99 protein-coding genes and 2 pseudogenes (1 of these 101 cut by a window edge) are annotated in these 114,306 nt (G+C 69.4%); 52 read left to right on the top strand and 49 right to left on the bottom strand.

Translation table 11 applies throughout. From position 1 onward, the window contains the following. The 5 genes from BpN12_RS05385 to BpN12_RS05365 form a co-directional block, all read left to right on the top strand. Positions 1-1,783, top strand: partial view of an FdhF/YdeP family oxidoreductase gene (locus BpN12_RS05385; RefSeq protein ID WP_246794258.1) — the 3' portion only. It extends 548 nt beyond the left edge of the window; only the last 1,783 of its 2,331 coding nucleotides appear in the window; its start codon lies off the left edge, out of view; the stop codon is at positions 1,781-1,783. A gap of 228 nt (positions 1,784-2,011) precedes the next feature. After that, positions 2,012-2,920 (top strand): bestrophin family protein, encoded by a 909-nt coding sequence (locus tag BpN12_RS05380; protein ID WP_246794257.1) that lies wholly within the window; start codon positions 2,012-2,014, stop codon positions 2,918-2,920. A gap of 236 nt (positions 2,921-3,156) precedes the next feature. Then, the gene (locus BpN12_RS05375; RefSeq protein WP_246794256.1) at positions 3,157-3,516 is read left to right on the top strand and encodes a hypothetical protein; all 360 of its coding nucleotides are present in this window, start codon (positions 3,157-3,159) and stop codon (positions 3,514-3,516) included. Positions 3,517-3,756: 240 nt separating this feature from the next. Continuing rightward, on the top strand, positions 3,757-4,443 hold the full coding sequence (locus tag BpN12_RS05370; protein ID WP_246794255.1) for a hypothetical protein: 687 nt from the start codon (positions 3,757-3,759) through the stop codon (positions 4,441-4,443). Between the two features lie 112 nt (positions 4,444-4,555). Continuing rightward, the gene (locus tag BpN12_RS05365; protein WP_246794254.1) at positions 4,556-6,145 is read left to right on the top strand and encodes an ABC transporter substrate-binding protein; all 1,590 of its coding nucleotides are present in this window, start codon (positions 4,556-4,558) and stop codon (positions 6,143-6,145) included. 81 nt (positions 6,146-6,226) lie between these two features. Here the strand turns inward: BpN12_RS05365 and BpN12_RS05360 are convergent, their stop codons facing one another. Beyond that, the gene (locus tag BpN12_RS05360) at positions 6,227-6,766 is read right to left on the bottom strand and encodes a hypothetical protein (RefSeq protein WP_246794253.1); all 540 of its coding nucleotides are present in this window, start codon (positions 6,764-6,766) and stop codon (positions 6,227-6,229) included. A 238-nt stretch (positions 6,767-7,004) separates the two neighbouring features. On the opposite strand from BpN12_RS05360, the gene BpN12_RS05355 reads away from it, so the two are divergent. The 7 genes from BpN12_RS05355 (at position 7,005) to BpN12_RS05325 (ending at position 14,381) form a co-directional block, all read left to right on the top strand. Then, positions 7,005-8,615, top strand: a complete 1,611-nt coding sequence (locus BpN12_RS05355; protein ID WP_246794252.1) for an ABC transporter substrate-binding protein — start codon at positions 7,005-7,007, stop codon at positions 8,613-8,615. Positions 8,616-8,696: 81 nt separating this feature from the next. Continuing rightward, positions 8,697-9,821, top strand: coding sequence for an ABC transporter permease (locus tag BpN12_RS05350; RefSeq protein WP_246794251.1), 1,125 nt, complete (start codon positions 8,697-8,699; stop codon positions 9,819-9,821). Positions 9,822-9,885: 64 nt separating this feature from the next. Beyond that, positions 9,886-10,815, top strand: coding sequence for an ABC transporter permease (locus BpN12_RS05345; protein ID WP_246794250.1), 930 nt, complete (start codon positions 9,886-9,888; stop codon positions 10,813-10,815). Then, a complete protein-coding gene (locus tag BpN12_RS05340) occupies positions 10,805-11,707 on the top strand; it encodes an ABC transporter ATP-binding protein (RefSeq protein ID WP_246794249.1) in 903 nt (300 codons plus the stop codon). The genes BpN12_RS05345 and BpN12_RS05340 overlap by 11 nt, the downstream gene beginning before the upstream one ends. A gap of 65 nt (positions 11,708-11,772) precedes the next feature. After that, complete coding sequence (locus BpN12_RS05335; RefSeq protein ID WP_246794631.1) at positions 11,773-12,582, top strand: ABC transporter ATP-binding protein; 810 nt, start codon at positions 11,773-11,775, stop codon at positions 12,580-12,582. Between the two features lie 124 nt (positions 12,583-12,706). After that, positions 12,707-12,961, top strand: coding sequence for a GlsB/YeaQ/YmgE family stress response membrane protein (locus BpN12_RS05330; RefSeq protein WP_246794248.1), 255 nt, complete (start codon positions 12,707-12,709; stop codon positions 12,959-12,961). An 82-nt stretch (positions 12,962-13,043) separates the two neighbouring features. After that, entirely contained in the window at positions 13,044-14,381 is a 1,338-nt protein-coding gene (locus tag BpN12_RS05325; RefSeq protein ID WP_246794247.1) for a hypothetical protein, read from the top strand. Between the two features lie 134 nt (positions 14,382-14,515). Here the strand turns inward: BpN12_RS05325 and BpN12_RS05320 are convergent, their stop codons facing one another. The 3 genes from BpN12_RS05320 to BpN12_RS05310 all read right to left on the bottom strand — a co-directional run bounded on the left by BpN12_RS05320 (position 14,516) and on the right by BpN12_RS05310 (position 17,432). Beyond that, positions 14,516-15,388 (bottom strand): LysR substrate-binding domain-containing protein, encoded by an 873-nt coding sequence (locus tag BpN12_RS05320; protein WP_042627666.1) that lies wholly within the window; start codon positions 15,386-15,388, stop codon positions 14,516-14,518. Positions 15,389-15,621: 233 nt separating this feature from the next. Further along, entirely contained in the window at positions 15,622-16,512 is an 891-nt protein-coding gene (gene bla, locus BpN12_RS05315; protein ID WP_246794246.1) for a class A beta-lactamase, read from the bottom strand. Positions 16,513-16,814: 302 nt separating this feature from the next. After that, the gene (locus tag BpN12_RS05310) at positions 16,815-17,432 is read right to left on the bottom strand and encodes a murein hydrolase activator EnvC family protein (protein ID WP_425306289.1); all 618 of its coding nucleotides are present in this window, start codon (positions 17,430-17,432) and stop codon (positions 16,815-16,817) included. A 189-nt stretch (positions 17,433-17,621) separates the two neighbouring features. On the opposite strand from BpN12_RS05310, the gene BpN12_RS05305 reads away from it, so the two are divergent. From BpN12_RS05305 to BpN12_RS05285, 5 genes are all read left to right on the top strand, one after another. Next, positions 17,622-17,885, top strand: coding sequence for a cupin domain-containing protein (locus BpN12_RS05305; RefSeq protein ID WP_246794245.1), 264 nt, complete (start codon positions 17,622-17,624; stop codon positions 17,883-17,885). 391 nt (positions 17,886-18,276) lie between these two features. Beyond that, entirely contained in the window at positions 18,277-19,176 is a 900-nt protein-coding gene (locus tag BpN12_RS05300; RefSeq protein WP_246794244.1) for a LysR family transcriptional regulator, read from the top strand. Between the two features lie 101 nt (positions 19,177-19,277). Then, positions 19,278-20,339 carry a carbon-nitrogen hydrolase family protein gene (locus BpN12_RS05295; RefSeq protein ID WP_246794243.1) on the top strand — a complete coding sequence of 354 codons (1,062 nt, stop codon included), beginning with the start codon at positions 19,278-19,280 and terminating at the stop codon, positions 20,337-20,339. 31 nt (positions 20,340-20,370) lie between these two features. Further along, positions 20,371-21,408: a threonine aldolase family protein gene (locus BpN12_RS05290; RefSeq protein ID WP_246794242.1), complete on the top strand. Its 1,038-nt coding sequence runs from the start codon at positions 20,371-20,373 to the stop codon at positions 21,406-21,408. Next, a complete protein-coding gene (locus tag BpN12_RS05285; protein ID WP_246794241.1) occupies positions 21,405-22,286 on the top strand; it encodes a PhzF family phenazine biosynthesis protein in 882 nt (293 codons plus the stop codon). The genes BpN12_RS05290 and BpN12_RS05285 overlap by 4 nt, the downstream gene beginning before the upstream one ends. A 66-nt stretch (positions 22,287-22,352) precedes the next feature. Here the strand turns inward: BpN12_RS05285 and BpN12_RS05280 are convergent, their stop codons facing one another. The 9 genes from BpN12_RS05280 to BpN12_RS05240 all read right to left on the bottom strand — a co-directional run bounded on the left by BpN12_RS05280 (position 22,353) and on the right by BpN12_RS05240 (position 34,707). Then, complete coding sequence (locus tag BpN12_RS05280) at positions 22,353-23,054, bottom strand: hypothetical protein (protein ID WP_246794630.1); 702 nt, start codon at positions 23,052-23,054, stop codon at positions 22,353-22,355. A gap of 98 nt (positions 23,055-23,152) precedes the next feature. Continuing rightward, positions 23,153-23,698, bottom strand: coding sequence for a hypothetical protein (locus BpN12_RS05275; RefSeq protein ID WP_246794240.1), 546 nt, complete (start codon positions 23,696-23,698; stop codon positions 23,153-23,155). A gap of 55 nt (positions 23,699-23,753) precedes the next feature. Further along, positions 23,754-24,248, bottom strand: a complete 495-nt coding sequence (locus BpN12_RS05270; protein ID WP_246794239.1) for a hypothetical protein — start codon at positions 24,246-24,248, stop codon at positions 23,754-23,756. Beyond that, positions 24,239-24,919, bottom strand: a complete 681-nt coding sequence (locus tag BpN12_RS05265; RefSeq protein ID WP_246794238.1) for a pilus assembly protein — start codon at positions 24,917-24,919, stop codon at positions 24,239-24,241. The genes BpN12_RS05270 and BpN12_RS05265 overlap by 10 nt, the downstream gene beginning before the upstream one ends. Then, complete coding sequence (locus BpN12_RS05260) at positions 24,920-29,410, bottom strand: TcfC E-set like domain-containing protein (RefSeq protein WP_246794237.1); 4,491 nt, start codon at positions 29,408-29,410, stop codon at positions 24,920-24,922. 113 nt (positions 29,411-29,523) lie between these two features. Continuing rightward, the gene (locus BpN12_RS05255) at positions 29,524-30,057 is read right to left on the bottom strand and encodes a CS1 type fimbrial major subunit (RefSeq protein WP_246794236.1); all 534 of its coding nucleotides are present in this window, start codon (positions 30,055-30,057) and stop codon (positions 29,524-29,526) included. An 802-nt stretch (positions 30,058-30,859) separates the two neighbouring features. Continuing rightward, positions 30,860-32,290: an aminotransferase-like domain-containing protein gene (locus tag BpN12_RS05250; protein WP_246794235.1), complete on the bottom strand. Its 1,431-nt coding sequence runs from the start codon at positions 32,288-32,290 to the stop codon at positions 30,860-30,862. A gap of 205 nt (positions 32,291-32,495) precedes the next feature. Beyond that, a complete protein-coding gene (locus tag BpN12_RS05245; RefSeq protein WP_246794234.1) occupies positions 32,496-33,245 on the bottom strand; it encodes a sulfite exporter TauE/SafE family protein in 750 nt (249 codons plus the stop codon). A 307-nt stretch (positions 33,246-33,552) separates the two neighbouring features. Next, positions 33,553-34,707, bottom strand: coding sequence for a porin (locus BpN12_RS05240; RefSeq protein WP_246794233.1), 1,155 nt, complete (start codon positions 34,705-34,707; stop codon positions 33,553-33,555). Between the two features lie 481 nt (positions 34,708-35,188). On the opposite strand from BpN12_RS05240, the gene BpN12_RS05235 reads away from it, so the two are divergent. The 4 genes from BpN12_RS05235 to BpN12_RS05220 all read left to right on the top strand — a co-directional run bounded on the left by BpN12_RS05235 (position 35,189) and on the right by BpN12_RS05220 (position 41,131). Continuing rightward, positions 35,189-36,295, top strand: a complete 1,107-nt coding sequence (locus tag BpN12_RS05235; RefSeq protein WP_246794232.1) for an OpgC domain-containing protein — start codon at positions 35,189-35,191, stop codon at positions 36,293-36,295. A gap of 351 nt (positions 36,296-36,646) precedes the next feature. After that, positions 36,647-37,447, top strand: coding sequence for an alpha/beta hydrolase (locus BpN12_RS05230; protein ID WP_246794629.1), 801 nt, complete (start codon positions 36,647-36,649; stop codon positions 37,445-37,447). A gap of 327 nt (positions 37,448-37,774) precedes the next feature. Further along, on the top strand, positions 37,775-39,040 hold the full coding sequence (locus BpN12_RS05225) for a mechanosensitive ion channel family protein (RefSeq protein WP_246794231.1): 1,266 nt from the start codon (positions 37,775-37,777) through the stop codon (positions 39,038-39,040). Between the two features lie 192 nt (positions 39,041-39,232). After that, complete coding sequence (locus BpN12_RS05220; RefSeq protein WP_246794230.1) at positions 39,233-41,131, top strand: S9 family peptidase; 1,899 nt, start codon at positions 39,233-39,235, stop codon at positions 41,129-41,131. 18 nt (positions 41,132-41,149) lie between these two features. Here BpN12_RS05220 and BpN12_RS05215 read toward each other — a convergent pair whose 3' ends face one another. The 10 genes from BpN12_RS05215 to BpN12_RS05170 form a co-directional block, all read right to left on the bottom strand. Then, on the bottom strand, positions 41,150-42,604 hold the full coding sequence (locus tag BpN12_RS05215) for a TolC family protein (RefSeq protein ID WP_280529128.1): 1,455 nt from the start codon (positions 42,602-42,604) through the stop codon (positions 41,150-41,152). Then, entirely contained in the window at positions 42,601-44,835 is a 2,235-nt protein-coding gene (locus tag BpN12_RS05210) for a peptidase domain-containing ABC transporter (protein ID WP_246794229.1), read from the bottom strand. The genes BpN12_RS05215 and BpN12_RS05210 overlap by 4 nt, the downstream gene beginning before the upstream one ends. 15 nt (positions 44,836-44,850) lie before the next feature. Next, on the bottom strand, positions 44,851-46,116 hold the full coding sequence (locus BpN12_RS05205; protein WP_246794228.1) for an HlyD family secretion protein: 1,266 nt from the start codon (positions 46,114-46,116) through the stop codon (positions 44,851-44,853). 44 nt (positions 46,117-46,160) lie between these two features. Then, the gene (locus tag BpN12_RS05200) at positions 46,161-46,667 is read right to left on the bottom strand and encodes a toxin-activating lysine-acyltransferase (protein WP_246794227.1); all 507 of its coding nucleotides are present in this window, start codon (positions 46,665-46,667) and stop codon (positions 46,161-46,163) included. 2 nt (positions 46,668-46,669) lie between these two features. Then, the gene (locus BpN12_RS05195) at positions 46,670-48,406 is read right to left on the bottom strand and encodes a hypothetical protein (RefSeq protein ID WP_246794226.1); all 1,737 of its coding nucleotides are present in this window, start codon (positions 48,404-48,406) and stop codon (positions 46,670-46,672) included. A 94-nt stretch (positions 48,407-48,500) separates the two neighbouring features. Then, a complete protein-coding gene (locus tag BpN12_RS05190) occupies positions 48,501-49,571 on the bottom strand; it encodes a methyltransferase (protein ID WP_246794225.1) in 1,071 nt (356 codons plus the stop codon). A gap of 14 nt (positions 49,572-49,585) precedes the next feature. After that, positions 49,586-50,605 carry a radical SAM protein gene (locus BpN12_RS05185; protein ID WP_246794224.1) on the bottom strand — a complete coding sequence of 340 codons (1,020 nt, stop codon included), beginning with the start codon at positions 50,603-50,605 and terminating at the stop codon, positions 49,586-49,588. A gap of 267 nt (positions 50,606-50,872) precedes the next feature. Further along, positions 50,873-51,598, bottom strand: coding sequence for a hypothetical protein (locus BpN12_RS05180; RefSeq protein WP_246794223.1), 726 nt, complete (start codon positions 51,596-51,598; stop codon positions 50,873-50,875). 9 nt (positions 51,599-51,607) lie between these two features. Next, positions 51,608-51,940, bottom strand: a complete 333-nt coding sequence (locus BpN12_RS05175) for an SdpI family protein (protein ID WP_246794222.1) — start codon at positions 51,938-51,940, stop codon at positions 51,608-51,610. Positions 51,941-52,688: 748 nt separating this feature from the next. After that, positions 52,689-53,450 (bottom strand): metallophosphoesterase family protein, encoded by a 762-nt coding sequence (locus tag BpN12_RS05170; RefSeq protein ID WP_246794627.1) that lies wholly within the window; start codon positions 53,448-53,450, stop codon positions 52,689-52,691. Positions 53,451-53,851: 401 nt separating this feature from the next. Between BpN12_RS05170 and panE the strand changes: the two genes are divergently transcribed. The 3 genes from panE to BpN12_RS05155 all read left to right on the top strand — a co-directional run bounded on the left by panE (position 53,852) and on the right by BpN12_RS05155 (position 57,144). Beyond that, positions 53,852-54,787, top strand: a complete 936-nt coding sequence (gene panE, locus BpN12_RS05165) for a 2-dehydropantoate 2-reductase (protein WP_246794221.1) — start codon at positions 53,852-53,854, stop codon at positions 54,785-54,787. Positions 54,788-55,205: 418 nt separating this feature from the next. Continuing rightward, positions 55,206-56,555 carry an Nramp family divalent metal transporter gene (locus tag BpN12_RS05160; protein ID WP_246794220.1) on the top strand — a complete coding sequence of 450 codons (1,350 nt, stop codon included), beginning with the start codon at positions 55,206-55,208 and terminating at the stop codon, positions 56,553-56,555. Positions 56,556-56,694: 139 nt separating this feature from the next. Then, entirely contained in the window at positions 56,695-57,144 is a 450-nt protein-coding gene (locus tag BpN12_RS05155) for a DUF2000 domain-containing protein (RefSeq protein WP_246794219.1), read from the top strand. Positions 57,145-57,172: 28 nt separating this feature from the next. Here the strand turns inward: BpN12_RS05155 and BpN12_RS05150 are convergent, their stop codons facing one another. Beyond that, the gene (locus tag BpN12_RS05150; protein WP_246794218.1) at positions 57,173-58,048 is read right to left on the bottom strand and encodes a helix-turn-helix transcriptional regulator; all 876 of its coding nucleotides are present in this window, start codon (positions 58,046-58,048) and stop codon (positions 57,173-57,175) included. Between the two features lie 269 nt (positions 58,049-58,317). Between BpN12_RS05150 and BpN12_RS05145 the strand changes: the two genes are divergently transcribed. Further along, positions 58,318-58,875, top strand: coding sequence for a flavin reductase family protein (locus BpN12_RS05145; RefSeq protein WP_246794217.1), 558 nt, complete (start codon positions 58,318-58,320; stop codon positions 58,873-58,875). A gap of 139 nt (positions 58,876-59,014) precedes the next feature. Continuing rightward, positions 59,015-60,007 carry an aliphatic sulfonate ABC transporter substrate-binding protein gene (locus BpN12_RS05140; protein WP_246794216.1) on the top strand — a complete coding sequence of 331 codons (993 nt, stop codon included), beginning with the start codon at positions 59,015-59,017 and terminating at the stop codon, positions 60,005-60,007. Positions 60,008-60,298: 291 nt separating this feature from the next. Here BpN12_RS05140 and BpN12_RS05135 read toward each other — a convergent pair whose 3' ends face one another. From BpN12_RS05135 to BpN12_RS05115, 5 genes are all read right to left on the bottom strand, one after another. After that, the gene (locus BpN12_RS05135) at positions 60,299-61,324 is read right to left on the bottom strand and encodes a sulfonate ABC transporter substrate-binding protein (RefSeq protein ID WP_425306301.1); all 1,026 of its coding nucleotides are present in this window, start codon (positions 61,322-61,324) and stop codon (positions 60,299-60,301) included. 420 nt (positions 61,325-61,744) lie between these two features. After that, positions 61,745-62,506 (bottom strand): 2-keto-4-pentenoate hydratase, encoded by a 762-nt coding sequence (locus BpN12_RS05130; RefSeq protein WP_246794214.1) that lies wholly within the window; start codon positions 62,504-62,506, stop codon positions 61,745-61,747. A gap of 165 nt (positions 62,507-62,671) precedes the next feature. Then, positions 62,672-63,478: a MipA/OmpV family protein gene (locus BpN12_RS05125; protein ID WP_246794213.1), complete on the bottom strand. Its 807-nt coding sequence runs from the start codon at positions 63,476-63,478 to the stop codon at positions 62,672-62,674. Next, positions 63,479-64,417, bottom strand: coding sequence for an alpha/beta hydrolase (locus BpN12_RS05120; RefSeq protein WP_246794212.1), 939 nt, complete (start codon positions 64,415-64,417; stop codon positions 63,479-63,481). 1 nt (position 64,418) lies between these two features. Further along, positions 64,419-65,210 (bottom strand): DUF4118 domain-containing protein, encoded by a 792-nt coding sequence (locus tag BpN12_RS05115; RefSeq protein WP_246794211.1) that lies wholly within the window; start codon positions 65,208-65,210, stop codon positions 64,419-64,421. Between BpN12_RS05115 and BpN12_RS05110 the strand changes: the two genes are divergently transcribed. Together BpN12_RS05110 and BpN12_RS05105 are read left to right on the top strand one after the other, a co-directional pair. After that, on the top strand, positions 65,156-66,649 hold the full coding sequence (locus BpN12_RS05110) for a hypothetical protein (protein ID WP_246794749.1): 1,494 nt from the start codon (positions 65,156-65,158) through the stop codon (positions 66,647-66,649). The genes BpN12_RS05115 and BpN12_RS05110 overlap by 55 nt on opposite strands. 246 nt (positions 66,650-66,895) lie before the next feature. Further along, positions 66,896-68,017 carry a hypothetical protein gene (locus tag BpN12_RS05105; protein ID WP_246794210.1) on the top strand — a complete coding sequence of 374 codons (1,122 nt, stop codon included), beginning with the start codon at positions 66,896-66,898 and terminating at the stop codon, positions 68,015-68,017. Between the two features lie 13 nt (positions 68,018-68,030). On the opposite strand, the gene BpN12_RS05100 is transcribed toward BpN12_RS05105, so the two are convergent. Together BpN12_RS05100 and BpN12_RS05095 are read right to left on the bottom strand one after the other, a co-directional pair. After that, positions 68,031-68,738 (bottom strand): hypothetical protein, encoded by a 708-nt coding sequence (locus BpN12_RS05100; protein WP_246794209.1) that lies wholly within the window; start codon positions 68,736-68,738, stop codon positions 68,031-68,033. Between the two features lie 409 nt (positions 68,739-69,147). Continuing rightward, a complete protein-coding gene (locus BpN12_RS05095) occupies positions 69,148-70,476 on the bottom strand; it encodes an NAD(P)/FAD-dependent oxidoreductase (RefSeq protein WP_246794208.1) in 1,329 nt (442 codons plus the stop codon). A gap of 557 nt (positions 70,477-71,033) precedes the next feature. Here BpN12_RS05095 and BpN12_RS05090 point away from each other — a divergent pair. Together BpN12_RS05090 and BpN12_RS05085 are read left to right on the top strand one after the other, a co-directional pair. Then, positions 71,034-71,888, top strand: a complete 855-nt coding sequence (locus BpN12_RS05090) for a helix-turn-helix domain-containing protein (RefSeq protein ID WP_246794207.1) — start codon at positions 71,034-71,036, stop codon at positions 71,886-71,888. Positions 71,889-72,103: 215 nt separating this feature from the next. Then, positions 72,104-73,762 carry an ATP-binding domain-containing protein gene (locus BpN12_RS05085; protein ID WP_246794206.1) on the top strand — a complete coding sequence of 553 codons (1,659 nt, stop codon included), beginning with the start codon at positions 72,104-72,106 and terminating at the stop codon, positions 73,760-73,762. Between the two features lie 107 nt (positions 73,763-73,869). Here BpN12_RS05085 and BpN12_RS05080 read toward each other — a convergent pair whose 3' ends face one another. Then, positions 73,870-75,423: a methyl-accepting chemotaxis protein gene (locus BpN12_RS05080; RefSeq protein ID WP_246794205.1), complete on the bottom strand. Its 1,554-nt coding sequence runs from the start codon at positions 75,421-75,423 to the stop codon at positions 73,870-73,872. Positions 75,424-75,758: 335 nt separating this feature from the next. Here BpN12_RS05080 and BpN12_RS05075 point away from each other — a divergent pair, with 335 nt between their 5' ends. Both BpN12_RS05075 and BpN12_RS05070 read left to right on the top strand, forming a co-directional pair. Further along, positions 75,759-76,652 (top strand): MerR family transcriptional regulator, encoded by an 894-nt coding sequence (locus BpN12_RS05075; protein ID WP_246794204.1) that lies wholly within the window; start codon positions 75,759-75,761, stop codon positions 76,650-76,652. A gap of 159 nt (positions 76,653-76,811) precedes the next feature. After that, on the top strand, positions 76,812-77,867 hold the full coding sequence (locus BpN12_RS05070) for a sulfonate ABC transporter substrate-binding protein (RefSeq protein WP_246794203.1): 1,056 nt from the start codon (positions 76,812-76,814) through the stop codon (positions 77,865-77,867). A gap of 237 nt (positions 77,868-78,104) precedes the next feature. Here BpN12_RS05070 and BpN12_RS05065 read toward each other — a convergent pair whose 3' ends face one another. Together BpN12_RS05065 and BpN12_RS05060 are read right to left on the bottom strand one after the other, a co-directional pair. Beyond that, positions 78,105-79,589: a SulP family inorganic anion transporter gene (locus BpN12_RS05065; protein ID WP_246794202.1), complete on the bottom strand. Its 1,485-nt coding sequence runs from the start codon at positions 79,587-79,589 to the stop codon at positions 78,105-78,107. A gap of 521 nt (positions 79,590-80,110) precedes the next feature. Then, complete coding sequence (locus BpN12_RS05060; protein WP_246794201.1) at positions 80,111-80,674, bottom strand: hypothetical protein; 564 nt, start codon at positions 80,672-80,674, stop codon at positions 80,111-80,113. Between the two features lie 678 nt (positions 80,675-81,352). Between BpN12_RS05060 and BpN12_RS05055 the strand changes: the two genes are divergently transcribed. Beyond that, a complete protein-coding gene (locus BpN12_RS05055) occupies positions 81,353-82,519 on the top strand; it encodes a porin (RefSeq protein WP_246794200.1) in 1,167 nt (388 codons plus the stop codon). A 48-nt stretch (positions 82,520-82,567) separates the two neighbouring features. On the opposite strand, the gene BpN12_RS05050 is transcribed toward BpN12_RS05055, so the two are convergent. From BpN12_RS05050 to BpN12_RS05040, 3 genes are all read right to left on the bottom strand, one after another. Further along, positions 82,568-82,969 carry a VOC family protein gene (locus tag BpN12_RS05050; RefSeq protein ID WP_246794199.1) on the bottom strand — a complete coding sequence of 134 codons (402 nt, stop codon included), beginning with the start codon at positions 82,967-82,969 and terminating at the stop codon, positions 82,568-82,570. 96 nt (positions 82,970-83,065) lie between these two features. Beyond that, positions 83,066-83,629 (bottom strand): GNAT family N-acetyltransferase, encoded by a 564-nt coding sequence (locus tag BpN12_RS05045; RefSeq protein WP_246794198.1) that lies wholly within the window; start codon positions 83,627-83,629, stop codon positions 83,066-83,068. Between the two features lie 305 nt (positions 83,630-83,934). Beyond that, the gene (locus tag BpN12_RS05040; RefSeq protein ID WP_246794197.1) at positions 83,935-85,047 is read right to left on the bottom strand and encodes a lactonase family protein; all 1,113 of its coding nucleotides are present in this window, start codon (positions 85,045-85,047) and stop codon (positions 83,935-83,937) included. A gap of 589 nt (positions 85,048-85,636) precedes the next feature. Between BpN12_RS05040 and BpN12_RS05035 the strand changes: the two genes are divergently transcribed. Beyond that, positions 85,637-86,344, top strand: a complete 708-nt coding sequence (locus BpN12_RS05035) for a hypothetical protein (RefSeq protein ID WP_246794196.1) — start codon at positions 85,637-85,639, stop codon at positions 86,342-86,344. Between the two features lie 63 nt (positions 86,345-86,407). Here the strand turns inward: BpN12_RS05035 and BpN12_RS05030 are convergent, their stop codons facing one another. Beyond that, positions 86,408-87,370, bottom strand: coding sequence for a LysR family transcriptional regulator (locus BpN12_RS05030; RefSeq protein WP_246794195.1), 963 nt, complete (start codon positions 87,368-87,370; stop codon positions 86,408-86,410). A 140-nt stretch (positions 87,371-87,510) separates the two neighbouring features. Between BpN12_RS05030 and BpN12_RS05025 the strand changes: the two genes are divergently transcribed. Together BpN12_RS05025 and BpN12_RS05020 are read left to right on the top strand one after the other, a co-directional pair. Further along, a complete protein-coding gene (locus tag BpN12_RS05025; RefSeq protein WP_246794194.1) occupies positions 87,511-89,082 on the top strand; it encodes a UxaA family hydrolase in 1,572 nt (523 codons plus the stop codon). 152 nt (positions 89,083-89,234) lie between these two features. After that, positions 89,235-90,299, top strand: a complete 1,065-nt coding sequence (locus BpN12_RS05020; RefSeq protein WP_246794193.1) for an Ldh family oxidoreductase — start codon at positions 89,235-89,237, stop codon at positions 90,297-90,299. A 72-nt stretch (positions 90,300-90,371) separates the two neighbouring features. Here the strand turns inward: BpN12_RS05020 and BpN12_RS05015 are convergent, their stop codons facing one another. Beyond that, the gene (locus tag BpN12_RS05015) at positions 90,372-91,646 is read right to left on the bottom strand and encodes a LysR family transcriptional regulator (RefSeq protein ID WP_246794192.1); all 1,275 of its coding nucleotides are present in this window, start codon (positions 91,644-91,646) and stop codon (positions 90,372-90,374) included. 141 nt (positions 91,647-91,787) lie between these two features. Here BpN12_RS05015 and BpN12_RS05010 point away from each other — a divergent pair, with 141 nt between their 5' ends. From BpN12_RS05010 to BpN12_RS04995, 4 genes are all read left to right on the top strand, one after another. Then, positions 91,788-92,639, top strand: a complete 852-nt coding sequence (locus tag BpN12_RS05010; protein ID WP_246794191.1) for an amidohydrolase family protein — start codon at positions 91,788-91,790, stop codon at positions 92,637-92,639. A 43-nt stretch (positions 92,640-92,682) separates the two neighbouring features. Then, complete coding sequence (locus tag BpN12_RS05005; protein ID WP_246794190.1) at positions 92,683-93,594, top strand: substrate-binding domain-containing protein; 912 nt, start codon at positions 92,683-92,685, stop codon at positions 93,592-93,594. 75 nt (positions 93,595-93,669) lie between these two features. Further along, entirely contained in the window at positions 93,670-95,028 is a 1,359-nt protein-coding gene (gene dctA, locus BpN12_RS05000) for a C4-dicarboxylate transporter DctA (protein ID WP_246794189.1), read from the top strand. A 243-nt stretch (positions 95,029-95,271) separates the two neighbouring features. Further along, positions 95,272-96,312, top strand: a complete 1,041-nt coding sequence (locus BpN12_RS04995; RefSeq protein ID WP_246794188.1) for a porin — start codon at positions 95,272-95,274, stop codon at positions 96,310-96,312. 88 nt (positions 96,313-96,400) lie between these two features. Here BpN12_RS04995 and BpN12_RS04990 read toward each other — a convergent pair whose 3' ends face one another. Further along, on the bottom strand, positions 96,401-97,738 hold the full coding sequence (locus tag BpN12_RS04990; RefSeq protein WP_246794187.1) for an MFS transporter: 1,338 nt from the start codon (positions 97,736-97,738) through the stop codon (positions 96,401-96,403). A gap of 519 nt (positions 97,739-98,257) precedes the next feature. Here BpN12_RS04990 and BpN12_RS04985 point away from each other — a divergent pair. Further along, positions 98,258-98,725, top strand: a complete 468-nt coding sequence (locus BpN12_RS04985; protein ID WP_246794186.1) for a nuclear transport factor 2 family protein — start codon at positions 98,258-98,260, stop codon at positions 98,723-98,725. Between the two features lie 162 nt (positions 98,726-98,887). Here BpN12_RS04985 and BpN12_RS04980 read toward each other — a convergent pair whose 3' ends face one another. Continuing rightward, on the bottom strand, positions 98,888-99,082 hold the full coding sequence (locus BpN12_RS04980) for a YqaE/Pmp3 family membrane protein (protein ID WP_246794185.1): 195 nt from the start codon (positions 99,080-99,082) through the stop codon (positions 98,888-98,890). Positions 99,083-99,249: 167 nt separating this feature from the next. Beyond that, positions 99,250-100,224, bottom strand: a complete 975-nt coding sequence (locus tag BpN12_RS04975) for a LysR family transcriptional regulator (RefSeq protein ID WP_246794184.1) — start codon at positions 100,222-100,224, stop codon at positions 99,250-99,252. Positions 100,225-100,635: 411 nt separating this feature from the next. On the opposite strand from BpN12_RS04975, the gene BpN12_RS04970 reads away from it, so the two are divergent. From BpN12_RS04970 to BpN12_RS04935, 8 genes are all read left to right on the top strand, one after another. Next, on the top strand, positions 100,636-102,240 hold the full coding sequence (locus tag BpN12_RS04970) for a flavin-containing monooxygenase (protein WP_246794183.1): 1,605 nt from the start codon (positions 100,636-100,638) through the stop codon (positions 102,238-102,240). A gap of 17 nt (positions 102,241-102,257) precedes the next feature. After that, positions 102,258-103,184, top strand: coding sequence for an SDR family NAD(P)-dependent oxidoreductase (locus BpN12_RS04965; protein WP_246794182.1), 927 nt, complete (start codon positions 102,258-102,260; stop codon positions 103,182-103,184). After that, positions 103,181-104,077, top strand: a complete 897-nt coding sequence (locus BpN12_RS04960; protein WP_246794181.1) for a metal-dependent hydrolase — start codon at positions 103,181-103,183, stop codon at positions 104,075-104,077. Before BpN12_RS04965 ends, BpN12_RS04960 begins: the two co-directional genes overlap by 4 nt. Next, positions 104,077-105,012: an alpha/beta fold hydrolase gene (locus tag BpN12_RS04955; protein WP_246794180.1), complete on the top strand. Its 936-nt coding sequence runs from the start codon at positions 104,077-104,079 to the stop codon at positions 105,010-105,012. Before BpN12_RS04960 ends, BpN12_RS04955 begins: the two co-directional genes overlap by 1 nt. Before the next feature lie 320 nt (positions 105,013-105,332). Continuing rightward, a complete protein-coding gene (locus BpN12_RS04950) occupies positions 105,333-106,130 on the top strand; it encodes a hypothetical protein (protein ID WP_246794179.1) in 798 nt (265 codons plus the stop codon). Between the two features lie 353 nt (positions 106,131-106,483). Beyond that, positions 106,484-107,599 (top strand): urea transporter, encoded by a 1,116-nt coding sequence (locus tag BpN12_RS04945; RefSeq protein ID WP_246794178.1) that lies wholly within the window; start codon positions 106,484-106,486, stop codon positions 107,597-107,599. Beyond that, positions 107,577-108,362 carry a class II aldolase/adducin family protein gene (locus BpN12_RS04940; RefSeq protein ID WP_246794177.1) on the top strand — a complete coding sequence of 262 codons (786 nt, stop codon included), beginning with the start codon at positions 107,577-107,579 and terminating at the stop codon, positions 108,360-108,362. Before BpN12_RS04945 ends, BpN12_RS04940 begins: the two co-directional genes overlap by 23 nt. A 100-nt stretch (positions 108,363-108,462) precedes the next feature. After that, positions 108,463-108,657 (top strand): 4-oxalocrotonate tautomerase, encoded by a 195-nt coding sequence (locus BpN12_RS04935; protein ID WP_246794176.1) that lies wholly within the window; start codon positions 108,463-108,465, stop codon positions 108,655-108,657. A 112-nt stretch (positions 108,658-108,769) separates the two neighbouring features. On the opposite strand, the gene BpN12_RS04930 is transcribed toward BpN12_RS04935, so the two are convergent. Further along, positions 108,770-109,456 (bottom strand): LysE family translocator, encoded by a 687-nt coding sequence (locus tag BpN12_RS04930; protein WP_246794175.1) that lies wholly within the window; start codon positions 109,454-109,456, stop codon positions 108,770-108,772. A 137-nt stretch (positions 109,457-109,593) separates the two neighbouring features. On the opposite strand from BpN12_RS04930, the gene BpN12_RS04925 reads away from it, so the two are divergent. Together BpN12_RS04925 and BpN12_RS04920 are read left to right on the top strand one after the other, a co-directional pair. Continuing rightward, entirely contained in the window at positions 109,594-109,731 is a 138-nt protein-coding gene (locus BpN12_RS04925) for a hypothetical protein (protein ID WP_246794174.1), read from the top strand. Positions 109,732-109,748: 17 nt separating this feature from the next. Continuing rightward, positions 109,749-110,231: an Lrp/AsnC family transcriptional regulator gene (locus BpN12_RS04920; RefSeq protein ID WP_246794173.1), complete on the top strand. Its 483-nt coding sequence runs from the start codon at positions 109,749-109,751 to the stop codon at positions 110,229-110,231. Positions 110,232-110,267: 36 nt separating this feature from the next. Here the strand turns inward: BpN12_RS04920 and BpN12_RS04915 are convergent, their stop codons facing one another. From BpN12_RS04915 to BpN12_RS04905, 3 genes and pseudogenes are all read right to left on the bottom strand, one after another. Then, a complete protein-coding gene (locus BpN12_RS04915) occupies positions 110,268-110,435 on the bottom strand; it encodes a hypothetical protein (RefSeq protein ID WP_246794748.1) in 168 nt (55 codons plus the stop codon). Further along, a complete protein-coding gene (locus BpN12_RS04910) occupies positions 110,429-111,109 on the bottom strand; it encodes a cupin domain-containing protein (RefSeq protein WP_246794172.1) in 681 nt (226 codons plus the stop codon). The genes BpN12_RS04915 and BpN12_RS04910 overlap by 7 nt, the downstream gene beginning before the upstream one ends. A gap of 93 nt (positions 111,110-111,202) precedes the next feature. After that, positions 111,203-111,322, bottom strand: a pseudogene (locus BpN12_RS04905) (carboxymuconolactone decarboxylase family protein); the annotation flags it as partial. On the opposite strand from BpN12_RS04905, the pseudogene BpN12_RS04900 reads away from it, so the two are divergent. Continuing rightward, positions 111,311-111,802 (top strand): annotated as a pseudogene (locus tag BpN12_RS04900) (LysR substrate-binding domain-containing protein); the annotation flags it as partial. The pseudogenes BpN12_RS04905 and BpN12_RS04900 overlap by 12 nt on opposite strands. A gap of 159 nt (positions 111,803-111,961) precedes the next feature. Here BpN12_RS04900 and BpN12_RS04895 read toward each other — a convergent pair. The 3 genes from BpN12_RS04895 to BpN12_RS04885 all read right to left on the bottom strand — a co-directional run. Beyond that, positions 111,962-112,834, bottom strand: coding sequence for an arylamine N-acetyltransferase family protein (locus tag BpN12_RS04895; RefSeq protein WP_246794171.1), 873 nt, complete (start codon positions 112,832-112,834; stop codon positions 111,962-111,964). 353 nt (positions 112,835-113,187) lie between these two features. Beyond that, the gene (locus BpN12_RS04890; protein WP_246794170.1) at positions 113,188-113,949 is read right to left on the bottom strand and encodes a hypothetical protein; all 762 of its coding nucleotides are present in this window, start codon (positions 113,947-113,949) and stop codon (positions 113,188-113,190) included. After that, on the bottom strand, positions 113,946-114,306 hold a 361-nt coding region (locus BpN12_RS04885), incomplete at its 5' end, for a hypothetical protein (RefSeq protein ID WP_425306288.1). The genes BpN12_RS04885 and BpN12_RS04890, both read right to left, overlap by 4 nt.

Here is a 114,306-nt window from a genome sequence, read left to right as displayed (position 1 = left end):
CTCGAACATGTGCCACGAGGCCACCAGCCGCGGGCTGCCGGCCACCGTCGGGGTCGGCAAGGGCACGGTGACGCTCGACGATTTCGAGCATGCCGACCTGCTGATGATCTTCGGCCAGAACCCGGCCACCAACCACCCGCGCATGCTCGGCGAGCTGCGCGAGTGCGCGAAGCGCGGCGCGAAGATCGTCTCGATCAACCCGCTCAAGGAGCGCGGCCTCGAACGTTTCTCCGACCCGCAGAGCCCGGTCGAGATGCTGACCATGGGCAGCACGAAAATCGCCACCACCTTCGTGCAGCCGATCATCGGCGGCGACTTCGCGCTGATCAAGGGCGTCGCCAAGCGCGTGCTCGAGTTCGACGACGCGGCCGTGCTGGCCGGCGAGCCGCGCGTGCTCGACGTGGCCTTCATCGACGAGCACGGCGCCGGCTTCGACGCGTTCGCCGCCGACCTGCGCGCCGAGAGCTGGGCCGCGCTGACCGCCGAGAGCGGCGTGTCCTACGCGCAGATCGATTCGCTCGCGCGGCTCTACGCGTCGAGCGAGCGCGTGATCGCCACCTGGGGCATGGGCATCACGCAGCACAAGCATTCGGTGCAGACCATCCACATGCTGTCGAACCTGATGCTGATGCGCGGCAACATCGGCCGCGAGGGCGCGGGCCTGTGCCCCGTGCGCGGCCACTCGAACGTGCAGGGCAACCGCACGGTCGGCATCGAGGAAAAGCCGGGCATGGCGTTCCTCGACCGGCTCGGCCAGGTCTACGGCTTCGAGCCGCCGCGCCACCACGGCTACGACGTGGTGGAAACCATCGAGGCGATGCTGGAAGGCCAGGTGAACGTGTTCATCGGCCTGGGCGGCAACTTCGCGATGGCCACGCCCGACACGCCGCGCACCTGGGACGGCCTGCGCCGCTGCGCGCTGACGGTCCACATCACCACCAAGCTGAACCGCAGCCACCTGATCCACGGCACCGACGCGCTGATCCTGCCCACCCTCGGGCGCACCGAGATCGACCTGCAGAACGGCGTCTCGCAGGGCGTGACGGTGGAGGATTCGATGAGCATGGTCCACGTCTCCTACGGGATGAACAAGCCGGCCTCGCCGAACCTGCTGTCGGAGACGGCGATCGTCGCGCGCATGGCGATGGCGCTGTTCGGCCCCGAGGACACGGTGGACTGGCGCGGCTACATGAACGACTACGCGCGCGTGCGCGACGCGATCGAGGCCACCTTCCCCGGCTTCGAGAACTACAACGAGCGGATCGCGCAGCCGGGCGGCTTCCACCTGCGGGTGGCCTCGCGCGAACGCGACTGGATCACGCCGAACCGCAAGGCGAACTTCATCGCCCACCCGCTGCCGACCGACTCGCCGATCCACCGCGCCCGCGCGCAGCACGGCGAGAAGCTGCTGACGCTGATGACGACGCGCTCGCACGACCAGTACAACACCACCATCTACGCGCTCGACGACCGCTACCGCGGCGTGTTCGGCCAGCGCCGCGTGGTGTTCGCGAACAAGGACGACCTCGCGATGCTCGGCTTCCAGGCCGGCGACCGGGTCGACCTGGAGACGGTCTGGCACGACGGCATCGAGCGCCGCGCCGACGGCTTCCTGCTGGTCGAGTACGACATCCCGCGCGGCTGCCTCGGCGCCTACTACCCGGAAACGAATCCGCTGGTGCCGCTCGACAGCACGGCCGACATCGCGAACACGCCGACCTCGAAGTCGATCCCGGTGCTGATGCACCGCTCGGCGGCCGGCGCCACGCGCGCGGCGGCCTGACGAGGCAGTGACGGCGGCGCCGGCACGGGCCGCTTCACCTCCCCGGATTCACCGTCCGGCTTCATCGCCCCGCCGCAGGGGGCCACCACGCACGCAACGCGATCCCCGCGCCGGCCTGGCCGGCACGGCGCCGCCTCGCGCCCGTGCCGGGCCGCCCGCCCGCCATGGTTGCCCGTTCCAGGTTCTGGTAGTGTTGCCAGCCTCCCCCGTCGTACCGGAGTTGCCGTCATGATCATCCGTCCGCGCGAACACTGGTTCCGGATGCTGTTCGTCTGGAACGGCTCGGTGCTGCAATCGATCCTGCCGCAGCTCGCGGTGATGACGGTGATCAGCCTGCTGGCGCTGCTGACCGACGGCCGCATCTTCGGCACCAAGGTGCCGCTGAACCCCACGCCGTTCACGCTGGCCGGCCTCGCGCTCGCGATCTTCGCGGCGTTCCGCAACAACGCGAGCTACGACCGCTACTGGGAAGCACGCAAGCTCTGGGGCGGCGTGCTGACCGCCGCGCGCGCGCTGGTCTCGCAGGCGCTCGCCTACGACGGCACGCCGGCCGGCCGTGACTGCGCGCGCCTCACCATCGCGTTCGTCTACGCGATGAAGCACCAGCTGCGCGGCAGCGATCCGGCCGGGGATCTCGCCCGCCATCTCGACGCGGCGGCCCAGGCGCGCTGCGCCGCCGCGCGCTTCGTGCCGGTGACGGTCCTGCAGCTGCTGCGCGAGCGCCTGGCCGCGCGCCGCCGCGACGGCGCGCTCACCGACACGCAACTCTGGATGCTCGACGCGCAGCTCAACGAACTCGGCGCGAAGCTGGCCGGCTGCGAGCGGATCGCCTCCACGCCGATCCCGTTCCCGTATCACGTGCTGCTGCACCGGACCATCTACTGCTACTGCGTGATGCTGCCGTTCGGCCTCGTCGACTCGATCGGCTTCGCCACGCCGTTCGTGTCCGTGTTCGTGTCGTATACGCTGATCGCGCTCGACACCATCGCCGGCTACATCGCCGACCCGTTCGGCACCGGCCCGCACCACCTCGCGCTCGACACGCTGACGCGCCAGATCGAACGCTCGCTCTGCGAACTCGCCGGCGAACCGCTGCCCGGGGAAATCCCGGCCGACGCGCGCTACCACGCCTCGTAGACGGCGGCGCTACCCTGCGGCACGTCCGGCATCGCGTTTCGACTCGATTAAAGTCGGGCAGAAATCCAGGTAAAAAAACGCATTGCCTGCCGATTTGATAACCGCTATCGTCTGCCGACATCGCCGAAAACACATTGACGCGACGGCGGCTATATGGCTATGACGGCGCAGGCCGGCCGTCCCGTTGCCGGATCACTCATCCACACCTTGCCATCCGTATCGACATGAACGAAGACATGATCCTGGAACGCCTCCGGCAGTTCGAGGACAACCTGAGCCAGGGCGACCGCGCGCTGCACGAAAACCAGCACAAACAGGACGAACTGAAACGCACGCTGCTGCGCATCCAGGGCGCGATCGAGGCGCTGAAGGGAATCCAGGAAGGCGAGGCCGACATGGCCATGGTGGCCGCGCGGATCCGCTCGTTCGAGGAAGAGCTGCCGCGCGGCGAGGAACAGCTGCGCAAGCTCGAAAAGAGCCGGCAGGAGATCGCCAGCACGATGACGCGGATCGAAGGCGCCGTCGCGGTGCTGAAGGAGATGCTCGAGGAGCACCGACAGCAGAGCGCACCGGGGCCGCGGGACGAGCCGGCCTGAGGTTGCCTGATCCTGCCTGACGTTGCCTGAGCCGGCCCGGCTCGCCCGCCGGGCGCCTTGCCCGTTCGCGCCCCGCCATGCGGCGCGGGCCCCCGGCTCTCCTACCCCACCTCGCTTCGCATTCGCGCTACGCCGGATCGCGTTCGCGGCCCCGCCGCGCGGCGCCGCTCCGATAATCGTCGGTCACGGCCGGCCCGCGCCCACGCGCCGTGCCAGACCGAATCCGAAGGAGCCCCGGCCATGAACGGCATGTCCTGCCCCGCGCCCGTCCGCCTGCTGCACGAGCCGATCCATCTCGACGACGTGCTCGACGCCGCCGCGCGCGCCGACTGGATCGGCCAGGTGATGCGGATGCGCGCGCACTGGCGGCAGCGCCATCCGCTCGTGCCGTTCTTCACGCTGGGGCTGGCCGCCTACCTCGACTGCAGCGCGGGCGGCACCGACCTCTATCGCGACGCCGACGTGCGCCACGCCAGCAACGCGCTGCTGGCCGGCACGTTCCGGCCGCTGCTCGACACCGTGGCCGACGCGCTCGCCGGCTGCCTCGGCGCGCCGGCCGTGCTGGCCGACGACGCCGCGCTGCCCGGCTTCCACATCTACCTGCCGCATCCGGCGTTCGGCGGCCCGGTCGCGCAGATCCATCGCGATCTGCAGTTCCGCGACGTCTTTCCCGCGTTCGAGCCCGAGCCGGGCAAGCTCGTGAGCTTCACGCTGTCGCTGTCCACGCCGCCCGGTAGCGGCCTCAACCAATGGACCGGCGACGCCGGACACCCCGAGTTCTTCGCCTATCGCGACGGCGCGCTGGTGGTGCACGACGGGCTCGTCACGCATCAGGCCGTGCTCGCCTGCAACGGCGCGATCGAGCGGATCACGCTGCAGGGCCACGGCGTGCGGCGCGACGACGGCGCGTTCGTGCTCTACTGGTAGCGCAACCCGGCCGCCTCGGCCGCCCCGCTCACCGCAACGCCGCCCGTCATTTTTCCGTCATGCGCGCGCCGGGATGAGAGAATCGCGGATTCCCCGATTCGACGGAGCCCGCATGAAGCGCCTGCTGTCCACGCTCGCCGTCACCGCCGCGCTCGCGGCGCTGGCGCCCGCCGTTCCCGCCACCGCCGCGACGCCGGCCGGCATCTTCGTGATCGCCACGCAGATCGGCGAGTTCTCGACGCTCGACCCGGCCGAGATCTACGAACAGGTGCCGTCCGAGTACGTCGCGAACACCTACGAGCGGCTGGTGCGCGTCGACCTGCACGACCCGACGAAGTTCGAAGGCCGGATCGCGCAATCGTGGAGCGTCGCCGCCGACGGCCTCACCTACACGTTCAGGCTGAAGCCCGGCCTCAAGTTCCATTCCGGCAACCCGGTCACGGCCGACGACGTCGCCTGGTCGCTGCAGCGCACGGTGCTGCTCGGCAAGGGGCCGGCCGGCGTGCTGGCCGATCTCGGCCTCACGAAGGACAACGTGCGCGAGAAGGTGCGCGCCGTGGATGCCGCCACCGTGACGCTGCAGACCGACCGCAAGACCGCGCCGAGCTTCGTGCTGAACGTGCTGAGCACCGGACCCGCCTCGATCGCCGATCGCAAGCTGCTCGACGGCCACGCGCGCGACGGCGACTTCGGCAACGCCTGGCTGAAGACCCACGACGCCGGCAGCGGCCCGTACCAGCTCGTCAAGTGGACGCCGAACGAAAGCCTCGTGCTGCAGCGCTTCGACGGCTACCCCACGCCCTATCCGATGAAGCGCGTCGTGCTGCGCCATGTGCCCGAGGCGTCGGCGCAGCGGCTGCTGCTGGAGAACGGCGACGCCGACGCCGCGCGCAACCTGAGCCCCGACAGCCTCGCCGCGCTCGCCAAGGCCGGCAAGATCCGCGTCGCCACCACGCCGGTGGCGGCGCTGATGTACCTGAGCCTCAACACGAAGAACCCGAACCTGGCCCGGCCCGAGGTGCAGCAGGCCATGAAGTGGCTGGTGGACTACGACGGCATCCAGCGCAACATCATCTCGGCCACCTACAAGGTGCATGAGACCTTCCTGCCCGACGGCTTCCTCGGCGCGCTCGACCGCAACCCGTATCACCGCGACGTCGCCAAGGCCCGCGCGCTGCTGGCCAAGGCGGGCCTCGCGAACGGCTTCGACGTGACGATGGACATGCCGAACGATTACCCGTATGTCGAGATCGCGCAGGCGCTGCAGGCGAACTTCGCGCAGGCCGGCATCCGCGTGAAGCTGCTGCCCGGCGACGCGAAGCAGGCGATCGGCAAATACCGCGCGCGGCAGCACGACATCTTCATCGGCGAGTGGTCGCCCGACTACATGGACCCGAACAGCAACGCGCGCGGCTTCGCCTGGAATCCCGACAATTCCGACGCCTCGCCCACCAGGATGCTGGCCTGGCGCAACGCCTGGAACATTCCCGAGCTGACGAAACAGACCGATGCGGCGCTGGTCGAGCCGTCGCCGGCCAAACGCGCGAAGCTGTACCAGGCGCTGCAGCAGTCGGCGCTCGACCACTCGCCGTTCGTGATCATGTTCGAGAAGGTCGCGCAGGTCGCCACGCGGCCCGGCGTGACGGGGCCGGAAGTCGGCCCGATCAACGACCTGACCTCGTACCAGAGCTTGAAGAAGTGACGCCCGCGGCCCGGCGCAACGCGCCGTGGCCACCTCACGCCGCGCCGCGCCGGCGCCATGCTCACCGGCCGCGCAACACGCTCAGTCGGTGAACACGTATTGGCCGCCCGCCTTGCGCGGGCTGATGAACGCGAAATCGGGAAACAGCCGGCCGCGCACGAACCAGACGTAGGCGAAGATCACGATCGAGACGCCGAGCGCCACGGCCGTGCCGCCCGGATCGCCGGCGAATTCGCGCAGCTGCCGCGCCCACTGCACGATCGTGAGGAGCAGGAACGCGTTGTAGACGCCCGCGTTGTGGGTCGCGAAGCCCCACAGGAACAGGCCGGCCACCACCACCACCACGCCGCCGACAATCAACCCCTCCATGGGCGACCGGGTCAGGCCGAGATAGGCGCCGATCAGCAGGCCGAGGATCAGCTGCAGGCAGGCGATCGCGATCACGATCCTGACGTGGATCCGGTTGTCCGCGTAACGGCGCGGATCGAGATGCGAGGCGATCAGGAACGCCAGCGCGCGGTCCTTGACGCCCTGCCCCGACAGCGCGCGGAACACCTCGCCCTTCTTCGTTCCGGCCGCGAGCATCTCGCGCACCTTCGCCTTCGCTTCCTTCCTGTCCATCGCCCTCGCTCCCTTGCTCGTTGATGTCGGCCTGCCGCGCCGGCTGCCGGCCTGCCCCACGGCGTACCCGGCCACGCCGCGTAAGCATGCCGAATTTTGACGGGCTTAGATAGCCGGCGATTGTCTGCTTTAATACGGCACGCCCGTGACGGGCGACGATGCGCGCCCGCCGCGCTCCGCCGTCGCTGTCGCAGGCGATCCCGCCACCGCCTGCCGATTCGCCACCGATGGAGTGTGCATGAAGCCCTGGAGACCCCCGCTCGCCGCCTTCGCAGCCCTCGCCACCACCGCCTGCCTCGCGCTGGCCGCGCTGCCCGCCAGCCCCGCGCGCGCCGCCACGCCGAAGGACATCTTCGTGATGGCCACGCTGCTCGACGAATTCTCGACGCTCGACCCGGCCGAGATCTACGAGCTGGTGCCCGAGGAATACGTGGCCAACGTCTACGACCGGCTGGTGCGCGTGAACCTCGCCGACCCGTCGAAGTTCGACGGCGACGTGGCGCAGTCGTGGAGCGTGAGCGCCGACGGCACGCGCTTCACGTTCCGCCTGCGCGACGGCCTGAAGTTCCACTCGGGCAACCCGCTCACGGCCGACGACGTGGTCTGGTCGATCCGGCGCGCGGTGCTGCTCGACAAGGGGCCGGCCGCGGTGCTGGCCGGCATCGGCCTGACCCAAGCCAACGTCGCGCGGAACGTGACGAAGGCCGGCGAACACGACGTCACGATCCGCACCGACCGCCGCTACGCCAGCACCTTCGTGCTGAACGTGCTCGGCGCCTGGCCCGCCTCGATCGTCGACAGCAAGCTGCTGCTCTCGCACCAGCAGGGCGACGACTACGGCAACGGCTGGCTCAAGACCCACGAGGCCGGCTCGGGCGGCTACCGGCTCGTCAAGTGGACGGCCGGCGACAGCCTCGTGCTGCAGCGCGACGACGGCTACCGGCTGCCGCTCGCGATCAAGCGGATCGTGCTGCGCCACGTGCCCGAGGCCGCCACCCAGCGGCTGATGCTCGAGAACGGCGACGTGGACGCCGCACGCGACCTGAGCCCCGACGATCTGGCCGCCGTGGTGAAGAGCGGCAAGGCGAAGGTCACGGCCTCGCCGCAGGCCACGCTGCTCTACCTCGGCCTGAACACGAAGAACCCGACGCTGGCCAAGCCCGAGGTACAGGAAGCGCTGAAGTGGCTGGTCGATTACGCGGGCATCCAGCAGCACGTCGTGAAGACCACCTACGCCGTCCACCAGACCTTCCTGCCCGAAGGATTCCTTGGCACGCTGAACGCGAACCCGTACCATCTCGACGTGGCCCGGGCGAAGGCGCTGCTCGCGAAGGCCGGCGTGCCGAACGGTTTCGCCGTGACGATGGACGTGCGCAACGATTATCCGTACACCGACATCGCGCAGGCGATCCAGGCGAATTTCGCGCTGGCCGGCGTGAAGCTCACGCTGATCCCCGGCGACAACAAGCAGACGCTCGCGAAGTACCGCGCGCGGCAGCACGACATCTACATCGGCGAATGGTCGGCGGACTACATCGACCCGCACAGCAACGCGCAGGGCTTCGCCTGGAACCCGGACAACTCGGACGGTTCCAGCTACAGGATGCTCGCGTGGCGCAACGCCTGGAACATCCCGGCGCTCACGCAGCAGACCGACGCGGCGCTGGTGGAGCCGTCCACGGCCGAGCGCGCGAAGCGCTACCAGGCGATGCAGAAGGCGCTGCTGGCGAATTCGCCGTTCGTGATCCTGTTCGAGAAGGTCGCGCAGGTGGCGACCGCGCCCGGCATGAGCGGCCTCGAGGTCGGCCCGATCAACGATCTCGTGTCGTACCGCAAGCTGAAGAAGTGACCATGCGGCGACCCTGCGGTCGCCGACCCGATCGCCGCCGCACCCGTTCGAACCCATCCCGACCCGGAGACCGCCGCCCCGATGCCGTCCCCCGCTTCATCGCCTGACGCACGACCCGATTCACGACCCGATGCCGGGCCCGCGCCCGTTTCGCGGCTCGACGCGCTGCGCACGCTGCCGGCGCGCCGGCCGCTCGTGCGCCTGCTGCTGCGCCTCGCGCGCTGGCTGCTGACGCTGGCCGTCACGTTTGCCGGGCTGCTCGCGCTGACCTTCGTGATCGGCCGCAAGGTGCCGATCGATCCGGTGCTGGCGGTGCTCGGCGATCGCGCCTCGGCCGCCGCCTACGCGGCCGAACGCACTGCGCTCGGCCTCGACCGGCCGCTCGCGGAGCAATTCCTGATCTACGTGCGCGCCGTGCTGCACGGCGACCTCGGCATCTCGCTCTTGACCGCCAACCCGGTGCGCGACGACATCCTGCGCGTGTTCCCCGCCACGCTCGAACTGGCCACGCTTGCCACGCTGATCGGGATCGGCGTCGGCGTGCCGCTCGGCGTGGCCGCCGCGGTGCGCCACAACGGGCCGGTCGATCACCTCGCCCGCTTCGTCGGCCTGGTCGGCAGCTCGGTGCCGGTGTTCTGGCTCGGCCTGATGGGGCTGCTGCTGTTCTACGCGAAGCTGCACTGGGTGGGCGGCCCGGGCCGCATCGACGCGGCCTACGACGGCATGGTGGACGCGCGCACCGGCAGCCTGCTGATCGACGCGGCGCTGGCCGGCGAGTGGGAGGTGTTCCGCAACGCGCTCTCGCACGTCGCGCTGCCGGCCGCGATCCTCGGCTACTACTCGGTGGCCTACCTGAGCCGCATGACGCGCTCGTTCATGCTCGACCAGCTGAGCCAGGAATACATCGTGACCGCGCGCGCCAAGGGCGTGCCCGAGCGCCGCGTGATCTGGCGCCACGCGTTCGGCAACATCGCCGTGCCGCTGCTGACGGTGATCGCGCTGACCTACAGCAACCTGCTCGAAGGCTCGGTGCTGACCGAGATCGTGTTCGCGTGGCCCGGCATCGGCTCGTACCTGACGGGCGCGCTGCTCAACGCCGACATGAACGCGGTGCTCGGCGCCACGCTCGTGATCGGCGCGATGTTCATCACGCTCAACCTGCTGACCGACGCGCTCTACCGCGTGTTCGATCCGCGCGCGCGATGAACGGCATGCGCGCCGTCCCGTCGATCCTGTCGCTCATGCCGTCCTTGTTCTGCCCGAATTGCCGATGACCCAGCCTCCTGTCTCCCCCGGCCCCACCACGCGGCGCGCGTGGCTGCTCACCGACACGCCCGCCTCGCGCCTGCAGGCCTCGCTCGGCCTCGCCTATCGCCGCTGGCGCCGCTTCGCGCGCAATCCGCTGAACCTGCTCGGCCTCGCGATCCTCGCCGCGCTGATCCTGGTGGCGCTGGCCGCGCCGCTGCTGATGCCGCACGATCCGCTCGCGCAGGTGCTCGGCGACCGGCTGCTGCCGCCCGGCACGCCCTCGCACTGGCTCGGCACCGACCAGCTCGGCCGCGACATCGGCTCGCGCCTGATCGGCGGCTCGCGCATCACGCTCGGCATCGCGATCCTGGTGGTGGCGATCGTGGTGCCGATCGGCGTGCTGATCGGCACCACCGCCGGCTATGCGGGCGGCTTCGTCGACAGCGTGCTGATGCGCCTGACCGACATCGCGCTGGCGTTCCCGAAGATCGTGCTGGCGCTGGCCTTCGCGGCCGCGCTCGGCCCCGGCGTGGTGAACGCCGTGGTGGCGATCTCGATCACCGCGTGGCCCGCCTACGCGCGCCTCGCGCGCGCCGAGACGATCCGCATCGCGCAGGCCGATTTCATCCACGCCGCGCGGCTGCAGGGCGCCTCGGGCTGGCGTATCCTGCGGCGCTACATCGTGCCGCTCTGCCTGTCGTCGGTGATCGTGCGCGCCACGCTCGACATGGCCGGCATCATCCTGACCGTGGCCGGGCTCGGCTTCCTCGGCCTCGGCGCGCAGCCGCCCAGCCCCGAATGGGGCTTCATGGTGGCCTCGGGCCGCGGCGTGCTGCTCGACGCGTGGTGGGTGGCAACGCTGCCCGGCATCGCGATCCTGCTCGTGAGCCTCGCCTTCAACCTGCTCGGCGACGGGCTGCGCGACGTGCTCGACCCGCGCCATGGAGCCTGAGATGAACGCGCCATCCCTCACCACGCCTGCGCCGGATGAACCGGCACCGCTGGTCGAAATCGACGGCCTGCGGATCGGCTTTCGCGGCCACGACGGCACGCTCACCGACGCCGTGCGCGACCTCTCGCTCACGCTCGCGCCGGGCGAGCGGCTCGGCATCGTCGGCGAATCGGGCTCGGGCAAATCGCTGACCGGCCGCGCGCTGCTCGGGCTGCTGCCGCAGGCCGCGCAATGGAGCGCGCGCGGCCTGCGCTTCGCCGGCCGCGACCTGCTCGCGATGCGCGCCGGCGAGCGGCGGCGCCTGTGCGGCGCCGAGATCGCGATGATCCTGCAGGATCCGAAATATTCACTGAACCCGGTGATGACGGTGGCGCGCCAGATGGCCGAGGCGTTCCGGCTGCGCGAGCCGGGCCTGCGCGGCCGCGCGCTGCGCGAGCGGATCGTCGCGGCGCTCGCGGCGGTCGGCATCGACGCGCCCGCGCGCGTGGCCGACGCCTATCCACACGAGCTGTCGGGCGGCATGGGCCAGCGCGTGATGATCGCGATGATGGTGTCCACCGGGCCGCGCCTGCTGATCGCCGACGAGCCCACCTCGGCGCTCGACGTGGCCGTGTCGCTGCAGGTGCTGGCCGTGCTCGACGCGATGATCGCGCGCCACGGCACCGGGCTGATCCTGATCAGCCACGACCTGCCGCTCGTGATGTCGTTCTGCGATCGCGTCGCCGTGATGGTGGCGGGCCGCGTGGTGGAGACCTGCGCGGCGCGCGACCTGATTCACGCGCAACATCCGTACACGCGCGCGCTGCTCGGCGCGAGCCCGCCGCTGGTCGCGCCGCCCGACGAGCTGCCGGTGGTCGCGTTCGATCCGGCCTGGCTCGGGGAGGCATCATGACGGCCCCTCTCGATCGCGCCGGGATGTCCGCCGATACCGCCGACGTGGGAGCCGCCGCCGCGCCGATGATCGACGTGCGTGCCGTGTCGGTGCGCTTCGCGACGCGCGCGGGCCATGTCGACGCGGTACGCGAGGCCAGCTTCGCGGTGGCGCGCGGCGCCGCGTTCGGGCTGGTCGGCGAATCGGGTTCCGGCAAATCGACGCTGCTGCGCGCGCTGACCGGCCTCGTACCGGCGGCGGCCGGCACGCTCGCGATCGACGGCCGGCCCGTGCGGGGCAAGCTCGACCGCGCGTTCCGCCGCGACGTGCAGATGGTGTTCCAGGATCCCTACGCGTCGCTGCATCCGCGCTTCACGGTGGACGAGACGCTGCGCGAGCCGCTCGCGATCCACGGCATCGCCGGCGCCGACACGCGCATTCCGCGCGCGCTGGCCGAGGTCGGGTTCGACGCCGCGTTCCGGTTCCGCTATCCGCACCAGCTCTCGGGCGGGCAGCGACAGCGCGTGGCGATCGCGCGCGCATTGATCGTCGAGCCGCGCGTGCTGCTGCTCGACGAGCCCACCTCGGCGCTCGACGTGTCGGTGCAGGCCGGCATCCTGAACCTGCTGCGGCGCCTGCACCGCGAGCGTGGGCTGACGATGCTGCTGGTCAGCCATAATCTCGCCGTGGTCGGCTTCCTCTGCGAGCGGCTCGCCGTGATGCGGCACGGCGGCATCGTCGAGCAGCTCGCGATCGAGGACCTGCGCGCCGCGCGCGTGACGAGCGACTACACGCGCGCGCTGCTGGCGGCCACGGGCGGCTATCGGCGCGGTGGCGCGGCCGGGGATAGCGATGGCGACGGCGGGCCGGCGCCGGACCGAGTGCATGCCGGGTGAATGTCGAACGCATCCGGCCGCCGAGCCGGGGCAGGCACGGACGCTGCTGCCGAACTGTACGCGTGGCGGCTGGTCCATGCGAATGTCTTTCACCCGTTTCGATCCAACCTCGCAAGGAGCGCTCATGATTCATCTTCTCGAAACCCTGGTGGTCGGTCTCGTCGTCGGCCTGCTCGCGCGCGCGCTGAAGCCCGGCGACGACGGCATGGGCATCGTGATGACGATCGTGCTCGGCATCGCCGGCTCGGTGGTGGCCGGCTACGTGGGCCGCATGGCCGGCTGGTACCAGCCGGGCCAGGGGGCGGGCTGGGTCGCCTCGATCATCGGCGCGATAGTGCTGCTCGTGATCGTCGGCGCGGTGCGCAAGCGCGGCGCCTGAGCGCCCGGCCCCTGCCGCTGCCGTCGCCTGACGGCGGCGGCGGCGTTCGTCGTCTCCGGCATCCCTCGCCGGATTTCAAGCGATGCAGCGCCCCGAAACGCAGGGCGCCGCGCCCATTCTCCCTGCCGGCATCGCATGCGAAGAACCTGCAAACAAATCCGTCGATTTGTTCAAGTTCCACCTGCCTCGACTCGATAGACTCGCCTCAAGCAATCCGATCCGCCCATTCCGGATTCACCGAGGTGATCTCATGTATGTCTGCAAGAATGCCCCGTTTTGCACCTATACCAGCGCTTCCCCGGGCGATTGCCTGTTCTGCCATACCCCGCTGGTAGCGCAGGCTCAACCGGCAACGCAACCGGCACCGCAACCGGCAGTTCAACCCGCGGCTCAGCCGGCGCCGCCGCCGGCGGCAGTCGTTCCCATGTTGAGCATTCAGGGGCTTTCCGGCCCGGTGGCCAATGGTTATTCGGCGGTCATCGGCGGCCGCGAAACCTGGACGGTCAGTTCTCCGAATACGCCCGGGGCCAACATCACCGGGCTCGCATTCAACGTCGCGCCCGCCGGCGCCATCGTCGGCAACTACACGACGACCGATGACGTCGGTACGGTCGCGCCGTTCGCCGCGGCGGCGGACCGGGCCACGTTTTATTGGGCGACCTCGGGTGCGGTGACGCTCGTCGTGACCGCCAACGTCAATGGGCAGGCGGCCACCACCACGATCGCCGTGACCGTGGCGAGCCCCACACTCACGAGCTATACCGCCCAGACCGACGTCAGCCAGATCCTGTCGCCGTTGCGCGTTCCAAGCGATCCGACGAGCGGCATTTCCAGTCTTTCATTCGGCAATACGGCATTGCAACGACCCGGCATTGCCGCGACCGCGATCGTCACCCTGCCGGCCGGCTTTCTCTGGTCGGGACAGCTGGGCATGACCCAGACCTTCCGGGTCAATCGCCCCGGCACGGCGGCGGACGGCACGGCTATCCCCAATAGCGTCTCGCCGGGCGAAGTCGTCGATCGGGAATTCATTTACCCGTTCGAGTGCGATGGCGAGGAATGCGACGGGCCGTTCGACACGGCAGCCGGCGCCGCGACCCATACCCTGACCACCGACGATACGCCTTCGAGTCTGCTCGGCGGCAGCGGGCCGATGTTGGTCAAGCAGCGTGTCGATATCAATGAAACCTACCATCTGTACGTGATGTTCAAGCCGACCGGCGGGGTCTGGGTGGCGCTCGGTGAAATCGTCTGGCGCTGGCAGGCATCGGCCACCTATACGGGAGGTGCCGGCCAGCCGTTCGCGCTGGTGATCGGCGCCCAGTCGTCCGAAAACGCGGCGCTGGCAGCCAGCGCGGTATTCCCGCGCATGCCGCTCTGGACGGGAAACGCCGACGACTACCTCGATGAAACGGAGTAGTCGGTATTCGCGGTCGGCACCCGCCGATTCACCAGATTGCCGCCACCCGCTATCAGTCGTGACCGCCGCTTCATGCGCGGTGCGCCGCTCGCGACAGCCGTGGGCCAGCTGACCGGCAGGGCCGTCCGGCCCGCTCAATCGCGATGCGCGGCGAGCCACGCGCCGAACACGCCGAGCTTCGGCTGCGCCGCGTTGCGCGCCGGGCAGACGAACGCATAGCGCGCGCCGGTGGCCAGCACCGCGTCGAACGGCCGTGCCAGGCGCCGTGCGGCCACGTCCTCGGCCACCAGCGTCACGTCGCCGATCGCCACGCCGAAGCCCTGCATCGCCGCGTTGGTCGCCAGGTCGAGCGTGTCGAAGCTCGGCCCGCGCGCCGCGTCGACGCCGTCGATGCCGGCGTGAGCGAGCCACTGCCGCCAGTCGCGATGGTCGCGCGTGGGATGCAGCAGCGTGTGGCGCGCCAGATCGGCGCCCGAGGCGAGCGGCCGGTCCGCCAGCAGCTCCGGCGCGCACACGGGCGTGAGCCGCTCGTCGAACAGCGGCACCGTGTGGATCTCCGGGCCGCCCGCGCCGCCGTAGACGATCGCCGCGTCGAACGGCTCGGTCGCGAAATCGACGTCGTGCCGCCAGGCGGTGGTCATCTGCACGTGCAGGTCGGGATGCTCGGCCTGGAACTGCATGACCTTCGGCAGGATCCAGCGCATCACGCAGGTGGGCACCTTCAGCGCGAGATCGGTGCGCTCGCGCGTGAGGCGCCGCGAAACCTCGTCGATGCGCGCGAAGCTGTCGGCCACCACGGGCAGCAGCTGCTCGCCCTCCGGCGTCAGCGCGAGCCCCTTCGCGCGCCGCACGAACAGCGGGAAGCCGTAGTGCGCCTCGAGCGACTGGATCTGCCGGCTGACCGCGCCCTGCGTGAGGCACAGCGCGTCGGCCGCGCGCGTGAAGTTCAGATGGCGCGCGACCGTGACGAATACGTGCAGGGCGTTGAGCGGCGGCAGACGATGCATGGCGACGGTGTGCGGAGCGCGGGAGAACGGGAAGCGAGGGCGCCGGCGCGTGGTGTTGCAAATGCGGACGCCGGCGTGTCAGGCGTCACGATAAGCGATCCGGAAACATAAGGCGAGCCGCCCGCCGAGGCGGGTTCGGCCATGCCATCGCGCGGCGCCCGGAATGCTTCCGGAACGGGCGCCGGAAGCGCCCGCCTCCGGCCATCCACGCCACCGCCCGGCATCAGGCCGCGTCAGCCGAACGCCGCCGTCACGATCCGCGCGGCCGAGGCGATCGCGGCGTTGTCGTACTCGGCGTCCTTGCGATCGCGCGTGGTGTACACCACCAGCACGATCGGCGCGCGCTGCGGCGGATAGATCACGGCGACGTCGTTCGCGCTGCCGTAGTCGCCGCTGCCGGTCTTGTCGGCCACGCGCCAGCCGGCCGGCACGCCCGCGCGAATCCGCGCGTCGCCGGTGGTATTGCCGAGCATCCAGCCGATCAGCCGGGCGCGGCCGGACGCGTCGAGCGCGTCGCCGAGCGCGACGCGCCGCAGCGTGTCGAGCATCGCGGCGGGCGTGGTGGTGTCGCGCTCGTCGCCGGGCACCGCGTCGTTCAGTTCGGTTTCGATGCGGTCGAGCCGGAACCGGCGGTCGCCGATCGAACGCGCGTAGGCGGTCACCGCGGCCGGGCCACCCACCATCCGGATCAGCAGGTTCGCGGCCGAGTTGTCGCTGTACTGCAGCGCGGCGGCGCAGAGCCCCGCCACGCTCATGCCGGTGTCCACATGCTTCTCGCTGACCGGCGAATAGCGCACCAGGTCCTGCGCGCGATAGCGGATCACGCTCGACAGCAGGCGCGGATCGCCGGCCGCGCGCGTCAGCACGGCCGAGACGAGGATCGTCTTGAACGTGCTGCAGAACGCGAAACGCTCGTCGGCGCGATGCAGCAGGCGCGCGCCGCTGCCGGTATCGAGCGCGGCCACGCCGATGCGTCCGCCGGCAAACCCGGCGTCGAGTGCCGCAAGCTCGCGGCGGCCCGCCTCGACGGCGGGCGAGCCGCCGCGCGGCGATGCACAGGCGGCCAGCACCGGAGCCGACGCGGCGGCCAGCAGCAGGGAGCGGCGAAGCGGGGAATGGGTCATGGCGGGTCGGGAACGAGCGAGGTCGGGGAATCGGCAGACAGCATCACTGCGCCGGGCGGGCGCTGTCAAGCCGGGGGCGCGCCGCGGCGCGGCTCGGTCAAACGCTGCGGACCCGCGCGATGGGCCCGCGCGTCGGGCCAGGCCGGCGCTCAGGTCCATGTCGCCCGCAAGGCAATCGCGTCGAGCGTGGGTCGGTCAAGCGCCACGAACTTACGCGATGGGCCCACGCGTCGAGCCGGGCGCTCAGGCTCACGTCGCCGACAAGGCGACCATGTCGAGCACGCGCTAGCGCGCCTGCCGCCTCAGCCCTGCCGCGCCGGCAGGTAATCGACGGGATCGACGGGTTTGCCGTCGCGGCGCACCTCGAACCAGACGGCGGCGTCGCGCGCCCGGTCCGGCGCGCCCGCCTCGGCGATCGGCTCGCCCTGCCGGACGATGTCGCCGGTCTTCACGAGCAGGCGGTCGCTGCGCGCGTAGGCGGTGAGGAAATCGGCGCTGTGCTGGACGATCACGAGCGAACCGTAGTCGTTGAGGCCCGTGCCGGCGTACATCACGCGGCCGTCGGCGGCCGCACGCACCGGCTCGCCCGAGCGCACGGCGATCTCGATGCCGCGGTTGCTGCCGGGCTGGAAATCGGCGACCACGGGGCCGTCGGCCGGCCACGCGAGCGCGACGCGCTGCGCATGGCGGCGCGTCGCGCGCACGATCTGCTGCGCGTCGCTCGCGCCGGGGCCGGCCGTGGGCAGCACCGTCGGGCCGCCGCCCGGCGACACGGCGGCCGGGGCGCCCGCCAGCGTATCGCCCGGCGGCAGCGGCTGCCTGTCGGCGGCGCAGCCGGCCGCGAGGCAAGCGGCCGCGAGCACGGCGCACCAGGCGGCGCCGCGCGATCCTCGTGATGCGATGTTGTCGTTGTCGTTCATGTCCGGTTCGGGTGTCTGCGAAGGTCGCCAAGCTTCTCAAAATTGGCCGCGCGCACCTGTAACCGGATGCAAGCAACGATGACAAACGCTCCGCGCCGGCGCACTCCGCTCGCCCGCATGACGCCGCGGCCGGCAAGCGGTATCGTTGCGACAGGCCGGTCTCCCCACGCCCGGCATCGAGGAGCCCCCATGGACCACGACACGTTCGTCGCCGCGCTCGCCCGCGAAGGCTTCGCCGCGCCCGTCCCCGTCAGGCGCGAGCCCGGCACGCTGGCCGAGCACGCGCATCCGTTCGAGGCGAAGGCGCTGATCGTCGCCGGCGAGATCACGCTGCGCGTGGCCGGCGTCGACACCGTCTACCGCCCCGGCGACGTGTTCCAGCTGCCGGCGGACACGCCACACATCGAGTGCTACGGGCCGGACGGCGTCGACTATCTGGTCGGCCGCAAGTAGGCGCGGCGCGTTCGACCGAGCCGCTCATATAAGCCGCTCATCAACCGCTCAGCCAAACCGCTCGAGCAGCGCCGCCCATGCCAGTGCGAGGCCGACGCACAGGAACACGATATGCAGCGCGAGCCTGAACGACAGGGACCAGCCGGGATCGTCCCGCATTGCCGCCTCCTGGTGCGTGATTGACGGATGCTGCGGCCGCGTGGCGAACCGTGCGGCCCTGGCGCCCATCATGCACGGCGGCGCGCGCGGTCACCATCCGGAACCGGCGAATCCGGCCTCAGGCAATCCCTGAGGCGCACCGCGCGCGGCGCCTGCTACATTGCCGGCCACGCCGCCCGTCGCCATTCAAGCCTTCAAGCCGCCACGCCGCCACGCCGCCACGGAACCGATCATGCGATTCGACCTCACCGACCTGCGCCTCTTCCTGAACGTCTGCCACGCCGGCAGCATCACGGCCGGTGCCGAACGCACCCACATCACGCTGCAATCGGCGAGTGAGCGCATTCGCGGCATGGAGGACACGCTCGGCGTGCCGCTGCTGCATCGCACGAAAACCGGCACGCAGCCGACCGACGCGGGCCGCTCGCTCGAACATCACGCACGTGTCGTGCTGCAGCAGATCGAGCAGATGCACGGCGAGCTGCAGCAGTTCGGCGACGGGCTGCGCGCGCGCATCCGCCTGCTCTGCAACACCGCCTCGCTCAGCGAATACCTGCCCGACGCGCTGGCCGAGTATCTGCCTCGGCATCCGGGCATCTCGATCAGCCTCGAGGAGCGTTCGAGCGGGGAGATCGTCCACGCGATCCGCGCGCGCGCCGCCGAGGTGGGCATCGTCGCCGATTCGGTCGGGCTCGACGGCCTCGAACAGCTGCCGTTCCGCGAGGACTGGCTGCTGGTGGTGGCCGCGGCGGCCGATCCGCTGGCCGCGCGCGCCTCGGTGTCGTTCGGCGAGATTGTCGATGCCGAGTTCGTCGGCCTGACCGACGGCAGCGCGCTGCACGCGCATCTGGCCGAACAGGCCAAGGCGTTCGGCAGGCGCCTCGCCTACCGCGCGCAGCTGCGCAGCTTCGATGCGATCTGCCGCGTGATCGAGAGCGGCGTGGGGATCGGCGTGGTGTCGCGGCACGCGGCGCATCGCGCGCTGGCCACCATGCGCCTCGCCACCGTGGAGCTGACCGACGCGTGGGCGCACCGGCGGCTCGTGCTGTGCGCGCGCGATTTCTCGACGCTGCCGAAGTACACGCGCGACTTCGTGGCGTTCCTGAGCGAGGGCGCGCCGCGCAATCCCTAGGCGCGCACCGCGGCTGTTCCAGCGTTTTCGCCGGGCTCTGTGCATCGACAGCGCGCAAACGGCGTCTGAGAATGGCCCCGTTCCCGTCACCTTTGCCCGCCATGACCTCCTATCCGGCTTTTCGCGCCGCGGCCTGCCACGTCGCGCCCTGCTACTTCGACACGCCCCGCACCCTCGACAAGGCCTGCGCGCTGATCGCCGAGGCCGCCGCCCACGGCGCCGCGCTGGTGGCGTTCCCCGAGGCCTTCGTCAGCGCGTTCCCGGTCTGGTCCGGCGTCTATGCGCCGGTGGACGTCCACGAGTTCTTCCATAAGCTCGTGTCGAGTGCGATCGCGGTGCCCGGCCCCGAGGTGCGCCGGCTGCAGGAGGCCGCGCGGCGCCACGGCGTGATCGTCTCGATCGGCATCAACGAGGGCACGCCGGTGAGCCCCGGCTGCGTCTGGGACACCAACCTGCTGATCGGCCAGGACGGCCGGCTGCTGAACCGCCATCGCAAGCTGGTGCCGACCTACTGGGAGAAGCTGACCTGGGCGAACGGCGACGGCAGCGGCCTGCGCGTGGTGGACACGCCGATCGGCCGCATCGGCGCGCTGGTCTGCGGCGAGAACACCAATTCGCTGGCGCGCTTCGCGCTGCTCGCGCAGGGCGAGAACGTCCACGTCTCGTCGTTCTCGCCGCGCTGGCCGACCCACCCGCCCGGCGAGGGCGGCTACGACCTGGAGGCCGCGATCCGGCTGCGCGCCGGCGCCCATGCGTTCGAGGGCAAGCTGTTCAACATCGTCGCCTCGGGTTTCCTGCCGCCCGAGGCGATCGACCTGATCGCGCGCGACGACGCGCGCGCGCGGCGCCTGCTGGAGGAATCGCCGAAGAGCGTGTCGATGATCTTCGGCCCGGACGGCCGCGTGATCAGCGACGTGCTGCGCGACGACGAAGGCATCGTCTATGCCGACATCGATCTCGCCCGCTGCGTGGTGCCGAAGCAGTTCCAGGACGTGGTCGGCTATTACAATCGCTTCGACGTGTTCGAGCTGCGCGTGAACCGTCGCGCGCTCACGCCGGCCAGCTTCAGCGACGGCCACGACAGCGCCGCCGACGATCCGCTCTACGCGCCGCTTGAAGCACCGTTCGACGCCGGCGCCGAGCCGTTCCCCGAGACCCGATGAGCCTTCCGCTGAGCCTTCCGATGAGCCCCCGATGATCGATCTCTACAGCGATACGCAGACGCGCCCCACCGCCGCGATGCGCGCGGCCATGGCGGCCGCGCCCGTCGGCGACGAGCAGGCCGGCGACGACCCCACCACCGAGGCGCTCTGCGCCCGCACGGCCGCGCTGCTCGGCTACGAGGCCGCCGTGTTCATGCCGTCCGGCACCATGTGCAACCTGGTCGCCACGCTGGTCCACACGCGCCGCGGCGACGAGCTGATCGCCGACGCCGGCGCGCACATCTGCGCGACCGAGGGCGCCGGCGCCGCGGCCATCGCCGGCGTGGCGATCGCGCCGCTCGCCACGCGCGACGGCATCTTCACGGCCGAGCAGTGCCGCGCCGCGATTCGCGCGCCGTCGCGCACCGCGCCGCGCTCGGCGATGGTGTCGATCGAGCAGACCACCAACTTCAGCGGCGGCGCGGTCTGGCCGCTCGACACGCTGCGGGCCGTGCGCGACGTCGCGCGCGAGGCTGGCCTGATCGCCCACATCGACGGCGCGCGCCTGCTCAATGCCACGGTGGCCACCGGCATCGCGCCGGCCGACTACACGCTCGGCTGGGACAGCGCCTGGCTCGATTTCAGCAAGGGGCTCGGCTGCCCGGTGGGCGCCGTGCTGGCCGGCAGCGCCGCGTTCGTGCGCGACGCGTGGACCTGGAAATACCGGCTCGGCGGCGCGATGCGCCAGTCGGGCGTGCTGGCCGCCGCCGCACTGCACGCGCTCGATCACCACGTCGAGCGGCTCGCCGACGATCACGCGAACGCGGCGCTGATCGCCGCGCGGCTCGCGCCGAGCCCGCACTTCCTGCTCGAGACCGACCCGCCGCAGACCAACATCGTGCTGTTCGGCGTCCGGCAGCTGCGCCTCGACGCGCCGGCGTTCGCCGCGCAGGCGCTGGCGCGCGGCGTGCGCGTGCGGGCGCTCGATGCCGTGCGCATCCGCGTGACCACGCATCTCGACGTGACGCGCGAGGGCTGCGAACACGCAGCGGCCGTGCTCGTCGATCTCGCACGCGAGTGGGCCGCATGAGCGCCGCCGACGCCGCGCTGTTCCTGGTCGACGTGTTCACGCGGCAGGCGCTGCGCGGCAACCCCGTCGCCGTGGTGGTGCCGGCCGCTGTGCCGACGGACGCCGCGATGCAGGCGCTCGCGGCCTGGATCGGCATGCCGGAAACCGTGTTCGTGATGCCGGGCGCGCGCGACGCCGGTGCCGACTATCGCGTGCGGATCTGGTCGCCGCTGCGCGAGCTGCCGTTCGCGGGCCATCCGTCGATCGGCGCGGCGCATGCGTTGATCGCGAACGGCATGGCGACGCCGCACGACGGCCGGCTCGTGCAGCAGAGCCCCTACGGGCTCGTCACGATGCGCGCAAGCGACGGCGCCGACGGCGAGATCCGCTTCGAGACGCCGGTCCCCGACGTCGTCATGCTCGATGGGGAGGCGGCGCAGGCCGTGGCCGCCGCGCTCGGGCCGGCGGCCGGGGCGTGCGAAGCGGCCCGCGTCGAGGCCGGCGCGCGCTGGCTGGTGGCGCGGCTCGGCCAGTCCGAAGGCCTCGACGCGCTCACGCCCGATCTCGACGCGATCCTGCGCCTGAGCCGGCGGCACGACGTGTCCGGTCTCACCGTGATCGCGCCGGCCGCGCACAGCGGCGCCGATTTCGAGGTGCGCTCGTTCGGCCCCGCGATCGGCGTCGCCGAGGACGCCGCCTGCGGTGGCGGCAACGCCTGCGCGGCCGCGCTGATCGCAGCCTCGCACGGCTGGCGCGAGGGCAGCGCCGGCCTGCGTGCCGCGCAAGGGCGCCACGTCGGACGCGACGCGACGATCCACTGGCACGGGCCGGACGCCGGCGGACGGCTCGAGATCGGCGGATACGCGCGGCTCGTGTCAGCGGGCAGCCTGCGGCTGTAGCAAGCGAGGCCGTGGCGATCGTTCAGGCGGACACGCCCGGTCCGCACGGGCTGCCGTGCCCCCGGCTTACCGGCCGGAGCCCGGCGGCAGCGTTTCCTTCGCCGCGCATGTGCCGGCGCCGGGAACCGCCACCGACCGGCCGGCCCGATGGATCGGCGTGCCGGGGTAGACGTTGAAGTCGGGCAGCGCGCTCCCGTCCACCTTCACCGCGCTCACCCGGTAGCGCACATTGCCCGTCGCGGTGAATCGCGCCCCGGTCGCGTCGCACTCGACCGAGATTTTTTCGTGCGGCTCCGCGGGCAACTGGCGAACCAGGATACTGAACCCCAGCTTCACGACGACACCGCCCGCGATCCTGTTGCGCTCGCCACCCAGCAGCTTCACCTCCGGCTTGACGTGCAACCGGTAAACCGTTTCCCGCTCGACCGGCGCCAGCGGCTTCAGCGACACGCTCTTGCTCTGCCCCGGCGCCAGCGTCAAATGAAATGGATAGGCATACAGCGCGGGATGCTCGACGTCGCCGATCGACTGCAGGCGTTCCTCGTCGAGCGGAACGCCGGGATTCAGCAACCGCGACAGCGAGATGCTGACGTACTCCACATCGCGGCCGCGGTTGATGATCTTCACCTGCGTGCCGCTCTGCTCCACCTCCACCACCTTCGGGATCACGTCGATCGCCGCCTGCGCCGGCCTCGCGACACCGAAGCAGGCCGCGATCAGGACCGCCCATGCGGCCGCGGGCCTCGCGCTCACACCATGTCTGGACATTTCCACCTCAGCCTCCGGATCGACGTTCGCCCTCGTCCGTTCGCCACGCCGCAGCCGGCAAATCGAGGGTTTCGCGCCACGGCTTCACGATTTCGGCTTCACGATTTCGGCATCTCGATCACCGGCTCGAAGATCATCGACAGTTCGCCGCGATAGGTGCCGCCGACGTCCTCCAGCGTCCCTTCCGGCGCATAGGCCGCCACGTCGAGCACGTAGTAGCCGATGGAGTCCACGCCCGCCGTGGCCGGCACCGGATTCCGGAATGGCGTGTTGCGTCCCACCGAAAGCCGTTTCGGCGTCTCGCCTTCGTTGCCGAGCTTGACGGTGGCGTTCCGGAACACCAGCGACGGCTTCGATTGATGGGCAATCACCAGCGGCGCATCGAGCCGGACCTGGAACGTGCCGGTGGTGGACACGACCTTCAGGCGCGCCTGCACCTCATACGGCGTGGTCCAGCCGCCCAGCTGCCGCATCGTGAGTCCGCTGTCGAACCAGCCGCCCTGGTCGTCGGTCACGATCAGGTTGTCGGTCCGGACGACCCGGGCCGTGATCCTGCTCGTGGTCTTGCCGACCACCACGATCTCCTGCGCGCAGGCCAGTGTCGCAACCAGTCCACAAAAAAGCACACCAAGCAGCTTCACCATGATTCACCTCGCATCGATCGGCGCCGACGCTTCGCCGGACGCCCGCCACGCCACCTCACTCGCCGGCCGTCGCGGAACGGCCGGGCATCTGATAGATCACGACGCCGTACCCCACGTTGACGAACAGCGGCGACGTGATGGACCCGCCGCCCTCGCCATGAACCTCGACGCGCTCGCGGGGCCGAAACGTCAGGCGCCAGACCTGCGGGCGTGCCGGGACATCGAGCACCTTCAAGGTCATCCGGTATGTCTGCCCGGGCGCCAGCACGAGGCGCCCGGGCTGCGCCAGCAAGGCCGGATGGCGCGCTTCCCCGATCGGCACGCGCTGCTCCGGCGCGGCGCCGGGATTGGTGACCAGCTGCTGCTCCATGGTCAGGAACAGCGGCGTGTTCCCGCGGTTCTCGACCCATAGCTCCGGCACCGGCTTGCCCGGCTCGATCACCAGATCCGTGCGCGACAGCTTCAGGATGCCGGCACCCCAGCCGTTCGCGCAGTGGAGCGCCGCGATCGCCAGCCAGACCGCCCGCTGCCGGCGCATGTTCACGGGCATGTCAGCTTCATCGATTTGTCGTCGATGTCGAGCGACATGCGCTTCGTCGCGAAGTGTTGCGGCGTGCCCGGGAACACCGCGATCGTCTCCGCCGAACGGGCGCCGTCATAGAGCACGTGCGTGAACACCTCGCGCACGTTGCCGGTATTTTCCAGCGTCATGCCGCCATCCTCGCAGCGATGCGTCCACCCGTGGCGCTGCATGCGCGGCGGCGGCATATGCCTGACCAGCACGCCATAGCCGATCGCGACCGACACCGGCACGGTGATCCGGTTCGCGGGCGCCGCATCGACCTTCAGCGACCGCACCGGCACGATGTACAGGCGATACAGCTCCTCCTGCTTCGGCACGAACAGCGACTTGAGCATGATGTCGCGCATCTGGCCCGGCCCGAGCGTCAGCTTGTCGGGGCTCGCGATGATCCCGGGGTGCTCGAGGTCGCCGAGCGCCACCTTGTTCTCCGGCGTCAGCCCGGGGTTGGTCACCTTCAGCACGGAAATCTTCAGGTAGAGCGGGCCGTTGCCCATGTTCTTCGCCGTGACCTGCTGATCGTGCGAGTCGTAGACCTTGGTGGTGGCCGGCATCACCATCAGCTCGCCTTCCGCCCGCGCGGCCGCGGCCACGCCCATCAGCACGCCGGCCAGCGCGCAACCCGTCAATAGCTTGTTCATTTACCTGCCTGCCTTTGCGTTCACGATCGGTTGGTACTTTTCACAACGGAAATAGCTGCCCTTCGCCTTCCTGAGATCACAACGGTATTGCTCACCGCCGTCGGTCTCGACCGTGATGTTCGGCAGCACCTTCTTGCTGACGATCGAGAACAGGCCGTTCCGGTAGACCCGGTCCTCCGTCTCGACGATCTTTCCGCTGAGCGGCTTGCCGGCCGCATCGGTGAGAAAGCCGCTGTAGATCATGTTGATGTCGACCTTGGCCTGCGCCGAATAGACTTGCCCCGGGTGCGCCCGCACGATGTTGGCGGGGACCTCGATGTTCATGTCGAGATCGTGGCGGTTGCTGAACACGCGCGCGAACGACACGTCGGCATAGGCGTTCAACGGCACCGCGTATCGGCTGTTGCCGGCCACCGGGCTGCCCTCGACGTTGAAGCCGTAGTGCATGTCGCCGATCTTCGGCGTGCTCAGCAGCATGGCGGTACCGCTCGGGCTGTAGCGCCCGAGCGCGACGCCGGCCTTGCTGGCCGCCACCGTGCCGCGATAGTTGAAATCGACGTTGGTGGTGGCGCGCGTGTTGCCGACGTTCAACGAGACGTCGCCGCGCGTGCCGGAACGGTTGCCGTAGACGTTTACGCCGTAGTCGTTGCCGGTGCGGTTGGCGTTGAAGCCCACCGTCGACGTGCCGAAGTTGTCCTGGAAGTCCTTCCTCACGTCCGCGTTGAGTTGGGTCTGACCGCTCGAATGCGCCGCGCCGAAGCTTCCCTGCACCCTGTCGAGCGTGACGGTCATGTTGAAATACACGCTGTAGCCGTTGCCGCCGCGCTGGAAGCCGCCCTTCTGCAGCCCGAGCGCGAAGGTCGCCCACAACCCGTTGGGGCGATAGTTCCAGCGCACTTCGGCCTGATGGGACCGGCCGAAATCGGACTGTTGATAGTTGTAGCTGAACGTGGCCTTGCGAATCACGCGGCTGTACGACAGCGCCGTGCTCGGCTGCCCGCGGTAGAAGCGCGAGACGTCGGTGTTCTGGTAACGGCTCATGGTCAGGCTGCCGAGGCGGTCGTGCGATACCGACACGTTCGCGTAGCCGCCGAAACTGCGTTCGCCGCTCAGCAGGCCCAGCGTCGGCGCGATGTCGAAGCCGGCGATCCGCGTGGGGCGCGTCATGTTCATTTCCGCCGCCCACCTGCCGCCCTGCCCGACCAGGATCGAGCTGTTCAGATAGAACTGCTTCAGGTTGCGGCTCATGGCGCCTTCGACCAGATAGCCGCCGGTATACATGTCCTTGCCGGCCGTCACGTGCCACGCGTTGCCGCTATCGGGGCCACCGAAGTTGAGATTGTTGATCTCGTGGATTTCGCGGCTGACGATATTGCCGTTGCGGTCGACCAGCCGCACTTCCACCGAGTAATAGCCGCCGGGCAGATCGGCGTAACTGATCTGGTTGCGCCCGATGGCGGCCGGCCGCTTCAGAACCAGCCGGCCGTCGCGGTAGAACTCGTAGTTGCCGTCGGCGTTCGCGTAGAGGATCAGCGAGCCGGCCTTGTCGTTGACGTCGAGATGCGACTGGCTGCCGAACGTCACGAACTGGTCGAAGCTCGGCGAAATCAGCGTGCTGACGGCGCTCGACGAATAGTCGAGGCTGCTCTGGCGCCCCGCCCGGATATAGGTGCTCGCGAAGTTCTTCTGCAGGTAGTACGAGGACAGCCCTTTGTTGCTGCTGCTGTACTGGCGCGAGTGCGTTTCGTTCACGTACCAGCTCAGGAAGCCAAAGCTCTGCGACGGCATCCCGACCCACGTGCCGCCGGTGATGTTGAACGCGCGATAGCCGTCGGTGGCGGCCCGCAGATCCACCGTCTGGTTGTTGACGAGGCCGAAGCCGGTGGGCGGCGCGATGTAATCGTTGCGCGCGTCGCGAACGGCGATCGACCGGGCCAGCTTGTCGACGGTCACATGGTAGTTCCCGATCGTCACGTCGCAGCCTTTGCGGCACTGCTTGTAGTTCAGGCGCGAGAAGACCTGCTTGAGCGCGCCGATGTCCTCGCTGGAAATGCCATTGTCCAGATAGGCCTTTTCGTCGAACGTCAGCATGCCGCGCGTCTGCGAATAGCTGACGAGCCCCGGCAGCGTCTTGCCGTTGAAGGTCGAGACATAACTCGCGCTGTTGTCGAGTTCGGCGGCGCTGAATCCTTCCGGCACGCCATAGGAGACTTTCAAGCCCTTCGTGACCGTGGCGGGAGCGTCGTCCCTGGCTGGCCGGGTCGACGGCTTCGGGGAGGCTTCCAGTTCCGGGCTGAACGTGGCGGGACGGCTGCGTGGCACGGATTGCGTTGTTGCTTCCGGTCCATCGGCCTGCGCGAGCTGCGGGTCGGGCTCGCCCGCAGGCGGTGAACGCGGTTCGGCGAGCTGGCCGCGCCGCGCGATGGCTTTGGTATCCGACGATGCATGTGCCGTTTTCCCGACCGGTTCGTTTTCATGCTGCGTCGGCGGCACCGGCCCGGGCGCGCGCGAATCGAGATCGGCGAGCTGGCCGCTCGGTGCGACAGCGTCCGTTTCCGCCCTTGCCCCGGCGCTCTCGACGAACCGGGACGGCCCCGGTGAGGCGGACGTCGTGCGCTTGCCCAACGCGATTTCCCGAGCCGGCAGGGACCTCGCCCCGCCGGCGTCCGCATCGCGGTCCGCAAGCCGGGCGTCCCGAACCTCGCTGTCCGACGGGGTGGCGTTCGCGGCGCCACGGCGGACGCCATTCATCGAGTGCGCGCCATCGGCTGCGGCGGGCGGCTGCGCCGTTGCATCGACGGTGCCGCGCTCGACCGCTCCGGCTGCCCGCGATACCGCGGCAAGCGCTCGCGAATCGCGAATGGGCACCGGCCGCGCGCCATCATCGGTAACCAAGCGGCAACTTTGGGCGCCCGGTTGGCATCCTTCGCGATATCGCCGATAGTCGGGCCGATGCGCCTCCGGCCCGGATCTCGCGACGTCGCCCGCCGACGCTCCGCCGTCCCACGCCCGAGCCTTTCCGGCAGCGGCCTCGTCGCTCTCGCGAACCGGAGTCGATGCACGGTGAATGCCGCCGCGACGCGCCGACGGATCGCCGGCGCCGGGCAGAGGCGGCACGTCGGCCGCGGCATCCGTGGTGGCCTCGGCTTGCGCGGCCGGCACCTCGTCGCGCGTCGCTCCGGCGGCAAGCCGCGGCACGCCTGAACGCGCGGGCACCTCTCCCGGATTCGGCCCGGTCTCGCGCCGGAACGCCGGCGGCTCGCCGTGCGGGCGCGCCGCCAACCCGATCGGCTCGGGCCGGAACCGATCGAGACCCGGCGGCAAAGGCGCCTTGACCACCTGTCCGTTGCCGTTCGCCGCGCGATGCCCGCCAGGCGCGGCGCGCGACGCCGGCGCGCGCTTCCCGACAGGGCCGGAACGCTTGTGCAACGCGACGTAGTCGCCACGCGCGTCACGAATGAATATCGACCGCGCGCCCTTGTCGACCACCACACGAAAGCTTTTCACCTCCAGGTGGCAACCATCGCGGCAACGCTGGTAATCGAGCCGCGAGACGATCTGCTTCAGCACGTCGACATCTTCCTGCGAGATGCCGGCATCCAGATAGGCATCCTCATCAATGACCAGACCATTCGTCCCGGCGTCGTAGCCGACATGCCCCGGGAGCGTCCTGCCATTGAACGTTGCGAGGTAGCGAGCACCGCCCCGCTCGTGCGCCGTGCCGAATCGCACCAGCATCGGCGGCGTGATGCCCCGCCTGTCGGCAACCCGCGAAACCGCAAGACCGACTACCTCGGCGTTCGGCGCCGGGCGCGGCGCGGCAGTTGCCGGTTCGGTGCCGTCAGCGATCGACGCAACCGCAAGGATCGGCGAATCGCGGCCGACCCGGCGCCCGGATCGACGCTGCGCGACCGGCGACAGCGATACCGCCGGTGCGCCCCGATACCCGCCCGGCTCCGCCGGACGCGTCGGCAAAGTGCGCGCATGCGGGTGGCCATGATCGTCGACGGGAGAATTCATAGGGGAAACGGCATGCCGCGCCGGCCACGGCGCGCCGATCGCGCGCGAACTCCGGTGCAAAGCCAGATAGTCGCCGTGCGAATCGCGAATGAATATCGAGCGGGCACCCTGGTCGGCCACGACGCGGTAGTTTTTCACCTCCAGATGGCAGCCCTTGCGGCAGCGCCGGTAATCCAGGTGCGAAATGATGCGCTTGAGCTTTTTGACATCCTCGCTCGAGATGTCGTTTTCGAGAAAGCCCGATTCATCGAACGTAAAGCCCGCATGCATGATGGAATAGCCGATCAGGCCGGGCAGTATTTTTCCGTTGAACGTCGCGATATAGCTCGCGCCGTCGATCAACTCCACCGAACCACCAGGTTGCTGTACGCCACGCACCGGCTTCGGCGCGGCAACGGTTTGCGACGACCAAAAGATGAATGCGCCAAGCCACAGCTTGCTGAAGCGAATGGAGGGTTTATCGATGAGCACGCTGGTTGAGCCAAAGAGTTCCCGCGACTGACGCGATGGGCACACCATATGGGCGGGGAAACCCCGTGGCCATGGAGTTTCCCCGCCTGGGTTTTAATCCTTATATTTTCAACTCAGGTGGAAGGACCGGCGGACGCCACCGGCTCGAACATCATCACGAGATCGCCGCTGTAGCTGCCGTTGGTACTGGTATCCCCGACCTGCTTCGGCGCGTCGACGTTGATCTTCAGGTCGTGAATCTCGTCATAACCGCCGTTGCCGGCCACGGTTTGCGTGATCTTCTGCTGGGCGCCGAACTTTACCTCCTGGTCACCGACATTGCTCGACAGCGTGACCACGGCGTTCTGCATTTCGTAGCGGCCGCTCGACATCTTCAGCGGCTGGGCCAGCGAGACGTTGAAGTCCTTGCCCTTGGTCCAGACGCGAACCGGCAGCGACCGGCTGAATTTCTGCTGCGTGTAGTCGTTGGCGCTCAGTTCCTCCGTGTCATACCAGGTCGAACCGTCGGGCTTCGACACGAAAATCGCGTCGTTGATCTGCGCCGTCAGCGTGATCTTCTTCGACACCGGATCCGCGTTTGCCGTGTGCGCCATTCCGCAGAACGCTACAGCCACGCCGAGTGCCGTCACCAGCTTGGTGAGTTTCATCGTATTCCCCTTTTTCAAAAATAATAAACGGCCCTCGCGAGCCAGCCGATGGAATGGATTTTCAAAGCATTAAATCAAATCATCATCAACCTCTCGTCAACACGAAATTAACGGAGCATGTCGGCTTCACCAACCTGCTTCGTTAATACCATGCGCGCCCCGAGCCGCAAGGAGCGGAGAATCATGCTGAATAAATGAATATGACGGATCGCGCCGCGGCCGCAGCCGCGGTGAATCAGTTTTTCATGGAAGACGAGTGACCCGGACGCACGGCTTGATGCCGGATCGACGAATCGAATGGCCTCGCCCGGATCCGGGAAGGAAATTGACGAAGGGAATCGAGAGGAAACAACATCAAAATCACCTCGGCACGGGATACCGACGGCGTTAGCCGACGGCGTTAGCCGACGGCGTTAGCCGACGGCGTTAGCCGACGGCGTTAGCTTTCAATTAGAAATTTTTGCCCGATTGGGCGCGACTTCCTTTGACGCACCTCATATGTATATCGATTACCCGGTATATTTAATTGACGCATACGCCACTCGATACATTTTTATTTTTCCACCCTCAACAAGCAATACACGCCACTCCATTCAAATTAAACTAAATGGAATGACATTGAAATCGAATTGTCAAAATTCACGGATGCAATCTTAGCTATTTCTTATCTTTGAACAATCGAAATACTACGAAATACGTTTCGTTTTAATTGATCGCACTTCCGGTCGCGGTGAGCCGCCACCTCGCGCGTGACACGTCCCGGCTGCAGCAGCACGCCGATCGTTCGCGCGGCCGGCATGCTTCAGCGCACCGCGTCGCCGATCAATTCGCCCAGCCGTGTCAGCGCGGCGCGGCGGCGCTCGTCGAGCGGGTAGCCGCAATTGAGCCGCAGGTGGTCGTCGTAGTCGCGATCGGGAGAGAACAGCGTGCCGGGCGCCACCGCGATGCCCTGCGCGTAGGCCCGCCGCGCGAGCGCGTCGGCCGAGACGCCCGGCGGCAGGCCCATCCAGAGCAGATAGCCGCCGTCCGGCTCGCGCAGCGCCGTGCCGGGCGGCACGCAGCCGCGCAGGTGGGCGAGCGTCTCGTCCACCTGCGCGCGGCACCGGCTCCTCAGCCGTCGCAGATGGTGCCGGTAGCCGCCGCCGTGCAGGAACTGTCCGACGGCTTCCTGGATGATCAGCGGCTGCCCGATGCTCATGGTGCGCTTCAGCTCGACCAGCGCCCGGTGATGCCGCCCGCCGCTGACCCAGCCGAGCCGCAGCCCCGGCGCGAGCGTCTTCGACAGCGAACTGCACAGCAGCACGTTGCCGGAGCGGTCATACGATTTCGCGGCGCGCTGCATCGCATCGACGTGCAGGTCGCTGAAGGTCGCGTCCTCGATCAGCGGAATCGCCAGCGCGTCGAGCCGCTCGACCAGCGCCGCGCGCGTCGCGTCGCCAAGGCTCGCGCCGCTCGGGTTGCTGACGGCCGTCGCCAGCAGGCACGCGCCGATCCGCTGCTCGCGCGCGAGCCGTTCGATCTCGTCGACGGCCGCCGCCTCGCGGCCCTGGAAGCGCACCGGCAGCGGCCGCATGCCGAGTTGCGCGAGCGTCGACAGATAGCCGTAGTAGGCGGGCGACTCGACGATCACCGCCTCGCCGGGCCTGGCCACGGTCTGCAGGCAGAGGCCGAACGCCTCGACGCAGCCGTTCGTGACGAGCACCTCGTCGGGCGCGAGATGGCAGTTCCAGTTGGCGGCGTGCGATGCGATGCTCTCGCGCAGCCGCGGCGCGCCGGGCGAGAACGACACGGCCGCCAGCAGCCCGCTGTGGCGGCGCGCCGTCGAGGCGATCGCCCGCGCGAGCGCCTCGACGGGAAACAGCGCGTCGCCGCACAGCGCGGTGCCGAACGAAACGACGCCGGGCCGGCCTTCCATGCCGGTCAGGGCATCGGGATCGAGCGGGCCCGGCACGATGCCGGCGGCCGGCTCGGCGGCGCTCATGGCGGCCTCGCGAGGAGTCTGTCGGCTCGCCGGGCCGCGCACGAAATAGCCCTTCTTCGGCCGGCTCTCGATCAAACGGCGGTCTTCCAGCGTGCGATAGGCGGCCAGCACCGTGGTCACGCTGACGGCGTGGCTGCGGCCCAGTTCGCGCACCGACGGCAGGCGCTGCCCCGGCGCCCAGAGCCCCTGCCCGATCTCGTCCGACAGGCGCTCGGCCAGCATCAGATGCAAAACGTTCGACTGAAAAACCATGGATCGCGGCCTGGCCACCGGGCGGCGCCTCGCCGGCCGGAAATGAAATCGCTCGCGACACGCGAGCGCGGCTCAAGGATGCGGGCTTTTCAGCGGCGCGGCAAGCGAAGGCTGGCGGCAACACATCGCCGGGCCGATCCGCCGGATCGATCCACCGCGATGCACGGCCGCCACGCCCCGGAGCGAACGGCGGCGGCGCCGTCGCTCAGCCCGGCGTCGGCCCCACGGCCATGTAGAGCCCGAGCGCGACGAGACCGGCGAAGAACACGCGCCGGAACGTGGACTCGCTCACCACCTTGCGCAGCACCGTCCCGCCCGCCATCCCGGCCAGCGCCGGCACGAGCGCGAACGCCGACATCCCGACATCGACCGGCTGCCATCCCGAGGTCAATGCCAGCTGCGCGGCGAGCGCCAGCGTCGAGACCGTGAACGACAGGCCGAGCGCCTGCACGAGCTGCTCCTTGTCGAGGCGCAGCGCCTGCAGGTACGGCACGGCCGGGATCACGAACACGCCGGTGGCGGCGGTCACGGCGCCCGTCAGGTAGCCGACCAGCGGCGACAGCCAGCGCTCCCGGCGCCCCGGCGCCGGCAGGCGCGCGGCGGCCAGGCCCCAGGCGCCGTACAGCGCGACCACGGCCCCGAGCGCGACGCGCGTCCACGGCGCCGCGTGGACCAGCGACGGCAGGCCGCCCGCGAAGGTGCCGACGACGATCCCGGCCAGCAGCGCCCACAGCCGTCGCGCGAGCGCGCCGAACGCAGGGCCGCGCACCAGCTGCCAGACGTTGGTGACGAGCGAGGGCACGACCAGCAGGCTCGCGGCGGCGGCCGGCGGCATCGCCAGCGTGAGCAGCCCCATCGCGATGGTGGGCAGCCCGAGCCCGATCATGCCCTTCACGACGCCGGCCAGCGCGAACACCATCACGACGATGGCCGCCGTCGAGCCAAACGAATCCATGACGAAATTCCGGAGAAGAAGTGGCAACAGGAACCGCGGCGATGGTGCCGGCCAGCGCGGCTTCGCGCCATCTGGCTTTACCTGAGTCCGGCTCAGGCGAGCCGGCCGGGCCTTGCTTCTGTCGACGTGGTGGGCGCCGCGCAGCGGCCTCGGCGGGATTGGTCGGAACAGACCGTTAGTTGCTTCTCGATCGAAAAATTGTCGAGCCGCTGCTGGCGCACGCGTCTTCAGGCGAAGCGAAAACAGGAAAAAGCGGCCGGAATGCCCGCCCCGGCCGCGCGGGCCGGGGGATCTTCCGCCGCGCGGATCAGAACTTGTGCCGGATCGCGGCGCGCACCGAGAACTGGCTCGACGTGGCGGACGGCCCGTCGGTGCCGACCAGATAGCCGCCGTCGACGGCGCTGCCGGCGTGGTCGCCACCCACGCGCTGCCAGGCGCCCTGCAGGTAGACGTCGGTCTGCTTGGAGAGGCTGTAGTCGGCCATCAGCCCGATCGTGTGGTAATGCGGCTTCGCCCCGCCGTCGGCGGTGTCGAACGTGCCGCTGGTATAGGTGTATTGCGCGCCCACGAAGAACGCCGGCGTGAGCTGGTACTTGCCGTTGACCTCGAAGTTGTCGAACCGGGTGGCCGTCAGGCCGAGCCCCGACAGCGTGCTCGCCGGCAGGTAGGCGGTGGCCACCGGATTCTTCAGGTCGGTCTTCGTATAGACGAAGCCGACGGTCGTCCCGCCGAACGTGTAGTTCACGCCGCCGCCGAAGATCCGCATCCGGTCCGCGACGAAATTCGTGTCGCCGGCGGCGGCCGCGCCGTCGGCGGTACGGCCCGGGTCGTCGGCCTCGAGGTAGGCCGCGCCCACCTGCAGGCCGCCGAACGCGTACTGCGCGCCGGCGCTGTACTCGCGGTTGTTCGCGAAGCCGGTACCGTTGCTGAAGCTGTACGCGCCGCCGAACGTGAGGCCGCCGAAATCGGGGCTCGCATACTTGACGCTGTTGTTCGCGCGCGCCGTGTTGTCGGCGTTGTCGTTGTCGAAAGGATGCGACATCAGCATGCCGCCCCAGCTGCCGGCGGCCGTCAGCGGCGCGAGGTAGTCGACCACCGAATCGTATTGCCGGCCCAGCGTCAGCGCGCCGTACTGCGCGTGCGTGAGCCCGACGAACGCCTGGCGCCCGAACAGCCTGCCGCCGTTGGAAAGGCTGCCGTTGTTGACGTCGAAACCGCTTTCCAGCGTGAAGATCGCCTTCAGGCCGCCGCCCAGGTCCTCGGCGCCGCGCAGGCCCCAGCTGCTGCGCTGCGCATAGCCGCTCGCGAGCGCGTAGACGCTGTGATTGGTGCCGTTGACGCCGACGTTGTTGGTGTAGTTGAAGCCTTCGTCGATCACGCCGTACAGCGTGACGCTGGTCTGTGCAAAGGCGGGCGCCGCCAGCGCCATGGCGACGGCGGCGGGCAGCAGATACTTGTTCATCGTCGACAGTCTCCGAACCGGAAAACCGGCACCGCGCGGCGGGCCGCTCGGCGCGCGGCTCCGTCCGTCGGACCTCGAAAATCGGGAATCGGGCGGCCGGCCACGGCACGATCGGCGAGAGGCGATCGGCAATACGGCGGCGCCATCGATGATCGGGAAGTGTGTCACGGTGCGATGGCGCCGTCCATGTCGTTCGAACGGCCGATCGGGGTCGTTGCGTATTGCCAACTTGCCATGCACCCGATCGGGCGCCGTCAAGCCGGCGACACATCATGGGCCGCGCGCCGCACCGCCGCGCACGCGCGCCCGGCCCATGCAACCACCGCACCGCCGCCCGATCTGCAGACGCCGCCCCGGCGGTGGCACAATCACGTCCGTTTCCGCTCCCCGCCACCCGCTTCATGCCGATTTTTCCGCCGCGCCGCGCCGCCGTTGCGCTCCGCTTCGCTCGTCCATCGCGCGCCGCCCGGCGCCGCCCCGCATGAGCACGCCGCCGGCCAGCCGGCCCGGCCGGTTCGCCGAGCTCGACTTCTTTCGCGGGCTGGTGCTGCTCGTGATCGTGGTCGACCATATCGGCGGCAGCATCCTGTCGCGCGTGACGCTGCACGCCTACGCGCTCTGCGACGCGGCCGAGGTGTTCGTGTTCCTCGGCGGCTTCGCCACCGCGATCGCCTACAACTCGCTGGCCGAACGGCAGACCGAGGCGGTCGCGCGGCAGCGCTTCATCCGCCGCGCGTTCGAGATCTACCGCGCGTTCCTGATCACGGCCGGGCTGATGCTGCTGATCACGGCGGTGCTCGGCGCGCTCGCGATCGACGGCCCGAACATGCCGACCAACGACCTCGAAGGGCTCATGCACCGCCCGTTCGCGGCGCTGCGCGACATCCTGCTGTTTCGCCGCCAGCCTTATCTGGCCTCGGTGCTGCCGATGTACGCGTTCTTCGCGGCGCTGGTGCCGCTGGCGCTGCCGCTCGCGCGCGACAAGCCCTGGCTGCTGCTGGCCATCAGCCTGCTGGCCTGGCTGTCGGCGCGGCGCATCGCCGGCTACCTGCCGGCCGTGGACGGCATGCCGTGGGACTTCAACCCGTTCGCGTGGCAGTTCCTGTTCGTGCTCGGCGCGCTGTCGCGCTGCCAGCCGGTCTACGCGTCGCTGTCGTGGCAGCCGCGCGGGGTGGCGGTGACGGCGCTGGCGGTGGCCGTGGTCGCGGCGGGTGCCTATTACCGGCTGCGCATCGAGCCGTTCCCGACCGATCCGGCGATCAAGCAGAACCTCGGCCCGCTGCGGCTCGTCAATTTCCTCGCGATCGCCTGGCTCGCGGCCAAGCTGGTCCACCTCGGCTGGATGCACAAGGTGGCGAGCATGCTGCCGTGGATCGGCACGATCGGCCGTCAGGGGCTGCTCTGCTTCGTGGCGGGCACGGCGATCTCGCTGTCGGTGGATTCGGTGCTCTACTGGGAAACCGACGGCTATCTCGACGTGCCGCTCGGCCTGACCGCCGATGCCGTCGCGATCGGCCTGCTCTATCTGGTCGCGAAGCTCTACGGGCCTATCGCCGCGCGGCTGCCGTTCCTCGGCTCGCGGCGCTGAGCGGGGGCGGCGGCGATGGCTTTCGTGCGCATTCCCTTTTCGCGTCGCGGCACGGTGCCCTGCCCGCCCGGGCCTGAGCGTGCGCGCATCGCGGCGCCTCCAATGCCCGAGACGCGGGGCGGCGGGCTCGACATCGCGCGCCGAGCCACCCGCGCGCGTAGCGCCGCGCTGCTGCATGCCGTGCGTCGCCGGCTTCCGATCGCGCGCGCCGGCGCCGGTACATGGCGCGCCTTGCGGCCGGCGCCGGCCGTTGCGTCATGCTCGCTCATCGTGCTGATTGCCCTCGCCGCGCTGCGCCCCGCGCCGGCGCACGCCAACGCCGCCGGCAACGCACCCGCGCCGCGCGCGGCCATGCGACTCGGCGCGCTCACGCCACCCCGCAGCAGCATCGTCACGCGCACGTTCCGCTCGGCGACGCTGCAACGCGACTGGTCGTACACGGTCTATCTGCCGCCCGGCTATCGCGACGACGGGCCCCGCCATCCGGTGCTGTACCTGCTGCACGGCAACGCCGCCAGCGCGAACGACTGGATCACGCAGGGCCGCCAGCAACTGACCGCCGACGCGCTGATCGCGCGGCACGACATCGCACCGGTGGTGATCGTCATGCCGCAGGCCGGCACCGACTGGTACGTCGATCGCAAGGAACCGATGCAGACGGCGTTTCTCGAGGATCTGCTGCCCGACGTCGAGACGCACTACGCGGTATCGAACCAGCGCGCGGGCCGCACGATCGGCGGTGTGTCGATGGGCGGCTACGGCGCGCTGCGCTTCGCGCTGATGGCGCCGGACCGGTTCTGCGGCGCGCTGCTGCTGAGCCCGGCGATCTACGCCGACGAGCCGCCGCCGGGCTCGGCCGCGCGCTATGTGGGCGTGTTCGGCGAGCACCGGTTCGACCCGCAGGTCTGGCACGCGCTGAACTATCCGCCGTTGCTGCGCGACTACCTCGCGCAACCGTGGCGCGTGCCGGTGTTCATCGCGGCCGGCGACGACGACCTGTCGATCCAGGCCGAATCGAGCATGCTCTACACCAGCCTGCGGCGCGCGCGCAGCCCGGCCGAGCTGCGCATCGTCGACGGCGGCCACAGCTGGGACGTCTGGCGCCAGCTGCTCGCGCCAGCGCTCGGCTACGCGCTCGACTGCGTGAAGTAAGCGACGCGCAACGCGGCCGGCGGCCGGCCTCGGACCGCGCGGCTCGCGCCGCCGGACACCGCCGCGGGTCGCCCGATTCGCCGGATGACGCTTCTGCCTCCCGCCGCCCCGGCAAGCCGCGCCGGAAAACCGGGTAGGATCGCGGGTCGCATCCGGCCGGTGTGGGCCGGCACGGCGGCGACAGCACCGGCGTTTCGAACAATGATCCGGAACCTTGCGGACGCCCGCGCGGTCGATTACGGATACCCTTCGTTGCCGCCACCGCGTCCGCGCGGCCCGGTTCGCTGCGTTCGTCCTGTCCGTTTCATCCGTTTCGATAGCAAGTCAATGAATGCATCCTGGTTTTCGCCGCTCGTCGGCTGTCTGATCCTGCTGGCCGCGTCGTGCGCGATCGGCGGTGCCGTGCGCTTCCTGCTGTTCCGCGTGGTCGCGAAGTTCGCGCAGCGCTCGCCGACGCGCTTCGACGACGTGCTGTTCCAGTTCGGCGCGTTCAAGTGGCTGTCGCGGCTGGTGCCGTTCGTGGTGTTCCAGCTCGGCTTCCGTACCATCCCGAACATCCCCGAATCGGCCGCGCAGCTGGTCGACAAGCTGCTGTTCGCGATCGTCGTGTTCCTCGTCACGATGCTGGTCAGCTCGGTGCTGTCCGCCGTCGAGCACCTGCACCGCACCACCCGCACGCGGCCGACGCTCTCGCTCAAGGGCGCCATGCAGCTCGTCAAGCTCGCGATGTTCATCACTGCCACGCTGGTGGTGATCGGCACCGTCACCGGCAAGCAGATCGGGCTGCTGCTGTCGGGGATCGGCGCGATGTCGGCGGTGCTGATGCTGATCTTCAAGGACACCATTCTCGGCCTCGTGGCCGGCGTGCAGCTCTCGTCGAACGACATGCTGCGGATCGGCGACTGGATCACGATGCCGAGCGCGGGCGCCGACGGCGACGTGATCGACATCACGCTGAACACCGTCAAGGTGTCGAACTTCGACCGCACCATCATCACGATTCCGACCTGGAAGCTGATCACCGAGAGCTACCAGAACTGGCGCGGCATGACCGAATCGGGCGGCCGGCGCATCAAGCGCTCGCTGTTCGTCGACGCCACCAGCGTGCGCTTCCTCGCGCCCGAGGAAATCGAGCGGCTCGAACGCTTCATGCTGTTGAAGGCGTACCTGGAAGGCAAGCTCGACACGCTCGCCGAATGGAACGACTCGCTCGGCGCCGACGGCGAATGGATGGGCAACCGCCGGCAGCTGACCAACCTCGGCACGTTCCGCGCCTATTGCGACAACTACCTGCAGCGGCACCCGCGCATCCATCGCGGCATGACCTGCATGGCGCGCCAGCTGCCGCCCACGGCCGAGGGCATTCCGCTGGAACTCTACTGCTTCACCGACACCACCACCTGGCTCGACTACGAGACGATCCAGGGCGACATCTTCGATCACCTGCTGGCCGTGCTGCCCGAGTTCGGGCTGCGCGTCTACCAGCATCCTTCCGGGTTCGACCTGCGCGGCATGGTGGAGGCCGGCGCGGCGCGGCGTGGTGCCGATGCCGATGCCAAGGCATCGCAGGCGAAGCCGGCCATGCCGGCGTAAATCGCCGCGTTACGCGCGTCGGGCCGGGCCGGCGCGATGCCGATACGACGACGCCAGCGGCGCGGCGCAACCCTGGCCGCGCCGGTCCGACATCCCTCGCGGACACCGGCGACCCTCGCGGAGCGCCTGCTAGAATGCACGGCACATCCCGCGCAGCATCCGATTCTCGGCCCCACCGGAGCGAACGGACACATGAATGGATCCCGAGGTTCGATCCACCCCGCAACGCCAGCCAGGACCTACGAGGTCCGCGATTTCCTCCGCTATCCCGAGCGCACCGGATTCCAGCTCGCGCCCGACGGCCGCCACCTCGCCTACCTCGCCGTCCACGCCGGCCGCCTCAATCTGTTCGTGCAGCCACTCGACGCGCAGGGCGTGCCGAGCGGCGACGCGACGGTGCTGACGCATGAAACGGTCCGCGACATGCTGGGCTTCTGCTGGAAGGGCAGCAGCCACCTGCTTTACCTGAAAGACTTCGGCGGCGACGAGAACTATCACGTGGTGGCCGTGCCGATCGCCGGCGGCGAGCCGCTCGATCTCACGCCCCATGAAGGCATCCGCGCATCGATCGTCGACGGCCTGATCGACGACGATCGCCACATCCTGATCTGCCACAACCAGCGCGACCCGCAGGTATTCGACGTGCTGCGCGTCGACGTGACCAATGGCGAGGCGACGATGATCGCCCGCAACCCCGGCAACATCCTGGGCTGGATGACGGACCACGCGGGCCGGCTGCGCGTGGCCGTCGCCTCGGACGGCGTCGACAAGACGCTGCTCTATCGTGACGACGAGACCGAGCCGTTCAGGGCGGTCGCCACCACGAGTTTTCGCGAGACGATCTCGCCGCTGTTCTTCACGTTCGACGACCGGCGCCTGTACGTGCTGTCGAACCGCGGCCGCGACCGGATCGCGATCTTCGAATTCGATCCGCGGACCGGCCGGGAAGGCGCGCTCGTGTTCGAACACGACGAAGTCGACCTGACCGGCATGTCGTATTCACGGCGCCGTCGCACCCTCACCACCGTCTGGTATGCCGACGACCGTGTCCGGCGGCATTGCCTCGACGACCACACCGCGCACCTCCATGCCGGGCTCGAGGCGCTGCTGCCCGATACCGAGGTCAATCTGGCGAGCATCACGCGCGACGAGTCGCTCGCGCTGGTGAGAACCGCCAACGATCGCTCGCCGGGCGGGACCTGGATCTACCATTTCGCCTCCGGACGCCTCACGAAGATCGCGGACCTGCTGCCCTGGCTCGCCCCCGAGGACATGGCGCCGATGCACGCGATCGCCTACCCCTCGCGCGACGGACTGACGATCCATGGCTACCTGACGCTGCCCGCCGGCCTCGCCCCCGACGACGACGAGGCGGCCAATCTGCCGCTGATCGTGAATCCGCACGGCGGCCCATGGGCACGCAACCACTGGGGCTTCAACGCGGAGGCGCAGTTGCTCGCCAATCGCGGCTACGCGGTGCTGCAGGTCAATTTCCGCGGCTCGACGGGCTATGGCCGCGCCTTCTGGGAAGCCGGGTTCGGGCAATGGGGCCGGGCCATGCAGAACGACATCGATGACGGCGTCGACTGGCTGATCGCGCGCGGCATCGTCGATCCGCGGCGGATCGGCATCTACGGCGTGAGCTACGGCGGCTACGCCACGCTGGCCGGCATCGCCTTCACGCCGGAACGCTACGCCGCGGCCGTCGACTATGTCGGCGTGTCGAACCTGTTCACCCTGCTCGAGTCGGTGCCGGCCTACTGGAAGCCGACGCTCGAGATGATGTATGAAATGATCGGCGATCCGCGCACCGAGGAAGGCCGGCGCGCGCTGCACGACGCCTCGCCGCTGTTCTTCGCGGATCGCATCGTGACGCCGCTGTTCGTGGCGCAGGGCGCCAACGATCCGCGCGTGAACCGCTCGGATAGCGATCGTATCGTCGAGGCGCTGCGAGGGCGCGGCGTCGAGGTCCAGTACATGCTCAAGGACAACGAGGGACACGGCTTCCAGAACGAGGAAAACCGTCTCGAGTTCTACGAGGCGATGGTTGCGTTTTTCGACGCGCATCTCGGCCCGAAGCCGGCGGCATGAACCCGGGCCACGCCGTCGTCACGGCTCTGGACGCCAGACGCCGAGCTTGCCGAGACTGCGCGCCAGGGCGAGGCGCGCAGTCCGCCATTTCGACAGCGCTGATACACGCTGGCGCTGCGCGTCGGCCAGCGCCGTCTGCGCGTTCAGCAGCTCGGTGAACGTGCCCACGCCCTCCTTGTAGCGGCCGCGTGCCACGTCGAGCGCCTGCTGCGCGTCGTCGAGCAGGTCACGCGAATTGGCAAGGTTGTCCGCGTCGGTCCGCACGCCGTGATAGCCGCGCCAGACTTCGAGCGACACCTGGAGTTCGGCGTCGTGCAGCGCCGCCTCCTGCGAATCGGCCTGCGCCTGCGCCTGCTCGACCCGATAACCGGATGCGAACCCCTCGAACAGCGGAATCGTGACCTGGATGCCCAGCGTGCTGCCACGGCTACCCGTCACCGGGATTTCCTGCGGCTGCCGCTGATAGGACGGATTGTTCTGCGTGAAGCTGCCGACCAGCGAGATGGTCGGCCGCCCCTGCGCGCGCGCGGCGTCGACGTTGGCGCGCGCCGCGTCGAGCCGCGCCCGGGCGGCGAGCAGCGACGGCCGGCGCGCCTCGGCCTCGGCGATCAACTGATCGATGCCGGTGTCGATCAAACCGGGCTCGCTGCCGAGATTGGCATCGGCCGCCGGCGCGGCGATCCGCAGCGGCGCGTTCGCATCGAAACCGAGCGCCACGGCGAGCGCGCCCGTGGCATCGCGCTCCGCCCCCTCGGCGTCGACGCGATCGAGCAGCGCGCGGCGATAGCTGGTGCGGGCCTGCAACTCGTCGGCGAGCGTGCCCGCCCCCGCCGCGTGCCTGGCGCCGGCTTCGGCGAGACTCTCCTGCGCGATCGCCTCGGTGCGCCGGGCCGCGGCCAGCGACGCCTGCGCATCGCGCAACGCGTAGAAAGCACGCGTCGCGTCGAAGAACACGGTCTGCAGCACCTCGTCCTGGGCCGCGTTTTCGGCCGAGAGCAGCGCTCGCGCCTGCCGCCTCGCCGCGCCGCGCTTGCCGAAATCGAACAGCACCCAGCTCAGGTTCAGGATCGCATAGCGGCTCGACGAATTCTGCGTCTGCTCGATCGGCTGGGCGTTGAACACGCTCGTGCCGTAGGTGGTGGCCAATGTATCGCGCTCGACGCCGGCCGTGGCGTTCAGCGTCGGCAGATAGGCGGCATCGGCCTGGCCCAGCGCGGCAGCCTGCGCGCGTGCGTCGGCCCAGGCCTGGCGGGCGCGCGGATTGGCGCAGACCGCCATCAGGATCGCGTCCTCGAGTTCGAGCGGACGGCTCTCGTCGGTCGCGGCGCATGAGGCGTCGCGCACCAGCGGCGCGGCCGGTGAAGCAGCGACCTCGCCGCGGGTGCGGAACACATCGAGCATCTGCGCGTGGGCGCCGCCCGTGGCGCCCACCATCGCTGCGACCAGCCAGGCCCGAAGCCGGACGCCCCTCATCGGCCCGCCTGCCGGTCCGCGACCGGCTCGGCCACGACCATGCTGACCGGCGCCCCGCTGCCGGCGCCAGCCGCCCCCGCTCCGGTTTCGACTTGAGCCTCCGCTTCGGCCCCGGCCGTCGGCCGGTCGGACACGATGCGCCCGCCGTCGAGCCTCATGACGCGGGCCGCGGACGCAACGGTCTGCGGCCGGTGGGCCACGATCAGGCGCGTCATCCGCAGCGCGCCCACCGCCGCGTTGACCTCCTGTTCCCGCAGCACGTCGAGGTGGCTGGTCGCCTCGTCGAGCACCAGTATCCTCGGGCGCTTGTAGAGCGCGCGCGCGAGCAGCACACGCTGCTTCTGGCCGCCCGATAGAACCGTGCCCATGTCGCCGACCAGCGTGTTGTAGGCCATCGGCATCGCGAGGATATCGTCATGCACCGAAGCGAGCCGCGCGCATTCGGCCACCCATCTCAGGTCGACGCTGCCGTCGAAGAAGCTGATGTTATCGGCAATCGAGCCGGCGAACAGCACGTCGTCCTGCAGCACCGTGCCGATCAACTCGCGCAGCGGCTCGATGCCAAGCCGCTGCGCGTCGACGCCGCCGACGCGCACCTTGCCCGCAGTCGGTTCGAGGACGCCGAGCAGCACGTTGACGAGCGTGGTCTTGCCGCAGCCCGACGGGCCGACCAGCGCCACCGACTCGCCGGGCGAGATGGCGAACGACACGCCGTCGAGCACGGCCGGCTCGCCATCCGCATAGCGAAAACCGACAGCATCGAACTCGATGCTGCCCGGCAGGTCATCCGCCTCACCCGGTGCCTGGCGCGGCTTCGTGCCGTATTCCGGCTCGGCGAACACGATGTCGGCCAGGCGCTCGCCCTGAATCCGCAGCATCTTGATTTCGAAGTACTTGTCGATGAGGCTGCTGACGCGCCGGTCGAACTGGGTCTTGTATGCGGTGAACGCCATCAGCACCCCGACGGTGAATTCACCGTTCATCACCATCCGCGCCCCGAGCCAGATGACGAGAATCTCGACCGCGCCGAACAGCAGCCCGTTGAGCTGCTGGTAGACGAGCTGCAGCTTCTGCACGCGCAGGCCCGCGTTGATCTGCTCGACCAGCAGCGCCAGCCAGCTGGAGCGCCGCTCGCTCTGCCGGTTGAAAAGCTTGATGGTCTTCACGCCGCGCACGATCTCGAGAAAGTGCGTCTGCTGCTTCGCGGCATGCACGATCTGCTCCTCGGTGGCGCTCCAGAGCGGCTGGTACCACGCGGCGCGCCAGAGCGCGTAGGCCGCCATTGCCACCAGCGCGATGGCGCCCAGTGCGCGGCTGTAGACGAACATCATCGCCAGCGTGACGACCGCCATGAGCCCGTCGATCACCGCGCCGAGAAACGAACTCGTCAGCGTCTGCTGGATCGCCTCGATCGAGCCGAAGCGCGATACCACGTCACCCAGGTGACGTTGCTCGAAATAGCGCACCGGCAGGCTCAGCAGGTGCGTGAAGACGTTGGCGCGCCACTGCAGGTTGAGCGTCGTGCCGAAGTACATCAGCACCCAGGCGCGGATCGCGCTGGTGGCCGACTGCATCACCAGGAGCAGTCCGAAGCCGATCGCCAGCACGTTCAGCAGGTCGCGGTCGACGTTGACGATCACCTCGTCGATGACCCATTGCAGGAAGAACGGATGCGCCACCGTGAAGATCTCGAGCGCCAGCGCGAGCAGCAGCACCTGGCCGAGCGAGCGCGACAGTCCCGATACCGGGCCGAGCAGCGCGCGCAGCCTGACGCGCGGCGGCGCCTCGCGCCGCTCGAAGCCCTTCGACGGCCACAGCTCGAGCGCCGCGCCGGTGAACGAGCGCGACAGCACCTCGAGCGGCAGCCGGCGGATGCCCTGGGCCGGATCGTGGATCACCGCGTGCTTTCCCGTCACCTCCTTCAACACCACGAAGTGGTTGAAGTTCCAATGCAGGATGCAGGGCAGGCGCAGCTGCGCGAGCTGGCCGAGGTCCAGCCTCAGCGCGCGCGTGCCGAGATCGAGCCGCTGCGAGAACTCGATGATCTGACGCAGGTTGATGCCCTTGAGCGAGACCGAGAAACGGCTGCGCAGCACGGGCAGGTCGACGTGATGCCCATGATAGCTGGCGATCATCGCGAGGCATGCGAGCCCGCACTCCGCCGCTTCGGTTTGCAGGATCATCGGCAGCCGGCTGCCGAGGCCGAACGAGAGGCGATCAAGAAGGGACATGGATCAACGCGCGGATCAAAGTTTGCCGGTGAGGCTGTAGAGGGGATCAAGCACCCATTCGTAGAGGCGCCGCCGGTCCTGCTGGATGTCGGCCTGCAAGCTCATGCCGGCCTGCAGCGGCTGGGGCCGGCCGTAGGCATTGACGGTCTGGGCATCGAGCGCGGCGGTGACGCGATAGAACGCCGTGTCGCCGGGCAGGTTCGCGGCCAGCATGCCGCTGGAGGACAACTCGGCGGGCGACAGCGCGGTACGCGTCACCGATACGACGTGCGCGCGGTACTGGCCGAATTTTTCGTAGGGGTACGCCTGGTAGCGAACCCGGACCGGGTCGCCGACCCGCACGAAACCGATGGCCGTGCTCGGCACGAACAGGAACGCCTGCCATCCGGCGCCGTCGGGCACGATGCTCGCGACCGGATGCGTGGCGTCGACCATCTGCCCGGGCTCGGCGATCACCGCGGTGGCCACCCCGCTCTCGGGCGCGGTCACGACGAGTTCGCGCCTGGCCTCGCTCTCGATCAGGCTCTGGTCGACGTCGATCACGCCGCGGTCGATCCTGGCGAGATCGTTCTGCTGGCGCAGCGCGAGCCCCGAGAGCTGGCTCTCGACCTCCTTCAGCGATTGCGCGACGCCGGCCCGATCGCGCTGCAGGTCGAGCAGCTTCGATTGCTGGTCCAGCAGGTCGGCCTGGCGCTGCTGGAACTGGTCGGTCGAGATGTAATCCTTGGCGAGCAGGCTCCGGTAGCGCGCCACCCCGTCGGCGGCCAGCGCCACCCGCTGCCGCTGCGCGGCGAGGCGGTCGTCGAGCCGCGCCAGTTCGGTATTCAGGCTGTCACGCCGGGCCTGCTGCGTGCCGCGCTCATCGCGCTGCAGCACTCTCGTCTTGTCGATCTCCTGCAGCAGCGACTGCTTGCGCTGGCGCGCCTGTTCGATCAGCGCGGCCTGCGTGTGGCCGTCGGCGGCGCTCTGCAGTTCGAGCGAGATCCGGTACAGCACCATGCCGCGCGTGACATGCTGCCCTTCGGTGACGGTCTTGCTCAGCACCACGCCCGACTGCGGCACGTACACCTTGACGAGGCCGGTACTCGGCGTGACCACGCCGTCGGCGCGGATCCGGCGCGTGTAGCTGCCGAGCGCGAACAGCAGCACGACCAGCAGGGCCATGCCGAGCGCGCCGCCGGTCAGCAGCGTGAACGAGACGGGACGCACCAGCACGATCCCGCCGATCGCCGGCGCATGCTGGCCCTCGCGGGCTTCCTCGCGGAAACGGGATGGTGTCATGGCTTACGAAGGGTCCGGATTCGGGAAAGAGCGCGGCGTCGGCATCATTCAGCGGCCTCCCGCTCGCGCCCGATCCGCTCGAGAAAGCCGGTCCGCGAAATCGTCGAGGTACGCCGGCTCCTCACGTCGAAGCGATAGACACGGTCGCCGAGCTCGGACGACCAGAAGACCCTGCCTTCATCGGCAAACCGCTCGCAGTAGAAATCCTCCACGCTGGCGTTGAGCAGGTCGGACACCAGGCACAGGTCCATGATCCAGACATGGCGGCCCTCGTTCCACTCGGACCAGTGGGGAAAATAGTCCGTATGCAGCAGCCGGCCGATCACCTCTTCGCTCAGGTAGGCCCAGGCGACATAGCCGAGCGGCAGGCCGTCGCAAAAAAATATCTCGACCTGCCCGTGGGCGACGGCGTTTTCGGTCCAGCCTCTCAGGAACGCGAGCGAGCGCGCCGACAGGCCCGGGTGGCGCGCCAGGATGTTGGCGATGCAACCGAGTTGCTCGAATTTACGGCGGTCCGCTTCCTGGCGGAAAGGGTTCGATTGGGCGGCCATCGTCACTGGAAGATAAGGTGGGCGTCGTGCCGTTCGTAGAAGTCGATCATCGCGCGCCACGCTGGCCGGCCCTCGGCGCCCGGCTTCCAGCATGCGCGCTCGACGGTTTCGCGCCGGCCCCGGTCATGCACCACGAAGCGGTCGCCGTGCATGTCGTAGTCGATCGCCACGCCGGCCTCGCGCCAGCATCCGAGCGCCATGCCCGGATCGAAGCCGATCCGGAACGCGCCGATCTCGACGAGGCGATCGACATGGCCCGCAATCCGCGCCCGCATCGCCGCGACATCGCCCGAATCGGTCTCGATGAGGCTCGACAGGCCTCCGCGCAGCTCGTCGAAGCCGAGCCCGGCCTTCTCCGTCGAGTATTTCACCGCGTTGATGGCGAGCGCGGCCTCGAGTGCCCGCGGGTCGATGCCGAGATCGGCCGCGCCGCGGCGCACCTCCACCATCACCTCGTCGAGGCAGCGCGCGTAGCCGGCGGTGACCTCCCGCTCGGGCGCCGCCGCGTGACGGTCCCGCGCCAGTGCGGCGAACGCGGACAGCGGCAGGAAACTGAAGCCGGCACCATGCGTCGCTTCCGGGCCTGTCATGCGCCGGCGATTGGCACCCGCGTTCGCGAAATCCGACTTGAGCGTCTGCGCATAGCATCGAGCCCATTCACGCACCGCGCGCGTGCCGGCGATCCGCCGCGCGACGATCATCGGCACGCCGATCGTGCAGAGGAAATATTGCGCGCCGGCCTCGTCGAGCGCGCTGAAGAACGTCTCGCGCAGCGACGCCAGCGCGTCGGCCAGGAACGCATCGGAACGCCGCCGGTACTTCGCGTAGTGGAACATCACCGAGCCCACGATTTCCCAGATGATGAATTCGTGCTCCCAGAGCCTCGACCATGCGCTGCCGATGGTGTCGGCGGTGAACGCCTGCTGCGGATGTAGCGAGGCGATCGAGGTCAGGTCGAGCCAGCGCCCGTCCATCGAGAAGTTCGACGACGAGACGCTGTGCAGAAGAAAGTTCGCTCTCGCAAAAGCCAGCTGGTGCGCCTGACGCCGCGCGAACTCGCCGAGACCGGCGAGCGTCGTGGACTCGGACGACGGCGTGTCGAGCGCGAACAGGTGCTGGAGAATCGGCTCGATGCCACGCTGCATCCGGCTGACCCGATCCACGTCGGCGTCCCGGTCGGCCGTGACGTTCACCTCGTCGCGCCGGAAATACGCCGCGCGTTCGAAATGCGCGGGACGCAGGCAGACCTCGCGCACCAGCAGCGCGCGCTCGAACCGGTCAGGGGCGCCAGCCGGCCTCGACGACGCGATCGCGATCACGGCCTGGCAATCGACGACGCCGAACGGCAGCTTGTCCCGCAGTATCCGGCTCCAGATCATCTCGTAGAGCGCGAACGACATCGGCAGGATGCCGTCGCTGTGCGCGCTGCCGGGCGCGCCGCCCACCAGCGGATTCCTGCCAACGCCCTTGACCTGGAACTGCTTGCCGTCGAACCCGCAGCGTCCGCCGCCGCCATTGACGCTGACGCCCGCACCGCCGTAGCGCTCCGCGAACAGCGTGCGGCCGGCCTCGCCGCCGCCGTCGTCGGCGTAGCGGTCGGTCGAGCAGGAAAACGCATCGAGCAGTTCGCGTTCCGACATCGCCAGGCGTTCGTTCGCGTAGACGACCGCGCCGTCCGGACGACGGTACACCTCGAACGGAACCAGGCACGGCGCGATGAATTCCGATATCTCATGCATGGGTACAGCATTGCCTCCGCGAATCCCGTGCCTTCCATCACGTCGGTCGGGCGCGCCATCGAACCGATGGGCGCCGCCCGTCGCGCCCGCGAACTCAGACGTACCAGAGCGAGCCCGAGCTGACCGCCTTGTTGAACAAGTCCGTCACCTTCACCTGCCCCGAGCCGTGGCGCACCGAGAGGGAGTGGGTGACCAGCGCGTTCATGTCGGTTTCGGACAGCATGCGGGCATAGGAATCGGACAGGTTCGATTCGGAGTTGTCGCCCATCGCCGAGGCGGTATACACGAGCCCCTTGAAGTACTCCGATTCGCGGTTCAACGACTTCTGGACGATGACGGTCAGGTCGCAGTCCATTTTTTCGGCCTTCGCCCAGGCGCCGAGCCGGTCGAGGACCATCGGCTCCACGCCGTCGCTGAGCGTGGTGCCGATGATCTGCGCCAACCCTTTCCGGCTCAGGAATCGCGGCAGGCCGTCCAGCACGCGCCAGGCCACCGACCAGCCGTCGATGCCGCCGTGGCCGACGAACGGATACGACTCGTCGTCGGGAAATGGCAGCAGCGGCGGATTGCAGACGACGTGGTCGAACACGGCATCGGGCGGCAGCGCGTCGTACAGATCGCCGACGCGGATCTCCCAGTTGTCGATGCCGTTGATGTCGCGGTTCAGCTCGGCGATGGCAGCGGCGTAGGGATTGATCTCGATGGACACGACGCGCGATGCGATCGCAGACGAAATCAGCGACTGCACGCCGGGGCCGGCGCACAGGTCCAGGGTCGCCCCGCCGCGCACGGGGCGCAGCCGGCTGACCAGGCCGAACGAATCGTCGCCGTAGTACACCTTCGGGTTCACGTTCGGCGTTTCGAAGAAGAGCCAGTAGCCCATCACCATGTATAGCGACAGGCCGTTCGAATACAGAAAATCGTGCTTGCGGATCAGTACGTTCTTCTGGATCAGCGGTTCGAGGATCTCGATCTCTCCCGGCTCGAACTCCGCGGCCGCCACCTTGCCGCCCGTCAGCAGCAGGCTGTAGAAACGATGCAGACGCTTGTCGGTGAGGTTTTCGCCCACGCCGCGCCAGACCTCCAGGCGAGGTGCGCCGGGAAAGAACGAGCTGCACAGGTCGGCATAGCCGATCGCATCCAGAAACGCTTTGAGATTGTTCATGTTCAAGACCTTGCTCACAGGATCAACGAAATTTCCGGAAGGTGCTTCTTGATGATTTCCCTGGATCGGGCGTTATGCACCACGTCTTCGCAAATTTCGCATACCGAAGCGTACCGATCCTTGAAAATCCGCTCCTCGCCGAGATACGAGCGCACGAAATGCATCAGGAAGTAAGGCCCCAGCTTGTTGATCGCCCGGACCACGACGCTGCGGTTGGCCTGGTCGAGCAATACGCCGATCTCGATGTCCCTGACATCGCCGAAATCGAGGAACTCGTTGCCGTGCGCTTCGGTACCGCAACAGGCGACGAGATGGCCGCCCGCCGACAGCGCGGCGCTCTTCACCGCCCACGGGCACGGCAGATTCAACTGCTCCTGCTCCGGGAACACGAGCGCGTGATCGGGAATGTCGGCGCCGCGCCCGAGCCGCTGCAGGCGGGAATTGGACAGCAGGTAGCGGGTGCCGTCCGCGGAGGGCTCGACCATCGAATTGGGCAGCCCTTCGTCGTCCCAGAACGCCGGCAGTTCCTCATCCAGGTGCTCACGGATGAATTCGGTGGTGATGCGGGATTCGGGCCCGAAGCAGTTGGCGATCACGACGCTCTCGAAGCCCTTGTTCTTGCTCGCGCGCCAGGCGTTGACGACGCGACTGAAATCGATATCGGGATCGTGGTAATCATCGACGCTGTAGTTGATCTCGGCGAGCCCCGCCTCCCTGAACGATTCGACCATGCGCTCGGCCACCTTCGGCGTCACGGCCCACGACGCGTTGGTCACCATGCGGGTCTCCAGCCCCTTGCCCGCGCAGAATGCAATCGCGTCGAGCAGATCGGATTTCAGCAGCGTCGGCTCCCCTCCCGCGAATATCACCAGCCTCAGCGGGCTGCCATGTTCCAGCAGATCGGTGATCGTGTCGGAAATGGTGTCCAGGGAAAGCCGCCCGCGCCGCTCCGGCGATGAATTCATCAGGCAGTGGCCGCACGCCGCCGTACATTGATTCGTCGTCAGAACAGTGAATTGACTGACATCGACCATCTCACTTACCTCTCAAAATAAGCAAGTCGGATTCTTTGAGTTGTTCCAGCGTGGCGCGGGCCGGACAGGCGCGCGGCGCCTCGTTATCACCGGCGTCTCTCGTGTCGGGCGTGACGCCGTTTCACGGCTTCCGGCATGCCGGAAGCCGTGCGAACGCAACCGACGACGGCAAGATACGGTCGTCTCCCGGGCCGGGCCGCCCGAATCATGTCTGGCGCCGCCTCCCGAGAAGACCTCGACACACCGTCCGGTCTCGTCCCGATGCCGTTACTGGAGCAGATCGGCCTTCAGGAGCTGCCATTTGTTGCTGTCACGGGCCACCGTCAGTTCGATCTTCAGGTTCTTGTACTGCGCCAGCACCGTGGTGCGTTCCCCGCCGTGGGCTTCGAGCGGACGATACTTCCATGCCAGATGCTTGAGCAGCGCGGCACGGCGATATACGTTCAGCCCGCGGTCCTGCAGCGTATCGGTGAGCTTCGTGCTCGATACGTTCTCGCCGAGATGGATCTGAATGCTGCCGGCCGCGTCGCCGTCAGAATTCGCCGAACCGAAGCCGAGCGAGTTCGAATTGGAAATCGCATTGGCATTCGAGATGGCATTGACGTTGGCGGTCGCGTTGGCATTGGCCACCACGTTGGCATTCACCACGGTGATCACGTTGGCCACCGCAACGGCCGTCACCGCAATCCCGCCATGCACGTCGTCGATCCAGTCGTCGCCGGTATCGTCGCCGGCGGCCCGCTGGCCGCGCGAAACATCCGGACTGATCGGCCCCATGATGGAACTGACGATCACCCGCCTGGCCGTATCGGAAACACTTTCAAGATAATGGGACAGCATAATCTGCTCGCCATCCTGATCTATCGAAAAATCCAGCACGTTCTCGCGAATCGTCTTGACCGGATTTTTCCTGAAATCCGACAAAAGCGCCGGATTCCCAGCCAGGAAATTTCTCAGGCTCAACGAGTTTTTGTAAAAACCAACCTGTTCCATGCTTTTTCCTTATTTTAAATAAGAATTGCTATATAACAAGCTGATGATCGTCGGGACAGCGACCTGCACCACGAACAAACCGATATTGATGAAATCGTTCCCCGTTTTTCGCCAGCCCCCTACCACGACACTCACACCGAAAAACAGCAGCGTGGACACGACCATGCATTCGCCATACAGCTTGTTGGTCTTGTACCAGTTTTCAGCGTTGGCGAGCGTCGAATGGGTGCGTACTCCGTAATACTCGTTGGGGGGTACCTTCTGCAGGATCAGTGGTATCGAGATGGCCAGCAGCAGCAGGCTGGCGACAGCAAGAAATATGAATGTCTTTTTCATTGTCATCCACACTCATTTGGATATCGGCCAGCCGCCGGCGAATTCAAGCTATTTTCGCCAGCCGTGCAAAGCCCTTGCCGAAGCGGCAGGTTTCGCGAATATCAGGAATCGAAGCGGTTCAGGGAAAGCGATTTGGAATTACAGAGCCGATAATCTTTTTCGACAGAAAATCGACTGTCATGGCGCCCTCGAAAGATAGGATAAGCTGCTTTTTTAATTCTTGAAAAACCACAAACAGGCAATAACCTAATCGATTGAACAATTGCTGTCAACAGCAGTTTTCCCGAATCGGGATTCCAAACCTGTCAGTTTTTAGAGGATATATTGCGCGACATACCGGTAAGCAAAAAGAAAGAACCGGCGGGCCGCCGGACCGCGCTGGCGTGATCGGACCATGGTTGCCGGCCGAAACACCGCCGCCGGTCGGCTGACTGCCCGCAGATATGCCCCGCGCCAGCGCGCCATGGCATTTCCCGCGCATTTCCAGAGCATTTTTCCCGGCATTTTCGATACGTCCGGCGTGCCTGGAATCGCGGCGGCATGGTGCCGGCCGGCAGTTCATCTTCGTGCCGTGCGGATCGAATCGGACCAACCCAGCTTGGCAAAGCCGATTCGCCGCCCGGGTCATCGAGTCCGGTCGCGGCGTCCGCGCATGACCCTCGCCGGCTCGAACCCGAACGGCCGGAATGCGGGCCGACATGCCGGGCATCGCGGCACACCGCCTACCGATCAAGCGCGGCCGAACTCGCCGCCCTCACACCTCATGAATGCACTTCAACGCCTTCCGCGTGATCCGCGCCTCGTGCGGATAGCCGAACGCGTTGTTGACGTAGCGAATCCCGTCGAGCGACACGTCGCGATTGACGTGGCTGTGGCCGTACACGTGGGTGTCGGGCTCGACACGCCGGATCAGCGTCTCGATCCGGCTGCTGCCGAGCACCGGATAGAGCATGCGGCGCGCTGGCGGGATGAAGTCGGGCATCAGGTCGATGCGCGGCAGGAAATGCGAGAACGTGATGGTGAGCGCGCCGGCGCGCGGCGCGGCCGGTTCGTTGCTGCCGATGAAGTGCTCGGTGATGCGCCCGGCGGACCATCCGGCGGGCCAGCGGCAGGCGTGAAAATCCATCCATGCTTCGGTCAGCTCGGGGCCGGGCAGCCCGAACGAGCCGTCGTACCAGCCGAACAGCGGCACGATCGAGACACCGCCCACCACGCCGGCACGCATCGTCGCGCCGCAGTTCTCGACGATGCGCGCGACCTGCTCGAACTTGTCGAGCGAAGTCATGGCCGGCGCGTCGCGGATCACCCAGAGATCGTGGTTGCCCGGTACGAAGAACACCTGGTGGAACCGGCTCGCGAACGCGCCGAGGCACTGTTCGAGCCGGCCGGCCAGGTCGGACACGTCGCCGGCCAGGATCAGCACGTCGTCGCGATAGTCGTCGCGCGACAGCGACGCGACCCACTCCGCGTTGCCGTCGAAATCGACGTGGATGTCCGATAACGCAAAGATCCGCATCAAGCCACCCTCCTCCGCTGCCCGCCTGCCGGCCGCCGCGCGGCCGCCGCATTCACTCACGATCGCGGGACACGCCGCCGGCCGGCCATCGTGCCGCGTCCCGTCGAGACGGTATCACGGCGCCGCCGAACACGTGCGCGTTCGAACCGGACCGCCGCCGGGCCGCTCCGGCGGCGCATGTCGTCAGCGCCGCTCGCCGCTGCGCCCGGCCGCGCCCCATCGCACCGGAAACGAGAAGGATTCCGGGCAGCCGCGACCGGATTCGCCGCCACTGCGCCCCCGGGCCCGTCATGCATCTGCGCTCGTGCCCACCCAAGCTCGCGGCACGAGCCGGCCGGGTCTGAGACAATCCGCGATGGTGCCGGCCCTGCCCGGCGCCACCGATCCACCCTGGAGTGACGATGCGAATTCTGATAGTAGGCGCCGGCGCCGTCGGCGGGTATTTCGGCGGGCGGCTCGCGAACGCGGGCCGCGACGTCTCGTTTCTGGTGCGCCCCGCCCGCGCCGCGCAACTGCATGCCGACGGGCTGGTGATCCGCAGCCCGCATGGCGACCTGACGCTGGCCGACGTGAAGACCGTGGACGCCGCCGCGATCGACGGCCACTACGACCTGATCGTGCTGAGCTGCAAGGCCTACAGCCTCGACGGCGCGATCGCCTCGTTCGCGCCGGCGGTCGGCCCGGACACGCGGATCCTGCCGCTGCTGAACGGCATGCGCCACATCGACGTGCTGACCCGGCAGTTCGGCGAGGCGCGCGTGCTGGGCGGCCAGTGCGTGATCGCGGCCACGCTGAACGAACGCCACGAGATCGCACACCTGAACGAGCTGCACTCGATCACGTTCGGCCCGCTCGCGGGCGGCCCCGACGCACGCGTGACGGCCATCCTCGGCGAGCTGTCGGGCGCCGGCTTCGAGGTGCAGGCCGACGAGGCGATCCGCCAGCGGATGTGGGACAAGTGGGTGTTCCTCGCCACGCTCGCCTGCAGCACCACGCTGTGCCGTGCCTCGCTCGGCGAGATCCTCGCCGCGCCGGACGGCAAGCGGCTGATCGGCTCGATCTTCGACGAATGTCTGTCGATCGCGCGTCACAACGGCTTCGCGGCCGGCGCGGCCACCATCGAGCGCGCCACCGCGATGCTCTACGCGCCCGGTTCGCCGATGACGGCCTCGATGCTGCGCGACATGCTCAACGGCGCGCCGATCGAGGCCGCGCACGTGGTGGGCGACCTGATCTCGCGCGGCGGGCTCGAACAGCACGACGCCACCACGCTGTCGCTGCTGCGCGTGGCCTACGCGAACCTCTGCGCCTACGAGGCGCGGCGCGCGCAAGCCTGACGCGACCAGGCGGGCGGGCGCATCCGGGCCGCCCGGCACCGCCCGCCTCGGCGCCCGCCCCGCTGACCCGCTTCGCGCCGCCCGCGCGAAGCATACGAAGCCGCCTTCCCCGCCCCCTCCCACCCGCGCGTTCCTTCGATTTTCATGACGAGGGACGTTCCCCGGCAGGCTCGAGCCTTGCGCCGGGGTTCCCGGCACCCGCCGCGATCCTCCCCGTCCGGCCGCCGCCCGGCATCGCTGCCCCCACCGCCCCACCCGCTCCCGGCGCGCCTCGGCGATCGCTCCCCATTCCCGATCCCGGCGCCGCTATCGAGAAAATCGATATTTTTCATTGTCAGATACGAATGAGAATAATTATCATTCGTGAACGCCACCGCGGCGTGCCGCTATTCTTCCGATTGCAGCCGGACCCCGACCGATGCCCGACCCGACAATGCCCTCCCTGCCTTCGCCTGTGCGCCCCCTTCGCCCGCCCACGCCATGGACCCGCTACGCTGGGGCCGGCGCGCTGGTCGCGGTCGGCTACATGGATCCGGGCAACTGGGCCACCGCGCTGGCGGGCGGTGCCCAGTTCGGCTACCGGCTGCTCGGCGTGGTCGCGCTGGCGAGCGTGATCGCCGTGCTGCTGCAATGGGTGGCCGCGCGGGTCGGCGTGGTGACCGGGCGCGATCTGGCCGAGCTGTGCCGCGAACGGCTCTCGCCGCGCGCCACGCTCGCGCTCTGGCTCGCCACCGAGGCCGCCATCATCGCCTGCGACGTGGCCGAGGTGGTGGGCTGCGCGGTGGCCTTGCAGATGCTGCTGCACGTGCCGCTGCTGGCCGGCGTGCTGATCTCGGCGGTCGGCACGTTCGCGATGCTCGCGCTGCAGCGGCGCGGCCACCGCACGCTCGAAGCCTGCGTCGCCGCGCTGATCCTGTTCGTCGCGCTGTGCTTCGTGGCCGAAGTCGCGCTCGCGCGGCCCGACTGGGCCGCCGCGCTCGGCGGCTTCATGCCGTCCACCGAGCTGGTCCGCAACGCCGGCATGGTCTGGCTCGCGGCCGGCATCGTCGGCGCCACGGTGATGCCGCACAACCTCTACCTGCACTCGGCGCTCGTCAAGCGCCACGCGCCGCCGGCCGGCGACGGGCGTGACGCGCGCGACACCCATGAAGCACGCGATGGCGCCCCCGCGCACCGCGAGCGCGACGCCGAGATCGCCGACACGATGCGCGGCGTCGGCTTCGACACGTTCGGCTCGCTCGGTTTCGCGTTCATCGTCAACGCGGCGCTGCTGATCGTGGCCGCGGCCGTGTTCCATGCGAGCGGCCATACCAGCGTGGACGATCTGGCCGACGCGCACCGGCTGCTCGCGCCGCTGGTCGGCAGCAACTGGGCGAGCCTGCTGTTCGCCGCCGCGCTGCTCGCCTGCGGGCTCAACTCCACCGTGACCGGCACGCTCGCCGGGCAGATCGTGATGGAAGGCTTCCTGAAGCTGCGCATCTCGCCCACGCGGCGCGCGATCCTCACGCGCGCGCTCGCGATCGGCCCGGCGCTGGTGGCCGTGGCCGCGTTCGGCAATCACGGTTCCGCGCAACTGCTGGTGGCGAGCCAGGTCGTGCTGAGCCTGCAGCTGCCGCTGGCCGTGATCCCGCTGGTGCGCTTCGCGGCCGACCCTGAACTGATGGGCCGCTGGCGGATACGCGGCTGGGTCCACATGGCGACCTGGGCCTGCACGGCATTGATCCTCGTGCTCAACGTCGCGCTGCTCTGGCAGCTCTGGGCCGCCTGAGCCCGGCGTTTTCCATCGCCTGCTTCCGCCCCGGCCTGCCCGGCGGGCGATGGCATGGACGCTGCAATGGCGTTCAATACCTGCGGCGCGGCGCGCCGAATAATGGCGTCCTCTTCAGACGGTTCCGGAGGACCCAGGCATGACCCAGGAAGTTTCCCCGCTCGCCGCGGCCCGACCCGCCCCGGTGGCGGAACGCTGCGTGATCGTCGTCGACAGTCAGCTGCCGCCGGGCCGCGCGGCCAACGCCGCCGCCGTGCTCGCGCTGACCGTCGGGCAGCGTCAGCCGGCGCTGGTCGGCGCGCCGCTCGTCGACGCCTCGGGCCTCGTGCATCCGGGGCTGATCCCGATCGGCATCACGGTGCTGGCGGCCGAGGCCGGTACGTTGAGCACGATCCGCGACAAGGCCGCCGCGGCCGGCTGCGACGTCGTCGATTTTCCCGTGCAGGGCCAGCAGACCACCGACTACGCGGCGTTTGGCGCCGCCGTTGCCGAGGTCGCGACGGCCGATCTGCGCTACGTCGGCATCGCGCTGGTGGGCGCGCGCAAGGCGATCGGCAAGCTGGTCGCGAATCTCGGTTTGCTCAAGTAAAGGAAGGCTGACGCCGGCACGCCGGCGCTCAGCCGCGCGGCGCCCGCCCGAGCGCCGCGTCGCGGAACACGCCCGGCGTGACGCCCATCATGCGCCGGAACGAACGCGTCAGATGCGCCTGATCGGCGAAGCCGGCAGTGGCCGCGACCTCGCTCAGCGGCCGCCCGAGCCGGATCAACGCGATCGCCGAGCGCACCCGCGCCTGCCGCTGGTAGGCATGCGGGCTCATGCCGAGATGGCGCTCGAACGCGCGAAACAGCCGGAACACCGGCAGCCCCGCCGCGCCCGCGATCTCGTCGAGATGCACCTGCTGGTCGAGCCGGTGGTCGAGAAACTCGCGCGCGAGGCGCACGGCACGCGGCGCGGCACCCGCCGCGCGCGGCGCGACCGGCTCGCGGACGTGCCGTTCGAACAGCCGCTCGACGAAGCGCAGGTAATGCTCCTCGCGCGCCAGCACGTCACCGCCCTGCGTCTCCGAATCCTGATGCACGCGCCGCAGCAGCGCGCTGAGCCGCGCATCGTCGATGATCGGCCCGCGCAGCGCGCCGCCGCGCGCCTGGCCGCCGGCCTCGTCCGGGAGCAGCGAACGCAGGTGCTCGGTGCGCACGTACACGGTGCGCTGGCGCCAGCCGGCCTGGTCCACGGGCCAGCCCGCGTGCGGCTCGTCGGCGTCGATCGCGTAGAGGTCGCCCTGCTTCGCGACGAACTCGCTGCCGCGCATCCGGATCCGGATCGCGCCCGAGGTGATCAGCGCGAAGCAGGCCGTGTCGTGCGTATGGACGTCGTAGGAGAAATCGTGAAAGTCGCCGAGCAGCAGCTCGGCGGCCAGCTCGGGCGCGCGCCAGATGCGGACCTCGGTCCGGGGAGCGGCGCGCCGCGGCGTGAGGGCGGTTCGATCGGTCATGCGGGGGCGGCCGTGAGGCGGGAATCGCAACGGTGTCAATTTACCATCGCGCGCGGCGGATCCGCGGCGCGGCCTGGCCCTCGCACGGCGCACGGGAAATGCTCGCGGCGGCCGTGACCTGGCGCGAGGCGCGCTGCGCCGGCCAGCCGTGGCGGCGCTCCACGAGCGAGAGCGGCGCCGGCGCCGGCCTGCGTGGTGGCGCTGGTGGCACGCCAGCGCGGCGCCGCGCGCGTAGACTCGCCTCATTCGTCCGACAAGGAGGCCCGGCCATGCGCGAAACCGATCCGTCGAAAGCTTACCGGATGCTCGAATCCGGCCCGGTGGTGCTGGTCGTCACGCACGACGGCGAGCGTCCGAACGTGATGACGATGGGCTTCATGATGGTGATGCGCCACGCGCCGCCGCTGATCGGCGCGATCATCGGCCCGTGGGACCACAGCCACGCGGCGCTGCGCGACACCGGCGAATGCGTGATCGCGGTGCCGGGCGCCGACTGGGCCGGCACGCTGGTGGACATCGGCAACTGCAGCGGCGCCGAACTCGACAAGTTCGAACGCTTCGGGCTCGCCACCGCGCCGTCGCGGCGCGTGCGCGCGCCGCGCCTCGCCGACTGCCTCTACAACCTCGAATGCGTGGTCGAGGACGACTCGCTCGCCGAACGCCACGACCTGTTCGTACTGCGGGCAGTGGCGGCCGGCGTCAACGACGCGCGCGACGAGCGCCGCGTGCTGCACCACCGCGGCGACGGCACGTTCGCCGCCGACGGAGAGATCTTCGACCTGCGCGAGCGCATGCATCGATGGAAGTCGTTCCAGGTCGATATCTGAGCCGCTCGGCGAACTCCGCCGAGCGCGGCGCGCGATAGTCCCGCCGCTCGAATCGATAGCTGAAATGATCGGTTCGCCGCAGCAGTCGAACCCGGTAACGTAGCGGATTCCCTTTCCCCGATCATCAGGAATCCGTCTCATGTCCCGACTGTCGCGCCGCGCGTTCTCCCGTTCCCTGCTGGCACTGGCGCTGTCCGCCGCCGGCCCGCTCGCGCGTGCGCAGCAGCCGGCCGCCGGCGTGCTGCGGATCGGCTACCAGAAATCGTCGACGCTGGTCACGCTGCTGAAGGCGCGCGGCACGCTCGACCAGGCGCTCGCGCCGCTGCACACGCGCGTGGAATGGCACGAGTTCGCGAGCGGCCTGCCGCTCACCGAGGCGCTCAACGTGGGCGCCGTCGATTTCAGCGCCGACGTGGCCGACACGGTACCGGTGTTCGCGCAGGCCGCGCACGCACGCTTCGTCTACGTCGCGCAGGAAGCGCCGTCGCCCGCCGCGCAGGCGATCCTCGTCAAGCGCGGCGGCGGGATCGACACGCTGGCCGCGCTGAAGGGCAAGGACATCGCCACCACCAAGGCGGCCGGCAGCCATTACCTGCTGCTCGCCGCGCTGGCCCGCGCGGGGCTCGCGCCGGCCGACGTGTCGGTCCACTACCTGACGCCGGCCGACGGCCGCGCCGCGTTCGAGCGCGGCAGCGTGGGGGCGTGGATCACCTGGGATCCCTACGTCGCCTCGGTGGACCGTCGCCCCGACGTGAAGGTGCTCGCCGACGGCACCGGCCTCGCCTCGTACCAGCGCTATTACCTCGCGTCGAGCGACTACGCCGCCGCGCATCCGGCGGTGCTGCAGGTGCTGTTCGACGAACTGACGCGCGCGGGCGAGTGGCTGCGCGCCCATCCGGCCGACGCGGCCGCGCTGCTCGCGCCGATCTGGGGCCTCGACGCGGCCACCATCGAGCGTGCCAACGCGCGGCGCAGCTACGCGGTGCGCGCCGTCACGACCGACCACTTCGGCGAGCAGCAACAGATCGCCGATGCGTTCCTGAAGGCCGGCCTGCTGCCGGCGCGCGTCGACACGCGGCAGGCGCTGCGCTGGGATTTCGCGGCGAAACGCGCGGAGCCGGCCGGCGCTTGACGGGCGACGCGTGAAACAGCATGAGCGGGCATCGACGGATAACGCGGCGCCGGCACCATCCGGCCTGCGCGTCGCACACCGGCTTCATCTGGTTGCGTTCGCAACGGAGCCGGCACTTCATTTGCAGCGCATCTCGACGCGCCGTCGCGGCGAAGCGCGTGGAGCCGACCGGTGCCGCGCAAAGCGATATGGGCGGCCAGAGCGTCATCAGCATCTCCGGCCTGCGCACCAGGCGCCGGCGTCATCTGGTTGCATTCGCAACGAAGCCGGCACTCGCCCGCAGCCCGCGCCTCAGCGCGCCGTCCAGCGCGCCTGCGTCACGTCGAGCCTGCCCGGAATCAGCTTCAGCGCGGTGAACGCGTCGGCGATCTGCTGCTGGTAGGCGAAGGTCGCGTCGGTGACCGGCTCCACCTGATAGGTGGCGCGGCCGAGCGCCAGCTCCAGCGTCGGCGCGTCGAGCCCGACCAGCGGCGAGAGTTGCGCGGCCACCTCGGGTACGTGATCGCGCGCCCAGGCGTCGGTCGCGTCGATCTCGGCCAGCACCGCGCGCACGATCTCGGGCCGCGCCGTCGCGAACGGCCGGCTCGCGAGGTAATACTGCGTGTTGCGGACCAGCCCCTCGCCATTGGCCAGCGTGCGCGCGCCGGTCTGGCGCTCGACCGCCGCCAGATACGGATCCCAGATCACCCAGGCGTCGATCGCGTGCTGCTCGAACGCGGCGCGCCCGTCGGCCGGCGCGAGATACACGGGCTCGATGTCGCGATAGTCGAGCTTCGCCGCCTGCAGCGCCTTCACCAGCAGGTAGTGGACGTTGGAGCCGCGATTGAGCGCGACCTTCTTGCCGCGCAGGCCGGCCACGCCGCGAATCGGCGAATCGTGCGGCACCACGATCGCCTCGCCCTTCGGCGCGGGCGGCTCGGCGCCGATGTAGACGAAATCGACCTTGCCGGCCTGCGCGAAGATCGGCGGCGTCTCGCCGACGGTGCCGATGTCCACGGCGCCGGCCGCGAGCCCTTCGAGCAGCTGCGGGCCGCCCGGGAATTCGATCCAGCGCACGCTCACGCCAAGCGGCGCGAGCCGCTTCTCCAGCGTGCCGCGCGCCTTCAGCACGACGAAGTTTCCGTATTTCTGGTAGCCGATCCGCAACGTGGCGGCATCGCCGGCTGCGAACGCGGTGCCGCTCGCGGCCAGCGCGCCGAACCCGGCGAGCCCCGCCGGCCGCGCAAGCGCGAGCGTCGCGGCGGCACCCGCCGCCTTCAGCCAGCCGCGCCGGGTGGTGCCGTCGGCCGCGGCGCGCGGTTCGTCGGTCGTGGAAATCATGGTGGAAGTCGGGAGCCCGCGTCGCATCGTTGCCTGGTGTCCGTGTTCGGTTCGTCGGAACGTCCGTGCCGTGCCGCTCGACCGGTCACGGACGCCGGCGGACGATCGCGATCGTCCGCCCGGAGCGCCGATGGTAATCAAACCCGCGCGCGGGCCAAATCCCGATTGCTGCAATGCTTATCGGCACGACGCGACTCGGCGCGACTCGACGCGATTCGGCATGACGGCGGCGGCGGCGCGCGTCATGTCGTGGAGGAGATCGGGACGAAGATCGAGACGGAAGCGGGCGCGCGCGAACCGCGAAGCCGGCCGCGCGCGGGAGGAATCCGGAGAGTCGATGAAATAAACGATCCGGCAGGACATGCGCCGCCGCCCGGAGCCGATGCCCGCGGCGGCGCAGGCCGCCTCAGGCCGCCTTCAGGCCACCGTCAGCGTCACCGGCGGCAGGCCGCCGATCTGCCCGACGGCCACGCCGCTGCCCGCCACGTTCACGAGGCCGACGTAGCTGCCGCAGGTGACGAGCTGATCGGGCGTGATCGCGATGCCGCGTTCCACCGTGGCGTGGTTGACGAGCCAGCTCAGCAGCCGGCGCGGATCGCCGGCCGGGTTCGCCGGGGTGCCCGAGAACAGCGGCTGGCCGTTGAACGTGAACGACAGTTCGGGCGTGACGAACGGCAGGTCGGCGCGATACGGCACGAACTCGCCGGCCGCGAGCGCGCCGTGGTTCTGCAGGTCGGCCAGCTGCAGCAGGCGATCGACGGCCGGAAACCCGGCGAAGCGGCTCGCCACCACCTCGATGGTGGCGCCGACCTCGGCGATCGCCGCCTCGACCTCGGCGTCCGGATAGGCGCGATCGGTCGGCTCGAAGCGGCGGCCGAAGCGGAACGCGAACTCGAGTTCGAGCCCGAACGGCCGGCGCGCGTCGGCCGTGTAGACCCCCGTGTCGTCGAGCGAGACGCCGTGCTTCGGCAGCGGCGCGCCCTGGCGCGGGCCGTCGGGCGTCTTCGCGCCGACCTTCCAGCCGCCGATCGTGTCGTCGAGCGCCGCGACGATCTCGTGCTGCGCGTCGTAGGCCGCGCCCGCGTCGCGCGGCAGGACGGCGTCGGGCAGCGTGTCGATCTGCGTGTGGCTCGTGAAGGCCTGCGCGAGCAGACGGCCAAGGGAAAGGGATTCGTTCATCGCGTTCAGTGGATCGGGAGTCGAGGGCGCATCAGGCCGGAGCGGCGAGCGGCGCGGGCGCCCTGCCCGCTGCCGCCAGTGCCACATGCTACCGGCGAATCGCCGCGCGCGCCCGTTCGCGAGCGGGCCCGCCCACGCGTCGGATCAGAACCCGGCACCCGGACCTCAGAACCGGTAGCCGAGCGACGCGAACGTCGTCCACTCGGTGCGGCGCTCCGTGACCGGGCTGTTCGCCGCGAAGCGCTGCAGCCGCCCGAGCGTCGAGTTGACGGTGCCGACCCAGTGCCGCGAGAAGTCGTGCGTCATGTAGAAGTTCAGGTGGATGTCGCGGATGCCGGCGCCGGTGCCGTATTGCGGCAGCCCCGAGGCGGCGCTCTCCGACGGCGAGATGCCGAACAGCGTGCGCGTGTAGGCGCCGTTGGCCCAGGTCAGGCCCGGACCGACCGAGAACAGCCAGCCCTTCAGCGGCAGCGAGGCGTACAGATCGGCGCTGGCCGTGGTGCCCTGCCCGTAGCCGACCACGTCGCGATAGACGGCCAGCGCCCCGGTGAACGCCCATACCGTGTAGTCGGCGAACAGCTTCAGCTTCGGGCCGTCGTGGACGTCGGGCAGGCCGCGCAGCCGGCTGTCGTCGTTCGCGTCGCGCGACTGGAAATCGAAGCTGATCGCCGCGCCGAGGTGGTAGGTGTCGTTGCCGAGCACGTTCCAGCCGAGTACGTCCGGGCCCTGCGAGAAGAACGTGTCGCGGTAGGAGATGTCGAGCGCCGGGAACGGATAGGCCTTCAGGTGCCGCGAACCCGGATACTGCGGGGCGACGTAGATGCCGGGCCCGACCGTGATCTTCCACGGCGACGCGGCGCTGCCGGCACCGGCGCTGCCGTCCGCCGCGCCGCCCGTATCGGCTTGCGCGGCCGAGGCAAGCAGCATCGCGGCGAGCGGCGCCGCCGTCTTCCGGAGAAACATGGGCTTCATTTATTTGCTTTTGCGGGCCACCGCCGCGAGCTGGCGCAGCCGCCGCGCGAGCGCCTTCGACACCACGGGCGGGTTCGCCCCGCTGTCGGCGCCGTGCGTGATCTCGCTTTCGCGGAGGAACAGCGCGGTCTCTCGCGCGACGATTTCCCGTTCGTTGTCCGAGGTGATCATGTGATAGGAATCGTCGAGCCAGATGGTGCGCAGGAAGCTCGCGCCAATCCGCTCGATGACGAAATTCGGGTTGCGCGGGCTCGAGGTCTCGTCGTCGATCGCGTGGATCACGAGCGTGTCGTTCTCGATCCGGTCGAGCCCCTGGCGCGCCAGGCGCGCGAGCCGGTTGGCCTGATGCAGCGCCGGCAGCGAGATTTCGGACGGGCCGACCTCGCTGAACGCGTCGCGCTCCATCGCGCGCGCGATCTTGGCGCGCAGTGCCTCGTTGCGCAGGCCGAACGGCTCGGCCTCGCGGTAGCGATAGCGGTGCCGCAACGGCGTGTAGTAGGCCAGGTCGAGGATGAAGCGATACCACGGGATCGCCCAGCCGTTGTAGGTCAGCGTCAGCGACAGCAGCGCCAGCGCCTGCGCGCGCGGGCGCTGCTGGATCAGCCGCAGCGCGAGCGCGCCGCCGATCGACAGCCCGCACACCGAGACGCGCTCGTAGCGCGCCGCGAGCGCATCGAACTCGCGCACCGCGCCCTCGATCCAGCGCTCCATCGGCTGCTCGGACGTGCCCGCGCTGTAGCCGTCGAGCACCGGCGCGCAGACCGTGAAGCCTTCCTCGTGCAGGTAGCGCGCCAGATAGCGCAGTTCGAGCGGCGAACTGGACAGGCCGTGCAGCAGCAGCACGGCGTGGCCGTCGCCTTCGCCGAAGATCGGCGCGGCGGCCGAGGCGCGGGCCGGGCGGCTCGCGGCGGCGGCGGTCGTGATGTCGAGGGTTGCCATCTCAGCCTTGCTCCTCCGCGCGCAGCACGAGGAAATCGCCCGCGTGCGTGGTGAATCGATCGCATTGGCACTGCGTGAGGCGGAACTCGCCGCCACTGTCGTCCGCGCGCGCACGCACGCGCTGGCTGCCCGCCGACAGCGCGTGCGCGAGGCGCTGGATGTCGTCGGGATGGACCTGCGCGTAGCGCGGGCCGGGCGCGACCTCGCCGCCGAACGGCAGCGGCGCGTCCACGCTCTGGCCGACCTGCGCGCGCTGCGCCGCGTCGCGTTCGAGCGCCTTGATCAGAATCAGCTGGGACTGGTGCTGGGCGAGGTGGCGCAAGAGACGATGCGTTTCGTCGACGGCGCGGCGCGCGAGCAGGCGGTCGTTGTCCTGACGCAGCAGCATCTCGTAGCGCGACTGCGCGACCGAGGTGACCAGCTGCGCGTGAAACTGGGCGCGGCGCAGCCGCTCCACCAGCGTGATCACGAGCAGCGTGACGAGCGGATACGAGACCAGCAGGACGATGTCGCCGCGATCGATCGTCAGGAACTCGTCGAGCGAGGCGTAAGGCGGCACGAACAGGAAGTCGGCGATCGGCAGGCCGGTAAACATCACCACCAGGGCCGGCGCGAGCCCCAGATAGTATTCGACCAGCACCGCCGCGATCGCGAACGCGGTGCCGGGCATGATCGGGCCGAGCAACGGATGCAACGCGAGCCGCACGGCGATCGCGAGCGCCAGCGCGCCGGCCGCGTATGCCCAGCGCCGCATGCCCGCCGGTGCCCAAAGGCTCGCATTTCGAACTCTCATGTTTACCGGATATTTCAAAAAACGGTGAATGGTACCGAGTTTCGAACGCGGCGTGGCGAGCGCGACACGATGTTTTGCAACTTGGGGCGGCGCGATGCCGGCTGGCAACGGCGGCTCCCGCCGCGCGGCCGGGACACCGCGTGGCGCGGCGGTCCGACGGCGACGCCGCCGGGCCTGCCGGCAAGCCCGGGCAGCGCGGGCGAGCCGGCCGGGTATCGAAGCCGCCTTGGCCGCATGCATGCGGCGCCGTCGGCTACGGTCTCTGGTGCCTCGTCGCCATTTCCAGTAGATTCACGAATCCAATCCGGGGCCGGACGGCGGCGCGTTATATCGCACTACCGTGCGATCTGCCAAAAGACAAACAAAGACCAGACATCATGACGGGAAAATACCAGTACATCGTCCACATCGCGATTGACGGCGCCAGTTCCCAAAACGAGCTTTACCGAGGCACGGCCGAATATGCAGGCAGCGCCGGTCGAACCGATCAGGTCATCATCCACGTCGATCACATCAAGCTCGAATGCCAGCGCGCGTCCTTGATCGAACTGGGCGGCATATTCTCCAATTATCAAAGCGGCCTTTACGGCCAGATCGCCAAGTGCATCACGTTCTATATCTGCATCACGCAGACCATTCCGGTGATCAAGGCAATCACGATCAACGCCGTGCGCAACAGCAAGGTCTCCCGGCACCTGACCATCGGATCGGCGGATCTCAAACAGCCCGCCTCTTTGCAAGGCCGGTTTCCTACTGCGTTCGACGCCGCGGCACTCCAGGTTCTGTTCGAAGAATCGGCAAAAAGCTCGGCGCTGCTCAAGACGATCTCGCATCTGATTCGTGCCAAAACCAAACAGGATCCGTTCGATCGATTCGATTCGCTATGGAAATCGTACAACGCGCTCTATCGTCTCGTTGCCGGCAAGACCAAGGATCATGACTGCCACGTCGTTCTGAGGCAGTTCCTTCTGCAGCACCCGGCCGCCTCGCAATCGGTGGCCGCCCGATTGAAGACGCTCGATGCCACGGCGCTGCGGGAAAAATTGCGATGGCGCGCGCTGATCCTGAATGATTTCGAGAGCGCGGCGAAAGCAAAGGCGTTCAGCGACTTCATTCGCCGCTATACGGATGCCCGGCTCATGAAGGTATTCGAGGGCATTCTTCCGTATCGGGCGGCGTTCCTGAAAAGCGCCGGCCTGTTGAAGGCGACCGAGGATCACATCGCCCTCCATCTCAAGACCGGCACCGTGAACGACCAGGAAATCGCCGCACTGGTCTGTATCAAATATATGTATTTCGTTCGAAACAAGTCAGCCCATGGCGAGCGGCTGGACCGCATCATCGGCCTCGGCAACCAGGAGGTCACCGAAATCAAATGGCTCGGCGGGCTGCTGGAAACCCTCATCGTCGATCTGGTCAATGCCAATCCGCTTTATTGACGGCCGATCATCAGACCGGCAGCGGCAACCGAAAACAATCCGGCGGGCCATCCCGCCGAATCAACGAGAAAACGACCCATGCGAGCCTCGCTCCTCCCGCCGAAGGCCAACTATCACGGCAATCTGCTCTGGAATACCGGCGAGCAGGCCGGTCTCGCCACGGAAATCGCAAACGCCTGCCGGCAACTGACGGCACTCGGCTATTGGGCCAGCGCCTTTCCGGAAGGCGACGGCGTGGGCTTTTCCGTGCCGGCCGGCACCAGCGAAGCGGACATGCTCATGCATTTCCGCGCCGCCTTTACCTGGCTCGATATTTCACTGAAGACCGGATCGAATACGAATGCCGAACTGGCCGAACTCGACGGCGATCGCATGATCCCCTGCACGTTTGCGATCCCGCTCGACAAGATTTTCATCGAAACGCCTTTCAGCCTCGCCGATTACCGGTTTTTCCCGCGCCGCTCGAGCGATGACGCCGCCGACGAGGCGCGTGTCGATGAATTCGATCAGGAATACGTTGAATTCGAACTCACGGTATCGAACCGGGAACTGCTGCAAACCATGGAATCGATCGATGCGGGAAATCGCCTGATCAATCGCGTCCTCAATCACGCCGAAAAGGCGCTCGACGTGATTCGCACCACCTGCAGCCGCTTCAACCGGATCGAGACCACGCCGAATCCGGCCGGACAATGCGCGGACGGCGTCTATCGCATTCATGTGGAGCCGCGCGGCACCACCTATTTCAAGCCGCAGATCCTGTCGGGAATCAGCCGGCCGATTTCCGCCAACAACAACTGGCTCGGGCCTGAAGTCGACGTGCCGTTTTCGCCCGAATTGCCGGTGCTGGTGGAGATGCTGGCCGGCACGATCGCCGGGCCGCTGATCGATGCGTCGTTCACCGCGATCCGGGCCTGCCGATATGCGTTTTATGCGATCGCCCCGGAAGCCCAATTCCTGTCGCTGGTATTCGCGCTCGACGGCCTCGTCGGCCCCGATCCGAAATGGACCGGATGGAAGCACCGGACCTTCATGGCCGCCGCGATCAGTCGATGCAACGCCAGGCGATTCAAAGCCAGGTTGACCGATTACGACGCGCTCTACGCCGAGGTCAGGAACCCGCTCGTGCATCACGCGAAGCATTTCGAGGACCTGTCGCGCAGCCCCGAGGCATCGAGCCAGACGATCTATGAATACATCAAGGACGTCGTCGATTTCGTCGGCATGGAATCGTTCACCGAGCGCCCGGCCTTCAACGCGAAGATCATCGCGTTCCTGCAGGACGACGCCGTCAAGGCGCAATACACCGAGGTGATCAACACGGTGTCGGCGGCCCGGGGGAAGAACCCGGAAATCCCGAAGTGGTAAGCGCCGCCCCGCCTCACATCCCGTCCACCGGCGTCACGTCCGGCCCGAACACCACGCAGCCGAACGCGAAGCGCCCCGGCTCGCCCACCAGCGCGCCGGCGAAGCGGGCCGACGGCAGCCGGTGCGCGCCCGGCAGATACAGGCTCCCCGGCTCGCTCAGCGCATCGGCCTGACGCTTCGACAGCGGCATCGCCCAGCGCAGGTAGCCGGCATGGAACAGGGCCGCGTGGCCGTCCTCGGCGTTGCCCTCGATGTCGAGCCCCGCCGGCACCGCCGACGGCAGCGGCGCGAGCCGGCGCGCGGCCGCGAACGCGCCGATCTCGCCCGCCGTCTCGGCGTAGACGGTGAGGTCGGTGTCGGTGGCCGCGTCCCCGCTCTGCTGCCTGGCCAGATGGATCAGCGTCACCGGGCTGCCCTCGATCGTCACGGGGCGCGGAAACCGCACGCGCATTTCCTCCCAGGCGTCGGACGGCGCGTCGTGCCGGTCGTCGAGCTGCACGCCGCCGTCATGCGCATAACCGGTGAACGACACGCCCGCCGCGCGCCACGCCGCCCGCTCGGCCGGCCCCGGCGCCCGCGCACCCGGCGCGCAGGCCAGCAGCGCCTGGAAGCGCGCCGCGGCCAGTTCCACGCCATCGGCGCCGGCGCTGGCGGCCGTCGGCACCGCCGCCAGCGTGACGGTGGCGGCCAGCGCCGAGCCCCACGCCGCGGCACGGCGCAATGCGGCCGGCGCCGGAAAGGCGGCCCGCCGGGCGGCATGGAAAGGGAACCAACGGCGCGTGGACTTCATCGTTGCAGCGTGGCGCTGCGCTCCTTCGGAAGGCGCCGCCCTTCGATGGGGGCGGCGCGGATGACTGGCCCTGAATCATGCCGACAAGCGTCGGGCTTGCCAAGCATCGCAGAAGTCGGCCCGGCGCGCTTCCGCCCGCGCGACCGGCGCCTCGCGCGGGCGTCCGTCGCGGGATGGTGGGCGGCGGCTTGCCTCGGGATGCTCGATCGACGTCGGCGCGCGGCCGCCCGTTTCCTTTCAAGCGCTTTCGTCCTGTTCCGCGTCTCGATCCGGGTCAAGACGCGCAACGCGACCGACACCGGCGCTCGGCATGAAACGGAAAACCGCTCGCCCGCTACCCTTACAGCATGCTGCGCGGCCGCTTCATGGTCCCGTCGACGAACCGGCGCGCACGAAACGCGTCCAGTTCGAGCGACGGCGCGCCGGTATCGACCAGCTCCGCGAGCAGCCGCCCGACGATCGGCCCCATCGCGAAGCCGTGCCCGCAGAAGCCGGTCGCGATCGCGAGCCCGCGCACCGCGTCGGGCGCGTCGATCACCGGAATCCCGTCGGGCAGCACGTCGATCAGCCCGGCCCAGCTCTCGACGGCCTGCGCCGCCGCAAGCGCCGGGAAGATCTTCCTGAGCCGTGCCAGCGCGCGCGGCCCCTGCGCGGGATTCGGGCGCGGCTGCGGCTCGCGCGGCTCGATCGCGTCGAGGCCGCCCGTGAGGCGCCGCGCGAGGTCGCGGGGCAGCGCGCCGTTCAGGTGAATCCGGAATTTCTCGCGATGCTTCCAGAATTCGGGCATGAACAGCGACAGCCCGCGCAGGTGGCCGAGCGTCAGATCGACGTCGACGGTCATGTCGTCGGCGAGGTTGATGGCGCCGTCGGCGCGCTGGCGAATGCCGAGCCCGTGGCCCCAGATCGTCGCCGCCGACACGGCCGGCAGCGCGTTGGTGCGGATGCAGGTGCCGCGCACGGTCTGCTGCGGCAGGCGGATGCCCACGCCGTCGAGCAGCCGGAAGCTGGCCGCGCCGGCCGCGCAGATCACGCGCGAGGTCTTCACGAGGCCGCGCTCGGTCACGACGCCCGTCACCGCGCCGCCAGCCGTCTCGATCGCGCTCACGCCGCAGCCGTCGAAGAAGCGCGCGCCGCGCTCGATCGCGCGCGCGGCGAACGCGGGCGCCACGCGCCGCGGCTCGGCCTGCCCGTCGGTGGCGGTGTAGAGGCCGCCGAGCACCGGCGCGGCGAGCCCCGTCACATGGCGCCCGACCTCGGCGGGCGCGAGCGCGCGCGTGTCGAGCCCATGCTCGCGCGCCACCCCGAGCCAGTCCTGGAACGCGGCCCAGTCGTCGTCGTTGTCGGCCAGATAAAGGCAGCCGCCCTGGCGCCATTCGAGATCGGCGCCGAGTTCGGCCTCGAGCCCTTCCCAGATCCGCATGCCGGCCATCATCAGCGGCACCTCGGCCGCCTCGCGCCCCTGCTGGCGCACGAAGCCCCAGGCGCGCGTGGACTGCTGGCCGGCCACCCGCGACTTGTCGAACACCACGGCCCGGATCCCGCGCAGGGCGAGATAGTAGGCCGCCGCGCAGCCCATGATGCCGGCGCCGGCGATCACGACGTCGGCCTCGGTCGGGAACGGTTCGTCCGCGCGGGAAAACGCGCGGTACAACGGATAGGTGGTGGTCATGCGACGTGGCTGGCGGTCTGGAAAGCGGTGGGGGCGAGGTGGCGGGATGCCGCCTCGGCGATCGCGCCATTCTACCGGCCGCCCGCGCCCGCCGGTGGCACGCGGCCGACGGCACGCGAACACAAAAATGCACGAAACAGTCGCGCGCCGCCCCACGCTACCCCGACTGGCGCCGGTACGATCGCTCGTCTATGTTATGGAGACGAGGGTCGCGCCGACGGCCGTCGCGGGTTCAACGGCATCGCGCCACTCGACGCAGGCACCATGAAACACCGAGCGCCACGCAATTTCGCCGCCCGCGGTTCGACCGCCGCGCGCGCCTGCCTTGAATGCCCCGTCCATCGGGGCTCGCAGGTTGGCGCGCGAGACACATCGCAATGTTTCGTTACAGCTTTCCCATTCGCCAGTGTAAATGTCGACAGAGCGATTTCTGAATTGCGGTAAAGTTAACGTTTGCGTGCGTGGCCGGTCGGCTCGCTCTACCCCTCAGCGGCCCTGTCCGACATGAACCCAACGTCGTAAAGCGACACCCTCTCGACCCGATCGCATTCGCAAGCATGACCAACGAAGCAGTGACCACGGACTCCCTAGCCGTCGCCGAACGCGTGCGCGAGCTGATGAGCCGCAATGGCATCGGGAAACGGCAACAGACCACCGAACTGTGCCGGATTCTCGATCTGAGCTTTTCCCAGGGCCACCGCAAATTGCGCGGCAGCAGCCCCTGGACCCTCTCCCAGATCCGCAAGGTCGCCGAAGCCTATGGCGAACCCGCCGCGCAGCTGTTCGGCGCGCAGTCGCTCGACCCCGGCATGGTGGGCGCGAGCGCGCACGACGCGATCCTGTTCGCCGGCGTCGCCGAGATCCCCTGCACGGTCTGGATCGGCGCGCAGCTCGAACCGGGCGCGCGCCCCGAGTTCGTCGCCTACGAGAACCAGGGCCGCTGGCGCGTGCTGCGCCAGAGCGGCGTGCTCTACCAGAACGCCTACGACGTCCACAAGATCGAGATCTATCCGCGCCGTGTCGAGAACGACCGGCTGCTGGTGGCGGTGGTCGACAGCGATCTCGGCACCGCCGAGCTGGTCTGCCGCTACCTCGACGAGCAGGGCTTCGCGACCGTGCATTTCGACAAGCTGCCGGCCTTCATCGACGCGCTGCAGAACCAGGCGTTCGACGCGGTGCTGACCGAATGGCTGTTCGAGGAGCGGCCGGCCACGCCGGTGATCCGCGCCGTGCGCGCCTCCGACAATCCCGGCGCGCCGATCTTCGTGCTGACGGGCGCGCTGCTCTCGGGCCACGCCAGCGAGGCCGAGATCAGCGACGTGATGCGCACCTTCGACGTGGTCTGCTACGAGAAGCCGGCGCGCCTCGCGCTGCTCTGCGCCGATCTGGCGAAGCGGCTCGCGCGGCACTGAACCGGCGGCCCGCGCGGCGTCCACCGGGCACCTCGCGACGCGGCGCCGACCATGGCGGCGCAAGCGCGCCGCGCCCTCCTTCCGCACATCGCGCGGGCCGGCGTTGCCGCGGCACGAGGGAAACGCCCCGGCGGCGGCCCGCGCCTGCGACATCACGTGTCGCGACCAGGAGCGCGTGCGTACAATAGCCGACGCCTCCACCTCCGAGTCCCTTCATGGCCCGCATCATCCCCGACGACTGGAAGAGCGTCGCCGCCACCGGCGCCGCGCAGCGCGAGCGCGACACGCTGACGATGCTCGAGGCCGCGCTGCCCGACGCCTACACGATCTACCACGGCGTCCACTGGACGCGTCCCGACCATCATTTCTCGGTGTTCGGCGAGGCCGATTTCGTGGTGGTGAGCCCGTCGGGGCGCGTGCTGCTGGTGGAGCAGAAGGCCGGCTTCCTGCGCGAGACGCCGAAGGGGCTCGCGAAGGTCTACATGAAGACCGAGCGCAACGTGGCGATCCAGCTCGCGCGCATGCAGGAGACGCTGCACCGGCGCCTGACGGCCGCGTTCGGCGCGGGCGAGTACGGCGTGGACGCGCTGCTCTACTGCCCCGACCACACCGTCACGAACCCGGCGATCGCGGGGCTGCCGCCCGAGCGCATCGTCGACGCGACGCGCCGCAACCAGCTGGCCGCCGTGATCGAGGCCGCGTTGCCGGCCGACGAGCCGCCGTTCGCGAGCGCCGCGAAGATCCACCACTTCCTCGCCGACGAGCTTTCGCTCGCGCCCGACACCAGCGCGCTGGTCGGCCAGGCCGACACGCTCGTCACGCGGCTCGCGGCCGGCCTCGCCACCTGGGCGCGCCGGCTCGAGTTCGCGCCGTTCCGGCTGCGGGTGATCGCCACCGCCGGTTCGGGCAAGACCCAGCTCGCGGTGCGCGTGATGCGCGACGCGGTGGCCGCGGGCCGGCGCGTGCTCTACGTCTGCTTCAACCGCCCGCTGGCCGACTCGATCAAGCGGCTGGCCCCGGAAGGCGCGACCATCGCCAACTACCACCAGTTCTGCGACGCGGTGCTGCGCGATACCGGCCACACGCCCGACTTCGCCGAGCCCGACGCGTTCACGCGGCTCGCGGCACGCTTCGCGGCCACCCCGGTGCCCGAGCGCTGGCGCTTCGACGTACTGATCGTCGACGAAGGGCAGGACTTCCAGCCCGACTGGGCCGCCGCGCTCGAACGGCTGCTGACGCCGGACGGCGCCTGGTGGTGGCTGGAAGACCCGCTGCAGGCGCTCTACGCGCGCGACGACGTGCCGTTCGACGGCTGGGTCACGCTGCGCGAGCTGACCAACTACCGCAGCCCGCGCGACGTGCTGCACTACCTGCGCCGCGTGGTGGGCGAGCTGGAGCCGCTCGCGGCCGAACTGAAATCGGGCAGCCCGCTCGACGGCTCGGAGCTGAGCTTCAACGTCTACGACGACGGCGACGCGACCGGCGAGGCCTGCATCGACGCCACCAAGCGCGCGATCACGCAGGCGCTGTCGCTGGGCTTTCGCAAGCAGGACATCGCGGTGCTGTCCTATCGCGGCCGCGAAAGCTCGGTGTTCACGCCGCTCGACCAGCTCGGCCCGCACCGCGTGCGCCGCTTCACCGGCAAGTACGACCTGTTCGGCACGCCGGAGTATCAGGAAGGCGAGGTGCTGCTCGATTCGATCTATCGCTTCAAGGGGCAGGCCGCGCCCTGCGTGATCCTGACCGAGGTCGATTTCGAGACGTTCGACGCGCGCGCGGCGCGCAAGCTGTTCGTCGGCGCCACGCGCGCGACCATGAAGCTGATCGTGGTGGCCTCGCAGCGTGCCGCCGCGCGAATCGCGCCGGGCGACTGACGCACCGGGCGAACGTCGACCCGAACGACAAGGGGCGCGATAGATCGCGCCCCTTGCGTTTTTCCGGACCGTCGCGGCCCGCGCGGGCCTCAAGCCACGCCAGCCACTCAGGCCACGTGGAATGCGCGCACCGCCTCGCGCAGCCCGTCGGCCTGCTCCTCGAGCGCGGCGGCGGCCGCCGCGGCCTGCTCGACGAGCGCCGCGTTCTGCTGCGAGACCTCGTCCATCTGCGAGACCGCGCGGCTGACCTGCTCGATGCCGTCGCGCTGCTCGTCGGAGGCGGCCGCGATCGCGGCCATGCTGTCGTTGACCCGCGTGATCGCATCGCGGATCTCGTTCATGGTGTTGCCGGCCGAGCCGACCAGCCGCGAGCCGGCCGCGACGCGCTCCACCGATTCGCCGATCAGCGCGCGGATCTCCTTGGCGGCGCTGGCCGAACGCTGCGCGAGCGTGCGCACCTCGCCCGCCACCACCGCGAAGCCGCGGCCCTGCTCGCCGGCGCGCGCCGCTTCCACGGCCGCGTTCAACGCCAGGATATTGGTCTGGAACGCGATGCCCTCGATCGTGCCGATGATGTCGGCCACGCGCTGCGAGCTGCGGTCGATGTCGTTCATGGTGCCGATCACCTCGCCCACCACCGAGGCGCCCTGCGAGGCGATGCGCGTGGCGTCGTCGGCCGATTCGCGCGCGTCGCGCGCATGGTCGGCGTTCTGGCGCACCGTGGTGGTCAGCTGCGCCATGCTGGCCGCGGTCTGCTCCAGCGCGGCCGCCTGTTCCTCGGTGCGCTGCGAGAGATCGGTGTTGCCGGCCGAGATCTGGCGCGTGGCGGTGGCGATCGATTCGGAGCCGTGCGCGACGCGCCGCACCGTCTCCGAGAGGTTGCGCTGCATGCGCGTGACGCCGCTCACGAGTTCGGCCATCTCGTCGCGCGAGGTCCATTGCAGTTCGCGCGTGAGATCGCCGTCGGAGAGCCGGCGGAAGTGTTCGAGCAGGTGCGAGAGCGGGGCCGTGATCGCGTAGTGCAGGCCGATCGCGCAGCCGAGGCAGGCACCGAGGCCGACCACGATGGTTGCCAGCGCAACCAGACGCAGCGTCGAGAAGCGCTGCTGCGCGCGCTGGTACTGCTGGCGGCCGTTGTCGAGGGCGAACGTGTCGAGGTCGTTGGTGGCCTTCGACAGCGCCACCGACAGCGACGGCGAGACCTTCATCATCAGGCGGTCGGCCTCGTCGGCGTGACCGCCGCGCAGCGCGTCGATCATCGGCTGGATCGCCTGCGAAATGAACGCGCCGCGCGCGCCGGCCACCGCGTCGACGAACGGCTGCTCGCCGTCCTGGCGCGGCAGCGCGATGTAGTCCTTCCAGGCCTTGTCGGAAATCGACAGGTACGATTCGGCCTTGTTGACCACCGACTGCAGGTCCGGGCGGTCCGGATGCAGGATGGCGCGATCGAGCGTGGTGCGCACGATGGTCAGGTTCAGGTTCGCCGAGGCCAGTGCCGTCTTGGCGGCGAGCCGGGACGTATAGGCGTCCTTCAGCGCGTCGTTCGAGCCCTGCATGCCGAACAGACCGATCAGGCCGGTCACGCAGAGCAGCGCGGCGGCCAGGGCCAGCGTCGAATAAAGGCGAGTACGGATCGAGAAACGGGAAAACAAAGCGTTCATGGCTGACCGGTCGACAGGATTCAATGGCGCTCGCGCGCACGTCTTTTGCTGACGATATTTACGGTCCTGAACTGGAAAACTTGAGTATTCCGGAATGGGGAATCATCCCGATTCGGGCGGTTTCGTCCAGATTCTTGATCTTGCGCAGGCTTATGACCAGGATGGGCATCCGGTGCCGGGGTCCGCCTCGTGGTTCGGACGCCCCGCCGCCGCGGCCAGGCCCCGCGCGCCGGCCGCCCGCCGCGAGGCAGGCGCGAGGGGACGACATGAGCGGCCACCCGAAGCCACCGCCCGAAGCGCGCGACGACATCGCGTACACACGCTAAAATCCGCGCATGCCGACATCGACCCCGCCCTCTCCCGCCGATGCGTCGCCCGACGGCGCAGCCTCCAACGAGTACACCGTCGACGAGCTCGCGCGCGTGACCGACACGACCGTGCGCAACGTCCGCGCCTACCAGGATCGCGGCTTGCTCACGCCGCCGCGCAAGCGCGGCCGCGTCGGCATCTACGACGACACGCACGTGGCGCGGCTCAAGGTGATCAACCACCTGCTCGCGCGCGGCTACACGCTCGCCAACATCCAGGACCTGATCAAGGCGATCGACGACGGCCACGACCTGCGCTCGATCCTCGGCCTCGAGAACGCGATCGGCGGGCGCTGGTCGCACGAGCGGCCGAAAACCTATTCGCTGGCCGACCTGGTGACGATGTTCGGCCCGCAGACACCGTCCTCGCTCGCTCGCGTGACCGAACTCGGGCTGCTGGAGCGGCGCGGGCTGTCGTTCGTGGCGAAGACGCCGGGCCTGATCGAAGCCGCCGCCGCGATGGCGCGCGAGGGCATTCCGGTGCGCGAGCTGGTGGACGCGATCATGATCGCGCGGCCCCACTTCGACGCGATCGCGCGCGTGCTGGTGGACCTCGTGGTGCGCCGCCTCGACCGCTACGACGAAGGCTCGCTGCCGCCCGTCACCGAGGTGCCGGCGCTGGTCGAGGCGATCTGGCGCGTGCGGCCGCTGTCGGCCACCTTCGTCGAGGGCGAGATGAACCGCGCGCTCGAGGCCGCCTCGGGCGACTACCTCGGCGGCCGCGTGGCGACCATCCTCGACAAGCAGCTGAGCGGCGCCGCCCGCGACGAAGCCGACAAGGCCGGCAAGCCGGGCGCGGCGCCGGCCGACGTCACGCGCGAGACCGCCGAGGCGGCGCGCGGCAAGCGCGAGAAACCCTAAAAACCTTAGTCACGCCGCCGTCATATTGATTTCGGCAATGCTTGGTTGGGCCGGGCGGATGCCCATGCGACGATTTTTTGACTGCGGCGGCATGGTTCGGCATGCCGCCGTCCCCGTCGAATCTCGCCGCATGCCGGCGACCGCTCCGGAGATCGCCCGATGCCCAGCCTTGCCCGCTTCGTCCGCTTCACCCGCTTCATCGCCTCCTCCCGTACCGCCGCTCCCTCCCGCCCCGCATTCAGGCCGACCGCCCGGCTCGCCGCGCTGCTCGCCGCCGCCGCGCTGTCGGCCGGCTTCGCCGGCAGCGCCGCCGCCCAGGGCGCCGGCCACGTGCTGCGGATCGGCTACCAGAAGGCCGGCCTGCTCGCGGTGGTGAAGGCGCAGGGCGCGCTCGAGACGCGGCTCGCGGCGCTCGGCTACACGGTGAAATGGTTCGAATTCCCGGCCGGCCCGCAGCTGCTCGAGGCGCTGAACGCCAACAGCATCGACTTCGGCTACACCGGCGCGCCGCCGCCCGTGTTCGCGCAGGCGGGCGGCGTGCGCTTCGTCTACGTCGGCGCCGAGCCGCCCGCGCCGCACAACGAGGCGATCTTCGTGAAGGCGGGCTCGCCGATCCGCGACGTGGCCGGCCTGCGCGGCAGGAAGGTGGCGCTGCAGAAAGGCTCCAGCTCGAACTACCTGCTGCTCGCCGCGCTGAACAAGGCCGGGCTGCGCTACGGCGACATCCAGCCCGTCTACCTCGCGCCCGCCGACGCGCGCGCCGCGTTCGAGAGCGGCGACGTGGACGCCTGGGTGGTCTGGGATCCGTACTACGCGGCCGCGCAGAGCGCGCTGAAGGTGCGCACGCTGTCGGACTACACGGGGCTCGTCGCGTCGTACAACTTCTATGAGGCGACGCGCGACTTCGCCGGCGCGCATGCCGACATCGTCGCCGCCGTGCTGCGCCAGCTCCGCGAGACGGGCGGGTGGGTCAACGCGCATCCGGCCGATACGGCCACGATCATCGCGCCGAAGGTGGGGCTCGACACGGCGCTCGTCGAGGCGTGGTTCAAGCGCGTGCCGTTCGGCGCGGTGCCGGTGGACGACCGCATCGTCGCCTCGCAGCAGGCCGTGGCCGACGCGTTCTACGGCGTGAAGCTGATTCCGCAGAAGCTCGACGTGGCCGCCGCGGTCTGGCGCGATCCGGCCGTGCAGGCGGCGCTCGCGTCGAAGTGAGAAGTGAGTGAGGGCCGGCGGCGCGCCGCCGGTGTCGAGAAAGGAGCGGACGCCGGGGCGCCCGCCCGGGCTCGCACCGGGCGCCCGGTCAGAGCGGCGGGAAACCGCGGCGCGGCACCGGCAAGCCGGGGACGATGAAGGCGATCAGGTCGGCGATCTCGAGCCGCCGGCTTCGCCCGCGCGCCGCCGCGTCACGCTCGCGCCGACGCGCGGCGGTGCCGTCCCGGGCGGCGTCCGTCAGTGCGACAGTCCCGCCTCGCCGCCCGCTCCGGCCTTGTCGTGCGTCGCGTACCGGTCGATCATCGTCGCGCTCGCGCGATTGAGCCCGAACAGCTCGACCGCCACGCCGTGGCGGCGGAACTTGTTGACGATGCGGTCGAGCGCGTCGATCGCGGTGATGTCCCAGAAGTGCGCGTGCGACACGTCGAGCCGCACGCGCGCGACCGGCTCGTGGAAATCGAACTGCGCGACGAACGCCTCCGACGACGCGAAGAACACCTGCCCGCGCACCGTGTAGCGCCGCTCGCCGGCCGCCGCGTCGAGCGTGCTGTCGACCGCCAGCACGCGCCGCACCTTCGAGGCGAAGAACAGCGCCGAGAGCAGCACGCCGACGAACACGCCGATCGCCAGGTTGCCGGTGGCCACCACGATCGCCACGGTGGCCAGCATCACCACCGACGAGCTGGCCGGGTGCGTGCGCAGGTTCGCGAGCGACTTCCAGCTGAAGGTGCTGATCGACACCATCACCATCACGGCGACCAGCGCCACCATCGGAATCTGCCGCACCCACGGCCCGAGGAACACCACCAGCACCAGCAGGAACGCGCCGGCCACGAACGTCGACAGGCGCCCGCGCCCGCCCGACTTCATGTTGATCACGGTCTGGCCGATCATCGCGCAGCCCGGCATGCCGCCGAGCAGGCCCGCGGCGATGTTCGCGCAGCCCTGGCCGCGGCATTCGCGGTTCTTGTCGCTCGGCGTGTCGGTGTAGTCGTCGACGATGGCGGCCGTCATCAGCGATTCGAGCAGCCCCACCACCGCGATGCCGATCGAGTACGGCAGCACGATGCGCAGCGTGTCGAGCGTGAGCGGCACGTGCGGGATCGCGAACCCGGGCAGCGCGTCGGGGAACGCGCCCATGTCGCCGACGGTGCGCAGCGGCAGGTGGCAGGCCAGCGCCAGCGCGGTCAGCACGACGATGCAGACGAGCGGCGACGGCACCACGCGCGTCACGCGCGGCAGCAGGTAGATGATCGCGAGGCCGAGCGCGAGCAGGCCGTAGACGGTGACCGGCACGCCGCGCAGCTGCGGCAGCTGGGCGAGGAAGATCAGGATCGCGAGCGCGTTGACGAAGCCCGTCATCACCGAGCGCGACACGAAGCGCATCAGCTCGCCGAGCCGCAGCAGGCCGGCGCCGATCTGCAGCACGCCGGCCAGCATGCCGGCGGCGAGCACGTACTGCACGCCGTGGTCGCGCACCAGCGAGGTGAGCAGCAGCGCGACCGCGCCGGTGGCGGCCGAGATCATGCCGGGCCGGCCGCCCGCGATCGCGGAGACGACGGCGATCACGGAGGCCGCGTAGAGGCCGACTTTCGGGTCGACGCCGGCGATGATCGAAAAGGCGAGCGCTTCGGGAATCAGCGCGAGGGCGACGACGATGCCGGCGAGCAGATCGCCGCGAGGGTTGCCAAACCACTCGTCGCGTAGGGTACGGGCATGCATGGCGGGTTCCATGGTGGAGCGTTGGGGGCGGTGCCGCGCGGCGTCGGGGCTCGCGCGGCCGGCCCGGCCTTCGGGCGCGGACGGCATCCGGTGCCGCCGGTGCGCGGCGCCCGGCAGGCGGAGGCGTGCGACGCCGGCAGGCGTTCGTGTGAGGACACGGGTAGACGGGACGGCGCCCGGCATGCCGCGCAAGGCGGACGACACGGGCGACATCGGTCCGCGAACCCCCGATCGGTCGGGCGAATGGACAGACGACGGATGGGAGTTCGCGAGCGATTACATGGGTAGCGGGGTCGTAGCGGAGTCGATTTGGACGGACTGGGCGACGCGCACCGCCGGCGCACCGGCAAGCTGCGTGCGGGCGGCGGGAGCGGGTGCTGCGGTGCGGCATTCTAACCGCATCGCAGGGGCTTGGGCAAACCCGGGGGGAGACGGCGGCCGGGGAAGCGGCTTGGGGGCGGATGGCGGGGACGGGCCCGAGCCGCCCGGCCGGCTCGGCGGCCCCAGCGACCTCAGCGACCTCAGCCGCCGATCGCGTGCCGCACGATGCCGTCGAGATCGTCGGCGAGCCGTGCCGCGCCCTCGCCCGGCTGGCCGATGCCGAACTCGTGGCGCACCGCCCCGCCGTCGATCAGATAAAGGCTCCAGGTGGTATCGGCGGCCGATTTCGAGCGCAGCGTGTGGGTGGAGATCCAGATCGCGTCGGCGTCCGAGCGGATGCCGGAGAGTTCGCCCGCGCTCAGCGGCGCGTCGTTGCGCGCGAGCGCGCGCAGCGCGAAGCGGCCCTGCGCGTCCTGCGAGGCGGCCGTGACGATGCGCGAGACGCGCCGCGCGTCGTAATCGACCACGATCCAGATTGCCTGCGGCGTCATGAACCCGCCGCGCACCAGCATCAGCCCGTGGGCCGGCGGCGTGATCGCGCCGAGCAGGAAATCGATCGTGCAGTCCTGGCAGACGTAGCCGCGCGGCAGCAGCTGCGCGCCCGTCATGCCGGCCGGGATCGGCGGCGAAGGCGGCGGCGGCAGCTCGCGCGGCGCGCCGCCGGCGCAGGCCGACAGCAGCGCGGCGGCGGCCAGCGCCGGCACGAGCAGGCGGCCTCGAAGTCGGCTTTGGCTTTGAAGTCGGCCCGCAAGCCGGCTTGAACGCCGGCGCGCGGCGGGAGGCGGAACGGAAGGCAAGCGTGCGCTCCTTCGGTGGATCGGAAACGAAGCGGCGAAAGCGGAACAGCCGGCGCCGGGCCACGCATCCAGTACCGGACGCGGATACGCGGTGCGCGTCATCATCGCATCGGCATGCGGCCCCGGCAATCCAGAAAGTCACATGAAAACAGATTCCAAACCTCATGAAAGCTTCGCTATATCGCCGTGCCGATTGCCGGCGTTTCAGAAATAAGCGGAATCCGCCGAAATCAGGCAGCACCGAATAAAAAATATAAAAAATCGTTCTGTTTTTTTGATACCACGACTGGCTCTTTTGAATGCCATTTTTATTTTCGGCGTTCTAAGATGCGACCCGTTGCCAATTCAGCGAATCACGCCGGATCGCCCCGCCAGGGCCGCCCGGCAAGCCTGTCGCGCCGGCCGGCGGCAATCGGCGAAACGCCTCGCCGATTGGCGGATCGCTTGCGCTTTCGCCTATTTTTCGAATGCCGGCGCCGCGCCTTTCCCGGCGCCATGCGTCATCCGCATTACGCATTGCATGGCGCGGCGGCCCGTGCGGCCGGCCGATTCCGGAACCGTCATCGTCCAACTGGAGCCTTTTCGATGAAACCCACCCTGATCAGCGCCGCGCTCGTCGGCGCGCTCGCCGCCTCGGCCTCCGTCCATGCGCAAAGCAGCGTCACGCTCTACGGGCTGATCGACACCGGCCTCGTCTACACCAACAACCAGCTCGGCCACAGCAACTGGCAGGAGAACAGCAGCTCCACGCAGAACACCGTGTTCGGCCTGAAGGGCAGCGAAGACCTGGGCGGCGGGCTGCACGCGGTGTTCAAGCTGGAACAGGGTTTCCTGCTCAACAACGGCGCGCAGGCGTTCTCGGGCGACGGCTTCGGCTCGCAGGCCTGGGTCGGGCTGCAGAGCGACCAGGCCGGCACGCTCACGCTCGGCCGCCAGTTCGACGTGGTGAACGACCTGGTCGGCCCGCTCACGGCTGAACTGAACACCTGGGGCGGCAGCATCGCCGCGCATCCGTTCGAGAACGACAACCTGGCCGCGAACTCGGTGGTGGTGAACAACACCGTCAAGTACGCGAGCCCGACCTGGCGCGGCCTGACCTTCGAGACCATGTACGGCTTCAGCAACAAGGCCGGCAGCTTCGCCGACAACCGCGCCTACGGCTTCGCGCTGTCGTATGCGCAGGGCCCCGTCAATCTCGCGGCCGGCTACCTGCAGTTCGCCAATGCCGGCAGCGGCGCCGGCGCGATCACGGCCAGCGACGCCAGCGCGAATTTCGTCGCGCGGCGCCAGCGGATCTGGTCGCTCGGCGGCAACTACACGTTCGGCGCGGCCACCGTCGGGCTGGTCTGGAGCCACACGCAGATCGACGACGCCACCGGCGTGTTCTCGTTCGGCACCGGCACCTATCTCGGCGCCGGCGACAGCTCGGCGGGCGGCCTGAACGGCACGCTGCGGCTCGACAACTACGAGGTCAACGCAAAATACGCGCTGACCAGCGCGCTCAGCGTGTCGGGCGCCTATACCTACACGCGCGGCGCCTACGACGGCGCGTCGCCGGGCTGGAACACCGCGATGCTGCAGACCGACTACGCGCTCAGCAAGCGCACCGACGTCTATCTGGAAGGCGTCTACCAGAACGTCCACGGCGCGCCGGCCGGCTCGGTGCTCTCGCACGCGATGATCAACACGCTCTCGCCGTCGTCCACCGACACGCAGGTGGCCGTCACGGTGGGGCTGCGCCACACGTTCTGATTCCGGGCCGGCACGGCGGCGGGCGCGGCGCGGCTCATCCGGTGTGCTTCATTCGGCGCGCCCGCCGCGCCACGCCGCATGTTGCAGCACGGTGCGGTAGCCGTCCGGGTCGACGTAGGTGCGCCCCTGCGCGTCCCAGTAAGGGTTGAACGAGGCGACGCGCGCGAAGCCGGCCGCCTCGAAGCGCGCGCAGGCGGCGGCCCAGTCGGCCGCGTCGGGCAGGTAGAAGACGATCAGGTCGTCGACGGTCGGCGCCGGCGCGACCGGATGCGCGCGGCAGACCGTGAATTCGAGGTGGTAGTCGAGCCCGTCGCGGCCGAGCATCACGCCGTCGAAGCCGGCATGGGCCTCGAAGCGGCCGACGACGTCGAGCGCGAGCGCCTCGCGATACATCCGCGCCGCCCGTTCGAGATCGCCGACGGGCCGGGCCACGCGCATCAGGGTTCGCATCGGATCTGCCTCGCGTCGGAGATGAAACGCCGATGATAAGCGCGGTTCCATCGGCATGGCGGCCGGCCGGCAAGCGCAGCCGGCGAACGCACTGGATCAGTCCGCCGGCGCGCGGTATTCGTCGCGCAGCAGGGCGTACTGGACGAGATCGCGAAACGCGCCGTTCCAGTAGCCGGCCTGCCGCTGATAGCCCTCGCGCGCGAACCCGAGCGCGGCCAGGATCCGCAGCGAGGCGTCGTTCTCGGGGTGGACGCGCGCCTCGACGCGGTTCAGGCCCATCGTGTCGAAGCCATGCCCGAGCACGGCGCCCAGCGCCTCGCGCATGAAGCCCTGCCCGCGCGCGCCGCGCGCGAGCTCGTAGCCGATCGTGCAGCTGCGCCACGCGCGGCTCCAGCGAAACAGCCCGCAGGTGCCGATCAGCGCGCCGTCGATGCGGCGCTCGATGCCCCAGCGCACGCCGGTGCCGGCGATGCGCCAGGCCGTGAACGTATCGATCAGCCGCGCGGCCTGCCCCGGCGCCGTCATCGGCTCGGCGCCGTACCAGCGCATCGCCTCCGCGTCGCCGTGGATCGCGTAGAGCGCCGCCGCGTCGGCCGGCGCCAGCTCGCGCAATACGAGCCGCCGCGTCTGCAGGCGGGGAAAGGAGTCGAGCGGAGTCATCGTGGATCGGGGCGCCGCGAACGGCGTGGACAAGGGATCGGCCGGATGCGAGATCCTCGCACGGCCGCCGCGGGCAAGGCCAGCCCCGATCGTACCCGGCCTTGACGACGGTCGCGCTTTCGGCCGGGATCGGGCGCCGCAGCACGGCCGCCGCAGCACGCACGCTGCCACGCGGATGCCGGCGCCCGGATGCCGGCGCCCGGATGCCCCAGCCCGGCTGACGAAGCTTACACACCGCCCCCCGGACACCGGCACTCGCGCGCCGACGCCCGACGCGCCGCATGCCGGCACCCCGACCGGCCGACTCAGTCCGCGTTCGAGCCCGGGAAGTCGACGATCTCCACCCAGTTCGCGCCCTTGCCCACCGGCGTCTCGCCGAGCGCCGTCAGCGCGCCGGTGGCCGGATCGATCCGGTAGGTGCGCAACGCGGTGGACAGCTGCCCGACCGCGAGCAGGTAGCGGCCCGACGGGTCGATCGCGAAGCCGCGCGGCTGCTTCTCGGTCGGCACCGTGCCGATCCGCGTCAGGTGCCCGTTGCCCTGGTTGACGCGATAGATGCCGAGCGTGCTGGAGGTGCGCTCCGACACGTAGAGGAACCGGCCATCCGGCGTCAGGTGCAGGTCGGCGCCCCACGGCGTCTGCGCGCCGAAGCCGGGCGGCAGGATCGACACGGTCTGGACCGGCCGGGCGCGATCGTGGTCGCCATCGAACGCGAGCACGTGCAGCTTGCCGTCGAGTTCGTCGATCAGGTAGACGAAGCGGTTGTCCGGCGCGAACCGGAAGTGGCGCGGCCCCGAGTGCGGCGGCAGCGCGTAGCCGGGCGTCGCGTCGAGCGTCAGCCGGCCGGTGGCCGCGTCGAAGCCCAGCCGCAGCCAGGCGTCGGCGCCGAGCACCGAGGCGAACGCCACGCGATTGTCGGGCGTGGTCAGGATCGCGTGCGCCTTCGGGCCGGTCGGAATGGTCTGCTGCACCGGCCCCACCACGCCGTCCGCGCCGATCGAATTCACGGCCACCAGGTTGCCGTCGTAGGACGCCGACAGCAGATAGCGGCCGGTGGCATCGGTCGAGATGAACGGCATGCTGTTCGCGAGCGGCGCGCTGCCGAGCTGCGTGAGATGTCCGTCGAGCGGGTTCGGCGCGAAGCTGAGCACGCGAAACGGCTGCGAACGGATGCCCGCGTAGAGGCGTCGATGGTCGGGCGACAGCGCCATCGGCATCACCGTGCCGCCCACGTCCACCGTCTCGACCGGCGTCACCGCGCCCGAGCCGGTATCGAGCTTCAGCACCGAGATGTCGTGGCTGTCGGCGTTCGACACGTAGGCGTAAGTGGCTGCGTGGGCGGCCGGGGCCATGGCCAGCAGCGTCGCGGCCAGGGAAATTGCTGCGGCCAGCACGCGCGGCGTATGTCGGTTCTTCATCCTGATTCTCCTCGTCTATCTCAACTGTCGTCAGACAACTTAATTGCGCCTACCACCCCGATTCTTCTCGACATATCAGACAAACACCCCGTCGATCGACGGTAGTTTGTAATTTATGTCGAGCGACATCGTACCTCTTGGATTGACGCAGCACAACGCTCCATGACCCGAATCCCGGGCCGGGGCGCCGCCATGCCACCGCGGGCGGGCGGTGCCTCGATCGTCACGTGCGGGCGGTACCGGCGACGGCACCGCAACCCGCACGGCAACGGACTCGCCAATCATTCAGTTATGCGAATCAAATCGATCTCCCGATATCGATGCACGCACAACCATTTCTCCACGACACCGTGCGATCGGTTGCCATGCCCGCATCACGACGGCCGGGCCACCTTCCCCGCCTGTCAAGTCGGCATGCATTGGCATGCGCGCTGAAAGATTGTGTCCGCACCATGCCGCAGCGCAGCGGCGCCCGCTCTGCAACATGTTGCAGAGCGTAAAACCATCGACCGATGCGGCGCGTTTGCGCTACATTCGCAAGCTAAGGCACGCCGCCACCGAAACCGATGCCCACCATCACGAGGAAATCATGCGTGTTATCCGATTCCATGCGCGCCCCGCCGCGCTCGTCGCCGGCTCGCTGCTGACCCTGACGCTCGCCATCGGCGCCCACGCGCAAGGCAGCGCGCCCGCGGCCCCCGCCGGCGTGCAAGCCACGCAACCCGTATTGCCGGTGATCGCAACGATCGCGCCGATCTTCAACCAGCTCGTCTACTTCCGCCTGCCCACGCGCTTCGTGTCGATCTACGAAGGCACGCATGCCGACGACTACGCGCACGAGTGGGTGCTGCCTGGCGAAACCAATTCGAACTGGACGCAGATGATCACGCTCACGGGCGCGCAGAACGTCATCGCCAAGCACCCGGAAGCGGACGCGAAGAGCTACGCGACCAGCATCGCCGCCGGCTTCCAGCGCGCCTGCCCGCAGAGCTTCGCGGCCAAGGGCATCTTCGACGGCAAGCTCAACGGCAGCGACGCGTTCTCGATGGTCGTCAGCTGCGGCAACGCCGCCGCCAGCGCGGGCCACAGCGAGACCACGGCGATCACCGTCGTGAAGGGCGCCAAGGATCTCTACACGCTGCAATGGGCGCAGCGCGGCCCGCAGGCCACCAAGCCCGCCACCATCGACGCCGAGATGTGGCTGCGGCGCATCCGCAACCTGATGCCGCTGAAGGTCTGCCCGATCGTGGCCGGCGAAAAGGCGCCGTACCCGAGCTGCAGCGCGAACGTGTCCTGAGCGCAGCGGATACCAGGCCGCCACCCGTAGCGCGCCCGCCACCCGTAGCGCGCCCGCCGCGCGCTACGCCTCCTGCGCCGCCGCCCGCTCGCTCGCGCGCCGCCGCAGGATCGCGATGAATTCGTCCACGGCCGGCGGCAGCGGCTCGTTCCTGCGCGTGATCGCGCTGTAGTGGCTCATGCTGCGGCGCACCGGGATCGGCAGGCAGGCGAGCACGCCGTCGTCGAGCGACTTGCGCACCACCGCCATCGGCTGCAGCGAGATCATGTCGGTCGATTGCAGCAGCTCCAGCGTCGAGAAGATCGACGGCGTCTCCACCATGCCGACCGGCGCGACGAGCCCCGCGCTCGCGAAGGTCTCCTCGAACAGCTGGCGAATCGCCGTGGCGGGCGGATAGAGAATCCACGGCCACTGGCCCAGATCGGCCATGTCCACGCGGCGCGCGCCGAGCAGCGGATGGTGGCGCCCCACCACGAAGCAGACCGGCTCGTCCGACAGCGCGATCGCATCGAAGATCGCATGATGACGCGGCTCGGTGAGCCGGCCGATCATCAGGTCGAGCTGCTTCTGCTCCAGCCACGCCGTGAGCTGGTCGCTGCTCTGCTCGACCAGCTTGATCACGAGCCGCGGACGCCGGCCGTGGATCTCGCGGATCGCCGCGATCACGAGCTGCGCGGCCGAGGCCGAGATCGCCCCCACCGTCAGATGCCCGTAGCCGCCGCCCTGCTGCGTGACGAACTCGCCGGCGAACCTGCCGAGATCGGCCATGGTGGTGTTCGCATAGCGGATCGCGAGCAGGCCCAGGTCGGTCGGCCGCATCTCGCGCGGCAGCCGCTCGAACAGCCGCGCGCCCAGCATCGTTTCGATATCGCCGAGGATCTTGGTGGCGGCCGGCTGCGTCATGTGCATCTGCTCGGCCGCCGCGCGCAGGTTGCGCGTGCGGCCGAGCAGTTCGAGCAGCTGCAGGTGGCGAAAGCGCAGCTTCGACGGCAGCGTGGCGGGCAGCAGCAGGGCTTGTCGGGACATGAGGGTAAACCTGAATTCGGCGATAACCGGATGGAATCGAGTCTAGCAATTCTTCGATTGGACGTTTATCGATGGCAACCATACAGTGCAGCGATGCGGGGCCCATCCCCCACCTCCCACGATCCGAACGAGACCTCCCCATGAAGCCCGACACCGCTCCCCCGGCCTCCGGCGCCTCCGTTTCCCCCACCCTGCCCGGCGTGCTCACGCTGCACCCCGACGACGACGTGCTGATCGCGCGCCAGCAGCTGGTTGCGGGCGCAACCATCGAGGGCGGGCTGGCGGTGCGCGGGCTGGTGCCGGCCGGCCACAAGATCGCCCGGCGCGCGGTGGCGGCCGGCGCGCCGGTGCGGCGCTACGGGCAGATCATCGGCTTCGCCTCGCGCGCGATCGAGCCCGGCGAGCACGTCCACACCCACAACCTGTCGATGGGCAGCTTCGAGCGCGACAGCGCGATCGGCGTCGACGCGAAGCCGACCGCGCGCGGCACCGGACGCGCCACGTTCGAGGGCATCGTGCGCGCCGACGGCCGCGTCGCGACGCGCAACTACATCGGCATCCTGACCTCGGTGAACTGCTCGGCCACCGCCGCGCGCGCGATCGCCGAGCGCTTTCGCCGCGACGTGTATCCCGAGGCGCTGGCCGACTATCCGAACGTCGACGGCGTGGTGGCGCTGACCCACGGCCTGGGCTGCGCGACCTCCACCGACGGCGAGGCGATCACGCTGCTGCGCCGCACGCTCGGCGGCTACGCGCGACATGCGAACTTCGCGGCGGTGCTGATCGTCGGGCTCGGCTGCGAGACCAACCAGATCGACGCGCTGATGCGCGACCAGTCGATCGAGCGCGGCGCGACGCTCGAGACCATGACGATCCAGGCCACCGGCGGCACCGCCGCCACCGTCGCGGCCGGGGTGGCCGCCGTCAAGGCCATGCTGCCGGCCGCCAACGCGGCGCGGCGCGAGCCGGTGGACGCGCGGCACCTCACCGTCGGCCTGCAATGCGGCGGCTCGGACGGCTACTCCGGGATCACCGCGAACCCGGCGCTCGGCGCGGCCGTCGACCGCCTCGTCGCGCACGGCGGCACCGCGATCCTGTCGGAGACGCCCGAGATCTACGGCGCCGAGCACCTGCTCACGCGCCGCGCCGTGTCGGCCGAGATCGGCGAGAAGCTGCTCGCGCGCATCCGCTGGTGGGAAGACCATTGCCGGCGCATGAACGCCGACCTCAACAACAACCCCTCGGCCGGCAACAAGGCCGGCGGCCTCACCACGATCCTCGAGAAATCGCTCGGCGCCGTTGCCAAGGCCGGCACCACCAACCTGGTCGACGTCTATCTCTACGCCGAGCCGGTGCGCGCGGCGGGCCTCGTGTTCATGGACACGCCCGGCTACGATCCGGTGTCGGCCACGGGCCAGGTGGCGGGCGGCGCGAACCTGCTCTGCTTCACCACCGGACGCGGCTCGGCCTACGGCTGCGCGCCGGCGCCGTCGCTGAAGCTCGGCACCAACACCGCGCTGTGGCGGCGCCAGGCCGAGGACATCGACATCAACTGCGGCACCCTCCTCGACGGCGAGACGAGCATCGAAGAACTCGGCCAGCAGATCTTCGAGCGCATGCTCGCCACCGCCTCGGGCAAGCCCACCCAGAGCGAGCTGCACGGCTACGGGCAGAACGAATTCGTGCCCTGGCACATCGGCGCGACGCTGTGACGAACGGCGCGCCGCGCGCCCGGCTGGAATTGCCGCGAGGCGCCCGGCCGGCGCGTCCCGCCGGTGCTTCCCGTGCCGCGTCGGGCCGCTTGCGAGCCGTCCCTGCAACCTGACTTCGCATCCCGTCCTCACGACCCCATCCCGACGATCCCATGACCAACGACGCCCGTTACTCCGCCACCGAGTTGCAAGACTTCGCCCGCGCGCTGCTCGGCGCAGCCGGCCTCGACGCCCGGCATGCAGGCGCCGTCGCCGAGACGCTCGTCGACGGCGACCTGATGGGCCACGACACGCACGGCCTCGCACTGCTCGCGCCCTACGTCGGCGAACTCGAACGCGGCACCATGGCGCGCAGCGGCGAGCCCGAGGTGCTGTCCGACCGCGGCGCGAGCCTGCTGTGGGACGGCCGCCGGCTGCCCGGCCCGTCGCTGGTGCGAAGCGGCATCGACACGCTCGCCGTGCGCGCGCGGCAGTACGGCAGCGCCACGCTCGTGATCCGCCGCAGCCATCACATCGCCTGTCTCGCGAGCTACCTGGAGCGCGCCACCGCCGAGGGCTTCCTGATCGTGCTCGGCAGCTCGGACCCGGCCGCGAAGAGCGTCGCGCCGTTCGGCGGCACGCGCGCCGTGTTCACGCCGAACCCGATCGCGGCCGGCATCCCGACCTCGGGTACGCCGTTCCTGATCGACATCTCCGCGTCGCTGGTGACGAACGGCATGAGTTCGCGCCTGCACAAGGCCGGGCAGCAGTTCGAGGAAGCCTGCCTGATCGACGCCGACGGCAAGCCGAGCCGCGACCCGGCCGTGCTCTCGACCGAGCCGCCCGGCACGATCCTGCCGCTCGGCGGCCTGCCGTTCGGGCACAAGGGCTTCGGGCTGGCGCTGATGATCGAGGCGCTCACGGGCGGCCTGGGCGGCCATGGCCGCGCCGATCCGCCGGACGGCTGGGGCGCGACGGTGTACCTGACGCTGCACGATCCGTCGGCGTTCGGCGGCGAGGCCGGGTTCCGCCGGCAGATGGACTGGCTCGCCGAGGCCTGCCGCAACAACCCGCCGCGCGACGGCTTCAGCGAGGTGCGGATGCCCGGCGACCGCGGGCTCGCGCGCAAGCGCGAGCAATTGCGCGACGGCGTGCGGCTGCATCCGGCGATCGCGCCGGCGCTCGCGGCCTGCGCGCAGCGTTACGGCCTGACGCCGCCGGCCGCGCTCGGCGGGTAACGCGAACGCGCCCGGCGGGAAGCCGGGCATCTCGACCCGCATCGCCGCCGCGCGGGCGCGCCATGCGCCCGACTACCCGCGGCCGGCGTCCTGGTCCAGGCCGTCGCCACGCGCCCGCGGCTGCCCCGCGCACTCGGCGCACAGGAATTCGACGAACGCCTGCTGCACCGGCGTGCCGAGCCAGTCGGGCCGCAGCGTGTATCCCACCACGCGGCTCGCCTCGGGCGCCTTGAGTTCGAGCGCGGCCATCGCGCTGCCGGGATAGAGCTCGTCGATCTGCGAACGCGGCAGCACGGTGATGCAGTCGCTCTCCACCAGCATCGCCATCATCATCGGCAGCGAACTCGTCTCCACCACCAGCGGCGGCTTGTCGGGCAGCCGCGCGATCAGCGCGTCGATCACGGTGCGGCGCGGCACGTTGCGCTGCGGCACGACCCAGTCGAACGCGGCCAGGTCGCGCGCGGCGATGGTCCGCTGCAGCGCCAGCCGGTGGCCCTTGCGCACGGCGATCACGTAGGGATCGGCGAACAGCTGGGTCTCCCGCACGTCGGCCGTGGCGCGCGGCTCGCGCAGCGCGCCGATGATCAGGTCGAGCGCGCCCACCCGCAGCTCGCGCACGAGCCGCTCGTAGGCCCCCTCGTCCACCGTCACGCGCGCGGCCGGATAGCGCTCGCGCAGCCGCTGGATCGCGCGCGCCACGAAGCGCGGCGAGAGCATCGGCAGCACCCCGATCGCGACCTTGCCGGTGAGCTGCCCGCGCGCCGAGGCCAGCTCCTCGCGCGCCTGCGCGATCTCGTGCAGCGCGAGCGCGAGGCAGCGCGCGAACTCGACGCCGGCCGGGCTCGCCGACACGCTGTGGACGCGCCGCCGGTACAGCGCGACGCCGACGGTGGCCTCCAGCTGGCGCGCCGCGCGATGCACGGCCGGCTGCGAGATGCCGAGCCGCCCGGCCGCCTCGGCCGCCGAGCCGGCCTGCGCGATCGCGATATGGCAGCGCACCTGCGCGTCGGTCAGATGGCGCGTCAGGCTCGCCGCGTTTGCCGCCGCCGGCGCGCCGACCAGTTCGGCCACCGCGCGCTCCATCTGGTCGAGCATGCGCCGCACGCGGCGCTGCAGGATCGCGCCGTCGCCGGTCAGCTCGCTGCCGCCGAAGCCGCGCTCGAACAGCCGCCCGCCGAAACTCGCCTCCAGCTTGGCGATGGCGAGGCTCACGGCCGGCTGCGTGCGCCCCGCGCGCGCGGCCGCTTGGCCGATCCCGCCCGCCTCGCAAACGGCGTCGAACAGGAACAGCCGCCGTAATCGCGCCAGATCGTCACCCGGCAATCCATCGTCATCCGCATCCACCATGCTCTCGAAAACGCCTATGTGAAAACCCCTAGCTTAACCACAATTTATGAGTTACGGCACACTTCATATTGCAGGTTCCGATGACATCACGCTTAAAGTTACAGCCATTCGAACATTACGATTTCATCAGGAGCCCCGGACATGTCCGCCGTCATCGACACCCACACCCACGCAATTTCCCCGGATAAACAACGTTATCCGCTCGCGCCAGTGGGCGGCCACCAGTCCGAATGGTCGGCCAAGCGCCCGGTCAGCTACGAAGGGCTGCTCGCCTCGATGGACGAGGCCGGCATCGATCGCGCGGTGGTCGTGCAGGCGTCGACGGTCTACGGCAACGACAATAGTTATGTGGTCGACGCGGTGCGCGCGCACCCGGACCGCTTCGCCGGCGTGTTCTCGATCGACGTGCTCGCCGACGACGCCGTCACGCAGCTGCAGCGCTGGCTCGACGCCGGCCTCTCGGGCCTGCGCCTGTTCACGACGGGCAGCACGATGCCGGGCCAGGCCGGCTGGCTCGACGACGAGCGCTCGTTCCCGGTGTGGGATTACGCGCAGCAGCACGGCGTGTCGATCTGCCTGCAGATGACGGCGCAGGGCATCCCGGCGCTGCTGAACATGCTGGCGCGCTTCCCGCGCATCCGCGTGCTGCTCGACCATCTGGCGCGTCCCGACCTCGCGGCCGGCGCCCCCTACGAAGCGGCCGCGCCGCTGTTCAGCCTGGCCGCGCACAACGGCGTGTACCTGAAGCTGACCAACCGCACCATCGCCGAGGCATCGCGCGGCGCCTCCACGCCGGGCGAGTTCTTCCCGCTCGTGCTCGACGCGTTCGGCGCGCACCGCATCGCCTGGGGTTCGAACTTCCCGGCCGCCGAAGGCGCGCTGCCGCAACTGCTGGCCGAGGCGCGCGAAAGCCTCGCGATGCTGCCCGAGGCGGCGCAGACGGCGATCTTCGGCGACACGGCGCGCGCCATCTACCCGGCGCTCGGCGCCTGAGCCCGCCGCCCCGGCACGACCGCAGCCAATCCGGAACCCGACGATGAGCATCGACACCCAAGCCCCGCGCCTGACCATCGCGCTGAAGAGCTATCCGCACACCAGGGCGCTGAAGCACGGCGAACTGACCGACCCGGCCGTGCGGCTCGCGTTCGACGAAGTCGAGCCGATCCACCGCGCGTTCGCGCCGATGGCGCGCCGCCAGCTCTACGACGTCAGCGAGATGGCGATCGCCACCTACCTGCAGGCGAAGGCCTACGGCAAGCCGCTCGTGCTGCTGCCGTTCGTGGTGGCCGCGCGCTTCCAGCAGGGCTGCATTATTTATAATGCGCGGCGCGGCAAGCTCGACGTCGGCAACCTCGCCGGCAAGCGGATCGGCGTGCGCGCCTACACGCAGACCACCGGCATGTGGGTGCGCGCGATCCTCGCGCAGACCTACGGCGTGCCGCTCGAACAGATCGACTGGGTCACCTTCGAGGGCGCCCACGTCGAGGAATACAGTGATCCGGCGTTCGTGCGCCGCGCCGCGCCCGGCGAACAGATGCTGGCGATGCTGCGCAGCGGCGAGCTCGACGCGGCCGTGTTCGGCAACGACCTGCCCGACGATCCCGAGTTCGCGCCGCTGATCCCCGACGCCGCGGCCGCCGACCGCCTCTGGTACGAACAGCACCGCTACGTGCCGATCAACCATGTCGTGGTGGCCACCCAGGCCGTGGTCGACGCGCATCCGCAAGCGGTGCGCGCCGTCTACGACCTGCTCTGCCGCGGCAAGGCGGCGGTGGCCGCCGAGCAGGCCGGCAAGCCCGACAAGCTGCTGGCCGGCTACGACGCACTGCGCCGGCCGCTCGAGGAAACGCTGGCATTCTGTGAGGCGCAGCAACTGCTGCCGCGCAAGCTCGGCGTGGACGAGATCTTTGCCGACAGCGCCGCGCTGTTCGGCTCCGCGGCCGGCTGAGGCCGCCCCGCCCGCTTCAACGTTTCACCGGTATCGAGCGAACCCGAGTTCGCCGTCGCCCCTCAAGGAGACATCATGAGTTTGCCCGGCAAGACCGCCACCCCGAAACCCCGAACGCGCCGGCCGTTCTATCGCGACCTGTCGTTCCAGGTGCTTGCCGGCATGGCGCTGGGCGTGCTCACGGGCTACGTGTTCCCGAAGTTCGGCATCGACCTGCAGCCGGTGGGCGACGCGTTCATCCGCGTGATCCAGATGCTGATCGGCCCGATCATCTTCTGCACGGTCTGCAGCGGCATCGCGGGCGTGAACGACTTCAAGAAGGTCGGGCGCGTGGCGATCAAGGCGCTGTTCTACTTCGAGGTGGTCACCTCGCTCGCGCTGGTGCTCGGCCTGGTCGTGATCAACGTGCTCAAGCCCGGCGTGGGCATGAACGTCGACATGTCGAGCGTCCACTCGGCCGTCGTCGACGGCTACGTCGCCAAGGCGCATCACGTGGTCACCGTCAGCGAGTTCCTGCTCAACGTGATCCCGCACACCGCGATCAGCGCGTTCGCCGGCGGCGACGTGCTGCAGGTGCTGTTCTTCTCGGTGCTGTTCGCGTTCGGCCTGGCCGCGATCGGCGAGCGCGCGAAGCCGGCGCTCGATCTGATTGACGCGGCCTCGGGCTCGCTGTTCTGGATCATCGGCCTGACCATGAAGGTCGCGCCGCTGGCCGCGTTCGGCGCGATCGCCTTCACCGTCAGCAAGTTCGGCTTCGGCACCCTGCTCGCGCTCGGCAAGCTGGTGCTGGAGTTCTACCTGACCTGCGCGCTGTTCCTGCTGCTGATCCTCTGGCCGATCGCGAAGGCCAACGGCTTCAGCCTGCTGCGCCTGATGCGCTACATCGGCGCCGAGCTGCTGCTGGTGATCGGCACGAGTTCGTCGGAGACGGTGTTCCCGCAGCTGATCGACAAGCTCGAACGGCTCGGCTGCGAGAAGTCGGTGGTGGGCCTGGTGCTGCCGACCGCCTACACGTTCAACCACGACGGCACCTGCCTGTACTTCGCGGCCGCCGCGGTGTTCCTCGCGCAGGCCACCAACACGCCGATGAGCTGGCACGAGCAGCTGGTGCTGCTGGCGGTGCTGCTGCTGACCTCGAAGGGCGCGGCCGGGGTATCGGGCGCGGCGATCGCGGTGCTGGCCGCCACCCTCACGGCGTCGAACACGATCCCGGTGGCCTCGATCGCGCTGATCCTCGGCATCCACAAGGCCCTGTCGAGCGGCTTCGTGTTCACCAACATCGTCGGCAACAGCGTGGCCACGATCGTGGTGGCGAACTGGGAGAAGGCGCTCGATCGCACCCGGCTCCAGCAGGAACTGAAGACCGGTTTCATCGCCGACACACCGCCGCTCGCGCATCTCGAGCACGGCGGCGGCGGGCAGGCAGGTCATTGAGCGGGGGTAAGGCACTGGCCCGCGAATGACGGTAGTACCGGCGGCGCGATACGGCGCGCCGCCGGCCGCCGCCGGATTCCGGCGGCAGGTGGTACGGCAGCACGCGGTACGGCGCAGCACCGCGCCGCAACGATGAAACGCAACGCGGACATCGTGAAAATAATTAGTCGTACGAATCAGATGCGATGTGCAGCCATCTTTCGCATGGCACTCGCGGAAAGACCAATACCAAGGAGACTGGAGATGAAGCAGGTGGTTTGGAGAACGATCGGTTGTGGTTTGTCGACGACGGCGCTGCTGGCGGTGGCATTGCCGGCACACGCGCAATCGAGCGTGCAGCTGTACGGCACGGTGGACGGCGGCATCCGCTATCAGACCAACGCGGCCAAGGGTGGCGGCACGATCGTGACGCAGAATTCGAACGGCTATTACAGTTCCAACAAGCTCGATTTCCGCGGCAAGGAAGAACTCGGCGACGGCTGGAACGCGCACTTCCTGCTGGAAAGCGGCTTCAATCTCGGCAACGGCCAGTTCGACAACACTACCGGCACCGAATTCAACCGGCAGTCGTTCGTCGGCATCGGTCACGAGAAATACGGCTCGCTCGATCTCGGCCGCCAGTACACGATCGCGCACGACATCATCAGCCGCTACGACCCGTTCGGCTTCCACTTCACGCCGATCATCCCGCTCACCACGGCCTCCGACGGCACGCGCAACAACAACGACGTGAAGTACAAGAACACCTTCGGCTCGCTGCTGTTCGAAGTCGACAGCTCGTTCGGCGGCGTGGCGGGCAACTTCGCGAGCGGCTCCGGACACGCGGTCGGTCTGAGCTACGCGGCCGGGCCGGCGACGGTGGGCGGCGTGTTCGGCCATCGCAGCGTGGCGAGCGGCACGGCCTACGTGGGCGACAGCTACTACATGGTGGGCGCCGGCTACAAGATCGGGCCGGTGCGCCTGTCGGGCGGCTTCATGGCCGAAGACCTCGAGAACCCGACCGCGCCGCACCAGGTCACCAACAACGCGTTCGGCGGCCTGTCGTGGCGCATCTCGCCCACCATGGTGTTCCGCGGCAGCTACTACCAGACCACCGTCACGAACGACAAGGCGAGCCGGCGCGGCCTGTCGGTGATCTCGCTCGCCTACCTGCTGTCCAAGCGCACCACGCTGTACGCGGAAGGCGACTACACCTCGTACCGGCATTCCGTGGTCAGCACGCTGAATCCGAACGGCGTCAGCAGCCAGACCGCCTTCACGGTCGGTATCGATCACCTGTTCTGAGCATCGCCACGCGGCGCGCAAGGCCTCGCCACCAGCGACACCACCGGCCCCCGCGCGTCATCGCATGCGCCGCGCGGGGCCCGGCACCTCAGTTCGACGCCTGCGCCTCGCGCGGCGGCACCGGCTCGCCCACCAGCACCCAGTAGCCGATCATCGCGACCACCACCACCACGGCGCCGACGTAGAGCGCCGGCTTGAACGAGTGCGAAGCGGCCACGATGAAGCCCGTCACGACCGGCGCCAGCGCGCCGCCGAAATAGCCGCCGAAGTTCTGCATCGCGCCGATCGAGGCCGTCGAGTTGGCAGGCGCGGCCACCGAGGCCATCGCCCAGGCCGCGCTCGACGAGATGTACATCAGCAGCATCGACACCGAGATGAACACCACCGCGAGCGTGGTGTTGTCGGTCAGCGCGGTCAGCGTCGTGAACACCGCGATGCCGAGCAGCGAAGCGACCATCGGATACTTGCGGCTGTTGATGGTCGAGACGCCGTTGCGCGCGAGCACGTCGCAGATCCGCCCGCCCGACAGGCTGCCGATCACGCCGAACACGTAGGGCACGGCGGCTACCCAGCCGGTGCGCGCGATCGTCAGGTGGTGCTCCATCTGCAGATAGGTGGGCAGCCACGCGTTGTAGAGCCAGAGCACGTAGATCGTGCCGAAGAAGCCGAGCAGCATGCCCCAGGTGGTGCGATAGCGCAGCAGGTGGCGCCAGTCGGCCCAGGTCGGGCGCGTGTTGGCGAGGCCGTCGGCGTCGTCGAGATAGGCGCGCTCGCGGTGGGTCAGCGTGACGTGGCGCGGGTCGCGGTGCAGCAGGTAGAACGCCACCGCCAGCACCAGCCCGGCCGCGCCCATCACCACGAACATCCAGCGCCAGCCCACGTTCAGCATCAGCACCGTCAAGAGCGGCGCGGAAATCGCCGTGCCGAGCGTCGACGAACTGTTCCAGATGCCGGTGGCCGTGCCGCGCTCGTGTTTGGCGAACCAGTCGCGCACGATCCGCGCGCTGGTGGGGAACTGCGGCGCCTCGCCGACGCCGAGCACCATGCGCGCGGCGAAGAACGTCGAGAAGCCGTTGACGATGCCGCCGAAGGTCTGCGCGATCGACCAGAGCCCGAGGCTCGTGGCCAGCGTCAGGCGCGCGCCGAGCCGGTCGATCATCATGCCGGCCGGCAGCTGCGCGAACGCGTAGGCCCACAGGAACGCCGACAGCAACAGCCCCATCTGCGGCACCGAGAAACCGAGGTCGTGGCGGATCAGCGGCGTGGCGATCGACAGCGTGGCGCGATCGAGGTAGTTGACCACGCCGCTCATCAGCAGCAGCGTGAGCGCCGTGCGCTGGATGCGCCGGATCCGTGGCGAGGCTGCATCGCTCGCGAGCTCGGGCGCGGCATCGGCCGGCAGCGCGGCGGGGGTGGAAGGCTTCATCGGGTGTCTCCTGGCAGTCTCGTTCAGCTTATGGCCGCCCGGTAGGCCGGGCGGATTTTCTCGAACCTGGAAAGCAACCGGCATCGCGACGCTCGGGGCACAACGCGGACGCCCGGCGCGGGCCGCCTCGCCCGCACGGTACCGGTTCCGACAACATACAAGCGCCGCGCGATGAAAATCCAATCAAATTTTGCGGGGGAGCGATTCCATTCCTTTATCGCGCGTTAGGGGCTAACCCGTTGCGGGTCAGCCCTGACGGCGAGGCGGGAAGCCGTGTCGCCGGTGCCTCGCCGGTATCCATGTCACGCGCCCGACAAAGCCGGAATGTCGTTCTGCATTCGTATTTTTCGCGACAACGAGGCCGTTCCGCCTCGGCACATTCCGCGGCTGTCGGCAGGGTTAACCGCGATTCGACACCGAATAAAAATGGAATAACGTTCCGAAATCATGTCGGACGTGCGGTGAACGACCGGTCGCGCGCTCGTACCCGAAGCCTCAACCCAACCCAGGAGACGATCCATGCTGTTTCAGAAACGCGGAAGTTTCGCGCTGCGCGCCACGCTCGGCGCCACGCTGGCCGCAGCCAGTCTTGCCGCTGCCGCGGCCACGCCGTCGGGCGGCGAGGCGGCCGTCGCGAAGGCCGTCGAACAGCTGCGCGTGGCGATGGTGGCCGGCGACGAGGCCACGCTGAAGAAGCTGACCGAGCCGCAGCTCAGCTACGGCCATTCGTCGGCCCATGTCGAGGATCGCGCGGAATTCCTGAAGGATCTGGTCGGCACGCACGCGTTCAAGTCGGTCACGCAGTCCGACCAGACGATCCGCGTGGTCGGTGACAACGCCATCGTGCGCCACACGTTCGACTCGGAGAACAACCAGCCGGACGGCAAGGTCACGACCTCGCACATCGGCGTGCTGCAGGTCTGGAAGCATCACGCCGACGGCTGGCGCCTGCTCGCGCGGCAGGCCGTGCCGCTGCCGAAATCGTAAGCGGCGCGCCTGGACCGGAAGACCGGAGGCCACGCCACGCCGCGTGCTCGGTTTCGTTCCTCGCCCGATCGGGGCACCGGCACGAACGCCCCAAGCCGTGGTCCATCCACGGCGAGGACCGGCCATCCCGATGCGCGGCCGGCCTGCCTTCAGCGGCTGCCGTCAGCCGCGCCCGCCCATCGCGCGCGAGATCTTCTGGTCGGTCTTGTACTGGCTCAGCGCGTAGACGGACCAGATCGCGGCCGGAATCCAGCCGATCAGCGTGACCTGCAGCAGCAGGCAGATGATGCCCGCGAACGGGCGGCCGATCGTGAAGAACTGGAGCCACGGCAGGATGATGGCAAGAATGAGACGCATGGTCGGAGCCTCGCAGGTGGTGATGTCGTTGTATGGATCGCGCCAGCCAGGGAACGGGCCGGCGCGCCAGATTGTAGTGCAGTGCGATGACACCGGAAGCGGACCGCGGCCGCGGCACGGTGACGGCAGCGGCAGCGCCCGCCGCCGCGCCGGCTCCGGCGATGGCGTCAGGCCGCCACCGCGCCGTGCTCCTTGCGCGCCGCCGCGCCCGGCACCGGCACGGCCCTGCCCGGCACGCTCTCGAGCGCCGGCACCGACGCGAACAGCTCGGCCACCCAGTCCGCGAACACGCGCACCGTCATCGACAGATGGCGGTTGTGCGGATAGACGATCGAGATCGGCTTCGGCTTCGGATAGACGCCCGGCAGCACCTCGACGAGCGAGCCGTCGAGCAGGTGCGGAATCACCGAGAACAGCGTCGGCTGGATCAGCCCGAAGCCTTCCAGCGCGCAGGTCACGTAGGCATCCGAATCATTGACGGTCACCACCGAGTTCATCCGCACCTCGTGCAGCTTGCCGTCGATCAGGAAAGTCCACGGCATCGGCCGGCCGCCGCTCGCATAGGCGAAATTCACGGCACGGTGCTGCTCCAGCACCTCGATCGATTCCGGCTGGCCGAAACGCGCCAGGTAGTCGGGCGAGGCGCAGCTGATGCGGTTCATCACGCCCACGCGCCGCGCCACCATCGACAAATCCTCGAGCGGTCCGACCCGGATCTCGCAGTCGAAGCCGTCGCGCACCAGATCGACGGGCCGGTCCGAGAGCCCGAAATGCAGCTCGATGTCCGGATAGCGCTGATGGAACAGCGGCAGCGCCGGCAGCACCACGCGCCGCCCGAGCAGCGACGGCATGTGGACGCGCAGCGTGCCGTGCGGCTTGCGATTGCCGACCTGAAAGCTCGCGTCGGCCTCCGAGATCTCGGACATGATCCGGATGCAATGCTCGTAATACCCCGCGCCCTCGGGCGTCAGCGACAGCCGGCGCGTGGTGCGGTGCAGCAGCCGCACGCCGAGCAGGGCCTCGAGGTTCTGGATGATGGTCGTGACCGACGCGCGCGGCATCGACAGCGTCTCCGCGGCCCGCGTGAAGCTGTTGGCATCGACTACGCGCGTAAAAACCTGCATCGCCTGTAAACGGTCCATGACTTCCCCCTATTTCTGCTTTCGAACGACCAACGGAACAGAATAGAGCCGCACGCCATCGCGATTCAAGACCAGCCGCGATTATTCGCGCGTCGCGATCAATCGCGGGGCGGCGCCGGGGACCCGTTTGGTGCGAATCTGCCGGCACGGATCGGCGCGTCGGGGTGCGTCGCCTCCCGCCCGGCAGCGTGAGCCGCCGGGCTCCGTGTTTTCACCGAGCCGCCCCCAGCAATCCTTCCCTTTATTTCGAAAACCTTTCCTGGCGGGCGTTTTCGCCCGATTTCATGTTCCGATGCAGGCTCCCGGACCGGTTAGAGGCGATCGTCTATCCGGTTGCGATTTCTCCCGTCACCGACTATCGTTACATCACTCAATGTCACATTTAAAAATGAACCGGAACGGAGACATCGCATGACTGCGCGCACCCCGCCCGCTTCCGACGGGCAACCCGAAGCCGTCGACGTCGCGATCATCGGCACCGGCTTCGCCGGCCTCGGCATGGCGATCCGGCTGCAACAGGCCGGCCGCGCGAATTTCGCCGTGTTCGAGAAGGCCGCCACGGTGGGCGGCACCTGGCGCGACAACCACTATCCCGGCTGCGCCTGCGATGTGCAGTCCCACGTCTATTCGTTCTCGTTCGCGCCGAACCCGCGCTGGACGCGCATGTTCGCGCCGCAGCCGGAAATCCGCGCCTATCTGGAACACTGCGTCGAGCGCTTCGGCATCGCCCGCTACCTGCGCTTCGGCCACGAACTCGCCAGCGCCGAATACGACGAACTCGCCCACCGCTGGCAGCTGCGCTTCGCCAACGGCCGGCGCGTTTCGGCGCGCGTGCTGGTATCGGGCATGGGCGGGCTGTCGCGGGCCGCGCTGCCGCGGATCGACGGCATCGAGTCGTTCGCGGGCCACGCGTTCCACTCGCAGCACTGGGACCACGCCTACGATCTGGCCGGCAAGCGCGTGGCCGTGATCGGCACCGGCGCGAGCGCGATCCAGTTCGTGCCGCAGATCGCGCCGCGCGTCGCGCGGCTGGCGCTGTTCCAGCGCACTCCGCCGTGGATCATGCCGAAGCCCGACCGCCAGCTGAGCCGCTTCGAGCAGTGGCTGTTCCGCGCGCTGCCATTCACGCAGAAGCTCGCGCGCACCAGCCGCTACTGGATGCTCGAATCGCGCGTGCTCGGCTTCGCGATCCATCCGGCGCTGATGAAGAACGTGCAGAAGCTCGCCGAGCGCCACATCCGCAAGCAGATCGCCGATCCGGCGCTGCGCGCCACGGTTACGCCGAACTACACGCTCGGCTGCAAGCGCGTGCTGATCTCGAACGACTATTACCCGGCGCTCACGCGCGAGAACGTCGAGGTGGTGACCGACGCCATCGCGCGCATCGAACCCGACGCCGTGGTCACCGCGGACGGCCGCCGCCACGCCGTGGACTGCCTGATCTACGGCACCGGCTTCCAGGTGGCCGACCCGTTCCCGCGCGGCGTGATCCGCGGGCGCGGCGGCGTCGACATCGTCGATACGTGGCGCGACGGCGCGCACGCCTATCTCGGCACCACGCTGCCCGGCTACCCGAACTTCTTCATGATCGTCGGCCCGAACACCGGGCTCGGCCACAACTCGATGGTGTTCATGATCGAGTCGCAGATCGAGTACATCCTCGGCGCGCTCGACGCGATGGAGCACGAGCGGGCCGAGGCGCTCGAGGTGCGCCCGCTCGTCGAGGCCGACTACAACCGGCGGCTGCAGCAGCGGCTCGGGCGCGCGATCTGGTCCACCGGCGGCTGCAAGAGCTGGTATCTCGACCCGCGCACCGGCAGGAACACCACGCTGTGGCCCGGCTTCACCTGGCGCTTCCGGCAGGCCACCGCGCACTTCTCGATCGCCGACTACCAGGCCTACGCGGCCGCGCGCCACGATGCGCAGCCGGCCACCGCCACCACGACCGCTACCGAGCAGGCGGCCACGCCGGCCGCCGCCACCGACGCATCGGGCCAGCGCGCGCCGGCCGTCTGATTCAAGGAGGATTCCTCATGAAATCGTTTCACGACAAGGTGGCAGCCATCACCGGCGCCGGTTCCGGCATGGGCCGCTCGCTCGCGCTGCAGCTCGCGCAGGACGGCTGCCACGTCGCGCTCGCGGACCGCAACGGCATGGGCCTCGCCGAGACCGAGCGGATCGTGCGCGCGCTCGCACCCGCGGTGCGCGTGTCCACCTGCGTGCTCGACGTGGGCGACCGCGCGGCCATGCATCGCTGGGCCGACGACACCGCGCGCGAGTTCGGCCGCGTGAACCTGGTGTTCAACAACGCCGGCGTCGCGCTGTCGAGCACCATCGAGGGCATGGAGTACGCCGACCTCGAATGGATCATGAACATCAACTTCTGGGGCGTGGTCCACGGCACCAAGGCGTTCCTCCCGCATCTGAAGGCATCCGGCGACGGCCACGTGATCAACACCTCGAGCATCTTCGGGATCTTCGCGCAGCCGGGCATGAGCGCCTACAACGCAACCAAGTACGCGGTGCGCGGCTTCACCGAATCGCTGCGCCAGGAACTCGACATGATGAAGTGCGGCGTGTCGGCCACCTGCGTCCACCCCGGCGGCATCAAGACCAACATCGCGCAGTCGAGCCGCATCTCGCAGAGCATGCTCGGCTTCATGGTGGATAGCGAGCAGCAGGGCAAGGACGACTTCGAGAAGTTCTTCATCACCACCGCGGACGAAGCCGCGCGCGTGATCCTGCACGGCGTGCGCAAGAACCGGCGCCGCGTGCTGATCGGGCGCGACGCGCGCGGGGCCGACTGGCTCGCGCGCACGCTGCCGGCCGCCTACCAGGCGCTGGTCGTGCTCGCCACCAGACGGGAACGGGCCAAGGCACGCCGCCGCGCCACGCGCGGCGAACTCGCCCCCACCGAGTCGACGTACCACAACGCAGGCAATCAGGGAGAACCGTCATGATGCCCGTCCGCCGCGACATCCGTTTCGCCATGCCCCCCGACCGCGCGTGCGACTGGCACGTGAAGGGGGTGCCCGTCACCCACTTCATGAACGCGCTGTCGCTGCTGTTCCCCGCCGGCGAGCGCTTCTTCATGGACTCGGTGCGCCACTACCGCGACCAGATCCACGATCCCGAACTGAAGAAGCAGGTGGCCGGCTTCATCGGCCAGGAGGCGATGCATACGCGCGAGCACATCGAGTACAACGACCTGCTGCAGGCCGCCGGCCTGCCCGCGCACAAGCTCGACAAGCGGCTGTGGATGATCCTCGGGCTGTTCCGCAAGACGCTGCCGCCCGCGATGCAGCTCGCCATTACGATCGCGCTCGAACACTACACGGCGATGCTCGCGAACCTGCTGCTCGAAGGGCACGAGATGCGCATCGACGGCTCGGTGGACGGCTACACGCAGATGTGGATGTGGCACGCGATGGAGGAGACCGAACACAAGTCGGTGTCCTACGACGTGTGGCTGCGCGTGACGCGCCCCGGCCTCGGCCGCTACCTGCTGCGCACCGGCACGATGCTGCTGACCACCGCGATCTTCTGGACCATCGTGTTCGACTACCACGTGCGCCTGATGCTCGCGCACCGGCGCCGCCATGGCCGCTTCTCGGGCATGTGGACGCTCGTCAAGTACCTGTACTCGCCGCGCGGCGGCGTGTTTCCCGGCATCGCGCGCGAATGGTTCGGCTTCTTCCGCCCGGGCTTCCATCCGTGGGACTACGACAACCGCCGCTACCTCGGCGAACTCGACAGCCTGCTGGCCCGGATCGACGAGACCAACGCGCGCTACGCGGCCGAGGCCGCGCCGCGGCGCGTGCCGCTGCATGCGGCCCACGTCGCGCATCCGTGATGGACGCCGCGCTGGATGTCGCGACGGCCGGCCACGAGACGCTCACGGTGGATTCGGACGGCGTGCGGCTGGCCGTCTACCTGAGCGGGCCGCGCGAGGCGCCGCCCGTGATCCTCGTGCATGGCTATCCCGACTCCGCGCGAGTCTGGGACCGCGTGCGCGAGACGCTCGAGAAGCGCTACCGCGTGATCGCCTACGACGTGCGCGGCGCCGGCGCGTCGGATGCGCCGAAGCCGGTTTCGGCCTATCGCCTCGCGCAGCTCGAACGCGACCTCGGCGCCGTGGCGAGCGCGACCTGCGGGCGGCGGCCGTTCCATCTGGTCGGCCACGACTGGGGCTCGATCCAGAGCTGGGAGGCCGTGACCGATCCGGCGATGCGCGGACGCATCCTGTCGTATACGTCGATCTCGGGGCCGTGCCTCGATCACGTGTTCCGCGCGCCGTTCAGCCTGAGGCAGTCGCTGAAGTCGTGGTACATCGCGTTCTTCCATCTGCCGCTGCTGCCGGCGCTGTTCTGGCGGCTCGGCGGCGCCGCGCTGTGGCCATGGTGGCTGCGCCGCACCGAGCGGATTCGCGTCGAACCCGATCCGCTGCAGCTGAGCAATGGCGTCAACGGCATCCGGCTCTATCGCGCGAACTTCATCGCCCGCGCGCGACAACCGCGCGAACGCTACGCGCAGGCGCCGGTGCAGATCCTGGTGCCGCTGCGCGACCGCTACGTCACGCCCGTGCTGACCGAGAACCTCGAACGCTGGCTCGGCGTACATGAGCGCGAGCTGATCGACGCCTCGCACTGGACCGTGCTGCGCGAGGCGGCGTTGATTGCGGAGCGTATCGACCGCTTCGCGTCGCGGTATGAGCCGTCGTTCGCGAACCGGCCGACGGCCGCGAACGATCCGGGTGGGCCGCCGCTTTCGCCGCGCGCGAGTGCTTGAGCGCACGCCGCCCCTGTGGCCGGATAAGCGCGTTGCGGGGCTGTCGCTTTTGCCGTGATCGGTGGCGCCATCTCCTGCTACGTCCGTCCGTTCATTTCGTTACGAACGCGAAGGCCAGCGTCTGCCCTTCCTCGCTCCGCGAGCCGAACCCGACGCGCTACGGCGAACCCCAGCGCGGCCATTTGCCGGTATGCTCCGCGTGTCCGTTTCGTCCCCGAATGCGAAACCGCGATCGGCCGCCGTCGGCCCGTCGATGAGCCGCCCCCGCGTGTGCGATCCGGACTACACACGAACCCACACCCTGCGCGGAGAGAGCAGACATGTCAGTGGAAAGTCCGATCGACTCGTTCGCCTATCCGTTGGTGAGCGAGATCTTCGGCGAGGCGATCCGTACCGCGGAAACGCTCTCGCTGCCCGGCGAACTGGTGGCGCACTGCTGCCGCGATCCCGGCGAGCGCTTTTCCGAGGCCACCCGCGACGCGATCTACGGCGCGCTGGTGCCCGTCACCACGCGCGCCTTCGGCGCGGACATGACGCCCTACTGGCGCTTCCGCAAGGACCAGGGCTATTTCGCCCGGCTGCGGGAGTTCACCGTCATCGAAGACGCGAGCGGGCAGATGGCGGGATGGACCGGCTACTCGGTGATCCGCGCCGACGCGTTCACCACGCTCTACATCGATTCGACCGGCATGGTGCCGTCGCGCCAGTCCGGCGGCGTGATGCGCCAGCTGCTGCGCGCGCGGCTGCGTCTCGCCCACGCCGAGTTGAAGGCAAGCGCGCCGCAGCTGTTCGCCACCGCGCGCAGTGAAAGCCCGATCTTCTACAAGCTGCTGAGGAAAGTGCTGGGCGGCGACCCGCTGTATCCGCAGGTCGGCACGAGCGTGCCGGCCGGGATCCTCGAATGCGGGCGGCAGCTCGCGGCCTGGCTCGGACAGGCGGAACGGCTCGAGCCGGACAGCCTGGTCCTGCGCAACGCCTATACGATGGTCGACGAGCTTTACGACGCACTGCCGTCCACCGGCGACGCCGATCTCGACCGCCTGTTCCGCGACACGCTCGGGCCGCTCGATGCGTATCTGCTGGTCGGGGTGGTGTCGGATGCGATCGAGCGGGATTGAGTCGTAGCGGGATGGCGGTGTGTTCTTGGGATGCGGCGAGTTCATGGCCAGCACCGCTGCCCGACTGAACGGATGCGTGGAGCATGCGTGCGAGCCATCGAGGTCACCCCGGCCGGCTGCACATTCTCGATGCCGGCCACTTGACCCAGCCATGACGCGAGCACGATTCGTCCACCTCCCGCCCACCACCCGGCCGCGCATCATCATGCATTCGCCCCACCCGCCGCCGCGCCTGCCACGCGCATGCGCGCCGAACCGCAAATAACCGGTATCCGGCGCCGCCCATCCCGGCATGCCGGGCGATCCCTTATGCTCGCGGCACCTTTCCCCGCTCACGCCCGCCCGCGCCGACGATGCTCGCCCGCCGCCGTCTCCTCCCGTTCGCGCCGCTGCCCGAACTGCTCACGCTGCTGCGCGGCGTCGGGCAAGTCGTCCTGCAGGCGCACGCGGGTACCGGCGCCTGCGTGGTGGCCGCGCTGGCACTCGCGGACCCGGCGTTCGCCTGTGCCGCGCTGGCCGGCACGGCGGCGGCCACGCTCGCCGCGCTGCTGACGAGTGCGCCGCGCGAGCAACGCGCCCTGCGGTCAGCACCCGCACCGCGCGAAGCCATGCCCGATGCAGGCGTCCATCCCGTCATGCTCGCCGGAGGAACCCCCTTCCCGGCTCACGCGCCAATCGCCATCGCAAACACGGCCGCTCCCACCTCCAACCAAGCCGACCTGCAACGCGGCCTGCATGGCTACAGCGGCACGCTGGCCGCGCTGGCGGCCGTCGCGCTGATCCCCGACCGCTCGACCGCCTTCGCGATCGCGCTGATCGCGGCGAGCGTGGCCGGCGTGCTCTATCGCCCCGTCTCTCGCGTGCTCGGCCGCGTCGGCGCCGCCGCCTATTCGCTGCCGGCCGTGCTTGCCACGCTGCTCTGGCTGCCGTTCCTCGCGCCGGGCACGGCACGCCTCGCTGCCGCGCCGCTGGACGCCCCCGCCTGCCTCGCCGGCGCCGTGCTGGCCTCGTTCGCGCAGGCGGTGCTCGCCTCGGGCCTGCTGCCGGGCGCGGTGCTGCTGGCCGGGCTCGCACTGGCCTCGCCGCGCGCGGCCGGCCTCGCCGTGGCCGGCGCGCTGCTCGCCTCGGCGCTGCTGATGGCGGGCGGCGCCCACGCCGGCTCCGCCGCCTGCGCGGCCGGCCTGCTCGGCTACAACGGCGCGCTCGCGGCCATCGCGCTCGCCCCGGCCGGCGCGCGTGCCGCGCTCGGCGCCGCCGCGCTCGCGGCAGCGCTGCATCTGCTCGCGCTGCGTGCCGGCCTGCCGCCGCTCAGCGCGCCGTTCGCGCTCGCCGCCTGCCTCGTCTCGGCCCTGCGCCGCTCACGCGCCCCGTCGCATGGCGAGGGCGGTAACGGCAATGCCGATAACGCGGTCGGCGCGCGTCTCCCCTCTGCCCATGGAGCCACCCATGTCGTTCGTCCACCGCGCTGAAACACGCGCCGCCACGCACCCGCCCTCGCCCGCCGAGCAGCGCGCGCGCATCGATCTCGCGGCCGCCTATCGGCTGGTCGCGCTCGACGGCCTGGACGACCTGATCTACACGCATCTGTCCGTGGCCGTGCCCGGCGAACCGGGCCACTTCCTGATCAATCCGTTCGGACTCGCGTTCGAGGAAGTGTGCGCGTCGAACCTCGTCAAGATCGACCTGGCCGGCAACCGGATCGGCTGCGGCCCGCACGACGTCAACGCGACCGGCTTCGCGCTGCACGCGGCCGTCCACGCCGCGCGCGCCGACGCGGCCTGCGTGATCCACCTGCATGCGACGGCCGCCATCGCCGTCTCGATCCAGCCGGCCGGGCTGCTGCCCGCCTCGCAGCACGCGCTGCGCTTTCACGGCGATCTCGCCTGCCACGACTACGAGGCGCTCGCGTTCACGCCGGCCGAGGGCACGCGGCTGGTCGAACGACTCGCCGGCAACTCGGCCATGCTGCTGCGCAATCACGGCCTGCTGACGGTGGGCCGCACGGTCGCGGAAGCCTATGTGCGAACGGTCACGCTCGTGAAGGCCTGCGAGATCCAGCTGGCCGCGCTGGCGGGCGGCATCGAACCGGTGCTGCCCGCCCCGGCCGTGGCCGCGCGCGCGGCCGGCCAGCTGCGCGACGGCGGCGCGCTGGAAGGCGAACTCGAATGGCCCGCGCTGCTGCGCCGGCTCGATCGCCATGCGCGCGCCGGCGAGCCGTCGTATGCCGATTGACTGATTAGCCGATCGGCCAGCTCGCGGCAGCGCCGCGGTTGCGGTTACTGTGCTGGCTGTTGTTGTCGTTTCCGATTTCGCTCAACCCGGGAGACCCGAGATGCCCACTTTTCACATCGACCTGTTCGAAGGCCGCACGCTGGAACAGAAACGCCGCTTCGTCGAGGCGATCACGCGCGTGACCTGCGAGACGCTCGACTGCCCGCCGTCGTCCGTCGACATCATCCTGCACGACGTGAAGCGCGAGAACTGGGCGACGGCCGGCAGGCTGTGGTCGGATCAGGACGCCGGCTGAGGCAGGCCGCGCGGCACTTGGGCTACGCCAACCCGCGTTCGTTGCGTCGCCCGATGAAAAACGCGCCGTGATTCACGACGCGTTTTCTTCAGGAGCGCACAACCAACGGCGCTCAACCCCAGCCGGCCATCATCGCGCCCATGCCAGCGAGCAGGCCGCCCATCAGCCGGTTCAGCGCGCGCACGCGCGTCGGCCGCCGCAACAGCCGGCTCAGCCGCTGCGAGAACAGCGCCATCGACGCAACCCCGCCCGCGAACAGCAACGCGAACGTCACGGCCAGCAGCAGGTATTGCTGGTTGACGCTCCAGTGCGCGTCGCTGCTGATGAACTGCGGGAAAAACGACGGAAAGAACAGCAGCGTCTTCGGGTTGAAGCCCGAGGTGGCGACGCCGCGCCAGAACAGGCCGCGCTGCGCGGCACGCTCGTCGCGCAGCGCCGGGACCGCGGCGGCTTCGTTCGAGACGTTCGGACCGGTGGGTCGATTCGATTCGTTCGCTTCATCGGGCCCGACCAGCGCGCCGCCGCGCCACTGCCGATAGCCGAGCCACACCAGATAGGCGGCGCCGACCCAGCGCAGCACGCCGAGCGCACGCGCATCGACGTGCAGCAGCGAATTGAGGCACAGCGCCGTGAACGCCAGCTGCAGCAGCACGGCCAGCGTGCCGCCCCAGACGCAGGGCAGCGCGCGGCGCCAGCCGGCGCGCAGCGCATGGCTCATCGCGAGCAGGTTGACGGGACCGGGCGCATAGACGAGCACGAGCGCGGCGGCGACGAACGACAGATAGAGCTGGAACGACATGACGGGGCAGGACGGACAGGAGAAAAGCGACGGACCGGCGCGGTGGCGCCGGCTCTTCGTTCGGACGGGGGCGGGTGGCCGGGATGCCCGTCTCGCCCGGCGCCGCGACTCGTGATCGCGGTGACGACGCGATGCGAATGGTTGCTCGCATCGTTCGTGCCGGGCTTCAAGGCATGGAGAAAATATACCTGCCGCGAGTCGGAAAAGGCTTTCTGTTCTCCAGCAAATCTTGCCAAAAACCGGAAGCTTCTTCAGATAAAATCACTATTCCCTGAACAAAATTCCGACCACCATGGTTAGCCGCGAACGCGCCCCCCGCCCACTCGACAGCCAGGACCGCAAGATCCTGCGTGCGCTGCAGACCAACGCACGCCTGTCGAACGCCGAACTGGCCGAACAGGTGGGCATGTCGGCCACCGCCTGCTGGAACCGCACGCGCCAGCTCGAAACCGACGGCTACATCGACGGCTACGTCGCGCTCGTCAACCAGCGCATGCTCGGTTTCGCCGACATCGTGATCCTCGAGGTCACGCTCGACCGCCACGAGGACGACGCGCTCGCGCGCTTCGGCGCCGAACTGGCCGCGCTGCCCGAGGTGCTCGAGGCCTACCTCGTGTCGGGCGAATACGACTACTGGATCAAGGTAGCCGTCGACGGCACCGCCGGTTACGAACGCTTCCTGCGCGAGAAGCTCTACCGGATTTCGAGCATCCGCCACAGCCGCTCGATGTTCGCGCTGCGCTGCATGAAGGACGTGTCGTCGATGCAGGTGTAAGGGCCGACGCGGCTAGCGGGCCTCCTCCTGACGCGGTTACCGCCGTCGCTCGATCCCGGCCGGCGCGGCCACGCCAAGGCCGGCCGCCTCGACCGCGCCGGCGACGTAGCCGGGATAGCTCGGCGACCATTCGCTCGCGATCCCCACCAGCCGGTCGTGCCACGGGCCGGCGCCGACGATCGCGATCCGTGCGCGCGTCAGCATGCCGGCGCCCCCGCTGCCGGCAAGCCGGCAATGGGCGTGGCGCGCTCGGTCTTCACGTAGACGGTCGCGCCGGCCGTGCCGACGGGACGATCGCCGTCGGGCAGCCGAAGCCAGCTGCCGCGCGGACAGGCCAGCCCCTCGACGCGCAGTTCGCCCGCGACCACGAGCCATTCGGTGCGCCCGGCCGCCTCGACGTCGAGCGGCGCGCCGGCTTCGAGCCGTCGCAACCCGACGCGCTCGCGGTCCGACGCATACAGCGGGCAGACCACCTGCCCGTCCGCTTGCGTCCAGGCGGCCGGATCGCGCGTGTCGATGCGCACCGTGCCGGCGTCGCCGTCTGCCATCTGGCGCAGCTTCACGAACAGCGTCGCGCCGCGCTCGCTCGACGGCGCGTGCGACGAGCCGGGCGGATTGCGCAGATACCAGCCCGCCGGATAGTGACGCTCGCCCTCGGAGAACACGCCGGACAGCACGAGGATCTCCTCGCCGCCCGGTTGCGCATGGCGAGGGAATCGCGAGGCACGCGCGTAACGCACGATGCTCGTGGCGCGCGCCGCTTCGGCGCCGATCCGGTCGAGCATCACGCGCTCGACGCCCGGTTGCGGCGAAGCGATCCAGCGGTATGGGTCGGCCGGCACGACGGCGCGGCGCGAGACATCGGCGTTGACTAACATGGCGGGCATTCGGAAACGGATCGTGTGGGGCCGCCGACCGGGCGGGAAGCCCGGGCGGCGGCGCCGATGGCCTGGATTCGCGGGCTTGCGGGCTCAAACGCCCGGCAACGCCGCATGCGCTTCGAGCACGCGCGCCGAGTCGGTCAGCGCGGCGCCCGCGTTCAGCGCGATCGCCACGCCGAGCGTCTCGGCGATGTCCTCGCGCGAGGCGCCAAGTGGCTGCTGCCGCGCATCGAGCGCTTCCACGCGCAGTGCCCCGAGACCGACGTACGGCTCGACACCAACCTGACGCCGGTCGATTTCATCGCACACGGCATCGACGTCGGCGTGCGCTACGGGCGCGGCAGCTGGGCCGGGCTCGTCGCCGAGAAGCTGATGGACGAACAGGTGTTCCCGGTCGCCTCGCCGGGGTGGCTCGCGAAGCACGGCGAGGTGGAAGCGCGGCGCGGGATGCAGGTGAACAACTCGGCGGCCGTGCTGCAGGCCGCGATCGACGGCCATGGCATCGCGCTCGCGCGCAGCGTGATGGCCGCCGACGTCGCCGCCGCGGGCCGGCTGACGCCGCTGTTTCCCGAGATCCGCTATGCGTCGGCGCTCGCTTACTACGTGGTCTATCGCGCCGATTGCGCGACGCTGCCGAAGCTCGTCACGTTCCGCGAATGGCTGATGCGGGAGGCGGCGCGGAGAGAATGAGGAAGTGGCGGCACCGCGCTAGCGGGTGCCGCGGGGGATTGGGCTCAGGCTTGGGCGTGGACCGGAAGACTGCGCATGCGGAAACGGCGCTGCGGCATGCGATGCCTCCGGATCCGGTCGAAATGAGCGGAATGCGCCCGGACGCACCCGGACGCCCCCTCAGCGCGGCGATTGCGCCTGCGCCAGCGCGTCGAGCGCCGCGTTGCGCGCCTGCACGCGCGCGAACAGGCCACCGATGTCGAAGCCCTCGAGGTCGAGATCGAAGCGCTCGGTCAGGCAGGCGGCCCACGCGGACGCGTCGGCGAGCCGTTCGGTGAGGGTGGCGACGCCGTGCGCGTCGCGCAACGTCAGTTCGTCGTTGAGCAGCGTGGCGCGGCCGTCCGGCAGCACGCGGCTCACGATCAGGTCGTTGACGAACTTCGAATCGGGATGCGTGGAGGTGTACCAGTTCGCCACCTCGTAATCGACGCGCTCGGCGCGCTTCGTGCCGAACCGGTAGACGGTCTGCCAGCCCTTCGCCGTCCGGCATTCGAGGTCGAATTCGCCGGCCGCCGGCGCCGGCGCGGCGACGATCCGGTACTCGCCATGCGGCGTATGCTGCGCGAGGCCGGGGGCGGCCGCGAGCGGCGCCGTCTGGGTGACCGTGCCGAACCCGACGTCCACGTACCAGACCTCGTCGTCGATCTCGACGCACAACAGCTTGTGCGTCTGCGGCGTGACGGCGTCGGGCGCCTGCTGCCAGCGCACGCGCGCGAGCAGCGGCGTGACGCGGAAGCCGATCTGCGCGAGCGCGGCATGGAACAGCCGGTTGTGCTCGAAGCAGTAGCCGCCGCGCCGCCGTGCGACCATCTTGGCGGCGATCGACAGCAGATCGAGCTTCACCGGCGAGCCCGTCAGCGCATCGAGATTCTCGAACGCGATCGCCTGCGGATGCAGACGATGCAGTTGCCGCAGCACGTCGAGCGTCGGCTCGGGGGTGCCGCGATAGCCGATACGTTCGAGGTAGTGTGGAAGATCCAGATCGTCGTACATGCGGTGCGTGCCTGTGGAAGAGGAAGCCGGTTCGGCGGCTGGCGTTACCTTAGCATCACGCGGCGATCGGCGCAGGAATCCGACGGCGGCATCGGGGGCCGCGTGCGGCGGCATTTTTTCGCAAGCGCGGCGGGGATGCGCCATCGTTTCGTGTCGCGACGCATGGACTTGCTTCGTGCTGAGTACGGGCCCCGACAGCCTGGTCGACCTGGACGGCGCGATCACGTCAGGAATGTGGTGGCGGCACCGGCCACGGCCCCGGGCGGCGTTTTTTGACAAGCGTGACGGCTACACGCCATCGTTTAGCGTCGCGAGAACGGCCTCACGCATGCCGGACAGCTCCGCCGGCCCGTTCAGCGCGTGACGCGGCGCAGCGCGGAAGTCGCCACGGGCGGCACGTCGATCCCATGCAGCGACGCATAGCGCACGGCGTCGCTGAGCGTCGAGGCGGCGGCGTCGATCTGGTCAGGCGCATGCCCGGCGATGCTCGACGAAGCGGCGTCGAGCGAAGCGGGAGCCGGCCCGCCCCGCCGCAGGCCCTCGAAACGCTGGAGGCCCTCGCCAAGCGAGGTCAGGCCGGTGCGGAACGCCTCGCGATCGAGCGGCGCGCCCGCGGTGGACGCAAATGCCTGCGACAGCGCGAGCGCGATCGACTGCTGCGCGCCGCCGATCTGCGAGAGCAGGGTGTTCGAGACATGCGAGGCGGCCACGTCGTCGTCGCCGAGCGTGCCGGCCGCATTGGCGGCTTGACCGGCCGCGCCCGTCAGCCCCATCGCGGCCGCCAGGTCGGCCTGCCCCGCCAGCACGCGGCGGTTCGCGTCGAGATAGGCGTGCCAGTCCGACGAGGCGGCGGGCGCCGGTGACGATGAAGCCCTCGCGCCGGACGGTGTGTCGGCCACCGGAGCGGCGGCCGGCGCACTCGACGCACCAGGCGGCAGTTGCACGGGCGCGACGGGCGCGTATTGCGAAGCCTGCGACGGCGGCGCTTGCCGCGCCGTCGCAGGCTGGGCATGCGCGGCCGCGCTCGCGACGAGCCCGGCCGCAGCCATGAAGGCGGCACGAGCGTGGGCTTTCGCGGCCCGCGCGATCTTGTGGCGTTTCGTCTGCGTACTCATGGTCCGAAATTTTCCGCGCCGACGCGCGCCGGAAGCAACTGCCGATACATCTCGAAACGTATCGGCTGCCGGGCTGCAAAGCGAATCGCGCGAAACGGGTTCGCGCCAGCATCGCGCGTCATGCGGGAGTCGGGCGGCCGCTGGGGCTCCGGGTTACCCGGGCATCGCCTCGCCTTCGACGGCGGTACGCCGGCAGCCATGTCGGCGCCTGCCGTTACGCTGTTCCGCTCACCGCAGCGCCCGCCGCATCGCGACGGCGCTGCGATCGCACGTGCCGTGCCGTGCCGTGCCGTGCCGTGCCGTGCCGTGCCGTGCCGTGCCGTGCCGTGCCGTGCCGTGCCGTGCCGTGCCGTGCCG

It is taken from the genome of Burkholderia perseverans (genome assembly GCF_022870505.1).
Lineage (GTDB): Bacteria > Pseudomonadota > Gammaproteobacteria > Burkholderiales > Burkholderiaceae > Burkholderia > Burkholderia plantarii.
Note: the sequence above shows the minus strand (reverse complement) of the source record. Positions and strands in the feature narration are given on the sequence as shown.

Excerpts from the sequence above, each read along its gene's own strand:
- BpN12_RS05070 (WP_246794203.1), top strand. The coding sequence starts at position 76,812 with ATGCCCAGCCTTGCCCGCTTCGTCCGCTTCACCCGCTTCATCGCCTCC.
- BpN12_RS05275 (WP_246794240.1), bottom strand. The coding sequence starts at position 23,698 with ATGGTGAAGCTGCTTGGTGTGCTTTTTTGTGGACTGGTTGCGACACTG.
- BpN12_RS05270 (WP_246794239.1), bottom strand. The coding sequence starts at position 24,248 with ATGCCCGTGAACATGCGCCGGCAGCGGGCGGTCTGGCTGGCGATCGCG.
- BpN12_RS05355 (WP_246794252.1), top strand. The coding sequence starts at position 7,005 with ATGAAGCCCTGGAGACCCCCGCTCGCCGCCTTCGCAGCCCTCGCCACC.
- panE (WP_246794221.1), top strand. The coding sequence starts at position 53,852 with ATGCGAATTCTGATAGTAGGCGCCGGCGCCGTCGGCGGGTATTTCGGC.
- BpN12_RS05300 (WP_246794244.1), top strand. The coding sequence starts at position 18,277 with ATGCGATTCGACCTCACCGACCTGCGCCTCTTCCTGAACGTCTGCCAC.
- BpN12_RS05335 (WP_246794631.1), top strand. The coding sequence starts at position 11,773 with ATGATCGACGTGCGTGCCGTGTCGGTGCGCTTCGCGACGCGCGCGGGC.
- BpN12_RS05225 (WP_246794231.1), top strand. The coding sequence starts at position 37,775 with ATGAATGCATCCTGGTTTTCGCCGCTCGTCGGCTGTCTGATCCTGCTG.
- BpN12_RS05090 (WP_246794207.1), top strand. The coding sequence starts at position 71,034 with ATGACCAACGAAGCAGTGACCACGGACTCCCTAGCCGTCGCCGAACGC.
- BpN12_RS04955 (WP_246794180.1), top strand. The coding sequence starts at position 104,077 with ATGGACGCCGCGCTGGATGTCGCGACGGCCGGCCACGAGACGCTCACG.
- BpN12_RS05175 (WP_246794222.1), bottom strand. The coding sequence starts at position 51,940 with ATGACAATGAAAAAGACATTCATATTTCTTGCTGTCGCCAGCCTGCTG.
- BpN12_RS04985 (WP_246794186.1), top strand. The coding sequence starts at position 98,258 with ATGCTGTTTCAGAAACGCGGAAGTTTCGCGCTGCGCGCCACGCTCGGC.
- BpN12_RS05190 (WP_246794225.1), bottom strand. The coding sequence starts at position 49,571 with ATGAACAATCTCAAAGCGTTTCTGGATGCGATCGGCTATGCCGACCTG.
- BpN12_RS05230 (WP_246794629.1), top strand. The coding sequence starts at position 36,647 with ATGCGACTCGGCGCGCTCACGCCACCCCGCAGCAGCATCGTCACGCGC.
- BpN12_RS05375 (WP_246794256.1), top strand. The coding sequence starts at position 3,157 with ATGATCCTGGAACGCCTCCGGCAGTTCGAGGACAACCTGAGCCAGGGC.
- BpN12_RS05180 (WP_246794223.1), bottom strand. The coding sequence starts at position 51,598 with ATGGAACAGGTTGGTTTTTACAAAAACTCGTTGAGCCTGAGAAATTTC.
- BpN12_RS05080 (WP_246794205.1), bottom strand. The coding sequence starts at position 75,423 with ATGAACGCTTTGTTTTCCCGTTTCTCGATCCGTACTCGCCTTTATTCG.
- BpN12_RS05280 (WP_246794630.1), bottom strand. The coding sequence starts at position 23,054 with ATGTCCAGACATGGTGTGAGCGCGAGGCCCGCGGCCGCATGGGCGGTC.
- BpN12_RS04935 (WP_246794176.1), top strand. The coding sequence starts at position 108,463 with ATGCCCACTTTTCACATCGACCTGTTCGAAGGCCGCACGCTGGAACAG.
- BpN12_RS05245 (WP_246794234.1), bottom strand. The coding sequence starts at position 33,245 with ATGGATTCGTTTGGCTCGACGGCGGCCATCGTCGTGATGGTGTTCGCG.
- BpN12_RS05065 (WP_246794202.1), bottom strand. The coding sequence starts at position 79,589 with ATGCATGCCCGTACCCTACGCGACGAGTGGTTTGGCAACCCTCGCGGC.
- BpN12_RS04980 (WP_246794185.1), bottom strand. The coding sequence starts at position 99,082 with ATGCGTCTCATTCTTGCCATCATCCTGCCGTGGCTCCAGTTCTTCACG.
- BpN12_RS05040 (WP_246794197.1), bottom strand. The coding sequence starts at position 85,047 with ATGAAGAACCGACATACGCCGCGCGTGCTGGCCGCAGCAATTTCCCTG.
- BpN12_RS05125 (WP_246794213.1), bottom strand. The coding sequence starts at position 63,478 with ATGAAGCCCATGTTTCTCCGGAAGACGGCGGCGCCGCTCGCCGCGATG.
- BpN12_RS05240 (WP_246794233.1), bottom strand. The coding sequence starts at position 34,707 with ATGAACAAGTATCTGCTGCCCGCCGCCGTCGCCATGGCGCTGGCGGCG.
- BpN12_RS04995 (WP_246794188.1), top strand. The coding sequence starts at position 95,272 with ATGAAGCAGGTGGTTTGGAGAACGATCGGTTGTGGTTTGTCGACGACG.
- BpN12_RS04970 (WP_246794183.1), top strand. The coding sequence starts at position 100,636 with ATGACTGCGCGCACCCCGCCCGCTTCCGACGGGCAACCCGAAGCCGTC.
- BpN12_RS04930 (WP_246794175.1), bottom strand. The coding sequence starts at position 109,456 with ATGTCGTTCCAGCTCTATCTGTCGTTCGTCGCCGCCGCGCTCGTGCTC.
- BpN12_RS04965 (WP_246794182.1), top strand. The coding sequence starts at position 102,258 with ATGAAATCGTTTCACGACAAGGTGGCAGCCATCACCGGCGCCGGTTCC.
- BpN12_RS05340 (WP_246794249.1), top strand. The coding sequence starts at position 10,805 with ATGGAGCCTGAGATGAACGCGCCATCCCTCACCACGCCTGCGCCGGAT.
- BpN12_RS05320 (WP_042627666.1), bottom strand. The coding sequence starts at position 15,388 with ATGCATCGTCTGCCGCCGCTCAACGCCCTGCACGTATTCGTCACGGTC.
- BpN12_RS05120 (WP_246794212.1), bottom strand. The coding sequence starts at position 64,417 with ATGGCAACCCTCGACATCACGACCGCCGCCGCCGCGAGCCGCCCGGCC.
- BpN12_RS05310 (WP_425306289.1), bottom strand. The coding sequence starts at position 17,432 with ATGAACGACAACGACAACATCGCATCACGAGGATCGCGCGGCGCCGCC.
- BpN12_RS05075 (WP_246794204.1), top strand. The coding sequence starts at position 75,759 with ATGCCGACATCGACCCCGCCCTCTCCCGCCGATGCGTCGCCCGACGGC.
- BpN12_RS04915 (WP_246794748.1), bottom strand. The coding sequence starts at position 110,435 with ATGCTGACGCGCGCACGGATCGCGATCGTCGGCGCCGGCCCGTGGCAC.
- BpN12_RS05185 (WP_246794224.1), bottom strand. The coding sequence starts at position 50,605 with ATGGTCGATGTCAGTCAATTCACTGTTCTGACGACGAATCAATGTACG.
- BpN12_RS05010 (WP_246794191.1), top strand. The coding sequence starts at position 91,788 with ATGTCCGCCGTCATCGACACCCACACCCACGCAATTTCCCCGGATAAA.
- BpN12_RS05170 (WP_246794627.1), bottom strand. The coding sequence starts at position 53,450 with ATGCGGATCTTTGCGTTATCGGACATCCACGTCGATTTCGACGGCAAC.
- BpN12_RS05110 (WP_246794749.1), top strand. The coding sequence starts at position 65,156 with ATGCCCAGCGCCGCATGCCCGCCGGTGCCCAAAGGCTCGCATTTCGAA.
- BpN12_RS05030 (WP_246794195.1), bottom strand. The coding sequence starts at position 87,370 with ATGTCCCGACAAGCCCTGCTGCTGCCCGCCACGCTGCCGTCGAAGCTG.
- bla (WP_246794246.1), bottom strand. The coding sequence starts at position 16,512 with ATGACCCATTCCCCGCTTCGCCGCTCCCTGCTGCTGGCCGCCGCGTCG.
- BpN12_RS04890 (WP_246794170.1), bottom strand. The coding sequence starts at position 113,949 with ATGAGTACGCAGACGAAACGCCACAAGATCGCGCGGGCCGCGAAAGCC.
- BpN12_RS05145 (WP_246794217.1), top strand. The coding sequence starts at position 58,318 with ATGCGCGAAACCGATCCGTCGAAAGCTTACCGGATGCTCGAATCCGGC.
- BpN12_RS05255 (WP_246794236.1), bottom strand. The coding sequence starts at position 30,057 with ATGAAACTCACCAAGCTGGTGACGGCACTCGGCGTGGCTGTAGCGTTC.
- BpN12_RS05005 (WP_246794190.1), top strand. The coding sequence starts at position 92,683 with ATGAGCATCGACACCCAAGCCCCGCGCCTGACCATCGCGCTGAAGAGC.
- BpN12_RS05305 (WP_246794245.1), top strand. The coding sequence starts at position 17,622 with ATGGACCACGACACGTTCGTCGCCGCGCTCGCCCGCGAAGGCTTCGCC.
- BpN12_RS05095 (WP_246794208.1), bottom strand. The coding sequence starts at position 70,476 with ATGACCACCACCTATCCGTTGTACCGCGCGTTTTCCCGCGCGGACGAA.
- BpN12_RS05250 (WP_246794235.1), bottom strand. The coding sequence starts at position 32,290 with ATGGTTTTTCAGTCGAACGTTTTGCATCTGATGCTGGCCGAGCGCCTG.
- BpN12_RS04920 (WP_246794173.1), top strand. The coding sequence starts at position 109,749 with ATGGTTAGCCGCGAACGCGCCCCCCGCCCACTCGACAGCCAGGACCGC.
- BpN12_RS05055 (WP_246794200.1), top strand. The coding sequence starts at position 81,353 with ATGAAACCCACCCTGATCAGCGCCGCGCTCGTCGGCGCGCTCGCCGCC.
- BpN12_RS05285 (WP_246794241.1), top strand. The coding sequence starts at position 21,405 with ATGAGCGCCGCCGACGCCGCGCTGTTCCTGGTCGACGTGTTCACGCGG.
- BpN12_RS05295 (WP_246794243.1), top strand. The coding sequence starts at position 19,278 with ATGACCTCCTATCCGGCTTTTCGCGCCGCGGCCTGCCACGTCGCGCCC.
- BpN12_RS05160 (WP_246794220.1), top strand. The coding sequence starts at position 55,206 with ATGCCCGACCCGACAATGCCCTCCCTGCCTTCGCCTGTGCGCCCCCTT.
- BpN12_RS05215 (WP_280529128.1), bottom strand. The coding sequence starts at position 42,604 with ATGAGGGGCGTCCGGCTTCGGGCCTGGCTGGTCGCAGCGATGGTGGGC.
- BpN12_RS05050 (WP_246794199.1), bottom strand. The coding sequence starts at position 82,969 with ATGCGAACCCTGATGCGCGTGGCCCGGCCCGTCGGCGATCTCGAACGG.
- BpN12_RS05035 (WP_246794196.1), top strand. The coding sequence starts at position 85,637 with ATGCGTGTTATCCGATTCCATGCGCGCCCCGCCGCGCTCGTCGCCGGC.
- BpN12_RS05115 (WP_246794211.1), bottom strand. The coding sequence starts at position 65,210 with ATGAGAGTTCGAAATGCGAGCCTTTGGGCACCGGCGGGCATGCGGCGC.
- BpN12_RS04990 (WP_246794187.1), bottom strand. The coding sequence starts at position 97,738 with ATGAAGCCTTCCACCCCCGCCGCGCTGCCGGCCGATGCCGCGCCCGAG.
- BpN12_RS05370 (WP_246794255.1), top strand. The coding sequence starts at position 3,757 with ATGAACGGCATGTCCTGCCCCGCGCCCGTCCGCCTGCTGCACGAGCCG.
- BpN12_RS04910 (WP_246794172.1), bottom strand. The coding sequence starts at position 111,109 with ATGTTAGTCAACGCCGATGTCTCGCGCCGCGCCGTCGTGCCGGCCGAC.
- BpN12_RS04950 (WP_246794179.1), top strand. The coding sequence starts at position 105,333 with ATGTCAGTGGAAAGTCCGATCGACTCGTTCGCCTATCCGTTGGTGAGC.
- BpN12_RS05025 (WP_246794194.1), top strand. The coding sequence starts at position 87,511 with ATGAAGCCCGACACCGCTCCCCCGGCCTCCGGCGCCTCCGTTTCCCCC.
- BpN12_RS05210 (WP_246794229.1), bottom strand. The coding sequence starts at position 44,835 with ATGTCCCTTCTTGATCGCCTCTCGTTCGGCCTCGGCAGCCGGCTGCCG.
- BpN12_RS05155 (WP_246794219.1), top strand. The coding sequence starts at position 56,695 with ATGACCCAGGAAGTTTCCCCGCTCGCCGCGGCCCGACCCGCCCCGGTG.
- BpN12_RS05265 (WP_246794238.1), bottom strand. The coding sequence starts at position 24,919 with ATGAACAAGCTATTGACGGGTTGCGCGCTGGCCGGCGTGCTGATGGGC.
- BpN12_RS05220 (WP_246794230.1), top strand. The coding sequence starts at position 39,233 with ATGAATGGATCCCGAGGTTCGATCCACCCCGCAACGCCAGCCAGGACC.
- BpN12_RS05015 (WP_246794192.1), bottom strand. The coding sequence starts at position 91,646 with ATGGTGGATGCGGATGACGATGGATTGCCGGGTGACGATCTGGCGCGA.
- BpN12_RS04960 (WP_246794181.1), top strand. The coding sequence starts at position 103,181 with ATGATGCCCGTCCGCCGCGACATCCGTTTCGCCATGCCCCCCGACCGC.
- BpN12_RS05325 (WP_246794247.1), top strand. The coding sequence starts at position 13,044 with ATGCAGCGCCCCGAAACGCAGGGCGCCGCGCCCATTCTCCCTGCCGGC.
- BpN12_RS05020 (WP_246794193.1), top strand. The coding sequence starts at position 89,235 with ATGACCAACGACGCCCGTTACTCCGCCACCGAGTTGCAAGACTTCGCC.
- dctA (WP_246794189.1), top strand. The coding sequence starts at position 93,670 with ATGAGTTTGCCCGGCAAGACCGCCACCCCGAAACCCCGAACGCGCCGG.
- BpN12_RS05085 (WP_246794206.1), top strand. The coding sequence starts at position 72,104 with ATGGCCCGCATCATCCCCGACGACTGGAAGAGCGTCGCCGCCACCGGC.
- BpN12_RS05150 (WP_246794218.1), bottom strand. The coding sequence starts at position 58,048 with ATGACCGATCGAACCGCCCTCACGCCGCGGCGCGCCGCTCCCCGGACC.
- BpN12_RS05045 (WP_246794198.1), bottom strand. The coding sequence starts at position 83,629 with ATGACTCCGCTCGACTCCTTTCCCCGCCTGCAGACGCGGCGGCTCGTA.
- BpN12_RS04975 (WP_246794184.1), bottom strand. The coding sequence starts at position 100,224 with ATGGACCGTTTACAGGCGATGCAGGTTTTTACGCGCGTAGTCGATGCC.
- BpN12_RS05130 (WP_246794214.1), bottom strand. The coding sequence starts at position 62,506 with ATGAACGAATCCCTTTCCCTTGGCCGTCTGCTCGCGCAGGCCTTCACG.
- BpN12_RS05350 (WP_246794251.1), top strand. The coding sequence starts at position 8,697 with ATGCCGTCCCCCGCTTCATCGCCTGACGCACGACCCGATTCACGACCC.
- BpN12_RS04925 (WP_246794174.1), top strand. The coding sequence starts at position 109,594 with ATGGTTGCTCGCATCGTTCGTGCCGGGCTTCAAGGCATGGAGAAAATA.
- BpN12_RS05365 (WP_246794254.1), top strand. The coding sequence starts at position 4,556 with ATGAAGCGCCTGCTGTCCACGCTCGCCGTCACCGCCGCGCTCGCGGCG.
- BpN12_RS04945 (WP_246794178.1), top strand. The coding sequence starts at position 106,484 with ATGCTCGCCCGCCGCCGTCTCCTCCCGTTCGCGCCGCTGCCCGAACTG.
- BpN12_RS05205 (WP_246794228.1), bottom strand. The coding sequence starts at position 46,116 with ATGACACCATCCCGTTTCCGCGAGGAAGCCCGCGAGGGCCAGCATGCG.
- BpN12_RS05290 (WP_246794242.1), top strand. The coding sequence starts at position 20,371 with ATGATCGATCTCTACAGCGATACGCAGACGCGCCCCACCGCCGCGATG.
- BpN12_RS05200 (WP_246794227.1), bottom strand. The coding sequence starts at position 46,667 with ATGGCCGCCCAATCGAACCCTTTCCGCCAGGAAGCGGACCGCCGTAAA.
- BpN12_RS05330 (WP_246794248.1), top strand. The coding sequence starts at position 12,707 with ATGATTCATCTTCTCGAAACCCTGGTGGTCGGTCTCGTCGTCGGCCTG.
- BpN12_RS05235 (WP_246794232.1), top strand. The coding sequence starts at position 35,189 with ATGAGCACGCCGCCGGCCAGCCGGCCCGGCCGGTTCGCCGAGCTCGAC.
- BpN12_RS04895 (WP_246794171.1), bottom strand. The coding sequence starts at position 112,834 with ATGTACGACGATCTGGATCTTCCACACTACCTCGAACGTATCGGCTAT.
- BpN12_RS05345 (WP_246794250.1), top strand. The coding sequence starts at position 9,886 with ATGACCCAGCCTCCTGTCTCCCCCGGCCCCACCACGCGGCGCGCGTGG.
- BpN12_RS05140 (WP_246794216.1), top strand. The coding sequence starts at position 59,015 with ATGTCCCGACTGTCGCGCCGCGCGTTCTCCCGTTCCCTGCTGGCACTG.
- BpN12_RS05380 (WP_246794257.1), top strand. The coding sequence starts at position 2,012 with ATGATCATCCGTCCGCGCGAACACTGGTTCCGGATGCTGTTCGTCTGG.
- BpN12_RS05195 (WP_246794226.1), bottom strand. The coding sequence starts at position 48,406 with ATGCATGAGATATCGGAATTCATCGCGCCGTGCCTGGTTCCGTTCGAG.
- BpN12_RS04940 (WP_246794177.1), top strand. The coding sequence starts at position 107,577 with ATGTCGTTCGTCCACCGCGCTGAAACACGCGCCGCCACGCACCCGCCC.
- BpN12_RS05360 (WP_246794253.1), bottom strand. The coding sequence starts at position 6,766 with ATGGACAGGAAGGAAGCGAAGGCGAAGGTGCGCGAGATGCTCGCGGCC.